Origin of the sequence: Agrobacterium cavarae (genome assembly GCF_004310285.1) — a bacterium.
Classification (GTDB): Bacteria; Pseudomonadota; Alphaproteobacteria; order Rhizobiales; family Rhizobiaceae; genus Agrobacterium; species Agrobacterium cavarae.
Genome location: NZ_SISF01000028.1, coordinates 184,595 through 269,153 on the forward strand (window position 1 = coordinate 184,595; position 84,559 = coordinate 269,153).

The 84,559-nt window shown below is 58.6% G+C and carries 72 protein-coding genes and 3 pseudogenes; 31 read left to right on the forward strand and 44 right to left on the reverse strand.

Features of this window, described 5'->3' with window-relative positions; translation table 11 throughout:
* Positions 1 to 1,755: pseudogene (locus EYC79_RS09745) on the reverse strand (ice nucleation-like protein); the annotation flags it as partial.
* A 1,331-nt stretch (positions 1,756 to 3,086) separates the two neighbouring features.
* Positions 3,087 to 5,120, reverse strand: coding sequence for a methyl-accepting chemotaxis protein (locus tag EYC79_RS09750; protein WP_130977835.1), 2,034 nt, complete (start codon positions 5,118 to 5,120; stop codon positions 3,087 to 3,089).
* Positions 5,121 to 5,374: 254 nt separating this feature from the next.
* On the opposite strand from EYC79_RS09750, the gene EYC79_RS09755 reads away from it, so the two are divergent.
* Both EYC79_RS09755 and EYC79_RS09760 read left to right on the forward strand, forming a co-directional pair.
* Positions 5,375 to 6,127, forward strand: a complete 753-nt coding sequence (locus tag EYC79_RS09755; protein ID WP_130977836.1) for a TlyA family RNA methyltransferase — start codon at positions 5,375 to 5,377, stop codon at positions 6,125 to 6,127.
* Positions 6,124 to 7,374 (forward strand): class I SAM-dependent RNA methyltransferase, encoded by a 1,251-nt coding sequence (locus tag EYC79_RS09760; protein ID WP_130977837.1) that lies wholly within the window; start codon positions 6,124 to 6,126, stop codon positions 7,372 to 7,374. Before EYC79_RS09755 ends, EYC79_RS09760 begins: the two co-directional genes overlap by 4 nt.
* 6 nt (positions 7,375 to 7,380) lie before the next feature.
* On the opposite strand, the gene EYC79_RS09765 is transcribed toward EYC79_RS09760, so the two are convergent.
* From EYC79_RS09765 to EYC79_RS09775, 3 genes are all read right to left on the reverse strand, one after another.
* Positions 7,381 to 7,710 carry a hypothetical protein gene (locus EYC79_RS09765; RefSeq protein WP_245495240.1) on the reverse strand — a complete coding sequence of 110 codons (330 nt, stop codon included), beginning with the start codon at positions 7,708 to 7,710 and terminating at the stop codon, positions 7,381 to 7,383.
* An 87-nt stretch (positions 7,711 to 7,797) separates the two neighbouring features.
* Complete coding sequence (locus tag EYC79_RS09770; protein WP_062599428.1) at positions 7,798 to 8,556, reverse strand: crotonase/enoyl-CoA hydratase family protein; 759 nt, start codon at positions 8,554 to 8,556, stop codon at positions 7,798 to 7,800.
* An 11-nt stretch (positions 8,557 to 8,567) separates the two neighbouring features.
* Entirely contained in the window at positions 8,568 to 10,352 is a 1,785-nt protein-coding gene (locus EYC79_RS09775; RefSeq protein WP_130977838.1) for an acyl-CoA dehydrogenase, read from the reverse strand.
* A gap of 394 nt (positions 10,353 to 10,746) precedes the next feature.
* Here EYC79_RS09775 and EYC79_RS09780 point away from each other — a divergent pair, with 394 nt between their 5' ends.
* Complete coding sequence (locus tag EYC79_RS09780) at positions 10,747 to 11,742, forward strand: transporter (protein WP_112358885.1); 996 nt, start codon at positions 10,747 to 10,749, stop codon at positions 11,740 to 11,742.
* A 194-nt stretch (positions 11,743 to 11,936) separates the two neighbouring features.
* Here the strand turns inward: EYC79_RS09780 and EYC79_RS09785 are convergent, their stop codons facing one another.
* The 4 genes from EYC79_RS09785 to EYC79_RS09800 form a co-directional block, all read right to left on the reverse strand.
* A complete protein-coding gene (locus tag EYC79_RS09785; RefSeq protein WP_062599425.1) occupies positions 11,937 to 12,440 on the reverse strand; it encodes a BA14K family protein in 504 nt (167 codons plus the stop codon).
* 222 nt (positions 12,441 to 12,662) lie between these two features.
* On the reverse strand, positions 12,663 to 13,133 hold the full coding sequence (locus EYC79_RS09790) for a BA14K family protein (protein WP_130977839.1): 471 nt from the start codon (positions 13,131 to 13,133) through the stop codon (positions 12,663 to 12,665).
* 183 nt (positions 13,134 to 13,316) lie between these two features.
* Entirely contained in the window at positions 13,317 to 14,393 is a 1,077-nt protein-coding gene (locus EYC79_RS09795) for an FAD-binding oxidoreductase (protein WP_082479198.1), read from the reverse strand.
* A gap of 11 nt (positions 14,394 to 14,404) precedes the next feature.
* Positions 14,405 to 15,649 carry an aromatic ring-hydroxylating oxygenase subunit alpha gene (locus EYC79_RS09800; protein ID WP_113327639.1) on the reverse strand — a complete coding sequence of 415 codons (1,245 nt, stop codon included), beginning with the start codon at positions 15,647 to 15,649 and terminating at the stop codon, positions 14,405 to 14,407.
* A 323-nt stretch (positions 15,650 to 15,972) separates the two neighbouring features.
* On the opposite strand from EYC79_RS09800, the gene EYC79_RS09805 reads away from it, so the two are divergent.
* The 4 genes from EYC79_RS09805 to EYC79_RS09820 all read left to right on the forward strand — a co-directional run bounded on the left by EYC79_RS09805 (position 15,973) and on the right by EYC79_RS09820 (position 20,152).
* Positions 15,973 to 16,587 carry a DUF6656 family protein gene (locus EYC79_RS09805; protein WP_130977840.1) on the forward strand — a complete coding sequence of 205 codons (615 nt, stop codon included), beginning with the start codon at positions 15,973 to 15,975 and terminating at the stop codon, positions 16,585 to 16,587.
* A gap of 135 nt (positions 16,588 to 16,722) precedes the next feature.
* Positions 16,723 to 17,700, forward strand: coding sequence for an L-threonylcarbamoyladenylate synthase (locus EYC79_RS09810; protein WP_130977841.1), 978 nt, complete (start codon positions 16,723 to 16,725; stop codon positions 17,698 to 17,700).
* 31 nt (positions 17,701 to 17,731) lie between these two features.
* A complete protein-coding gene (locus EYC79_RS09815; RefSeq protein ID WP_130977842.1) occupies positions 17,732 to 19,162 on the forward strand; it encodes an FAD-binding oxidoreductase in 1,431 nt (476 codons plus the stop codon).
* 423 nt (positions 19,163 to 19,585) lie between these two features.
* On the forward strand, positions 19,586 to 20,152 hold the full coding sequence (locus tag EYC79_RS09820; protein ID WP_062425928.1) for a DUF6101 family protein: 567 nt from the start codon (positions 19,586 to 19,588) through the stop codon (positions 20,150 to 20,152).
* Positions 20,153 to 20,235: 83 nt separating this feature from the next.
* On the opposite strand, the gene ubiA is transcribed toward EYC79_RS09820, so the two are convergent.
* The 3 genes from ubiA to EYC79_RS09835 all read right to left on the reverse strand — a co-directional run bounded on the left by ubiA (position 20,236) and on the right by EYC79_RS09835 (position 25,006).
* The gene (gene ubiA, locus EYC79_RS09825; RefSeq protein WP_130977843.1) at positions 20,236 to 21,189 is read right to left on the reverse strand and encodes a 4-hydroxybenzoate octaprenyltransferase; all 954 of its coding nucleotides are present in this window, start codon (positions 21,187 to 21,189) and stop codon (positions 20,236 to 20,238) included.
* 95 nt (positions 21,190 to 21,284) lie between these two features.
* On the reverse strand, positions 21,285 to 22,541 hold the full coding sequence (locus tag EYC79_RS09830; RefSeq protein WP_113226886.1) for an SAM-dependent methyltransferase: 1,257 nt from the start codon (positions 22,539 to 22,541) through the stop codon (positions 21,285 to 21,287).
* A gap of 152 nt (positions 22,542 to 22,693) precedes the next feature.
* The gene (locus EYC79_RS09835) at positions 22,694 to 25,006 is read right to left on the reverse strand and encodes a Tex family protein (RefSeq protein ID WP_130977844.1); all 2,313 of its coding nucleotides are present in this window, start codon (positions 25,004 to 25,006) and stop codon (positions 22,694 to 22,696) included.
* A gap of 174 nt (positions 25,007 to 25,180) precedes the next feature.
* Here EYC79_RS09835 and purD point away from each other — a divergent pair, with 174 nt between their 5' ends.
* The 3 genes from purD to EYC79_RS09850 all read left to right on the forward strand — a co-directional run bounded on the left by purD (position 25,181) and on the right by EYC79_RS09850 (position 29,098).
* Positions 25,181 to 26,452 carry a phosphoribosylamine--glycine ligase gene (gene purD, locus EYC79_RS09840; protein ID WP_130977845.1) on the forward strand — a complete coding sequence of 424 codons (1,272 nt, stop codon included), beginning with the start codon at positions 25,181 to 25,183 and terminating at the stop codon, positions 26,450 to 26,452.
* Between the two features lie 113 nt (positions 26,453 to 26,565).
* Positions 26,566 to 27,027, forward strand: a complete 462-nt coding sequence (locus tag EYC79_RS09845; protein ID WP_130977846.1) for a plant virulence effector HPE1-like domain-containing protein — start codon at positions 26,566 to 26,568, stop codon at positions 27,025 to 27,027.
* A 241-nt stretch (positions 27,028 to 27,268) separates the two neighbouring features.
* A complete protein-coding gene (locus EYC79_RS09850; RefSeq protein WP_130977847.1) occupies positions 27,269 to 29,098 on the forward strand; it encodes a methyl-accepting chemotaxis protein in 1,830 nt (609 codons plus the stop codon).
* Positions 29,099 to 29,152: 54 nt separating this feature from the next.
* On the opposite strand, the gene EYC79_RS09855 is transcribed toward EYC79_RS09850, so the two are convergent.
* Positions 29,153 to 29,638, reverse strand: coding sequence for a 2-thiouracil desulfurase family protein (locus tag EYC79_RS09855; RefSeq protein ID WP_130977848.1), 486 nt, complete (start codon positions 29,636 to 29,638; stop codon positions 29,153 to 29,155).
* A 15-nt stretch (positions 29,639 to 29,653) separates the two neighbouring features.
* Positions 29,654 to 31,807: a glycine--tRNA ligase subunit beta gene (glyS, locus tag EYC79_RS09860; protein WP_130977849.1), complete on the reverse strand. Its 2,154-nt coding sequence runs from the start codon at positions 31,805 to 31,807 to the stop codon at positions 29,654 to 29,656.
* A gap of 219 nt (positions 31,808 to 32,026) precedes the next feature.
* Here glyS and EYC79_RS09865 point away from each other — a divergent pair, with 219 nt between their 5' ends.
* The 5 genes from EYC79_RS09865 to EYC79_RS09885 all read left to right on the forward strand — a co-directional run bounded on the left by EYC79_RS09865 (position 32,027) and on the right by EYC79_RS09885 (position 39,028).
* Entirely contained in the window at positions 32,027 to 32,989 is a 963-nt protein-coding gene (locus EYC79_RS09865; protein ID WP_162741795.1) for a glycine--tRNA ligase subunit alpha, read from the forward strand.
* Between the two features lie 126 nt (positions 32,990 to 33,115).
* Positions 33,116 to 33,667 (forward strand): LemA family protein, encoded by a 552-nt coding sequence (locus EYC79_RS09870; protein ID WP_113266159.1) that lies wholly within the window; start codon positions 33,116 to 33,118, stop codon positions 33,665 to 33,667.
* Positions 33,668 to 33,707: 40 nt separating this feature from the next.
* Positions 33,708 to 34,973 (forward strand): 3-phosphoshikimate 1-carboxyvinyltransferase, encoded by a 1,266-nt coding sequence (locus EYC79_RS09875; RefSeq protein WP_113327602.1) that lies wholly within the window; start codon positions 33,708 to 33,710, stop codon positions 34,971 to 34,973.
* 58 nt (positions 34,974 to 35,031) lie between these two features.
* Positions 35,032 to 36,954 (forward strand): DUF2207 domain-containing protein, encoded by a 1,923-nt coding sequence (locus EYC79_RS09880; RefSeq protein WP_130977850.1) that lies wholly within the window; start codon positions 35,032 to 35,034, stop codon positions 36,952 to 36,954.
* Positions 36,955 to 37,114: 160 nt separating this feature from the next.
* Positions 37,115 to 39,028: a DUF2207 domain-containing protein gene (locus EYC79_RS09885; RefSeq protein WP_130977851.1), complete on the forward strand. Its 1,914-nt coding sequence runs from the start codon at positions 37,115 to 37,117 to the stop codon at positions 39,026 to 39,028.
* A gap of 96 nt (positions 39,029 to 39,124) precedes the next feature.
* Here the strand turns inward: EYC79_RS09885 and EYC79_RS09890 are convergent, their stop codons facing one another.
* From EYC79_RS09890 to EYC79_RS09905, 4 genes are all read right to left on the reverse strand, one after another.
* Complete coding sequence (locus EYC79_RS09890; RefSeq protein WP_062425942.1) at positions 39,125 to 39,319, reverse strand: NfeD family protein; 195 nt, start codon at positions 39,317 to 39,319, stop codon at positions 39,125 to 39,127.
* Between the two features lie 14 nt (positions 39,320 to 39,333).
* Complete coding sequence (locus EYC79_RS09895) at positions 39,334 to 40,191, reverse strand: S49 family peptidase (protein ID WP_165457001.1); 858 nt, start codon at positions 40,189 to 40,191, stop codon at positions 39,334 to 39,336.
* A 110-nt stretch (positions 40,192 to 40,301) separates the two neighbouring features.
* Positions 40,302 to 41,093, reverse strand: a complete 792-nt coding sequence (locus EYC79_RS09900; protein ID WP_130977852.1) for a tRNA1(Val) (adenine(37)-N6)-methyltransferase — start codon at positions 41,091 to 41,093, stop codon at positions 40,302 to 40,304.
* A gap of 6 nt (positions 41,094 to 41,099) precedes the next feature.
* Positions 41,100 to 41,327, reverse strand: a complete 228-nt coding sequence (locus EYC79_RS09905) for a putative signal transducing protein (RefSeq protein ID WP_062425944.1) — start codon at positions 41,325 to 41,327, stop codon at positions 41,100 to 41,102.
* Positions 41,328 to 41,439: 112 nt separating this feature from the next.
* Between EYC79_RS09905 and EYC79_RS09910 the strand changes: the two genes are divergently transcribed.
* The 4 genes from EYC79_RS09910 (at position 41,440) to moaB (ending at position 46,007) form a co-directional block, all read left to right on the forward strand.
* Positions 41,440 to 42,456: a polyprenyl synthetase family protein gene (locus tag EYC79_RS09910; protein WP_130977853.1), complete on the forward strand. Its 1,017-nt coding sequence runs from the start codon at positions 41,440 to 41,442 to the stop codon at positions 42,454 to 42,456.
* 249 nt (positions 42,457 to 42,705) lie between these two features.
* Positions 42,706 to 44,541 (forward strand): tetratricopeptide repeat protein, encoded by a 1,836-nt coding sequence (locus EYC79_RS09915; RefSeq protein ID WP_130977854.1) that lies wholly within the window; start codon positions 42,706 to 42,708, stop codon positions 44,539 to 44,541.
* Between the two features lie 6 nt (positions 44,542 to 44,547).
* On the forward strand, positions 44,548 to 45,456 hold the full coding sequence (locus EYC79_RS09920) for a 4-(cytidine 5'-diphospho)-2-C-methyl-D-erythritol kinase (protein WP_130977855.1): 909 nt from the start codon (positions 44,548 to 44,550) through the stop codon (positions 45,454 to 45,456).
* Positions 45,453 to 46,007, forward strand: coding sequence for a molybdenum cofactor biosynthesis protein B (gene moaB / locus EYC79_RS09925; RefSeq protein ID WP_113178405.1), 555 nt, complete (start codon positions 45,453 to 45,455; stop codon positions 46,005 to 46,007). Before EYC79_RS09920 ends, moaB begins: the two co-directional genes overlap by 4 nt.
* A 3-nt stretch (positions 46,008 to 46,010) precedes the next feature.
* On the opposite strand, the gene EYC79_RS09930 is transcribed toward moaB, so the two are convergent.
* A complete protein-coding gene (locus tag EYC79_RS09930; protein ID WP_116493237.1) occupies positions 46,011 to 46,529 on the reverse strand; it encodes a glycosyltransferase family A protein in 519 nt (172 codons plus the stop codon).
* Between the two features lie 266 nt (positions 46,530 to 46,795).
* Between EYC79_RS09930 and EYC79_RS09935 the strand changes: the two are divergent.
* Both EYC79_RS09935 and EYC79_RS09940 read left to right on the forward strand, forming a co-directional pair.
* Positions 46,796 to 47,953, forward strand: a pseudogene (locus tag EYC79_RS09935) (PA0069 family radical SAM protein).
* Positions 47,954 to 48,252: 299 nt separating this feature from the next.
* Positions 48,253 to 48,927: a ribonuclease HII gene (locus tag EYC79_RS09940; protein ID WP_116493236.1), complete on the forward strand. Its 675-nt coding sequence runs from the start codon at positions 48,253 to 48,255 to the stop codon at positions 48,925 to 48,927.
* A 45-nt stretch (positions 48,928 to 48,972) separates the two neighbouring features.
* Here the strand turns inward: EYC79_RS09940 and EYC79_RS09945 are convergent, their stop codons facing one another.
* From EYC79_RS09945 to EYC79_RS10005, 13 genes are all read right to left on the reverse strand, one after another.
* Positions 48,973 to 50,802: a methyl-accepting chemotaxis protein gene (locus EYC79_RS09945; RefSeq protein WP_116493235.1), complete on the reverse strand. Its 1,830-nt coding sequence runs from the start codon at positions 50,800 to 50,802 to the stop codon at positions 48,973 to 48,975.
* A gap of 521 nt (positions 50,803 to 51,323) precedes the next feature.
* Positions 51,324 to 51,809: a F0F1 ATP synthase subunit B gene (locus EYC79_RS09950; RefSeq protein WP_062425952.1), complete on the reverse strand. Its 486-nt coding sequence runs from the start codon at positions 51,807 to 51,809 to the stop codon at positions 51,324 to 51,326.
* Position 51,810: 1 nt separating this feature from the next.
* Positions 51,811 to 52,449, reverse strand: coding sequence for a F0F1 ATP synthase subunit B (locus EYC79_RS09955; RefSeq protein ID WP_113259983.1), 639 nt, complete (start codon positions 52,447 to 52,449; stop codon positions 51,811 to 51,813).
* 79 nt (positions 52,450 to 52,528) lie between these two features.
* Positions 52,529 to 52,756 carry a F0F1 ATP synthase subunit C gene (locus EYC79_RS09960; protein ID WP_027673924.1) on the reverse strand — a complete coding sequence of 76 codons (228 nt, stop codon included), beginning with the start codon at positions 52,754 to 52,756 and terminating at the stop codon, positions 52,529 to 52,531.
* A 70-nt stretch (positions 52,757 to 52,826) separates the two neighbouring features.
* On the reverse strand, positions 52,827 to 53,576 hold the full coding sequence (locus tag EYC79_RS09965) for a F0F1 ATP synthase subunit A (RefSeq protein ID WP_062438540.1): 750 nt from the start codon (positions 53,574 to 53,576) through the stop codon (positions 52,827 to 52,829).
* Positions 53,577 to 53,646: 70 nt separating this feature from the next.
* On the reverse strand, positions 53,647 to 54,012 hold the full coding sequence (locus EYC79_RS09970) for an AtpZ/AtpI family protein (RefSeq protein WP_062425955.1): 366 nt from the start codon (positions 54,010 to 54,012) through the stop codon (positions 53,647 to 53,649).
* Positions 54,013 to 54,314: 302 nt separating this feature from the next.
* Positions 54,315 to 55,490 (reverse strand): cell wall hydrolase, encoded by a 1,176-nt coding sequence (locus EYC79_RS09975; protein ID WP_165457002.1) that lies wholly within the window; start codon positions 55,488 to 55,490, stop codon positions 54,315 to 54,317.
* A 174-nt stretch (positions 55,491 to 55,664) separates the two neighbouring features.
* Positions 55,665 to 57,557, reverse strand: a complete 1,893-nt coding sequence (locus EYC79_RS09980; protein WP_165457003.1) for a potassium transporter Kup — start codon at positions 57,555 to 57,557, stop codon at positions 55,665 to 55,667.
* A gap of 39 nt (positions 57,558 to 57,596) precedes the next feature.
* Positions 57,597 to 58,574, reverse strand: a complete 978-nt coding sequence (gene corA, locus EYC79_RS09985) for a magnesium/cobalt transporter CorA (protein ID WP_113271914.1) — start codon at positions 58,572 to 58,574, stop codon at positions 57,597 to 57,599.
* A gap of 327 nt (positions 58,575 to 58,901) precedes the next feature.
* Positions 58,902 to 60,032, reverse strand: coding sequence for an iron-sulfur cluster carrier protein ApbC (gene apbC, locus EYC79_RS09990; RefSeq protein WP_130977856.1), 1,131 nt, complete (start codon positions 60,030 to 60,032; stop codon positions 58,902 to 58,904).
* A 160-nt stretch (positions 60,033 to 60,192) separates the two neighbouring features.
* A complete protein-coding gene (locus EYC79_RS09995; protein ID WP_130977857.1) occupies positions 60,193 to 61,416 on the reverse strand; it encodes a CmpA/NrtA family ABC transporter substrate-binding protein in 1,224 nt (407 codons plus the stop codon).
* 75 nt (positions 61,417 to 61,491) lie between these two features.
* Positions 61,492 to 62,232: a helix-turn-helix transcriptional regulator gene (locus EYC79_RS10000; protein ID WP_130977858.1), complete on the reverse strand. Its 741-nt coding sequence runs from the start codon at positions 62,230 to 62,232 to the stop codon at positions 61,492 to 61,494.
* Positions 62,233 to 62,395: 163 nt separating this feature from the next.
* Complete coding sequence (locus tag EYC79_RS10005) at positions 62,396 to 63,193, reverse strand: IclR family transcriptional regulator (protein WP_245495241.1); 798 nt, start codon at positions 63,191 to 63,193, stop codon at positions 62,396 to 62,398.
* A gap of 121 nt (positions 63,194 to 63,314) precedes the next feature.
* Here EYC79_RS10005 and EYC79_RS10010 point away from each other — a divergent pair, with 121 nt between their 5' ends.
* Genes EYC79_RS10010 through EYC79_RS10025 form a run of 4 tightly spaced genes read left to right on the forward strand, consistent with a single transcriptional unit; the run spans position 63,315 to position 66,539 of the window.
* Positions 63,315 to 64,085, forward strand: a complete 771-nt coding sequence (locus tag EYC79_RS10010; RefSeq protein WP_130977860.1) for an SDR family NAD(P)-dependent oxidoreductase — start codon at positions 63,315 to 63,317, stop codon at positions 64,083 to 64,085.
* Positions 64,085 to 65,002, forward strand: a complete 918-nt coding sequence (locus EYC79_RS10015; protein WP_130977861.1) for a 2-dehydro-3-deoxygalactonokinase — start codon at positions 64,085 to 64,087, stop codon at positions 65,000 to 65,002. Before EYC79_RS10010 ends, EYC79_RS10015 begins: the two co-directional genes overlap by 1 nt.
* A 35-nt stretch (positions 65,003 to 65,037) precedes the next feature.
* A complete protein-coding gene (locus tag EYC79_RS10020) occupies positions 65,038 to 65,646 on the forward strand; it encodes a 2-dehydro-3-deoxy-6-phosphogalactonate aldolase (protein WP_165457004.1) in 609 nt (202 codons plus the stop codon).
* A gap of 5 nt (positions 65,647 to 65,651) precedes the next feature.
* A complete protein-coding gene (locus tag EYC79_RS10025) occupies positions 65,652 to 66,539 on the forward strand; it encodes an SMP-30/gluconolactonase/LRE family protein (RefSeq protein ID WP_130977863.1) in 888 nt (295 codons plus the stop codon).
* Positions 66,540 to 66,791: 252 nt separating this feature from the next.
* On the opposite strand, the gene EYC79_RS10030 is transcribed toward EYC79_RS10025, so the two are convergent.
* Both EYC79_RS10030 and EYC79_RS10035 read right to left on the reverse strand, forming a co-directional pair.
* Positions 66,792 to 68,144: a putative bifunctional diguanylate cyclase/phosphodiesterase gene (locus tag EYC79_RS10030; RefSeq protein ID WP_130977864.1), complete on the reverse strand. Its 1,353-nt coding sequence runs from the start codon at positions 68,142 to 68,144 to the stop codon at positions 66,792 to 66,794.
* A gap of 105 nt (positions 68,145 to 68,249) precedes the next feature.
* A complete protein-coding gene (locus tag EYC79_RS10035; RefSeq protein WP_245495242.1) occupies positions 68,250 to 69,845 on the reverse strand; it encodes a response regulator in 1,596 nt (531 codons plus the stop codon).
* A 405-nt stretch (positions 69,846 to 70,250) separates the two neighbouring features.
* On the opposite strand from EYC79_RS10035, the gene mutL reads away from it, so the two are divergent.
* The 6 genes from mutL (at position 70,251) to EYC79_RS10065 (ending at position 75,239) form a co-directional block, all read left to right on the forward strand.
* Positions 70,251 to 72,071 (forward strand): DNA mismatch repair endonuclease MutL, encoded by a 1,821-nt coding sequence (mutL, locus tag EYC79_RS10040; RefSeq protein ID WP_130977866.1) that lies wholly within the window; start codon positions 70,251 to 70,253, stop codon positions 72,069 to 72,071.
* 74 nt (positions 72,072 to 72,145) lie between these two features.
* Complete coding sequence (locus EYC79_RS10045) at positions 72,146 to 72,376, forward strand: DUF2093 domain-containing protein (RefSeq protein ID WP_062425969.1); 231 nt, start codon at positions 72,146 to 72,148, stop codon at positions 72,374 to 72,376.
* 53 nt (positions 72,377 to 72,429) lie between these two features.
* On the forward strand, positions 72,430 to 72,831 hold the full coding sequence (locus EYC79_RS10050; RefSeq protein ID WP_062438573.1) for a DUF350 domain-containing protein: 402 nt from the start codon (positions 72,430 to 72,432) through the stop codon (positions 72,829 to 72,831).
* Positions 72,832 to 72,842: 11 nt separating this feature from the next.
* Entirely contained in the window at positions 72,843 to 73,472 is a 630-nt protein-coding gene (locus tag EYC79_RS10055; RefSeq protein WP_130977867.1) for a DUF1190 domain-containing protein, read from the forward strand.
* Positions 73,473 to 74,630, forward strand: a complete 1,158-nt coding sequence (locus EYC79_RS10060; RefSeq protein ID WP_130977868.1) for a glutathionylspermidine synthase family protein — start codon at positions 73,473 to 73,475, stop codon at positions 74,628 to 74,630.
* A 111-nt stretch (positions 74,631 to 74,741) separates the two neighbouring features.
* Complete coding sequence (locus EYC79_RS10065) at positions 74,742 to 75,239, forward strand: YciE/YciF ferroxidase family protein (protein WP_062425973.1); 498 nt, start codon at positions 74,742 to 74,744, stop codon at positions 75,237 to 75,239.
* A 114-nt stretch (positions 75,240 to 75,353) separates the two neighbouring features.
* On the opposite strand, the gene EYC79_RS10070 is transcribed toward EYC79_RS10065, so the two are convergent.
* The 10 genes and pseudogenes from EYC79_RS10070 to EYC79_RS10115 all read right to left on the reverse strand — a co-directional run.
* Positions 75,354 to 75,668: a hypothetical protein gene (locus EYC79_RS10070; protein ID WP_062438581.1), complete on the reverse strand. Its 315-nt coding sequence runs from the start codon at positions 75,666 to 75,668 to the stop codon at positions 75,354 to 75,356.
* A gap of 111 nt (positions 75,669 to 75,779) precedes the next feature.
* Complete coding sequence (lpxK, locus tag EYC79_RS10075; protein WP_130977869.1) at positions 75,780 to 76,811, reverse strand: tetraacyldisaccharide 4'-kinase; 1,032 nt, start codon at positions 76,809 to 76,811, stop codon at positions 75,780 to 75,782.
* Between the two features lie 123 nt (positions 76,812 to 76,934).
* Positions 76,935 to 77,657 (reverse strand): HAD family hydrolase, encoded by a 723-nt coding sequence (locus EYC79_RS10080; RefSeq protein WP_130977870.1) that lies wholly within the window; start codon positions 77,655 to 77,657, stop codon positions 76,935 to 76,937.
* A gap of 22 nt (positions 77,658 to 77,679) precedes the next feature.
* A complete protein-coding gene (waaA, locus tag EYC79_RS10085) occupies positions 77,680 to 78,996 on the reverse strand; it encodes a lipid IV(A) 3-deoxy-D-manno-octulosonic acid transferase (RefSeq protein ID WP_130977871.1) in 1,317 nt (438 codons plus the stop codon).
* 209 nt (positions 78,997 to 79,205) lie between these two features.
* Complete coding sequence (locus EYC79_RS10090) at positions 79,206 to 79,442, reverse strand: DUF4170 domain-containing protein (protein WP_062425978.1); 237 nt, start codon at positions 79,440 to 79,442, stop codon at positions 79,206 to 79,208.
* Between the two features lie 71 nt (positions 79,443 to 79,513).
* Positions 79,514 to 80,320 (reverse strand): 3'(2'),5'-bisphosphate nucleotidase CysQ, encoded by an 807-nt coding sequence (locus tag EYC79_RS10095; protein ID WP_130977888.1) that lies wholly within the window; start codon positions 80,318 to 80,320, stop codon positions 79,514 to 79,516.
* A gap of 90 nt (positions 80,321 to 80,410) precedes the next feature.
* Complete coding sequence (locus EYC79_RS10100) at positions 80,411 to 81,757, reverse strand: TldD/PmbA family protein (RefSeq protein WP_130977872.1); 1,347 nt, start codon at positions 81,755 to 81,757, stop codon at positions 80,411 to 80,413.
* 91 nt (positions 81,758 to 81,848) lie between these two features.
* Positions 81,849 to 82,679 (reverse strand): patatin-like phospholipase family protein, encoded by an 831-nt coding sequence (locus tag EYC79_RS10105; protein WP_245495244.1) that lies wholly within the window; start codon positions 82,677 to 82,679, stop codon positions 81,849 to 81,851.
* Between the two features lie 231 nt (positions 82,680 to 82,910).
* Positions 82,911 to 83,468, reverse strand: a complete 558-nt coding sequence (gene rsmD, locus EYC79_RS10110) for a 16S rRNA (guanine(966)-N(2))-methyltransferase RsmD (protein ID WP_111848168.1) — start codon at positions 83,466 to 83,468, stop codon at positions 82,911 to 82,913.
* Positions 83,468 to 84,559 (reverse strand): annotated as a pseudogene (locus EYC79_RS10115) (pseudouridine synthase); the annotation flags it as partial. The gene rsmD and the pseudogene EYC79_RS10115, both read right to left, overlap by 1 nt.

Below are 84,559 nucleotides of genomic sequence, written 5' to 3' on the forward strand. Positions count from 1 at the left end.
GGACGACAGAGCGTTCAGCTGCGAGGTAGACATGACGGCAATCTGCGCCTTGTTCAGTGCTGCTGCGTTCGTGCTGCTCAAGTTGGTCAAAGCCGCTGCAGAAAGGCCGGAAATTGCCTTGGCGTTGATCGACGCAACCTCTCCGGTGGAGAAGAGAGCGAGTTCGGCGCTGTCGAGCGTTGCCAGTTGGGCAGAGCTCAAGCTGGCGATCTGAGCCGAGTTCAGCGCATCGATCTGGTTGGTCGTCATCGCTGCAAACTGCGTCGTGGTCAGGGCTGCTGCCTGTGTCGCGCTGAGGTTTGCGATGTTGCCCGTGGTCAACTTGCTGACCGTGATGCCTGCAAGCGCCTTGGCGCTGATAGCCTTGACCTCATCGCTGGAGAAGGTGTTGAGCGCGTCGGATGACAGAGCGTTCAGCTGTGTCGAAGACATGACTGCGATCTGTGCCTTGGTCAGTGCGGCTGCGCTTGTGCTGCTCAGGTTGGTCAGAGCCGCTGCAGAAAGGCCTGCGATAGCCTGGGTGCTGATGGACCCGATTTCAGCCGTTGAGAAGAGAGCGAGTTCGGCGCTGTCGAGCGTTGCCAGTTGGGCAGAGCTCAGGCCAGCGATCTGAGTGGAGTTCAGCGCGTCGATCTGGTTGGTCGTCATCGCTGCAAACTGCGTCGTGGTCAGGGCTGCTGCCTGGTCCTTGCTCAGGTTAGCAACGTTACCGGTGGTCAACTTGCTGACGGTGAGGCCGGCGATCGCCTTGGCGCTGATGGCCTTGACTTCATCGCTGGAGAAGGTGTTGAGCGCATCAGACGACAGCGCGTTCAGCTGCGAGGTAGACATGACGGCAATCTGCAACTTGGCCAGGGCTGCTGCGCTCGCGCTGCTCAAGTTTGTCAGGGCTGTTGAAGAAAGACCGGAAAGTGCCTTGGTGCTGAGTGCCGCGACCTCTCCGGTGGAGAAGAGAGCGAGTTCGGCGCTGTCGAGCGTTGCCAGTTGGGCAGAGCTCAAGCTGGCGATCTGAGCCGAGTTCAGCGCTTCGACCTGGTTGGTCGTCATCGCTGCAAACTGCGTCGTGGTCAGGGCTGCTGCCTGTGTCGCGCTCAGGTTTGCGATGTTGCCCGTGGTCAACTTGCTGACCGTGATGCCTGCAAGCGCCTTGGCGCTGATAGCCTTGACTTCATCGCTGGAGAAGGTGTTGAGGGCATCGGACGACAGAGCGTTCAGCTGTGTCGAAGACATGACTGCGATCTGTGCCTTGGTCAGTGCGGCTGCACTTGTGCTGCTCAGGTTGGTCAGAGCCGCGGCAGAAAGGCCTGCGATGGCCTGGGTGCTGATAGCAGCGATCTCATCGGTGCTGAAGAGAGCCAGCTCTGCGCTGTTGATTGTCGCGACCTGAGCCGAGCTCATGCTAGCGATCTGGGTGGCGTTCAGCGCCTGGATCTGGCTGGTCGACAATCCTTCGATCTGGGTGGTGCTTAGTGCGACGACCTGTGCCGCACTAAAGCCGGTAACTTGGGCGGTGCTTAGCGCTCCCAGCTGGCTCAACGTGAGCCCCTTGACGGCGGGCGCCGAAATGGCGCGGACGTCATCGGAGCTCAGAAGAGCGACATTGGCAGTCGTAAGGGATCCAACTTGCGCGGAGCTCAGCGCCTTGATCTTGGTGGCGTCGAGAGCATTCACGTCCGCCGAGGTCAAGCTCGCGATCGTCGATGTGGAAAGCTTGGAGATCTGCGTAGCAGACAAGGAGGAGATAATGGAAGTCATGAACGTGTCCCTTACCGAATGGCGACTGGTCGCGCCTATCTGCCGTCCGACACCGTCCCCACTGACGGGAATCCGACACGCGCAAATAAAGCGAAATTGTTGAGAACATGGCTCATGTGAACCTGCGTAGGAAACGCTTCATGCAATTCGAGCTGGAGAAGCTCGGATTTTCCACGCTAGCTATTGCGAATGCCGCTAATAAACGATGCCGCTTGAATAACTGACTATGGCTATTTCGTAGCAGGCAAACCTTTAAAACCGGGTTAACGCTCCGCGCCATCGCGGACACTTATTCTTCAATTTCATGTATTTTTGAGAGAAATTAGAAGGATATAATGTACCATTTTTTTTGAAGATTTGACTCGACTACAGGTTAAAAACATAGATTATGCGATTTATCTAAAAGGTATTGGTAGCCTTTACCCACTATATTTCACATCAAGAAGCAAAAAAATCCAGTAACATTCGCATCCCAATAAAAGAAAGGTAATTTTAATCTGATGTTTTTTGATCAGGGAAGCGTCGACGTCTTGGATGGATGGGATAGTGAATAGCGACAGAAACTGGTCGTTTTTTTCTTCTTCCTCGAAGATAGAGAATGAATACGTCCCGCCAGCGCCGCAAGTTATAAGTTTAACCATGTGACAAAGCGCAAATTAGGAGCCTTCTTTATCGCGATACTCTGCATTTTCGGCATGAAAGCATAAAACAGCCCGTATTTCGAACGTCGTGGAGAGTATCGTTTTTACCTCGCCGTCTAGTAATTGTTCGCGCATCGGCTCCATAAAGCAATTGCTCCACGACAACGATGATATTCTTCACTCGGCAAGACAGTACGGACACGCGCAGCGACCACTCGCTGCCACCGAGTGCGCAATTCTCCGACGTGCAAGCACTGTCCAGTGCAAGACGACGTCTGAAGGCTCGGACGCTATTTGCCTAAGAGGCGGCGGCACCCTTGCTCCGTCACAAAGAAACAAACATGGGACGCTTGCAAAGACATGCCGCAGAGACTGCGGATAGTATCGTCTTGAGCAGCGTGGAAGACGGCTTTTGGGGGAACTGTTCTTTGAGACCTTAATCGGTCATTTCAGCAGGGCTTAGACGGACTTGTACCATCAAGCCTTGCGACAAGTGAGGGGGCGGAACCGTGTCCGCCCCCTAAATAGACGATGTGGATAGCCGGTTTCGGGTGCAAGAACCACCCGCATTAAAATCCAAGTCAGCTTACAGCATCGGCCCGAAAATCGATTCCTATTTTCGAAAAGCACGATGCATCGATCAAAGTAGATAGAGCGCCACTCATGACTTAGAAGAGGCGGGCCCTATTCTTAAAACTCTTCCCAGTTCTGTTCGCTTGCCTTCAAGACAGGTGTCTCAGCTGGCGCCCCGAATGCTTTTGCAAGCGTGTTACCAAGTGCGCGCGCAGGCGACGCGACCGGGCGGGCCGTTGGCTTGACTGCGGCCGGTGTGAAGCTTGGCTTCGTCGAATAGACGGGCTTTGCTGCAGCCGCAGGCGCTGCGCGTGGCGCAGTCGGAGCCGGACTTGATGTAAAGGACGCAACGCGTGTGGCCGCACCTGCGCCCAGATTGAACTGGCCGATCAAGCTCGTGAGCGCTTCGGCCTCGCGGGCGAGCGAGTGGCTTGCAGCCGTCTGCTGTTCGACCATGGCTGCGTTTTGCTGTGTTCCCTGATCCATGGTGTTGACGGCGGTGTTGATTTCCTGCAGGCCGGTCGACTGTTCACGCGAGGCAGTGACGATCGCGCTCACATGGGTGTTGATCTCTTCCACCTCGGCGACGATCATCTGCAGCGCCTTGCCGGTTTCGCCGACGAGGCCCACGCCATTTTCAACATGCTTGCTGGAGTTGCTGATCAGCGACTTGATTTCCTTCGCTGCATTGGCGGAGCGCTGGGCCAATTCACGCACTTCCTGAGCGACGACGGCAAAGCCCTTGCCTGCCTCGCCCGCACGCGCTGCTTCCACACCCGCATTCAGTGCGAGCAGGTTCGTCTGGAAGGCGATGTCATCAATGACGCCGATGATGTTGGTGATTTCGCCGGAGGATTTTTCGATCTCCTGCATGGCGGCCACGGCGCGGCGCACGACTGCACCGGATTGTTCGGCACCGGCACGGGCGCGCTGCACGAGAGCGCCTGCCTCTTCAGCACCCTTGGCGCTGTCGCGAACCGTCGTGGTCACTTCTTCCAGCGCCGCAGCGGTCTCTTCAACGGAGGCAGCCTGCTGTTCGGTGCGGCGCGACAGGTCGTCAGCTGCAGACAGCATTTCAGCGGCACCGGCATGGATTGCGGCAGCATTCTCGCCGACCTTGCGCAATGTCTGCTGCAGGCTGTAGAGCGACGTGTTGAAGTTCAAACGAAGCGGCTCGATAAACGGTGTGAATGGCTTTTCTATACGATAGTCGAGATTACCGTCGGCCAGTGCCTGGAGACCCTTGGCAAGTTCTTCACGAGCAAAAACCTGTTCCGCTTCGGCGCGCTCTTTCTCAGCCTCGTTACGCAGACGATCGGCTTCAGTCGCGGAGCGCATGCGATCTGTTTCACCCGCCAGGCGCTGCTTTTCGATAGCGGCATCCTTGAAGACCAGAACAGCCTTTGCCATTTTCCCGACTTCGTCACCGCGATCCAGGGCGGGAACATCGACATTGTTATCGCCGTTTGCCAGACGGCCCATGGCATCCGTCATGCCGACGATGGGCGTGACGATGGCGCGTGATAGCGCCCAGATCAGCAGCACTGAAACGAGGCCCGCCCCAGCGCCACCGCCGAGCAGTGCATATTGCAGGTTAGCCTGGGCGCTTTGCTGAGCCGCGATCTCCGACTTGGTCAGCGCGTTGAGCTGTTCCTTGATCTTTTCGGCTGCAGCGCGGAAGCCATCGACCTGACCCTTGGCCTGGTTGCGGCCGATTTCGATGATTTCGGAAACCGGTGCTTCCGTCGTCTTGCGGGCAGCCATCTGCGGCTCTGCCAGTTGCTTGTAAAAGACGGTGGCGGTCGCTTCCATCTCATCGATGGATTTCAGAATCTCGGGTTGGTCGGCAGCGTATCCGCGTGCCTCCTTCAATTTCACGAGCATCACGTCGCGCTGGGCAAACACATCCGTGTAGGTGCTGTCGCTACGGAACAGAAGAAAGCCGCGCTGATTGACGACCTGCTCGAGCATGGCTGCCTTCGCTTCGTCCACCGTCTGCATGAGTTGCGCGGTGCGGGTTTGCGTTTCGGACAGCTGCTGTGCGTCCAGAGTCTGAAAAAAGACAACTGCCGAGGCCACGAGGCACACACCCATCAAGGCGACGAAGGTTATGATCAGCTTGATATTGATAGGCAAATTTTTGAGAGACATCGACAACTCTTTTTCGACACGGGACCGCGCATCAGTCATCAGAGCGCGAACCAGAAATTTTCCGGCCTAACCTTCATGTCAGCGACGGGATTTTCAGCTTCGCAAATTGCTGCAAAGCGGTTGATTTTTACTTAAATACGATGGTTCTAAAAAAACAAACCCAGGCAGTATTTCGTAGGGTAAACGAAGTCTTCCTCAGCAGCGGGCCACAAACCGCTTGCACTGTGCCCGATTGGCCGTCATTGACACTCTCCATGACCAAAACATCCGAAAATCAACGCCTGGACCAGCTTCTGGTCGCCAAGGGCCTATTTGCCAGTCGCTCCCGCGCGCGCGATGCCGTATCGCGCGGCACCGTCAGCGTGAATGGCAAGATCGTCACCAAGCCGAGCCTCTGCTTTGCCGAAAGCGCGCTTATCGCCATCGACGATCCGGCGCAGGATTATGTCTCGCGCGCCGCCCTAAAGCTCGTCGCAGCGCTCGATCACTTCACGTTGGATCCGAAAGGCCATGAGTGCCTGGATGTGGGCGCGTCTACCGGCGGCTTTACGGAGGTGCTGCTGGAACGCGGTGCGGACCATGTGACCGCAATCGATGTGGGTCATGGGCAGATCCATCCCCGGGTGGAGAACAATCCGCGCGTGACCAGCATCGAAGGGCTGAATGCGCGGTTTTTGACGCAAGACGATATTGACGGCCGCGAGGTCAGCTTCATCGTCTCGGATGTCTCCTTCATTTCATTGAAACTTGCCCTTGCGCCGGCACTCGATCTGGCGACGAGCGGCGCGTTCGCCGTCCTTCTCGTCAAGCCGCAGTTCGAAGCCGGTCGGGATGCGATCAGCAAGGCAGGCCTGTTGAAAGAGCCAGACACTGCTCCGCAGGTTGCCACGGAACTCGAGCGCTGGCTCACCGAAGACATGGGCTGGGAAAGCCTTGGCCTTATCCCCTCCCCTATTGCAGGTGGAGATGGCAATGTAGAATTCCTTCTCGGAGGCAGAAAGCCATGAGCACGCAGACCGTCAAGATCCAGAGCCTCGGCGCGCAGGGCGATGGCATCGCGCACTGTCCCGACGGCACGGTCTATGTGCCTTTTACGCTTCCAGGAGAAACGGTCGCGATTGCCAGGGTTAAGGACCAGGGCACCATCATGTCGATTACGGAAGCATCGCCGGATCGGCGCGAGCCTGCCTGTCGCCATTTCGGACCGGATGGCAAGAACGGCACGTGCGGCGGCTGTTCGTTGCAGCATGTTCAAGACGAGCCCTACCACGACTTCAAACGGAATCTCGTCGTTGCCGCCCTCCGATCAAAGGGTCTGGATGTGGAGGTCGATCCGCTGGTGATCTGCCGGCCAGGTGAGCGACGTCGCGTTGTCTTCACCGCGCGCAAAACCGAAAAGGGACTTCTCCTCGGCTTCAGCCAGGCCAACAGTCACCATATCGTTGCGATCGAGGAATGTCCCATCGCTGCCCCGGCCATCGTGTCGAGGCTCGATGCGATCCGTGCGGTCGGTTTGCCGCTGGCATCCAACGCGGAGCCTTTCCGCATCACAGTGATGGAGACGCTTTCAGGGCTCGATATTGCGGTGGACGGCATCAAGTCCGTCAATGACAAACAGCGCCGCGCACTGACGGAAACGGTTCTTTCCATGCGCGGCATCGCCCGCGTATCGCTCTCCGGCGAAATTCTGATCGAACCGCAAAAGCCGGTGATCGAATTCGGCAGCGTCAAGGTCGCCCCTCCCGCCGGCAGCTTCGTCCAGGCCACGAAGGTGGCGGAAGAGGCCATGGCCGAGCGCGTCGTGGCGCATGTAGGCAAATCGAAACGTATCGCCGATCTGTTCTGCGGCACCGGTACCTTCACGCTCAGACTGGCGCGTGTCGGCAAGGTGCATGGCGTGGAAGCGGAAGACAAGCCATTGAAGTCGCTCGATTTTGCCGCTCGCAATACACCTGGCTTGAAGCCGGTCACCATCGAGCGGCGCGACCTGTTTCGTCATCCCCTGATTGCCAAGGAACTGAAGCTTTACGACGCCGTCGTCTTCGATCCGCCAAGAGCGGGTGCTGAAGCGCAATGCAAGGAGCTTGCCCGCAGCACGGTCAAGAAGATCGTTGCCGTCAGCTGCAATCCGCTGTCCTTCGCGCGCGATCTCTCCATCCTGGTCGAAGGCGGCTATCGCATCACAAGCTTGACGCCGATCGACCAGTTCCTCTGGTCGCCGCATGTCGAGGCGGTCGCGACGCTGGAAAAGTAAAGCGCTTTACCACGCCGTATCGATACTGCCGCTGCCGACGACGCCGGAGCAGCGGCAACGGCCACCGACGCGGCCCTGCTGAAGCGGGCAGACATAGGGGCGTGAACGCTCGGCACTGTCTGGCGGCGTGATGACGCAGACGAAACGCGGCTGGCGGCGATCCCACCCGTTATTCTGGTTCTGATTGCTGCGTGGCGAGCTGCTATTGAAATCCTGCACCTGAACGACATCGCTCTCTCTTGGGGACGACATCATCGGCGAGGACAGCATCCCGGCATCCGCGACGCCGGAAAGCGACAGTATAGCAATCATTGCAAGAGCGGTTTTGCGCATCATGGCGGCCTTCTCCCAAGTAAAGATGTCGATCGAGTAACGGGAAACGCTTCCCGTTCCGTAAAGATCGACACCTTCTTCTCAAGAGACTTAACGGCGCATGAATGCTTCAAAGGCAGCGCGTGCCTCACTACTCTGAAGCTGGGCGGCGAAGTGAACGATTTCCTCGTCGATCCTGGCTCGGATCGCATCGACATCGCCACGCACCAGATTACGCGCAATCTTCAGCGCCTGTGGTGGCTTCGACGCCAGGTTGGCAGCGATCTTCAAGGTTTCCGCCTCGACATCCGCCTCGGGAACGACCTTCCAGATCAGGCCCGCCGCCATAGCCTGCTCGGCCGAGAAGCCTTCACCTGCCGCCAGAAGCGCGAATGCCCGCTGGTGGCCGGCAATGCGCGGCACGAGAAGGCTGGAGGCGGCTTCCGGCACAAGTGCCAGATCAACGAAGGGCGTCTTGAAGAGGCTTCGGCTGGAGGCGACGGTCAGATCGCAATGCAGGTTCAGCGTCGTGCCGATACCGATGGCCAGGCCATCGACGCCGGAGACGATGGGCTTTTCCACACTGACCAGCGTGTGCAGGAAGTCTCCAGCGGTCAGCCGCCCCTTGCCGCCCGACATGGCAAACCCAAGGAAATCAGCCATGTCATTGCCGGCAGAGAAGCATCCCGGCGTTCCGAGAAAGACGATTGCGCGGATGTCTTCATCCGCATCGGCGGCTTTCAACGCCTCGATCATGCTGCGATACATCGCATCGGTGATGGCGTTCTTCTTGTCCGGCCGATTGAAGCGGATGACCTGTACGCCGGCTGCGACCTGAGGCCGCTCGAGCAGGATATGATCTTCGGACATCGATACTTCCTTCATCCAAGAACGACGCGTGCAGCTTCGAGGCTTGCGGCACCCGAGACGACGCGATCCTTCAAAGCAGCCGTTTCTGCCAAAAGGTTTTTCGCAGCGAAACGGCAAAGCGAGGCACGCTTGGTACCCTGCCCGTCTTCAACGGCTGCAAGCGCGCCCTTGGCCAGATAGACGCCCGTCAATGCAAGGCCGAACAGCCTTTGGTAGGGTGTCGCACCTGCCAGCACGGCGGCTGCCTCTCCCTTGGCCTGGGCGTCCAGCAGCCAGTCGGTGGCAGCCTCGAGATCGGCGATGCTCTGGTCGAGGTAGCGCGCCGTTTCGCCCAGTTCCGGCTTGTTCGATGCACGTACGTCTTCGGCAATGGCCTTCAACTCTTCGATAAAGCCGCGAACGTGGTGGCCTTCGGAGAGTGGAAGCTTGCGCGTGACGAGGTCGATGGCTTGAATGCCGTTGGTGCCCTCATAGATCGGGGCGATGCGGGCGTCACGCAGATAGCGGGCCGCGCCCGTTTCCTCGATGAAGCCCATGCCGCCATGGACCTGGATGCCGAGCGAGGCAACGTCCACACCGGCGTCGGTGGAGAAGGACTTTGCAATCGGTGTCAAAAGGGCCGCACGCTCCTGCCAGAACTTCTGCGTGCCCGCATCGCTTTCCGCATGGCTCATGTCGATCGCGTGGGCGCAGGCGAAGCTGATGGCGCGCGAGCCTTGCGTCAGTGCCTTCATGGTCAGCAGCGTTCTGGCAATATCCGGATGCTCGATAATCGGGCTCATGCCCGTTGCCGTCGTTCCGGGCGCCTTACCCTGCGTCCGCTCTTTGGCGTATTGGATCGCCTTCTGGGTTGCGGCTTCGCAAATCGCCACGCCCTGCATACCGACGGCCAGGCGGGCATTGTTCATCATGGTGAACATACAGGCGAGACCCTTGTTCTCTTCGCCGACGAGCCAGCCGATCGCGCCTTTCTCCTGACCGTAGCGGCCATCCCCGAAGATCATCGTGCAGGTTGGCGAACCGTGAATGCCAAGCTTGTGCTCCAGCGCATGGCAGAACAAATCGTTGCGCTCACCCGGATTTCCGGCAGCGTCAGGCATGAACTTTGGCACGAGGAAGAGCGAAATGCCTCGTGTCCCAGCCGGTGCATCGGGCAGACGGGCCAACACAAGGTGGATGATGTTTTCGGCGGCGTCGTGTTCACCCCAGGTGATGTAGATTTTCTGGCCGAAAATGCGGTAGGTGCCGTCATGGGCCCGTTCGGCCCTGGTCTTGAGTGCGGCGAGATCGGAGCCTGCCTGCGGCTCCGTCAGGTTCATGGTACCTGTCCATTTGCCGCTGACGAGATTTTCGAGATAGACGGCCTTCAGCGCGTCGCTGCCATGGGCGGTGATGGCTTCGATCGCACCCATCGTCAGCGTCGGGCAGAGCGCAAACGCCATGGAGCCGGAGTTCCACATTTCGAGCGCCGCAACGTTCAGCATATGCGGCAGACCTTGCCCGCCAAATTCCTCTGGCGCCGTCAGGCCGTTCCAGCCGCCTTCGGCCCAGCGATGATAGAGACCGGCCCATCCATCGGGTGTGCGAACCTCACCGTCCACCATGCGCGAGCCCTGGCGGTCGCCGATTTCGGCAAGAGGGGCAACCTCTTCAGTGGCGAAACGTCCTGCCTCATGGAGAATGGCATCAACGAGATCTTCATCGAGATCACCGAGCGCACCGCTCTGAAGAGCATCACCCAGCCCTGCAACGTGTTTCAACGTAAAAGCGATATCGTCTACCGGCGCGGTATACATCCTGCCTCCTCCCGAAGCGTCTGCCTACAATGCAATGTCCTACGGGCTAATTGATTTTTACGTAAACGTCAATTTGAAATTTCCCTGGAGCGGCGTCTCGTTTCGGACGTGCGAAGGACGTTCCATCTCTTCGACTGACGCCTAACGCGTGTCGCGATCTTTCAGATTCGCTCATATACTTCAGGTCCTCGTCATCGCAGGTCGGTATCGCAAAACCGCTGCACACTTGTACTTGAGCCATGCCGTAGGTCGAAGAATCGATTGCGATTTTCAGGCCTATCGGTCGGCAAGATCACCCTTGTTATGAAACTGTCATAAAACTCTGGTCTGCATGTCCAACCCTTCGAGCAGCATGGCCTCTGGCGTAGACAGGCCCGCCTTTCAGGAACGCGACATGGATATACAGTACCCAGCCATTCCCGGCCTCGTCTGGGCCTATCGCTTCGAGCCAGGGAGCCAGCTCTGTACACGCCTCGCACCAACCGCCCAGTGGAGCGACATGGAAAGCAGCGAAGGCTTCTTCTGGCTGCATCTCAACCTGGCGGACACGCGGGTCGTTGCGTTCTTGGACTCTATTCCCGGTTTCGACGAGAATATTCGCGCGATCCTGACGACACATGAGACGCACCCCTCCATCACCGTCGATGAAGGCGCGCTTTACGGTACGCTGGTGGATTTTCAGCGCGAGTTCGATCAGGAAACCCGCGACCTTGGCTGGCTGCATTTTGCCCTGACGGATCGCTTCGTCATCACCACACGGCTTCAGCCGCTACGGTCGGTGGATCGGCTGCGGGCTGCCATCGACAAGAACCCGAAGCGCTTCAGCACGCCGTCGCACATCTTCGAGGGACTGGTGGCGGAGTTTCAGCGCAGTCTTATCAACCTGGTGATGGAGACGACGGAAGAACTCAACGCCATCGAGGATTACGTCTACGCCGCTGCCCCGCGCGACGAGCGGAGAAGGCTGGCACCCGTCCGTCGCACCGTCGTGCGGCTGCATCGTCATCTTCGAACCGTGCTGACATTGATGCGGCGCGCTTCAGCCGCGGATGAGGATGAAATGCCGGCTGGCTTCGAGGAGATTGCCGGGCGGCTGACGAGCCGACTGGAGTCCGTCGACTACGATGTTTATGCGCTTCAGGAGCGGGCCCGTCTGCTGCATGAAGAAATCGACTCCAAGCTTTCGTCGGAGACGAACCGGCATCTCTACATCCTGTCGATCATGACGGCGTTTCTGTTGCCGCCAACGCTCGTCACAGGCTTTTTCGGCATGAACACCAGCGCCCTCCCCTTCATCGATGGCGGAAACGGAACGCTCTATGCAGCGGGTTTTATCGTCGCCTCCAGTCTTCTTGCCTGGTTCCTGCTGCGACGGGTCGGCATCATCTAAAGCAGGGCTCAAGCAAAACTGTGCAGGGGTTTTGCGATGACGACGCGCGATAGAACAAAGAGCCGAAGCGCAGGGAGCAAATCCGAGAAAATCACGATGCGCTTTCGGCGTGGGCGCCTTGTGTCTCTTCGCACGTGTAAAGGGCCGCCCAGCAAGTGCGGGACGGCCCTCATAAATTATATATTTTCGTTCAATCAGCGGTACGGCGAGTAGCAGGTCTGACGTGGGCCATGATAGGGCTGGAACGTGTTGCTATACGCATCATAAGAGCGATAGCGGCCATAGCACCAGTTCACATGCGCCTGACTCATGCCACCGCGAACAACTGGACGATATTCACGATAGACCGGGCGCGGACGATACTCGGGAACGGGGCGGTAGACCTCACGCGGCTGAGACAGCGCACCGCCGATGATGGCGCCGGTGGCGAAGGCCGCAAGCGGGAACCAGTAGCCGTTGTGGCGACGATAGCCAGGACGGTAATCGCGGTAGCCGCGATGGCCACGATAGTAGCCCGGGCCGTAGTCGCGATAATAGCCGCGGTCGCGCCAATACTGAACGTTGACGACATTGTTGTCCGCCTGTGGTGCAACCGGCGCAGCAGGCACGATGGGCATAGCCTGAGCTGGAACAATAGATCCAACAGCAACAATAGCAGAGAGGCCAGCGGCCAAAGCAGCTTTCATGTAAGTCTTCATCTTACCTTCTCCATTCACATCCGGATACACAAACGGACGGGGTGAACTACGACGATTATTCTCCTGTTTATCCAGTCTTTAACGGCGTGGACTCGCCTTATATTCAAGTTAAGAAATTCAGCCTGAATGCAGCATTAACGAAACGATCACAGATACTTGAACGCGTTGCTGCCCCAAGCGACGGAAGGCCCGACTAAGCCGGGCCTTCCTAAATCATGCATCTTAGCTATAGGGCGACACGCACTGCCTGCGCGGGCCGTTATTTGGCTGATAGCTGTTGTCGTAGGCACGATAGGACCGCCAGCGGTTGGCGCACCACTGCTGGTGGTTGCTACCGTAGGACGGACGGGCCTGATTAGTGGCACCACCGATAATCGCGCCAGCCGCGAAGGCTGCAAGCGGGAACCAGTAGCCATTGTGATAACGGTAGCCCGGACGACGGTCGCGATAGCCGCGGTGGCCGTTGTAGAAGCCCTGGCGGCGGTATTCGCGATGGTTGCGCCAGTCACGACCGTGACGCTGACGCCATTCACGACGGTCGCGCCAGTCGCGATACTGGATGTCTACGACCTGATTCTGAGCGGCAACGGGTGCCGGAACGGGTGTGGGAACTTGAAAGGCCTGCGATGGCGTAAAGCTCGTCAGGACCATGACTAGAGCGGTCGCGAGGCTCGTCTTCCGCAAATTCAGCATGAATTTCCTCCGTTTCTCTGCACATTGATGTTGTGCTGTTTTTATATCTTTCGGCAGAAATGCGGAAACGGCCCGCAGTGACACAGCCTCAGACATTTTAGAAACGGGAAAACTACAAACTCGTTCCATGAATCACGGCAATGAATGCCGACTGCAGGAACGAAAAGGTAGAAGGAGGAGGCTCTACGCCTCCACCTTGACGTCGGTCAGCGGCCTGGAGCAGCAGGCCAGAATATAGCCCTCCGCAATATCTTCATCGAGAATACCGCCATTATGGTTCATCTCGACCTCGCCGGACAGTTTCAGCACGCGGCAGGTGCCGCAAATGCCGGATTCACAGGCCGCACCGATACGAACGCCTGCCGCTCTGGCAGTCATCAGAACGGTCTGTCCCGGCTGGCATGGCACATCCTTGCCGGACAGCGTGAAGCCAACCGTGGTCAACGCCTCGCCATCCGCCTCGATCGCCGTTTCACCGACAGCCACTGGCGGCGCGGCCGGCGCGAAGCTTTCCTGGTGATAGCGCGTCATGTCAAAACCGGAGGCTTCGAGCATGGAACTGACCGCCGCCATGAACGGCTCAGGGCCACAGCAGAACACCGTGCGATCCATGAAGTCGTGCGACAAAAGCGCAATTTTGGCCTTGTCGACGAAGCCTTTCAGGCCCGACCATAGATCGGTACGACCGCAGGACTCCACGATGAAACCCAGAGACAGGTTCGGCATGTAGCGTGCGAGATATTCGAGTTCATGGCGGAACACGATATCGGCGGGTGTGCGCGAGCAGTTGATAAATGAGATATCGCTGTGCGGCGCGCGATCGCACATGTCGCGCACCATCGACATCATCGGTGTGACGCCAGAGCCTGCAGAGATGAACAGATACTTGTCGCCCGGATGCTTCACATAGGAAAAGTCACCCAGGGGACCAAGCGCGCGGATCTTCATCCCCGGCTTGAGGTTGTCGAACATCCAGCGAGTGCCGATCGAGTTCTTCTGTGCCTTGACCGTGACCGCGACCGCATAGGGACGAGACGGCGTGGAAGACAGCGTGTAGGTCCGAAACAGCGGCTCCGGCCCGACTGGCAGTTCCAGCGTCACGAACTGGCCCGGAATATAGCGAAACCAGTTGGTGTCAGTGGAGCGGAACAGGAACGTCATCACATCCGGTGTTTCGGGGGTTACCGAAATGCATTCCAGCATGTGAAGCTTGTCGCTCCAGGGCTTCATCTCATCGATATGCTTATAGGTCACGGCCATGGTCATCTGCATCAAGCCACTGCGGAAAGCTTCTTCTTGTCGCCGGACAGCCGGTCGATCATGAAGTCTGCATACCAGTTGACGAACTGCATGACCCCACCTTCGTCCTCCATGGAGTAAGGACCTGGCTCATAGGCGGGCGAGCGAATGCCGAAGGCGTTTTCCTCGACGATCTGGCGATCCTGATCGTTGGTCTCGTTCCAGACATGCGTCAGGTCTTCGAGATTGTAGTCCACGCCTTCCACGGCATCCTTGTGAACGAGCCACTTGGTTGTGACCATGGTTTCCTGCGGACCGAGCGGCAGCACGCGGAAGGAAATCATGTGGTCGCCGAGGAAGTGGTTCCAGGTCGTCGGGTAATGGAAGAGCAGCAGCGCGCCGATATGACTGATGGTCACATCGTCAGACAGCGGGCGACGAACCGCAGGCTTGCCGGACATGGTGTAGCTTTCCGCTTCACCGATCAGCGGCATGCGTGCCACGCGGAACTGACCCTTGGGGTCTATCTTGAAACGGCTTGGCAGACCTGCCGCTTCGCAGCGCGCCCAGTGGCCGCCGATTTCGGGGTCGCTTGCGCCGCCATCGGTGCCGGTGACGCTCGGGTTTTCCGGATAGGTGCGGCAAAGCTCGGGGTGGTTGGCCGCGCAGTGGTAGCATTCGCGGTTGTTTTCCCAGACGAGCTTCCAGTTGCCCTTTTCGATGATGGTGCTTTCATGCGCCACCTTGGCTTCCCAAGCCCGGTGCGGCTTCATATAGGCTTCGACTTCCGCACGAACCGGCGCGAAATCCATGGGCTGCTCTGCAAGGCAGATGAAGACATAACCAGCAACCGTTTCGCAGGCGACCGGCTTCAGTCCGAAGTTTTCCTTGTTGAAGTCTTCGCCCATGTGGCGAGCAAAAAGGAGCTTGCCATCCAGATCGTAGGTCCACTGGTGGTAAGGACAGACGAGGCGGGCGGACTGGCCTTTCTGGCTGGTGCAGACGCGCGAACCGCGGTGGCGGCAGGAATTGTGGAATGCGCGGATCGTACCATCCTTGCCGCGAACCATCACGACAGCATAATTGCCGACCTGAACGGTAAAATACATGCCGGACTTCGGCACTTCACAGTCGTGACCCACGAACAGCCAATCGCGATACCAGATGGTTTCCATGTCGAGCTGGAAGTAATCCTGGTCGGTATAAAATGGCTGCTCAAGGCTGAAGCCTTCGCGGCGATTCTTCAATTGGCGCAATACGGTTTCACGCAGTTCCATGGCCATGTCCTCGAGTAATACTGCAGCCGCCCAACAATCCCGGCCGCATGGTGTGATTTGATCTAATCATTGACGCCTTTTTCCAGCACCACATTGCGCGACATTCTGTCCCGCATTGGCGACAAATTGCGACATCGTCCGCAAAAGTACTGCTTTATTTTTTTCGAATTTAAAACAGTGGCTTAGAGGGTAATTCAAACGATTGGTCGTCGCAATAAGACTTCGGCTTCCAGCGCGCTGCAATACACGCCACCGACAGACCGGAAACGCGATATTAACTCTAGTCGGCTAAAAAGCGTATATCTTTCAAAGAGGATATGGCTGTGGAGAAGGAAACTCGTATCCGCTACGTAGACACAAAGTCCGGCAAGGTCGCCCCCCCGACAAGGTCGAAAACCGCGCATTCCGATTTTTTGCGCACCGGGCGCATCGGTCGCTTTGAAGAGACGTTGCCACAAGGCGGCAAGCGATATCTTAGCCACGAACAGGTCGCGGAGATCACCGCGCGCCGTTTGCAGGATGCCGGCTCCAAGACGCATTCACGACTGAACGGCTTCCACCCCAGCATCCGTTTCCCCAATATGGTCTCTCACAAGCTGATCGAGAGCACTCCCCATCTCGGCTACTGCCATGTGACGGCCTCCACCACCCGTTTCGACAAAAGCAGACCGGTTCTGTGGTCTTTTTACCTCGCCAATTTCTTCGCGGAACTGTGCGGCGACAAGCATTTCTTCGAAAAGATCGACCAGACCCGGTCGCGGATGTATTTCGCCGTCGCGATGCAGCCGCAAAGTGGCGGCAAGTCCGTGGCGATTGACACGTCCATTCATCGCGGCGGCCTGCTGTTCCAGACACAGGACCCGAAAGAAGCCTTGAAGAACGTGTTGATGTTGGGCACCCGTTCCGAGGAATTGCGCAAAATCATCCGTGCGCTGTGAGGCCATGGTCCGATCGTTCGAATTCGCCGTTTGCGCTATAATCTTTATCGTTTTCGCCTGTCACTATCGCAAAACCGCTTCACACTTTCACGCGACATGCTTTAAGAGCCTTTCCCAAGGAAAGGGCCTTCAGAGATGGCGCGACAAATCCATATCGGACAGCAGCCGGACGAGGCATTGGATGAAGCGGTCCGTGTCATCGAGGCAGGCTTTCCTATCGCCATACCGACGGAGACCGTCTACGGCCTTGCAGCAGACGCGACCAATCCCGCAGCCATCACCCGAATCTACGAGACCAAGGGGCGTCCGCAGTTCAACCCACTGATCTGCCACATGGCGAACATGGCGATGGCGGAGCAACACGCGATCTTCGATCCGATCTCACGCAAGCTGGCGGACGCTTTCTGGCCGGGACCCCTCACGCTGATATTGCCCCTGAGACAAGAGAGCCCGATCCATTCCCTGGCGACAGCCGGTCTCGACACCGTCGGCATTCGTATTCCCAAAGGCTTTGCCGGTGCGCTGATCGAGAGGCTCGGTCGGCCGCTTGCGGCCCCCAGCGCCAACAGCTCCGGCAAGATCAGCTCGACAAGTGCGGCCCATGTCGAAGCGGACCTGGGTCAAAAGATAGAGCTTATTCTGGATGGCGGCCCAGCACCCGTCGGCGTCGAATCCACCATCATCAAGGTCGAGAGCGATGGTTCCGTCCGCCTCCTGAGGCCCGGCGGATTGGTGGCGGACGAGATTGAACGCGTGGCGGGCGTTGAGATCGTCAGACCGGCAACCGCATCTGCGGCGATAGAAGCGCCTGGGATGCTGGCCTCACATTATGCCCCGGGTGCAGCGGTGCGTCTGAATGCGACCTCAGTTCACAAAGGCGAAGCTCTGATCCGCTTCGGCGGTAAGCCGCTAACGGGAGAAGCCGATGCGGTTGCCGTACTCGATCTCAGCCCAAGCGGTGATCTTGCAGAAGCCGCGGCCAATCTTTTCGACCATCTGAAACGCGCCGATGCGAGCGGTGCCACTACCATTGCGGTGGCGTCTATTCCCAATGCGGGGCTTGGCGAAGCCATCAATGACAGGTTGGAGCGCGCGGCTGCGCCGCGATCCTGACCTCGCCTGACACGATACCGGAGGAATTTTCATGACGCCAACTGCCCTTTCTGACGAACTGCTCTCCCGCTTTGCCGCCATCGTCGGCGAGAAAAATGCGCTACGTGACGCTTCCGATCTTGCACCGCATCTCGTTGAGAACCGCGGTCTTTACCATGGGAATTCGCCGCTTCTGTTACGTCCATCGACGACTGAGGAAGTTGCCGCGATCATGAAACTCGCAAGCGAAACGGGCACAGCGATTGTGCCGCAGACCGGGAACACCGGCCTTGTTGGCGGACAGACGCCGCGCAATGGTGGAAGTGACGTGATCCTGTCGCTGGAACGCATGAACAAGGTTCGCGATATCGACCCCGTCGCCAATGTGATTGTCGTCGATGGAGGCTGCATTCTGGACGAGGTCCACAAGGCGGCGGAGAAGGTCGAGCGGATGTTCCCGCTTTCGCTCGGCTCGCAAGGTTCGTGCCGCATCGGCGGCAATCTCGCCACCAATGCCGGCGGTACGGCGGTGCTCGCCTATGGCAATATGCGCCAGCTTTGCCTTGGCCTGGAAGTTGTTCTCCCCACCGGCGAGATCTGGAACGGCCTGCGCCGGTTGAAAAAGGACAATACGGGTTACGATCTGCGTGATCTCTTCATCGGCTCAGAGGGGACGCTCGGCATCATCACCGGCGCGGTCCTGAAACTCTTCCCAAAACCGCTCGGCCATCAGGTGGCGTTCGCCGGTCTCAATTCTCCGGCGGATGCGCTGAAACTCTTCGAGCGCGCATCCACTCTTTGTGGCTCCGCGCTGACCGGCTTCGAACTCATGCCACGGATCGGCGTGGAATTTACCGCAAAACATATTCCCGGCGTGCGCGACCCTCTCGAAACGCCGCATGCTTGGTACGCGCTGATCGATATCTCCAGCTCCAACTCGGCTGACACTGCGCAGACCATGGTGGAAACGCTGCTGGAACAGGGTTTTGAAGCGGGGATCTTCCAGGATGCCGTGATCGCGTCCTCGGAGGCCCAGCGTCAGGCGCTGTGGCATATGCGCGAAAGCATGTCGGATGCGCAGAAGCCGGAAGGAGGCTCCATCAAGCATGATGTGTCCGTTCCGGTTTCACATGTTCCGGCCTTTATGGACGAAGCGGAAAGAGCCGTCATGAGTGCCATTCCCGATGCACGCATCTGTGCCTTCGGGCACCTGGGCGATGGCAACATCCATTACAATATCTCCCAGCCGGTTGGTGCCGACAAAAACGCCTTTCTTGCCCAGTGGAAAGAGATCAACGAGATCGTCCACGGTATCGTGCTGTCCTTCGGTGGCTCCATTTCCGCGGAACACGGCATTGGGCAGTTGAAGCGGGACGAGCTGGCAGCCATCCGCCCGGCGATCGAGATGGACCTGATGCGTCGTATCAAGACAGCCTTCGATCCGGCAGGCATCATGAACCCCGGCAAGGTCGTTGCCTCTTAAATCACAAGGCGTCTTTCCGGGCGCACGAGCACTCTACCCAGTTTCATCTCAGCATCGTGCTTCGATGCTGTAGAGCGGTCGTCCACGCTCATTTTTGGCTCTCGCCGCATTGGCTATTGCCGCTCTCCCTCACACCTGTTGAAGTGCTTGTCAGGACATGCGCTCAGGCCGATCCCTGGCGTTTTTCTCAAGACTTCGTCGAGCCGTTCCACCCGTGGGCCGAACGACGCGCCACCGTCCCAATTCAGGAATCTGAAACCTTAAGCGGCTGGGTTTTGCTAACCATTTGGGAATGCAAAGTTTTCTTAACCTCGATTTTTAAGCTGTTTCGAAGATGCGCTGGCTATCTTCCACCTATCAGAGGACGAAAAGTCCCGGACGAGGCCATGAAACGGCTCTCAGGTAAAACAAGGATAGCATGATATGAACAACACCGTTCTGAAGCCCGAATGGGCAGGCGCAACTCTCCGGCTCGATCCGACGCGGTTCCCGCAGCAGCTGACCTATGGCAACAGCAATGGTTCGTCAGATGTCGATATCACGCTTGACGAGCGCGGTGCCGTTCTGCGCAAGGTTCTTCATTCCAGCGGTCTGCCGCTGTCCTTCGCCCTGCCTGCACGGGCATTCAAGGGTGTTGCAGCCCGCGCCATCGACCATGGCGATGGCGGCGTGACGGTGACGCTTGAACTTCATCACGACGATCCGGATCTCTGCATTCCGCTCTTGGTGGCGCATGACCTGTGCGACATCGCAGCCGATTGGCGCAGCTGGTCGGAAAAGTACAATATTCCCATGCTGATGGTGGAAGCCGACGGCGTCGCCCGCCCTCTCGAAGAGCATATCGGCCACGTGCGGACGAAGTCGACGCGCCCGCGTCGCCGCCATTCCTACTTCGCTGATCGCCGTCCGCGCTTCCTCGTGCGCCGCAGCACCGGTTCGCTCGGTCTGACGATGCGGATCGAAGGCAAGGAAATCATCGCCCGCAACTGATCAACGCAGCGCCGTCGTTCAGCCGGCGTTTCGAATTCGGACGAAGTGAGCCCGGCACGCGTGCCCCGCGTCCGGGCTTTTCGTTATCCAAAAATGAGCGGCAACATCAGGCCTGCGAAAATCAACAGGCCGACACGGTTGTTGGATTTGAAGAGTGCCAGGCACTTTTCAACATTGCCGATGTCCAGAGCCTTTATCTGATAAAAAAGCATCGCTGTGGCGACGATCAGACCTGCATATCCGAGCGGGTTAATATTTGCGATTGCGAATGCAATGAACAGAAAAACCGCGGCTGTGCCATAAAGGGCCACCAGCCAGCCATGTGTCCTATCTCCGAACAGAAGGGCAGTCGAACCGATGCCGACGGCCACGTCGTCATCCTTGTCCATGTGCGCGTAGATCGTGTCGTATCCGATCGTCCAGACAATAGCCGCACCGTAAATCAGTACGGGAGCGACACTCAGAGATCCGAACTGAGCAGCCCAGCCCATCAATGCGCCCCAGGAAAAGGCAAGGCCCAGGAAAAACTGCGGCCAGTTGGTGAAGCGCTTGGCGAAGGGATAGATCGCCACGAAAATCAGCGATGACAGGCCGAGCAGGATGGCAAAACTGTTGAAGCAAAGCAGCACCACCAAGCCCGCGAGCGCCTGCACCACGATGAAGATTTTCGCCTGCATGCGGGTGACACGGCCGGAGGGCAGCGGCCTCGACCGGGTGCGTGCCACCGCCATATCAATCTTGTGATCGACCAGATCATTATAGGTGCAGCCGGCACCGCGCATGGCGACCGAGCCTGCAAAAAACAGGAAGAGGTGGAAGAGCAACGTGGACCAGGAAAAGGTACCGATCTGCTGCGCCGCATTGGCGGCAACCGCGGCCGACCAGAAGCACGGCCACATCAGGAGCTGCCAGCCGATGGGCCGATCCCACCGGGCAAGCTGCGCATAGGGCCAAAGGCCTCTCGGCAAGATCCGATAGACCCAATTGTTGGATGGCGCGTCCGAAACGCGGCCGGAAAGATCGCTGTTATGAACCATGCTGGACTTCTACCGCATTGGCTGGCGGGGCGGTAGCTGGATTCAGCTTTTGTTAGGGGCTGTCCTTATGTTCGTTGAGGCAGCAAAAGCGCCGCTCAAAAAACCACCTTTTCCAGGGGTTCCCGCGTCTTCTCGAACTCCATCAACCTTGCCTCGTTGCGGGCGATGTAATCACGATTATCGGGCACCACCCCACCGCGCTTGGCAAGCTGGATCTGGAAGATGTGGAAGTTCTCATGGGTGAAGGCCATTTCGGAGCCAGCCAGATAGAATTCCCACATGCGGAAGAAGCGATCATCGTAAAGCGCCACGGCTTCTGCCTTCCTTGCCACGAAACGCTCGCGCCAGTGGCGCAGCGTATGCGCGTAATGCATGGGCAGAATTTCGATGTCCTTTACAAGCAGCCCCGTCTTTTCGATGGCTGGCAGAACCTCGGCCAGTGAGGGAATATAACCGCCGGGGAAAATATATTTTTCGATGAACGGGTTCGTGGCAAGGGCCGGATAGGGTTGGCCAATGGAGTGCAACAGCATGACGCCATCATCCTCCAACACTTCCGCTGCCTTCTGGAAGTACTCCCTGTAATGCGTCGGGCCAACATGTTCGAACATGCCTACAGAGACGATGCGATCATACTTCTTGTCAGGCGGAAGGTAGCGGTAATCCTGCAGCTCGAAGCGAACGATATCCGTCAGGCCCCGCTTCTGCGCCCGATCCCGCGAGACGCGGAGTTGCTCCTCGCTGAGCGTAACGCCGGTGACATCCACGCCGGAGCTTTCAGCCAGATACATGGCCATGCCGCCCCAGCCGGAGCCGATCTCAAGCACGCGTTGCCCCGGCTCGGGCATCAGCTTGGCGACGATGTGGCGCTTCTTTGCCACCTGCGCCTCATCCAGGGAAATGCCTGGAGGATTGAAATAGGCGCAGGAATATTGCCAGTCCTGATCGAGAAAAAGATCGAAGAGCTTGGCGCTCAAATCATAATGGTGCGCGACGTTCTGCTTGTTGTGATTGACGGGCAGATGCATCTTGATGCGCGAGGCGATGATGCGCGCCATGCCGCGCCAGACCATGCCGAAGGTCAAGGCCTCAGAGAGCGTATTGCTTTTGACCAAGGCCAGGAAGTCGTAGATGTCGCCTTCGACGACCGACATTCGGCCTTCCATGTACATTTCGGCAAGCTTCAGTGCCGGGTCGGCGGCGATTTCGTCCATCGCCTGCTCATCACTGAAGCTCAGTGCGACGCGCTTGCCGCGTCCGTCTCCGAAGGACTGAAGACCGCTTGGACCAGTGACGATCAGGTTTCCGGTCTTGACGATTTTATCAAGCAGGGCATGCAGAGACGAGGCCATATCACCCCCAATAAGCTAAGTCTCACTTATCAAGTGCCTGTTACCGTATCTCTTTCCGCGAGAGTTGCAAGACGGGGTAGTTTCAAAAATACTGATTGATTTCGTGGAACAAAACGGCCCTTGCGCAGTGGGTAAGAGCCGTTTTATGCAAATCAGCGGCGCTTCATGGCCTCCGCCAAAGCCGCTGCCAACGCGCCTCCGGATTGCGCAGGCTCCGCACGGTCCTTCGGCTTTGCGCTAGCGTGGCGCATGGCATTGGCATTGCTCTTTTCGCGCATCGGCTGAGGCGCTGCCTCGCCACCGTCCTTTCGCATCGTGAGACCGATCCGCTTGCGCTTCACATCGACTTCAACCACGCGAACTTTGACGACGTCTCCGGCCTTCACCACCTCATGCGGATCCTTGATGAAACGATCCGCCAACTGGCTGACATGCACCAGGCCATCCTGGTGAACGCCAATATCGACGAAGGCGCCAAAGGCAGCCACATTGGTGACAGTGCCTTCCAGCAGCATGCCAGGCTTAAGGTCGGTGATTTCGTCCACACCGTCCGCGAAGGTCGCGGTCTTGAAGCTCGGGCGTGGGTCGCGGCCAGGTTTTTCCAGCTCCGCGATGATGTCCTTGACGGTCGGCAGGCCGAAGCGATCATCGATGAAACGCTTGGGGTCGAGCGCCTTCAAAGTTGCGCTGTCACCCATGACGGTTCTGAGGTCGCGCCCACAGGCGGCGACGATCTTCTTTGCCACATCATAGGCTTCCGGGTGGACGGAGGATGAATCGAGCGGCTCCTTGCCATTTGGAATCCGCAGGAAGCCGGCGCATTGCTCGAAGGTGCGCTGACCAAGACGCGGCACCTTAAACAACTCCTTGCGGCTGGCGAACGGCCCGACCTGATCCCGATGCAGCACGATGGCATCGGCAATCGAGGTTCCAAGACCAGAGACCCGCGCGAGCAGCGGTGCGGACGCCGTATTGAGATCGACGCCGACGGCGTTCACCGCATCTTCCACCACCGCATCGAGGGAGCGGGACAATTTGCCCTGATCGACATCGTGCTGATACTGCCCGACGCCGATGGACTTCGGCTCGATCTTGACGAGTTCGGCAAGCGGATCCTGCAGACGACGGGCAATCGAAACGGCACCGCGTAGTGAAACATCGAGATTGGGAAATTCGGCCGCAGCGCGCTCAGACGCGGAGTAAACCGAAGCTCCAGCTTCCGAGACGATGACCTTCGTGGGCTTTGGCCCATTGATCTGGGTCAGCATGTCGGTCACCAGCTTTTCGGTCTCGCGGCTACCGGTACCGTTGCCGATGGCGATCAGTTCGACGCCGTGCTTGCGGATGAGCGAAGCCAGTTCCGCCTGCGTGCCGCGGATATCGTTCTTCGGCGGGAACGGATAGACCGTCGTCGTTTCCAGCAGCTTGCCGGTGCCATCCACGATGGCAACCTTGACGCCGGTTCGGATGCCTGGATCAAGACCCATGGTCGGGCGCGAGCCAGCGGGTGCTGCGAGCAGCAGATCTTTCAGATTGCGCGCAAAGACATGGATTGCCTCTTCTTCCGCCCGCTCGCGCAACTCGCGCATCAGATCGAGCGACAGCGACATGGAGAGCTTGACGCGCCACGTCCAGCCCGCCACGTCCATCAGCCACTGGTCGGCGGGACCGGCATTGCGGATGTCGAAAGCCGCGGCGATGGTGCGCTGCGCAGGCTTTACCGGCGACGGATCGTCGGCATCCACATCGATGGTCAGGGTCAGAACTTCCTCGTTCCAGCCGCGCAACATGGCGAGCGCCCGGTGACCGGGCGCCGTTGCCCATTTTTCCGTGTGGTCGAAATAGTCGGAAAATTTCTCGCCTGCTGCCTGCTTGCCGTCCACCACCTTGGCGCGCAGCATCGCGTTCTGGCGCATATAGTCGCGCAGCCGCTTCAGGAGGTCGGCGTTTTCCGTCATGGTTTCGGCGACAATATCGCGCGCACCCTCAAGTGCCGCCTTCACATCTGCGATTTCGCCCTTCACACAGGCTTCCGCAAGTTTTGCCGGATCGGCTGCACGGTTGTCCCAGATCGCTTCTGCCAGAGGACCAAGGCCACGTTCGCGCGCAATTTCCGCTCTCGTGCGGCGCTTCGGCTTGTAGGGGAGATAAAGATCTTCCAGTTCCGCCTTGGTCACCGCCTGCATGATCTTCAGCATCAACTCATCGGTCATCTTGCCTTGACCGTTGATGGATTCGACAATCGATGTGCGGCGGGCATTCAGTTCCCGCAGATAGGACAGCCGCTCGGCGAGAGTTCGGAGTTGCGTATCGTCCAGACCGCCGGTCACCTCCTTACGATAGCGCGCAATGAACGGAACGGTTGCCCCCTCATCCAGAAGCTGGATCGCCGCCTTCACCTGCTCGGCGCGGGCGTTGATTTCGGAGGCGATAAGGGACGGGAGGCGGGCATTGTCTGCGGACATAAGGGTCTCTGACCTGTTCTTGAAAGTTGCCCGAACATAGAGGCTGATTGTGGCATGACAACACAGAGACAAGGCGATTCCACAGAAAAGCGGCAGCCTTCGATTGCCTTTTGCCTTGACCTTTCGCCCCCCTGCCCTTAACGCCGCAAGAAATTGGAAACAGGGGTGTCGAGCATGAAAGTTCTGTTGATCGGTTCCGGTGGACGCGAGCATGCGCTGGCATGGAAAATTGCCCAGTCCCCTCAACTGACCAAGCTCTTTGCCGCCCCCGGCAATCCAGGCATTGCCGAACATGCGGAACTTGTGTCGCTGAACGTCGAAGACCACGCTGCAGTGGTGGCGTTCTGCCGTGAACAGTCCATCGACTTCGTGGTGGTCGGCCCGGAAGCACCGCTGGTTGCCGGTCTGGCGGACGATCTTCGCGCGGCAGGCTTTGCCACCTTCGGTCCGTCGAGAGGTGCGGCACAGTTGGAGGGCTCCAAGGGCTTCACCAAGGATCTCTGTGCCCGCTACGACATCCCCACCGGCGCCTATCAGCGCTTCAAATCCGCCGAGCCGGCAAAGGCCTATATTCGCGCGCAGGGCGCGCCGATCGTCATCAAGGCCGATGGGCTCGCTGCAGGCAAGGGCGTGACCGTCGCAATGACCGAAGCGGAAGCGCTCGCCGCCGTCGACGATTGCTTCGACGGCGCCTTCGGCGCTGCCGGTGCTGAAGTCGTGGTCGAAGCTTTTCTGGACGGCGAGGAGGCAAGCTTCTTCTGCCTGTCGGATGGCAAGACGGCGCTGGCACTGGCAACCGCACAGGACCACAAGCGCGTCGGAGACGGCGATACCGGACCCAACACGGGTGGAATGGGCGCTTACTCCCCTGCCCCGGTCATGACCGACGAGATGGTTCAGCGCACGATGCGCGAGATCATCGAGCCGACGATAACGGGCATGGCAAAGGACGGCAATCCGTTCTCAGGCGTTTTCTTCGCAGGCCTGATGATCACCAATAAAGGCCCGGAGCTCATCGAATACAATGTGCGCTTCGGCGACCCAGAATGCCAGGTGCTGATGATGCGCCTCAAGAGCGACCTTCTCCCAATCCTCTACGCCACCGCCACTGGCACACTTGATCAGGTCACGGCCGAATGGCGCGACGACCCCGCCTTGACCGTGGTTCTCGCCTCCAAAGGCTATCCTGCAGCATACGACAAGAACACGCCCATCGCCTTCATTCCCGAGGAGAGCGAAGACGCCAAGGTGTTTCATGCCGGCACTGCCCTCAAGGACGGAGAACTCGTTGCCACAGGCGGGCGCGTGCTCAACGTCACGGCCTTCGGGAGCACGGTCAGCGAAGCGCAGGTCCGCGCCTATGAGCTGGTCGATGCGGTCAAATGGGAAAACGGCTTCTGCCGCCGCGACATTGGTTGGCAGGCTGTGGCGCGTGAGAACGGGTAGAAATCGGCCTTTCGTTCAATTTTTACCAAATATCCTGACCGGATGGAAAGGAAGACTCCGTAGGGTCGCGGTTGTTTAAAGCGGCGATCAGACCGCGCGCTAAGGGGTTGCGTATGTTTAGGATTGTTTTGACGGCGGGCATGGTGTTCATCGGCGGCACGGCGATGGCATCCTCGATCGAGGTTCTGCATGGCGCCAAGACATCGAATGGGAGCGTGCTGATCATTACCTGCGACGCATGCTCTACCACATCCGTGGCGGGCAAGGCGCTCACGAAGGCTGTTTTGGAGCGCGGAACGCAGAGCATATCGACGCGTGACGTTGATGGCCGCAAGGAGACGGTTCGGACTGAAGCGTGGCTCGGCGGCTCGCCCGTGACTTTCGTCAGCAGCAATCCTCTATGGCTGCCTCAAGACCATTCCCAACCAGTTGTTGCTGAGCACACGCCTGCCGTGGTGGAACACCAGATCACGCTTGAAGGCAATCCCGTGCTCACCCAACACGACCAGCCTGTCTTGGCGGGTGCCGATGGACTGGACAACATTACTTTGATGTCGATACGTCCCTCTCACTGATCGTCCCAGGGCTTACCCTTGTGATCTCGGCTCACGATTGCGGCGTCAAAAGATATAATTGACGCTTGAACTCCCGGGAAACTGTTTTCCCGACGCATATATTTGAACATTTATCAATTCTAAAGCTGTTTGTGAGACTTCTTTAATAGGCGAAGTCGCAACGCGGATGGCGTTCTTCCCTGATGACAACCATTCAGTTTTAGGGCGCCTGGAAGGGCCGCCCGTCATTTCGAGAGCGCCGATGAAGAACCTCCCAATCTCACGCCAGTTGATCCTGCTTGTCATCGCACTCATGGCGGCGTTTACACTGGCGACCTATTTCCAGATCAAGTCCTCGGTCAACGCCATCTATGAAGAGCGTTACAATATGCTGAGGACCCAGGTTCAGTCCTCGATTTCGATCCTGCAATCCTACTATGATAAGGAAAAAGCAGGGACGTTGAGCCGCGAAGAGGCACAACGCCAGGCTTTCGCCATCGTGACATCGATGAAGTTCGTGCCGGACGGCTACATGTTCGGCTATGACTACGATGTGAAGATGCTCTTCCATCCGGATGCGAAGCGTGTCGGTCAAAGCTTCAAGGGCAAGCCGGATTCTCAAGGCTTCAACTATCGCGACGAACTGGTGCGGCTTGGCCGTGCAGGCGGCGGTGAGACAAGCTTCTACGGTCCAAAACCCGGCCAGGAAGGCGATACCTTTCTGAAGAGTTCCTATGCCATGGCCTTCGAACCCTGGCAGGTCGTTGTCGTCACCGGCGTTTACGTCGACGATCTTCAAGCGCAGGTTCGTTCGACGGTGATCAAGGCTGTTTCGCTTGGGCTCGTCGTGTTCCTGCTTGGCATTGCTCTCGCCTTCTACGTCATCAAAGGCATTACCGGTCCGCTCGCGAAAATCCATCGTGCCCTGGGAGACGTTGCCAATGAGAACGTGTCGATCGCCATTCCTCATACTGAAATGAAGAACGAAGTCGGCATGATGGCGAAGGCGATCGAGTCCCTTCAGCAGAAGATCCGCGAGCGTCACGCGATGCAAAGGCGCCAGGACGAGCAGCAGTCGCAGCTCGATGCCGAACGCCAGACCAATATCGACATGCAGCGCGACGAAGCGGAGCTTCAAGCCCGGGTGGTCTCCACCATCGGCGAGGCATTGGAAAAACTCGCCGCAGGTGATCTGACGGTTCGCTGTGGCGATCTCGGCGCACGCTATGCCGATCTGCGTGCCAACTTCAACGAGGCGATCTCGCATCTCGACGCGGCAATGGCGAAGGTCAATGCCAAGAGCATCGATATTGGCGGCTCGAAGGAAGAAATTCGCAAGGCCTCCAACGAACTGTCGCAACGCACCGAACGCCAGGCCGCAAATCTCGAGGAAACATCCGCAGCTCTGGACGAGTTGACGGTGGCCGTGCGTCAGACCTCCGATGGTGCCAGCGAGGCGGCAAAACGCGTCACCTCCATCAGCAGTGATGCAAACCATAGCGACACCATTGTCGAGCAGGCGATTGGCGCGATGAGCGGCATCGAGCAGTCGGCGAACGAGATATCCAAAATCATCGGCGTCATCGACGATATCGCCTTCCAGACGAACCTCCTCGCGCTGAACGCAGGTGTGGAAGCGGCGCGTGCTGGCGAGGCAGGCAAGGGCTTTGCTGTGGTTGCGCAGGAGGTGCGCGAGCTGGCCCAGAAATCCGCCGCAGCCGCAAAGGAAATCAAGGATCAGATCGCCCGTTCTTCAAGCCAGGTGCAGAACGGCGTTCATCTTGTCGGCGAAGCTGGCAACGCGCTGAAGCGGATCTCCGATCAGATCAAGTCGGCGAGCGACATCGTCAGCAAGATTGCGCATTCTGCTGCCGAACAGGACACGACGCTGCGCTCCATCTCTTCGTCGCTCAACCAGCTGGACGCTGCCACGCAGCACAACGCCGCCATGGCCGAAGAGACGACGGCGTCTGCCGAGGCATTGGCGCATGATACCGAGGAATTGCTAACGCTGATCCGTACTTTCCGCGTATCCCAGCATCAGTCCGGCTCGTTACACGGCATGGCGCGCCAGATGCGCATGGCAAGCTGATCGCGATAAATACAGTTGATTTGAAGGACGCCGGGGAGACTTCTCCGGCGTTTTTTATTGGGTGATGGTGTCGAGACGGTCGATGTCCGTATGCGAGAATACCTTGATCCCCGCTCGTGACAGCAGGGCCGCCGTCACGCCATGCCCCGCATGTTTGACGCCTGAAAACGTCCCGTCATAGATGGCGATCGAGCCGCAGGACGGGCTTCCATCGATCAGCAGGGCATAGGCGCAGCCGTGCTGTGTCGCGAAGGCGAGAGCCTTGTTTGCCCCAGCAATAAACTCGTCCGTTACATCCGCACCGGTGATCTCCAGCACGCGCGCCCTGCCCTGCAGAACATCCAATCCGGACGCGCCGTTTTCGATTTCCGCAGGAGGGCGTGGAACAGGCATGCCGCCAGCCATCTCCGGACAGATCGTCACGAGACGGCCCTCACCCTGCCATCGCTCAATGGCCGGGTGATGAAGCGGCTTGCCCTTGCCGTCATATCGGACGGCATGGCCGAGAAGACAGGCGCTGATGAGGATGTTGGACGTCATCAGCGCTGAACCTTCTTATCCCGTGATCTTGGAGAAATCCGCGACTGTACCGGTGGCTTCGCGGATCGCTTTCAGCAGTGCCAGACGGTTGGCACGGATGGCAGCGTCTTCGTCATTGACGAGAACATCGTTGAAGAAGGTGTCGACGGGCGCACGCAGCGTCGACAACGCCTGCATGGCAGAGCGGAAGTCTTCCGCCGCGACGGCCTTGGCCGCATCGGCAGAAGCCGTCTTGATCGCCGCATGAAGCGCCTTCTCGGCATCGAGCTTGAGGAGGTCGTCCGCTACGCCATCGGCAACGACGGTGCCCTTCTTTTCTTCGGCGGCCAGAAGTTGCGTCGCGCGCTTGGTCCCGGCCAGCAGGTTCTTGCCATCCTCACCGGTGATGAAGGCGGTCAGCGCCTCCACACGGCGGGCGACCATCAGCAGGTCATCGGAGTCCGGCGTCAGCACCGCTTCGATCAGATCGTAGCGGGCGCCAAGATCACGCAGATAGACCTTCAGACGATCATGGAAGAAGGAAAGCAAATCGGTGTCCTTGACGACCGTCAATAGCGGCAATCGAACGCTGCGCTCCAGTATAATGCGCACGACGCCGAGAGCGGCGCGACGTAGCGCAAACGGGTCCTTGGAGCCGGTTGGCTTTTCATCGATCGCCCAGAAGCCGGTCAGCGTATCCAGCTTGTCAGCGAGCGCCACGGTGATTGCCACCTTGTCGGACGGCACGCGATCGGACGGGCCTTGCGGCTTGTAATGGTCCTCGATCGCCGCAGCGACGCTTTCGTTTTCGCCCTGCAGGAGCGCATATTTGCGTCCCATCAGACCCTGCAGTTCCGGGAATTCGCCGACGGCTTCCGTGCGCAGATCGGCCTTCGCCAAAACCACGGCACGATCAACGAGAGCAGCATCGGCGCCGATGACGGGCGCGAGTTGCTTTGCCAGTTCGCGGATACGCGTGACGCGCTCGCCCTGCGTGCCGATCTTGGCATGGAAGGTGACATTCAGCGCGTCGAGCTTCGCGATGCGCTGGTCGAGCGGCTTGCTGAGATCGAGGTCGAATTTCTTCGCGGAGTCCGTCAAGGTTTCGAGGTCCGGTAGATCGCCCTGATCGCGCGTCCAGAAGTGCTTGGCGTCCGACAGGCGTGCACGCACGACCTTGCCGTTGCCGTGAACGATTTCCTTGCCGCCATCGCTCGCCTGGATGTTGGACACCAGAATGAAGCGGTTCGACAGACCTTCTTCGGCGCCTTGCGGACGGGTGACGAAGCATTTCTGGTTGGTCTTGATCGTCAGCCGGATGATCTCCGCCGGAATCTGCAGATAGTCTTCTTCGAAGGTACCGATCAATACCTGCGGCCATTCGACCAGACCGGAGACCTCTTCCAGCAGGCCTTCGTCTTCCACGAGGTCGAGACCATTGGCGAAAGCCAGGTCCTTTGCATCATGCAGGATGATATCCTTGCGGCGTTCCGCATCGAGAATGACCTTCGCCTTTTCAAGGCTCGCGACATAGTCATCGAAGCGGCGCACGGTGATGGCGTCTGGCGCGTGGAAGCGATGGCCATAGGTGACATTGCCAGCAACGATGCCATCGATCTCGAAGGCAATGACCTGCGTCTCATCATGTTCGGGTCCGAACAGGCAGACGATGGATTGCAGCGGGCGCACCCAGCGAAGGCTTTCCGAGCCCTTGCCTTCGATCCCGGCATAGCGCGAACCCTTCGGCATGGACGCAGCACCGGAGCGCATGGATTTCGGCCAGGGGAAGGTGCGGATAATACCCGGCATCACATCGGCGATGATCTCTTCGGCGGCGCGACCCGGCTTGTTGATGATCGCGACATAGAAGTCGCCCTTCTTCGGATCGGAGACGACCTGCGCCTCAGAAATATCGCTCAGGCCCGCGCCGCGCAGAAAGCCTTCGATCGCCTTTTCATTGGCATCGGTGCGCGGTCCCTTCTTCTCCTCGCGCACATCGGCAGAGCGTGCGGTCAGACCACGGATATCCAGCGTCAGGCGGCGCGGTGTCCAGTATTCGCGCGCACCCTCATAGGTCAGGCCCGCTTCCACCAGCGCATCGGTGACAAGCTTCTTCAGATCGCCAGCCGCTTTCCGCTGCATACGGGCAGGGATTTCCTCGGAGCGGAGTTCAAGCAGAAGATCGGGCATATTGGTTTTCCGGTGTCAGGGATATTCGGGTTCGAATTTTCGGTTGGCCTCTGCTAGCAAAATTTGCGACAGATGCACAATGTAAATATCGGAACGAGCGTCGCGAGACGGTACTCTGCTCTACCCCTACAGCGTGACGGAAGTTCTTGACCCGCAACCCTTGCCATGGCACCTGTCCGCAATCGAAGTAAGTTCTTACTTATCCTCTCTTGACCCAAGATGACCGCAATGACCGACGTTCCAGACCATATGAACCCCAAGCGTTCCTTTCAGGCGCTGATCCTGACGCTGCATAACTACTGGGCGGACAAGGGCTGCGCCGTGTTGCAGCCTTACGATATGGAAGTGGGCGCGGGTACATTCCATCCGGCAACGACACTGCGTGCGCTTGGCCCGAGGCCATGGAAAGCGGCTTACGTGCAGCCATCCCGCCGTCCGTCTGATGGACGCTACGGCGAGAACCCCAACCGACTGCAGCACTACTATCAGTATCAGGTCATTCTGAAGCCGAACCCTTCCAACCTCCAGGAGCTTTACCTCGGCTCGCTGAAGGCGATCGGTCTCGATCCGCTTCTGCATGACGTGCGCTTCGTCGAGGACGACTGGGAAAGCCCGACGCTGGGTGCCTGGGGTCTTGGCTGGGAATGCTGGTGCGACGGCATGGAAGTGTCGCAGTTCACTTACTTCCAGCAGGTCTGCGGCATTGAATGCTCGCCGGTTGCGGGTGAGCTGACCTATGGCCTCGAGCGCCTCGCCATGTATGTCCAGGGCGTCGACAATGTCTACGACCTGAACTTCAATGGCCGCGAAGGCGAGGAAAAGATCTCCTACGGCGATGTATTTCTGCAGGCTGAGCAGGAATATTCCCGCCACAATTTCGAATATGCCGACACGGCTATGCTGCATCGCCATTTCATCGATGCCGAGAAGGAGTGCCAGGCGCTTCTGGCGGCCGGTGCACCCGGCGACAACGCCAATCAGATGCTGCACAAATGTGTGTTTCCCGCCTATGATCAGTGCATCAAGGCATCGCACGTCTTCAACCTTCTGGATGCGCGCGGCGTAATCTCGGTGACCGAGCGTCAGAGCTATATTCTGAGGGTACGCACATTGGCGAAGGCCTGCGGTGAAGCCTTCCTGATGACGGATGCCGGTGGGTTGAACTGGAACAAGGCGGCCTGACGCCTTTAAGCGCGACGTGACGAAGATCGATTCAGGTCTTCTTGTTCTTGCGCTCAACAGTCAGGTGGTGAAGCGGGGCGCGTCTGATGGGTGCGGCTCGCCGGATTTCGTGAGGGGGAAGCTTGCATGTTCACCGCATTGGCCATCGTTGCGCTTGTCGCGCTCTATGTCGTCTTCACCTATAACGGCCTCGTCAAAGCGCGGCAGATGAAGGAAGAGGCGTGGTCGGGCATCGACGTGCAGTTGAAGCGCCGCGCCGACCTTATCCCCAATCTCATCGAAACGGTGAAGGGCTACGCGGCCCACGAGAAAAGCACCTTCGAAGAGGTCGTCTCACTGCGCAACCAGGCGCAGGCTGTGCCCGCCGGGGATGTCGAGGGGCGCGCCAAGGCGGAAGGCCTGCTCGGTCAGGCTCTCGGAAAGCTTTTTGCTCTGGCAGAAGCCTACCCCGACCTCAAGGCCAACCAGAATTTCGTCGAATTGCAGCGCTCGCTCGAGACGCTGGAAAGCGAAATCCAGATGTCTCGCCGTTATTACAACGGTGCTGCGCGTGACCTGAACGTCAAGGTGGAGAGCTTTCCTTCCAACCTGATCGCCGGCCAATTCGGATTTGCGAAAGCGCCCTATTTCGAAATCACCAACGAGGCGGATCGCGCCGTTCCCACCGTGAAATTCTGAGACTTGAAAGCCAGTCTGCTGGCGAGAAGACGATAAAGACATGATCGAACTGACCATCACCCCGCCCGGCCAACCGCTTTCCGGCAAGGTTGAGCCGCCCGGCTCCAAATCCATCACCAATCGTGTGCTGCTTCTGGCGGGCCTTGCCAAAGGTACGAGCAGACTGACGGGCGCGCTGAAAAGCGACGACACGCTCTACATGGCGGAAGCCTTGCGGGCGATGGGTGTGACGGTCACGGAGCCGGACGCGACGAGCTTCGTCGTCGAGAGCTCGGGCATTCTCACCGCACCGGAAAAGCCGCTCTTCTTGGGCAATGCCGGCACGGCGACGCGCTTCCTGACAGCGGCGGTCGCATCGGTGAACGGCACGGTCGTCGTCGATGGCGACGAGCATATGCGCAAGCGTCCGATCAAGCCACTGGTGGATGCACTGACAGCCTTGGGGATCGAAGCGGAAGCAGAGACCGGCTGCCCGCCCGTCACAGTCAAGGGTAATGGCCGAGGCTTCACCAGGGACAGCGTTACGATCGACGGCAATCTTTCCAGCCAATATGTCTCGGCGCTTCTGATGGCCGCCCCGTGCGGCGCGCAGCCGCTCGACATCATTCTGGCCGGAGAAGATATCGGCGCGAAAGGCTATATCGATCTGACCGTTGCCGCCATGGAAGCCTTCGGCGCCAAGGTTGAGCGCGTCAGCAATGCCATATGGCGCGTATACCCGACCCGCTACAAGGCGACGGATTTTCACATCGAGCCCGACGCATCCGCTGCGACCTATCTCTGGGGGGCGGAGTTGCTGACCGGCGGCAAGATCGATATCGGAACGCCAGCCGAAGCTTTCACCCAGCCGGATGCCAAGGCGCATGCGGTCATGGCGCAATTCCCCAACCTGCCCGCCGAAATCGACGGCAGCCAGATGCAGGACGCCATTCCCACCATTGCCGTGCTGGCCGCCTATAACAACACGCCAGTGCGCTTCGTCGGCATTGCCAATCTGCGCGTCAAGGAATGCGACCGCATTCGAGCGCTCTCTCTTGGTCTTAATCAGATCAGGGACGGCCTTGCGCATGAAGAGGGCGACGACTTGATCGTTCATGCCGATCCGGCACTGGCGGGACAGGCGGTTCATGCCTCCATCGACACATTCCACGACCACCGCATCGCCATGAGCTTTGCGCTGGCGGGGTTGAAGACGGGCGGCATTGCCATTCAAAATCCCGCCTGCGTGGGCAAGACCTATCCGGGATATTGGAAGGCGCTGGCGTCGCTTGGCGTCACCTATCAGGAAGTGGAAAAGCCGGTTTAAAACGCGCTTGGCGCAACGGATCGGCTCGAGAAGCACACACCATCTGGAGAGATCGCACGTGAAGACCATGTTCGCCAGACTTCTCGGGCTTTGCCTCTTGCTCGCATGGGTGCTGCCCGCCTCCGCCGAAGAATTCATCAGCTCCTATCATTCCATCGTCGATGTCGCCAAAGACGGGACACTGACGGTGACGGAAGCCATCACGGCACGGGCTGAAGGTGACCGTATCAAGCGCGGCATTTTTCGCGACTTCCCGCTTTATGCGCTCGACAAGGACGGCAATCGGACGAAGGTCGGCTTCAAGGTGCTCTCGGTGGAGCGCGACGGCGCGCCGGAAGACTGGCACACGGAGAACATCGACGGCGGCATTCGCATCTTCACCGGAAATGCCGACCGCATTCTTCCCACCGGCGAGCACATCTTCCAGATCACCTACACAACCGATCGGCAAATCCGCTATTTCGATAGCTACGACGAGCTGACCTGGAACGTCACCGGCAATGGCTGGCAGTTTCCGATGCGCGAAATCTCCGCCACAATCTCTTTGCCGGAGGGCGCAAGACCCAGCGATACGGCCGTCTTCACCGGCCAGCTTGGTGCCACGGGCAAGGACGCGCGCATCCTGACCGAAGGCAACGATGTGTTTTTCGCCTCCACCCGCCCCTTCTATCCGGGCGAAGGCATGACGGTGGCCGTGAAGCTGCCGAAGGGTGTGCTGGATGCACCCTCCGCCTCGCAGCAGCGGGAATGGTGGCTGCGCGATCGCCTCGCCCTTATCATCGCCGGTCTCGGCCTGCTGATCGTGCTTGCTTATTACTATAGAGCATGGGTGACCGTTGGTCGCGACCCGGCAGCGGGCGTGATCGTGCCGCGCTGGCATCCACCAGAGGGCCTGTCGCCTGCGCTTGTCAATTACGTCGATGGCCGCGGCTTTGCAGACGGTGGCTGGACTGCGCTGTCTGCGACGGCACTCGATCTTGCGGTCAAAGGCTTCGTCACGATCGAAGATCTCAAGAACGGCCTGATCATTCGTCGCACGGAGAAGAAGATCGAGAACAGTTTGCCGGTCGGTCAACGGACACTGCTGTCCTCCATCGGTGCTCCCGGCAATAGCCTGACCATCGACAAGGCGAATGGCGAGACCGTTCAGAAAGTCGGGTCGGATTTCCGCTCATCCATCGAAAAAGAGCATCGCGGGAAATATTATAGGAGCAATAGCGGCTATATCGTCGGCGGACTTGTCCTCAGCTTTGGCGTCATCGTCGCCACCTTGATCTTTGGCAGTTTCGATGAAGGCGATATCGGCACCATCATTTCGCTGTCCATGGCCGCGGTGTTCTTTGCCGTCAGCGCCACCATCTACGGCAAACAGCGCCGTCGCGGACGCGGCGTCCTCTCACGCCTCGGCGGCATCGTTTTTATGGCCATCTCCGGCTTTCTGATCTTTTCGCTGATCGCCGGCGTCGTTGGCCGCATCTTTTTCGATCATGTCCACGATGCCAACACATTGGCGGTCGTTGCTCTGGGACTCATCGTGCTTTTGAATGTGCTCTTCGTTCTCGTGATGGGCGCGCCGACTCCGCTTGGCCGGCAGTTGATGGATGCGATCGAGGGCTTACGGCTTTACCTCACCGTGGCTGAGAAAGACCGCATGAACATGCAGGGCGCGCCGCAGATGTCGCCGCAGCATTTCGAGACTTTGTTGCCCTATGCAGTGGCGCTTGGTGTGGAGAAGCCCTGGAGCAAAGCGTTCGAGACGTGGCTTGCCGCCGCTTCTGCCGGTGCTGCGGCCTATGCGCCGACCTGGTATAACGGCAATTACAACAGCTTTGGCGACCGGATCGGCGGATTTTCCTCCTCCATGGCCTCCACGATTGCCTCGACCATTCCGGCACCGTCTAGTTCCTCGTCATCGAGCTTTTCAGGCGGCGGCGGGTCTTCCGGCTCTGGCGGCGGCGGCGGCGGTGGCGGCGGCTGGTAAGACGCCCAGGCTTCGATATTTCGGACTTTGCCTCGCAGGGCGGAGGTCATGTCAGCAGTATCCCGACGGGCACCAACCGCTTCCGCTGCTGAGAAAGCCTGGCGCCATCCACCTTTTCTATACGACTTGACGACAGCCAGACATCTGGAGACGACTTTACGTGACGACCACTTTTGCCAGATTTCTTGCGCTGTTTTTCTTTCTCGCCACGGTGCTGCCGGCCTCCGCCGAAGAGTTCATCCTCTCCTACGATTCCACGATCACCATCGCCAAAAATGGCGAACTGACCGTGACCGAAACCATCAAGACCCGGGCGGAAGGGGACCGCATCAAACACGGTATCTATCGGGATTTTCCGCTCTACACCTTGGATGCTGACGGCAAGCTCACCAAAGTCGGCTTCAATATCGTCTCGGTAAAGCGTGACGGTGCGGTGGAATACTGGGATACGAAATGGATTGATGGCGGTATTCGCATCTATGTCGGCGACGCCGATCGCCTGCTGACGAAGGGCGATCATGTCTTTCAAATCACCTACACGACCGACAGACAGATCCGCCACTTCGGCACCTATGACGAGTTGACCTGGAACGTGACAGGCACTGGCTGGGAATTCCCGATGCGGGATGTTTCTGCCACCATCTTGTTGCCGGAAGGAGCAAGCCCGAGCGAGACCGCATTTTTCACCGGCCCACTCGGCGCGGTGGGCAAGGATGCGCACGCCTTCACCAAAGGTAACAGGATCTCGTTCGTATCGACCCGCCCCTTCAGCAAGGGCGAAGGTATGACAGTGGCGGTGAAGCTGCCGAAGGGTGTGCTTGATACACTGTCCACTGTGCTACAGCGTGAATGGTGGATGCGCGATCATAAGACGATGATCATCGGATGCGTCGGTCTGCTGGTCGTACTAGCCTATTACTTCAAGGCGTGGCACGCGGTTGGCCGAGATCCTGCCGCGGGGATCGTCGTGCCGCGCTGGGACCCGCCTGAGGGTATCTCACCCGGGCTGATGAACTATATCGACCATCAGGGTTTTGAAGAAGATGGCTGGACGGCCGTTTCCGCCAGCGCGCTCGATCTTGCCGTCAAAGGCTATGTCGAGATCGAGAATCTGGACGACGCCATCATTATGCATCGCACTCACAAGCAAATGGACGACAGCCTGCCTGTCGGCCAGAAAACACTGCTCACGACCATCGGGCCACCCAGTCATAGCTTCACCATTAACGAGGATACCGGCAGGGCCGTTGAGAAAATGGGAAAGCGTTTTTTCGCTGCTGTCGAAAAGGAACATAAAGGCAGGTACTTCGAGAGTAACATCATTTACAGCGCGGTAGGCTTCCTTGTCAGCGCCGCCTTTGTAATTGGAACGGTGTATTTCTCTCAACACAAAGACAACATGTGGGAGTTCATGCTCGTCGCTTACGTATGTGTGCCAGTAATGATCGCGCTATTGACGATTTGGATCGGGGACCTCCTGCACCCTAAGGCATCGCTCAAGGACAAGCTCGGCGGGATTGCGCTGTTATCGCTGCTGGCATACGGGATCGTCGCATTTGGCGGGTACATCATCGGCGCCGTGTGGTTCGAGATCACTCACGATCCAAACTCGATTGGCCTTGGCGCCGCCGGCCTTATCGTCCTGATCAACCTACTCTTCTTCTCATTGATGGGTGCTCCGACACCGCTCGGGCGCAAAATCATGGATGAGATTGAAGGCTTGCGTCTTTATCTGCGTGTCGCGGAGAAAGACCGGATGAACATGCAAGGGGCGCCGACAATGTCGCCGCAGCATTTTGAAACGCTGCTGCCCTATGCAGTGGCGCTCAATGTCGAGGAACCTTGGACCGAGGCATTCGAGAGGTGGTTTTCAAAAGCGACAGAGGATTCCGAAAACTATGTGCCGGGCTGGTACCACGGTCTCGTGAAGGGCCCCAGCGACTGGATCGGTGCGTTCTCGTCCTCCGTAGCGTCAACCATTTCGGCGACGATTCCACAGTCGTCATCATCGAGTTTCTCAGGAGGCGGCTTTTCCGGCTCTGGTGGCGGCGGCGGTGGTGGTGGCGGCTGGTAGCCGCCGTTGCGCCCTCACGCTCGTCGGTTCGTCGCGGAGTACTTCGGACGATGAGCAAGTATAGCAATCATCGCGGCCAGCGAACGACGCCTCCTCTTATACCTCGTCTTCTCTCTTGACGCGATATTCGCCCGTCGTCGGGTCCTTGACCAATGTGCCGGTTGCGCCCGTCTGGCGCTCCTTCTCCTGCCGCTTCGATTTGGCGGACAGCTTCTCGGCATCCGTCACAAATCGCCGGTAGAGGATGATCGCCCCGATCACGAGCAGGGCGAGTGTTATCAATTGGGCCATTTAAATCGCGTCCATCACAATCCGTATCTGGCCCACAATGCCTTTTCTTCGGCAACTTCTGCAAGTCCCGAAGCGGCGGAGGCGGCGATTGCCTGTGCGCAAAGATCGACACCCGGCACCTTTTTGCCGAACAGGTTTCTTGCACCGCTGATCAGTTGCAGTTTAACCTTTTCACCATAGCGTCGGCGCAGCACGTCCTTCATGTCGCCGAGGCCATCGACGAGGCCGAGATCGACGCCGCGCATGCCCGTCCAGAACAGGCCCGAGAACAGAGCTGGATCGTCCTTCAATTTCGCGCCACGGCGAAGCTTGACCATGTCGATGAAGACGTTGTGGATTTCAGACTGGAGCGACTTAAGATACTCGATGTCGCCTTCCTTCTCCGGCTGGAAGGGATCGAGGATCGCCTTGTTTTCGCCAGACGTGTAGACGCGGCGCTCCACCCCGATCTTGCGCAGCATCTCCGGAAAACCGAAGCCGCCGGAGACGACGCCGATGGAGCCGACGATGGATGTGGGATCGGCGATGATCTCATCACCGGCGAGCGCGATCATGTAACCGCCCGAGGCTGCGACATCCTCGACGAAGATCAGAACCTTCTTGTCCTTCTCTTCGGCCAGCTGGCGAATGCGGTTGTAGATCATCCGCGACTGGACCGGCGAGCCGCCGGGAGAATTCAGCGAGATGGCGACGACCGGCGCATCCTTCATGCTGAAGGCTTTGTCGAGAAGCGGCGCATAGCCTGCAAGGTTGAGAGCCGGGCGAAGCTGGCTGCCACCTGCCATGATCGCGCCATGCATGCGCACCACCGGGACCACCAATTCCTGCTTGCGAAATCGCTTCGGAACAATGCGCTTCAAAAACCCGGCCATCTTCATCCTCTTCGTCGTTTATCTCGAAAAGGGATGTATGTATCGCGCTCGCAAACGCAATGGTGGCCCTGGAAATTCGTTTTGCCGGATAGCGTTTTTCGCCAGCGGCTTTAGCCAGAAGAGCGCACAGTTTTGTGATTGCGGCGATAGGCGGCTCGTCCGTTGTTCAGATCATCGACAACGGCTGAAAAGGCGTGACTGTCCTCTTCATGCATGATCAACGGCGCGCGGAAGGTCAGCCGCGCGCGGGAGCCCTTGATCGCCGTCACGAGCATTCGCACGGCGTTTTCTCCTTGTCTTGGACAGATAAGGGTAATCTCCATCCCACCAAAGCGGCGCCCGCATGCGGAGATGATATCGGCCACCGATTGGGGGCGGGCGATCAGGGAGATCTGCCCACCCGGCGCCAAGATGGCACCTGCCGTTCTGATCCAATGCTCGAAGAGATCATCCGTCATGGCATGGGCCTGCGCCTTCAAGGCATCGGGTGTCTTGCGATCTCCCGCGTCATTGTAAGGCGGGTTCATGATGACGTGATCGAAATGATCATCGATGAGGCCGGCTTCGGCACGGGCACCGGCGCGCAGCGTCACATCCGCCCGACGGACGGTCAGGCGGTCTGCAAGGTGTGTGTTTTCCGGAAGCGCGATGCTGCGTCTGGCAAAATCGACCATCTCGGAGGCATATTCGAAAAGCGTGACCTCTGCCTTTTCCAGACGGGCTGCAACGGCAAATCCGGCTGCACCGGCGCCAGCACCAAGATCTGCGACACGGCATGGCTGGTCATCTGCCACCAACGAGGCGAGCAGCATGGCATCCATGCCTGCCCTGTGTCCCCTGCCCTTCGGCTGGACCAGATGAAACCGACCCCTGTGAAATGCGTCGATTGTCTCCGACGTCATCGTTGATCAGGCCTCGTCTCGCAGTTCGTCGGCAAGGCCCGCATCGATGAGGATGCGGCGCGCCTGCTCGGACCTGTCATCCTCAACGAGGAAACGGCGGGGCAGAAGCCCAAGCGAACCCTCCAGAATACTCATGCCCTGGTCGGCAATCATGCAATGAATGCCGGCATCCTTCATCAGGCTTTCTGCGAAAGAAAGCAGGACAGCATCGTTTGTTCGGATCAATTCACGCATCAATGAGTTTCCACATTCCCATATTTTTGAAGGTCATGAGGCGATTCCACACTTGCCGCCACCATCGTCGCTTTCTATTGTCAAAACCGAAATCGAATAGGAGTCCGTTCCGTTGGGCGTCGTCATACCGCTTGAAGAAAGCAAAAACAAACTCGCATCCGTCAAGCCGCTTGTCGATCTGACCCGTCCGGACATGGAACGCGTCAACCAACTGATCCTCTCCAAGGCCGGATCGGATGTGCAGATGATCCCGGAAGTGGCGAACCACCTGATCTCTTCCGGTGGCAAGCGGCTGCGCCCGATGCTGACTCTCGCCTCCGCCTCCATGTTCGGTTACGATGGCGACCACCATATCAAGCTCGCCACCAGCGTCGAGTTCATGCACACCGCAACGCTGCTGCATGACGACGTGGTGGATGAAAGCGATCTGCGTCGTGGCAAATCGACCGCGCGCACCATCTGGGGCAACCAGGCGAGCGTTCTGGTCGGCGACTTCCTGCTTGGTCAGGCCTTCCGCATGATGGTGGATGTCGGCTCGCTGGACGCGCTTGACGTGCTTTCCACCGCCGCTTCCGTGATTGCCGAAGGCGAAGTGCTGCAGCTTTCCGTCGCCAAGAACATGGAAACGACGGAAGACGACTATCTCCAGGTAATTCGCGCCAAGACCGCGGCGCTTTTCGCGGCCGCTGCCGAAGTCGGCCCGATCGTTGCCAAGACCGACAAGGCGACGCGCGGCGCGCTGAAATCCTACGGCATGAATCTCGGCCTAGCCTTCCAGCTTGTCGACGACGTTCTGGACTATGGCGGCAAATCCGCCGATCTCGGCAAGAACACGGGCGACGATTTCCGCGAGGGCAAGATCACCCTTCCGGTCATCCTGTCGTATCGTCGTGGCACGACCGACGAGCGGGCTTTCTGGAAGCGCGCGATCGAGAATGGCGAGAGCACGGATGAAAATCTCGAGGTCGCGCTCGGTCTCATCAAGAAATATAACGGCCTTACGGACACGATCTCTCGCGCCAACCATTACGGCACGATCGCACGCGATGCGCTGGCACCGCTGCCGAAGAGCCTGTGGAAGGATGCGCTGATGGAAGTGATCGACTTCTGCATCGAGCGCGTCAACTGACGGCGCGGCAGAGTTTTCCTCGAAAGGGAAGCGGTCGGCGAAATGCAGAGCGGCAGCAGAATTTGTTGCAGGCCTGCTTCAAAAAAGCCATTCTATCGTGACGTGATGCACCGCTTTCTGAACCGATTCCGGTTTCCGATGGCGTGTCTATCTCAACCTTAACAGTGATCAAGGGCAGATGTGGTGCCCGGCGCTGTCAAGTTTGAAGCTGATTTTTCAGTGCGGAAGCACACAAGCAAGGGTTCCTTCATGCGGCGCAATCCAGCATTTCGTCTTTTCTGCAGCGCGGCCTTCATTGCCGCACTCACGCTTGGCGCAGGCTCTGCCGCGCTGGCAGAGACGAAGCCCGCCGATAAGGCGGAAGAGGCCGTCAAGTTCGATCCAAATCGGGTCACCACCTTTTCAGGCGCATTTCTGGCTGCCCGCACCGCGGATGTCGACCAGGATTATGCGACCGCCATCACGCTTTACCAGAAGGCTTTGGATTTCGATCCGGCCAATACCGAAATTCGCCAGCGCCTGATGATCGCACAACTGTTGAGCGGCGACTTCGAGGCCGGCGCCAAGATTGCCGACAGCCTGAAGGACGACAGTTCGGTGGAGCGCGTGACGACGATCGTGCGTGCACTTGCCGCCATCAAGCACAAGGAATTCTCCTCCGCCGAGAAAATCCTGAAATATAGCGGCCCGAACGATCTGGACCGCATGGTCAATACGCTTCTTGCTGCCTGGGCGCGCGCTGGCGCCGGAAAGAGCAAGGAAGCGCTCGCCATGGTCAATGGCATGAAGGGGCCGGGCTGGTTCTCGATCTTCCAGAAATACAATGCGGGCGCCATTGCGCTCGTGACCGGCAACACGGACGCGGCTCGCAAGAGCCTGAGCGAAGCAGTGGCCGACCGTGAAGGCGGCGCGACCGCAACCGACACCTATATGCGCGCCGTCATGGCACTCGCGCGGCTGGAGGCGAAAGCCGGCAACAAGCAAAAGGCGCTGGACACGATTGCCGTCGGCGACGGTTTTGCTCCGAATTACGCGCCCTTGAAGGCGCTGCGACAGAGCATCGAAAAGGGTGAAAAGCCGGACCAGCAGGTTCAGACAGCCGTTGAAGGCGCTGCCTCCGTCATGTTCTCGATTGCCGGTGCACTGAACCGCGAAGGCGCGGAAGAGATCGTGACGCTCTATCTCCAGGCGTCGCGCGCACTCGACCCGAAGAGTGCCGATACGCTCATCCTCCTCGGCGGCTTGGCCGAGGCGCAGAAGCAGGCCGAGCGCGCCATCGAATTCTATCGCGAAGTGCCGGCCGATTCGCCGATGCATCGCATTTCCGAACTGCAGCTCGGCCTGACACTGGCGCAGACCGGCAAGGTCGATGAGGCGCGCCAACATCTGAAGGCCCTGCTTGAATCCGATCCTGACGACATTCGCTCCTACCTAGCCTATGGCGCCGTCCTGTCGGACGCCAAAGACTATGCCGCCATGGCTGCCAATTACGACAAGGCTGTCGAGATGATCGGCGCGGTCCCGAAGAAGTCCGACTGGACGATCTTCTTCCAGCGCGGCATTGCTTATGAGCGTCTGAAGCAGTGGGACAAGGCCGAGCCGAACTTCAAGCGGGCGCTGGAGCTCAACCCGGAACAGCCGCAAGTTCTGAACTATCTCGGCTATTCCTGGGTCGACAAGAACATGAACCTCGACCAAGGCATCGACATGATCCGCCGCGCGGTGGAGCTTCGCCCCAATGATGGCTACATCGTCGATTCGCTCGGCTGGGCGCATTATCGCCTTGGCGCTTTCGATGAAGCCGTGACCGAACTGGAACGTGCGATCGAGCTTCGCGCCGGGGACCCCACCATCAACGACCACCTGGGTGACGCCTATTGGCGTGTCGGCCGCAAGCTGGAGGCCGTCTACCAGTGGAACCGTGCTCTGATCGGCGATAGCGACGACGTGGACAAGGCGAAGGTGAAGGAAAAAATCGCCAATGGCCTGCCGCCCTTGGAAAAGGATGCAGAGAACACCGCGAAGAAGGATCAGGCTCCACCGCCACCTGCACCGCCTGCCCCTGCCCCGGACAAAAAATCCTGACATCGGATGGGTCCGAGTGATGGGAAGGGAGCGGTCGATACTGTTGAGGCCGCTCCGGCAAAGATCAACCTTGCCCTGCATGTGACGGGGCAAAGGGAAGACGGCTACCACCTCCTCGACATGCTGGTGACCTTTACCGAAGCAGGCGATGTCGTCCGCATTCGCGGTGCCGCCGAAGACAGCTTTTCGATCTCCGGGCGATTTGCCTCGGAGCTTCTTCAGTCGGATGCGAGCAACAATCTTGTGCTGAAGGCGCGCGATCTCCTTCGCGGCCATGTCCAGAAAAGCGGGCTCACACCAGCGCCCGTTGCCATTCACCTGGAGAAAAACCTGCCGGTCGCCTCTGGGATTGGCGGCGGTTCAGCCGATGCCGCGGCAGCCTTGCGCGGATTGATCCGCCACTGGCAACTGGAGATTGACGACAATGCCTTGGTGGACATGGCGCTGATGCTCGGTGCGGACGTACCGATGTGTCTTGCCAGCCAGCCACTGATCGCACAGGGGATTGGGGAAGAAATTACCCTTCTTCCGCAGTTTCCTCAATTGTCGCTGGTGCTGGTCAACTCGCTCAAGGGGGTTTCAACGCCGCATATCTTCCGGCTACTGGAGGACAAGCAGAATGCACCCCTTCCCGCACCGCCTGAGGATCAAGGCCAGTCCTGGCTTTCGATGATGGACGCGCTCAGAAACGATCTGCAGCCTCCAGCCGTGAAGCTTCTGCCGGAGATCGGCGATATGCTATCGATGCTGCATTCGGCGCGCGCGGATGTTGCGCGCATGTCCGGTTCGGGCGCCACATGCTTCGGCATTTTTTCCGACTGGGAGAAAGCGGAGGCCGCAGCAGCATCGCTTCGGGAACAGAAGCCCGGATGGTATGTTCAAGAGACCAGAACGATTGCAGGGAGAGCGTCATGAGTGAGAAGAACACGGGTGGAGAGCGTCAATTCATTCCGGTCGGGATCGCCGTGCTGACCATCTCCGACACGCGCACTTTGGCGGACGACAAATCCGGCAACACGTTGGCCGCACGGATTGAGGAGGCAGGCCACCGTCTTGTGGATCGCGCCATCGTGCCAGATGACATCGGGGCCATTCGCGAAAAGGTGCAAGGCTGGACGCTTTCGGATGACATCGACGTGGTCATTACCACGGGTGGTACGGGCTTTACCGGGCGCGACGTGACGCCGGAAGCCTTGGAGCCTCTGTTCGACAAGCGCATGGACGGTTTCTCAGAGGTGTTCCACCGCATCTCCTATGACAAGATCGGCACATCCACCATCCAGTCACGCGCCACCGCCGGGCTTGCAAACACAACCTTCGTCTTCGTTCTGCCGGGTTCACCAGGCGCCTGCAAAGACGCTTGGGACGGCATTTTGAAAGCGCAGCTGGATTATCGCCACATGCCCTGCAACTTCGTGGAAATCATGCCACGGCTGGACGAGCATCTGCGCCGCACGAAGGGCTGATCCCTATCGCGTTGGACGAAGCGCCCAAGCTGGCACCAACTCCGCCGTCAGTCTGCGCGGCTTCTGGGATTTTGAAAATTCGGTCGGTGGGAGGCCGGATTTCGCGAGTTGGAGAGCGTCCTGCTTGCGCAGCAACAGGCCGAATTCCAATGGCGGACCGCGGCGGAGCAGTCGCTTCAGAAACGGCTTTTTATAATAGCGCGAGGGGGAGAATTGCGCGGGCCGCTCGTCCAGCGCCATATATTCGAGAATATCCTCGATCCAGCCACCTTGCGGACGGCTGCCCGGCTCGATCAGCAACACCCACTCGCCGCGGATCGATTGAATGACATCGCCGATCTCCCAGCGCTGATGGAAGCGGCAACCGGCAGCTTCGGCGACCCGCGCCGAGCCATCGTGTGAGGCGTGGTCGAGAATAATGACGTCACTGATCAAACCCTTCACGGCGCCCGTCACCAGCGCCGAAAGCGTATGCGCAAGCTCTGGCTCTTGGTTGCGGCATTCCATGATGACTGTCAGCATGTTCTCGTCACTTGTGGTGCGTTCAAGACGATAAAGTTCCTACAGCATCGCCATGGAAACCCAAATGGATTTTCTGTCGCGGCAGATGGCAAAATGATGCAATGCAGCAGGACAGTTCCATTGTTTCTTGCTTTGCAGCGCTCCTCCTCGCGCCGCATACCGCGCGAGAAAGCGCTACCAAGTTCTTTTGTTCTTGTATTGTTCTCATATTTAGCGTAGGAATCGTTTCATCCAATTCGCTGGCGCAGGCCGGTCAGGAGCATCAGATGAGACACCAAGTGCTTTCGGGGCAGGCTGCCTATCAGCCGGGCCATACGCCGGATATTGCCAATGCTCTGGCAGATGACTCTGGCCTCAGGATCGAAATCGATCGTCGTCGCGGCAGAGGTGCGGGCATCAATCCTGGCGGTCGTTTCGAGACGTTGCAGCATGAAGCCTTTAACGATGGCTGGGACATCATCGAAGAACTGCCGGAGTTCAAGACGGATGTGTAGGTGGAAAAGCCGCGCACAATCATTACCAGCAACGAATCGCCTGACATCCCCTTCGACCGATCGATCAATCCCTATCGCGGCTGCGAGCATGGCTGCATCTATTGCTTCGCCCGTCCGACGCACAGCTATATGGGACTTTCGGCTGGCCTCGACTTTGAAGCGAAGCTTTTTGCCAAGCCGGACGCTGCCAAACTTCTGGAACGCGAGCTTTCCAAGCCGGGCTACAAGGCGCGGGTGATTGCGATCGGCACCAATACCGATCCTTACCAGCCAATCGAGAAGGAATGGCGGATCATGCGCCAGATCCTCGAGGTACTGGCCAAGGCGGAACACCCGGTCGCCATCGTGACGAAATCGGCGCTGATCACGCGCGACATCGATATTCTGGCGCCCATGGCGAAAAAGGGTCTCGTCAAGGTCGGCATCTCGGTGACGACGCTCGATCGCAAACTTGCCCGCAGCATGGAGCCCCGCGCCTCGACGCCATCGAAACGGTTGGAGGCAGTCAAGATACTGACGGAGGCTGGCATACCTGTGGCCGTGATGATGGCGCCAGTCATCCCAGCGCTGAACGATCATGAAATCGAGCGGGTGTTGGAGGCCGGTAAAGCCGCCGGTGCGACAGAGGCCTCGTATGTTCTGCTGCGTCTACCCCTTGAGGTCAGCCCGCTGTTTCGTGACTGGTTGCTGCGCAACTATCCGGATCGCTACCGCCACGTCATGTCGCTGGTGCGCTCCATGCGCGACGGCAAGGAATATGACTCGGAGTTTGGCAAGCGCATGAAGGGTGCTGGACCCTATGCGTGGCAGATCAGCCGCCGCTTCGAAATGGCGACTAAAAGGCTCGGTCTCATTCGCAGGGGCATCCAGCTGCGTGACGATCTCTTTGCCCCACCAAGTGGTGCCGGCGTGCAACTCTCCTTGCTTTGAAGGAAGGAGACGCTCGGTCCAGCTACCGCTTACAACATTGGTTCTTGGCGCGTCTCCACAGAGCTGCGCCGAAACCACGGCTGTGAAGCCCCTCTTCGAAGAAATGTTCGGTGCGCGTCCCTGACGTACCGGCATTGCCCCCGGTTCCGCCGCCTCGCGTGCGATTTCTCGTTTTCCGCCGCCCTATAGGAAAACGACCCTGGCCTCTTGAGCCATGGATGACAACCACGCCCTACGGGTTGTCTATCGCCGCACCGGGGGCTTGCGGGAGATCGGGTGTCTGTGCAAGTTTCCGCCGCATGAAGCGACGCACAGCATCCGATTCTCCTGCCCTGTTCGATCTTGCTCCGGCGAGCCCCGACTTCAGCATGGAGCTAGAAGCACGCCAGCGCGGCCTTTGGCCCGTGGCCGGGACCGATGAGGCTGGTCGAGGCCCTCTGGCCGGTCCGGTCGTTGCCGCCGCTGTCGTTCTTGATCCCGATAATATTCCCGACGGCCTCGATGATTCCAAGAAGCTCACCAAGGCAAAACGGGAAGTGCTGTTTACGAAGATCCTGGAAACCTCGATCGTCTCCGTCGCGTCATCCGGTCCGGTGCTGATCGACCGGATCAATATACTGCGCGCAAGCCTCGATGCCATGCGCCGCGCCGTCCTTGGGCTTGAGCTTGCGCCTCGACTGGTGTTGGCCGATGGGCGCGACCAGCCGCCTGGCATGTCCTGCGAAGCAAAGGCCGTGATCAAGGGGGATGCGCGATCTCTCTCGATTGCAGCCGCGTCGATCATCGCCAAGGTCACTAGGGACCGGATGATGGAGCGGGCCGGGACTGTGCACACCGCCTATGGCTTCGAGCTTCATGCGGGTTACGGGACGCCCGTGCACCTTCGCGCCATCGAAGCCCATGGGGCCTGCTCACTTCATCGAATGAGCTTTCGACCGCTTCGGCAGGATGCTGCCGAAGCCGACGTCGCCTGATAGGCTGGCACTCTCCCCGGTGGTTGAAGAGCGCCTTTCCGTCCATCAACCGGCCATACGCATATAGCCGTCTCGGTTGGCACCTTGCTGCGCGTGATCGGCCAGTTTGAACTGCTCGAGTAGCGCACGCAGCCTCTCGCTTTCTGTCGCCAGTGCAGAGGTTGCGGTGGTGGTTTCCTGCACGAGGGCGGCATTCTGCTGCGTCGTCTGGTCCATCTGGTTAACGGCCGTGTTCACTTCCGAAAGACCCGTCGCCTGTTCCTGGGATGAGGTGGCAATCGCGCCCATGTGCTCATTGACGGCTTCGACGTGGTGACTAATCGTCTTGAGCGCATCGCCGGTCTGCTGAACTAGCTTCACGCCGCTCTCTACCTCATGCGAAGACTTGCCGATCAGCTCCTTGATTTCCTTGGCGGCCTGGGCAGAACGCTGCGCCAGTTCGCGCACCTCCTGAGCAACGACTGCGAAGCCCTTGCCAGCTTCGCCAGCGCGTGCTGCCTCGACGCCGGCGTTCAACGCCAGCAAATTGGTCTGGAAGGCGATCTCGTCGATGACCACGATGATATTGGAAATCTGGCCAGAGGAATGTTCAATACGCTGCATCGCGTCGACTGCCGCTGCAACGACATTGCCGGAAACCTTCGCCGCCTGGTTGGCTTCGCTTGCAGCGCCTGTCGCCTCCCGGGCGCGCTTGGTGGAGTTCGCCACGTTGACGGTGATCTCATCCAGTGCCGCAGCGGTTTGTTCGAGGGTGGCAGCCTGCTGCTCTGTACGCCGGGAGAGATCTGCCGAGCCTTCGGCAATCTCACGGGTTCCGCTGTTCATCGTTTCGATCGCGCGGGAAATTTCCGTCAACGTATTACCGAGCTGCTGAATGGAGTGGTTGAAGTCGGTTCTGAGTGGCTCGAAATCAGGCGCAAAGGTCTCGTTCAGACGGAATGCCAGATCCCCGGAGGCAAGCCGGCGAAGCCCCGCGGCCAGACCCGATGTCGCCACGCGCAGTCGTTCCTCTGCGTCAGCTTCAGCCTTTCGCTGCGCCTCCACCCGTTCTGCTTCGGCGCGCTTGCGGTTTTGCTCCGACTCGGCCTCAAGCCGCTTGTTCTCGATAGCGCCCTGACGGAAAACCTCGACGGCATCCGCCATCGAGCCGATTTCGTCCTTGCGGTGACGGCCCGGGATATCGATCCGCGTATCGCCGGAGGACAGCCTGCGCATGACTGCCGTCATCTGCACGAGCGGCCTTGCGATGTAACGATTGCCGAAGATCGCGGCAGCGAGACCGATGGTCATCGCGACGGCAAGCGCGATGTAGTTGAGTGTGATCGCCGTACCGGCGGTGGCGACGGTCACATCGCCCTCAGCACGCACATCCATCTCGATGTCGTCAACCGCCTCCTGAAGGCTGGTCTTGGCTTGGTCGTAAGCATTCAATGCGCCACCGGAAAACAGCCATCTGGCCTCGTCCATCTTGTTGGCCTCGACGAGGGCCAGCACTTGCGCCCACTTGCTCTGGGCCGCGGCCCAGCGCGCGTTGAAGCTTTCGAAGTGCTGCTTATCCGCATCGTCGACGAGATATTCCCGGTATTCCTTCAGCTTTGCAGTGAGTGCACTGTCTGCCTTTGATAATTCAGCCTGAAAATCGGCCCGCGCGTCCGGATCTGCAATAACGATGGCGCCCTGCGCGTTTCTAATGCTGCCGATATCGGCATTGATAGCGCCAATAACGATGAAACCTGGAACTCGTTGACGGACGATAACGTCGATCCCGTCCTCGATCTGCACCATGGATCTGATTGAGGAGACGCCCTGCACACCCGCCACAAGAATCATGACCCCGGACAGCGCCGCAAGAACCTTGCCAAGCGATAATTTCATAGTCTCTTCCTCAAATAACTATACGGTCATGATCTTGGACGCGTGTCCGGCTTAAAGCCTCGCTACAAATCATTTGCAGTGAAGGGCGCGAGACTGGTCCAACTGGACTGCCCGCGACGCTTAAGACTAAATATTATCAAATAAGGTTTATATTTAATTAAGTTATATCTTATGTTAGTCTTATCTTAAACATTTCATAAATTGAGCGATCCTGGCCTTCGACACTGACGAGCAAGAGCAACAGTGCCTTGAGCGGAGGAATTTTCTACTATGCCACTCTGTTTCGCGTGACGTAAGCAGAGACCAATACTTGGCGGCCGGGCAATATCTCGATGGCCCTGTTGGCGCGGATGCTTGTGCCTGAAGCACGCCGCGCGAAACCGCCGCACACTCTGTGCGACATTCTGTGAAAGGCGATGCTGCCTTTGGTTTCGGATCTTGGGAACAGAACAACAAAAAACCCCTTCGGGGGTGACCCGAAGGGGTTTTGAATATTCAATGCGTGCAGATCGCGCCTGGGCTTAGTTCAGCCGAGACTTCACTTCGCCGACGGCAGACTTGAACAGCTTGCCCTTGGCAGCAGCCGTCGTCTTTTCGGCGATCAGCTTTTCCGACGCTGCAATTGCAATGTCGACTGCAGCGGAGCGAACAGCGCCGATCGCATCGGTTTCGGCCTGCTTGATCTTCTGCTCGGAAAGCGCGGTACGGCGAGCGACGAACTCTTCCGTCTTCGCCTTGGCTTCGGCGGTCAGAGCGGCGGCTTCGCGTTCGGCAGCGGCAACGATGGCAGCCGCGTCCGCTTCCGCTTCCTTGCGCTTGCGCTGATATTCCGCCAGCAGGTGCTGGGCTTCTTCGCGCAGGCGCTTGGCTTCCGCCAGTTCCTCGGTGATGTTCTTTGCGCGCTCGTCGAGCGAGCTTGCCAACATGCCTGGAACCTTGAGGTAGGCAATCAGGACGAAGAAGAGAATAAGGCCTACGAGTGCGTAGAATGATGCATCAAACGCCATCTCAAGCTCCCTTCACATCGGATACCGCGGCAACGGCTGCCTTGGCATCGGTGTCCTTGACCTTTGTGCCGATCAGTTGATCGACGACGGCGGTCGCGGTTTCTTCAGCAATTGTGCCGACATCGGCCAATGCCTGCTGCTTGATGGACGCGATCCGCGCTTCGGCAGCGGACAGCTTCTCAGCCAGTTCCGCTTCGACTGCGGCGCGGTCCGCATCGGCCTTTGCCTTTGCAGCGTCGCGGGCAGCGCCTGCGATGGATCCAGCCTTGGCCCGTGCTGCGGCAAGTTCTTTTTCATAGGTTTCGATCGCGGCATCAGCCTCGGACTTCAGCCGGGAGGCTTCATCGAGATCCTGTGCGATGCGGCCATGACGATCCTCAAGGATGCCACCGACGCGTGGCACGATGAATTTCTTCATGAGCACGTAGAAAAGGCCGAACGAAATCGCCAGCCACAGAAGCTGGGATGCGTAGGTCGACGAATCGAATGGCGGAAATACGCCGGATCCGTGACCGGCGTCATGCGCCACTCCGGTTTCCGTATGCGTTGCTTCCGGGGCCGTCTGGCCGACAGCGGGTGTTTCCGTCGTCGTTCCGGTTGACGGCGCTGCTGACTGGGCAAGAGCCTCGGTCACGAACATGCTCACCTCCAGGGGTACTGCAAATGCGAAGGATCACGGCACGCCGTTTGCGAGCCGTGATCCAAACCTGATGCTGTTATTAGACAGCGAACAGGAGAAGGAGAGCAACGAGCAGCGAGAAGATGCCCAGAGCTTCCGTAACGGCGAAGCCGAATACCAGACGGCCGAACTGGCTGTCAGCGGCAGACGGGTTGCGCAGTGCGCCGGAGAGGAAATCGCCGAAGATACGGCCGAGAGCGAGGGACGTACCAGCCATGCCGAGGCATGCGAGACCTGCGCCGATGTACTTTGCTGCTTCCGCTTCCATATTAAGCTCCTTGAAATGGTTGTTGCGGCTGTTTTTTGACACCCGGTTCCGGGGCCAGCGACTTTACTTCTCAGTGACCACCATGCACGGCGTCGTTCAGGTACATGCAAGTCAGTACCGCGAAGACATATGCCTGCAAGAAGGCGACGAGAAATTCGAGAGCGGTCATGGCGACCGTCATGAGGAGAGGCAGGATCGCTCCGCCGACACCGATCGCGCCAAGCGCGCTCATGGAAGCGACGAAACCTGCGAACACCTTCAGCGTGATGTGACCTGCCAGCATGTTCGCGAAAAGACGAACGGAAAGGCTGATCGGACGCGAGAGGAAGGAAATGACCTCAATGGAAGACACCAGAGGCAGAAGGACTGCCGGAACACCCGACGGCGCGAAGATACCGAGGAAGTGCAGACCATGCTTGTAGAAACCGTAAACGACGACCGTTCCGATGACGAGGCACGACAGCGCGAAGGTGACAATGATCTGGCTGGTGACCGTGAAGAAGTACGGGAACATGCCAAGAAGATTGGCCGTCAGCACGAACATAAAGAGCGAGAAGACGAAGGGGAAGAAGACCATTCCCTTCTTGCCTGCACCTTCACGCAGCATCGACGCGATGAACTCATAGGACATTTCAGCAACGGACTGCATGCGACCTGGGATCAGACCACGGTTCGACGTTGCGAAATAAAGGAAGCCCGACGCCGCAGCGACCGTTGCGACCATGAAAAGCGACGCATTGGTGAACGAAAAATCGACGCCACCGATGTTGATCGGGATAATCGGCTGCACCAAGAACTGATGAGTCGGATCGTTTGCCACCGGCTGCCCTCTTTACCTGTTGCCGCAAAACCGCGGCACCTCGCATCTATATTCCATGGAAAGAACGGCTTTAGCCGTTTTTCTCCCCACCCTGATCTTTCCCCAGCCCGTCCTTGAGAAGCGGCGACTTGGCCACTACCCCTGCGGACCGCAGGACATTCAATACGCCCGCACAGAAGCCGAGAAGAAGAAGAACGATCATCCCCCACGGCGACGTGCCGGCAAAATAGTCCAGAAGATAACCCAGCATCGCGCCGACAATAATTGCGGAAATGAACTCCGAAGAGAGCTTGATCGCCATCGCAAAGCCTTTCCGGCTTTCCTCCGCGCTCTGCTCCGTCCGCCTCTCCGCCTCGTCCTCCGCATGAACCTTGGCCAATCCCTCGGCAAGGCGCTTGCGGCGCTCGTCCAGACTATCGTTACGGTTGCCGGTCATTTTCAAATCCTGCCCTTTATCTCCGTTCCAGCGATGCCAGAACCCTTTGGAGTTGTAAACGGCAGGGCTTTTAGCCTGTTCCAGCCCGCTCTGAAGTCGCGCGCAACATAGTTTTAGGGACTTCGCTAGTCAAGGCACCGTCGGCGCTTGTTTCAGCACAAATTTTCCAAGCAAAATCAGTCGCTTGAACGACAAGCACGGATTCTTGGCACGGTTTGCCGATGGAATCGGCATTTTTGACACGAGTTTTGCAGGCAAATCCGCGTGATCGCGACAGCGCGCGCTTGTGAAATGGAACCGTTCTAGCTCCAGCCACCGCCATAGGTACGGTAGAAGACATGCAATCCGATCCTGCCGACTTTCTTCATGGATTTGCCCCAGGCGGGTCGAACATAAATGGCGTGATAATGGGTTGCAGAGCCCACTTCGCTCAGCCAGATCTTGCCGGCTGTCGTCGCCATGGCAACTTCACGCGCCATCTTCCAGTGCCGCTCGGAATTGACGCGGTCCTTGATGTTGTCGCAGGCGAAGGAGAACTGGCAGCGGTTACGCCAGTCCTTGTTCTGATAGACCACGCCGCAGATGGTTTTCGGATAGGCGGGGTTGCGCACACGGTTTAGAATTACCTGGGCGACGGCCGCCTGGCCTTTGATCGACTCGCCTCGGGCCTCGAAATAGATGCCGGAGGCCAGGCACTGCTGCTCTGCCGCGGAGAAGGCTTCCGCTGGCAGCGGTGTCGCAGCCCAGGCGTGATCGTCTGGCGTGATCGGCGGGATGAAGCGGCCGGTATCCGGCTTTTTCAGGATGGCGTCGAAGGGCGACTCGCGGGCGAAGTCTGGCTCCGGCGGCGCATAGGCTGTCGCCAATATATCCGGGGTGCGGTTGGTGACCAGATCCGCCAGCATCGGTGAGACCGTCCTGTCGGCCTTCTTCTCGTCACGACGGAAATAGAAGGAGGCCAGCTCGATCTCCTTGCTCTTCTTCGGCTTGACGAAGGCGGTGCGATCCTTGCGCTTCAGCGGCTCGATGTCGATCATACTAGTGCGTTGGAGAACGGAGCCGGCGGTAAAGGCTTTCGGCGGCTGCATGACTTCGGTGGCGATCACCCTGCCCTTCTTGGCGGCGCGATTGACGCGCTCGCTATCGGGCGTCGTCTCATGGCCACCCTTTTTGGTCACGAAGGCAACCTTGCGGCCATCGGGAAGCGTCATGCCCGCGCCGGTGATGGCGGCGGTATCGCTCGCATCATTGAAAGCCAGTGAAGCATTGTGGACGGAACCCGCTGGAGAGTTGGTCAGCACCATGCGCCACTGTTCGCCGCCAGCATCAAGACCGGCAAGAAGAGAAGCCAAATCGGCGCGCGCTGCAAGGGAAGGAAAGGCAAGCCAGGCCACAAGGCCAAAGATAACAGGCGAGGTCCACTTCTCATAGGCAATGAGGGGCCCGCGACGCGATACTTTTCTTGAACGCAAAACCATGACTCCGGACACACGCAAACGACTTGCTACACAACCGGATAATCTCTCATTAACCTTGATGCTTGGTTAACGAGGCGCCTCTGAAAGCCACCTCACATTAATGTGTGACCAGATACTAAAACGCGTCGCTCTCCATCGGAGAGCGACGCGTTCAATGGCTTTTACAACGAGGGCTCAAATGACCACGTGGGAGCCCAGTTCGACGACGCGGTTTGTCGGCAGGCGGAAGTAATCGGATGGGTCCGCCGCATTCTCAGCCAAAGCGATGAACAACCGGTTCTGCCAGCCAGGCATTGCGGACTTCGAATCCGGCACCAGTTTTCGACGTCCCAAATAGAAGGAGGTCGACATGATGTCGAACTTGTAGCCGGTGCGTCGCAGATAACCGAGTGCCTGGGTGACGTTCTGGGTTTCCATGAAGCCGAAATGCAATTCCACCACGACGAAGCGCTCACTGACCTTGGTCATGGTGTAGCGCTTGTCCGGGTGAACGCGCGGCGTATCTTCCGTGCGAATCGTCAGGATGACGTTCTTGTCGTGAAGAACGTGGTTGTGCTTGAGGTTGTGCAGCAAGGCGGCGGGTGCCGTCTCGGGATCGCCCGTCAGGAAGATTGCCGTGCCGGGGATGCGCACCGGCGCATGCGCGCTTTCCTTTTCTACGGAGGCGACGAAGGCCTTCAGCGGCACGTCGGTTCTGCGGGTCTTGGCAAAAAGAATTTTGGAGCCGCGCTGCCACGTCATCATAATGACGGTAAAGGCGATCGCCAGCAGGACCGGCACGTAGCCACCGTCGTGGATCTTCAAGAGGTTCGCACCGAGGAAGATCAATTCAAGCGTGATAAAGGGCAGAACCACCAGGAGGGTGAGCGGCAGCGACCATTTCCAGTGGCTGCGGGCAAACTGGAAGAACAACAGGCTGGTCACGACCATCGCGCCGGTAACCGAGATACCATAGGCGGTGGCCAGCGCATCGGAACTCTTGAATGTGAGCACGAGGGCGACGACGCCAAAGAGCAGCACCGTGTTGACGGACGGCAGATAGATTTGCCCGGTGTTGGTCTCGGAGGTGAAGAGGATTTCCATACGCGGCAGGTAGCCAAGGTTGATCGCCTGGCGCACCATGGAAAAAGCACCCGTGATGACCGCCTGGCTGGCAATGATCGTGGCAGCCGTCGCAAGGATAACCGCCGGCAGCAGCGCCCATTGCGGGAACATCAGATAGAAGGGGTTGGACATGGTCGACTGGTCCTTCAGAACCAGTGCGCCTTGGCCGAGATAATTGAGGGTAAGTGCGGGAAAGACCAGCGCGAACCAGGCCCATTGAATGGGTTTGCGTCCAAAATGACCCAGATCTGCGTAAAGCGCTTCCGCACCCGTAATCGTCAGGAAGACTGCGCCCAGCACGACGAGTCCGTAGAAACCCTCATTCATCAAAAATTCGACGGCATGGACCGGATTGAACGAATAGAGGATTCTGTAGTCATCTGAGATATGCAGGAGCCCGACAAGGCCCATCACGATAAACCAGACGGCCGTGATCGGGCCGAAGAACTTGGCGACGATTTCTGTGCCATGGGACTGGATGGCAAAGAGACCGACCAGAATGACAAGCGAGATGGGAATGATGAATTCATCCATCTGCGGCGTCACGAGCTTCAAGCCTTCCACGGCGGAAAGGACCGAAAGCGCTGGCGTGATCATCGCGTCGCCGAGGAAGAGGGCCGCACCAATCAGGCCGAGCATGATGAGAAAATTGCGCCGCGCGCCCGCTCTCTTCATCAGCAGAGCCAGAAGCGAGAGCGTGCCGCCTTCGCCGTCATTGTCCGCGCGCAGCAGAAAACAGATGTACTTGATCGTGACGATGATCGTCAGCGACCAGATCATCAGGGAGATAAGGCCGATGACTTCAGCCTCCGTCAGCCCGTCCTGGGAGATCGGCTTCAGCGCTTCTCTGAACGCATAGAGAGGGCTCGTGCCGATATCGCCATACACGACGCCGATGGAGCCGAGCATGGCCGCAAACAGGCCTTGCTGGTGGCGGTCCTCGACCTCAGGCTTATCGAGCATGTCTTTTTCAAACGCATTAGGCATATGAATCCTGGCCCTTTAAAGCCAGCCCTTCCAGCGAAAAACGATAAACGGGATGATCGCCGATATCAGCATAACGAAGATTGCAAGCGGATAGCCATAGGCCCACTGCAATTCCGGCATGCGCGCGAAGTTCATTCCGTAAATGGAGGCCACCAGCGTCGGTGGCAGAAAGACCACGGACGCGATGGAGAAAATCTTGATGATGGCGTTTTGCTCGACATTGATAATGCCAAGCGATGCATCCAGCAGAAAGGTCAGATTGCCGGAAATGTAGGACACGTGCTCGGACAGCGAATGGATGTCTCGCGCGATCGACGCTCCCATTTCCTTGGCATCCTTGTCCTCTTGAACGAGGGTCGTCGCGTGCAGGAAAGACTGGACGCGCGCAAGTGACGTCAGACTGTCGCGCACTTTCGAGACAAGGCGATGGAAGGAAGCGATTTCAGCAATCTTGTCTTCCAGATAGCGAGGTTCCTTGCGCTTACTGCGCGCCTCGCCGCCGAAGATTCCCTTCGCAACATGGTCGATACCGACCACAGTGTTCTCGATAATTTCGGCCGTCCGGTCGACGATCGTTTCGAGCAGCTTCAAAAGCAGAACCGCACCGCTGCGGATTTCATGCGGCGTGCGGGTGATGGCGGCGATGAAGAGATTGAACGACTTCGGCTCCGCATAGCGGATCGTCACCAGCCGGTTTCCGACGAGAATGAAAGCAACGTCGGTCAATTGGGGATCGGACGAATCTGCCTTCCAGACGAGCGACGCCGTCATGAAGACATTATTGTCTTCCGTATAGAGGCGGCTGGAAGGCTCGATGTCCTTCAAATCCTCGCGCGTCGGAAGCTCGGCGCCAAGCAGGGCTTCGACGCGCTTCTCTTCGTCACGGTGAGGGTTGATGAGATCGATCCAGACGATGTCTTCGGATAAATGCGCAAGATCCCCGTCAGCAGACAGGCTGATCGCCTCGCAATTCGAGCGATAGGCTTTTATCAATCAGTTTCTCCGGTCCGCGGCGCCGATTGTCATCGGCTGGTCGATCTAACACATCATCCGTAGCGTCCGCAAACGCATGAGCAAGACTGCGGTTCAAACGGCGCCGGGCTATGCTCCCAACAGGGTAAAGAATCAAGCGGTATTTTCGTCTAAGGCTTTAGGCTGGGTTGCGTCTGCACTCACAACAATTAAGAAAAAATCATTAAATACAAGCTACTAATAGGCTTTTTACTCAGCCTAAATCTTGCGGGCCTGCTTGCCGTGCTCGATAGATATGCAGTCAGTGCATCGATATCGGCCCATTTTCCGTAAGATTTTCAAGGTGTTCTATTCAAATATGATCTTCGGCGCCGTGCGGGCGGTGCCTCTTCCAATCTCTGTCCACACCTTTTGTGCAATCTCCCTGTAGGATTGCGCCTGTGGGCCATCCGGTTCGGAGACGACGATCGGCGTCCCGGCATCAGACGTTTCGCGGATCGACATGGTCAGAGGCACAGCACCCAGGAATGGAACGCCGATACGCTCCGCCTCGGCTTGCGCACCGCCATGGCCAAAAATGTCGTATCGCTTGCCGGTATCCGGCGCGATGAAGTAGCTCATATTCTCGATCACGCCGAGAAGGGGCACCTCGACCTTGCGGAACATGGTGATGCCCTTGCGCGCATCGATGAGTGCCAGATCCTGAGGCGTGGAGACGATGACAGCACCTGCCAGAGGCACCTGCTGGGCGATCGTCAACTGCACGTCACCGGTGCCGGGCGGCATGTCGAGAACCAAAACGTCCAGGTCTCCCCAGACGACTTCGCGCAGCATCTGCATCAGGGCCGATTGCACCATGGGCCCGCGCCAGATCATGGCCGCTTCCTCATCCACGAGGAAACCCATGGACATGACTTTCAGGCCGTAATTTTCCATCGGCATGATGGTGCGGCCTTCGCCCTGCTTTGGTCGGCCTGATATGCCGAGAAGCCTCGGGACGGAAGGGCCGTAAATATCGGCGTCGAGAACGCCGACGCGCAAACCCAGAGCCTGCAAACCCAAAGCGAGATTGACGGCGGTGGTAGATTTTCCAACCCCACCCTTGCCGGAGGCGACCGCGATGATCGACCCGATGCCCGGAACGCCAGCCTTTGCCTGCTGCTGTGGCGCAGGTCTCGGTGCGGCCGGTGGGGCCTTTGGCGCCGGGGTATGGGAGGCGTTGCTCGGCCTGCTATTGGCGGTCAAAGCCACCACCGCTGCCTTGACGCCTGGAACGCCAAGTGTCGCCTTTTCCGCCGCAAGCCGCAGAGGTTCCAGCTCCTTGGCGCGATCTGCGGGCACGGTAAGGGAGAAGTAGGCTTTCGAATCGCTCAGAAAGATTTCCGAGACCATGCCGAGTGCGACGATGCTTTTGTCGCTCCCTGGATAGATGACCTGCTCCAGAGCCTGTTCGATCTGTTTTTTATCCGCCTGTGCCATGCCCAACCCCATCCGCTTCAGCAAGGGTTAGAGAGCCCACGCTATTCGCCAATATCAGCGCATCGGGTTTAACAGAGAAACGCATCACCGTGCAAATCGGCATGCGCCATAAGGCGCCGGGGGCCGGTCGCTACCAAGACGATCTTAATCGAAAGCGCCATCAGCTTTCGTGATGGGTTGCAAAGCTCTCCGGATCGAAGATCTCACCATCGAAGAAGGTATCCGGCCCGAGAAGAAGCGGTGCGCGATCCGCCCCGACATAGACCCGCGTGTTGAGCGTTCCTTCCAGCTTCATATTCGCCGCCGGCACCGGCGCAAAGATCGGTCTCACGGCCTTGCGGAATATGTCCGGCCGGAAGACTTCGGCAGCGGCGTCTCGAACGCTCTCAGCGGCGGCGGCCTGTGGCGGGCATTCGTTCCAGCGGATCATCTGATTGAAGAACCAGAGAGCCTGGCTTTGCCATGGAAAGTTCGCAGCATTCCCACTCACGCAGAAGAAGTCGTGGCATTCCAGCAATCGGGCGGGCGAGTGCGGGATGAAACCGGATAGCGAGGCAAGAACGTGCTCGATCTCGCAGGCAAGATAGGTGGGCGAGGCTAGAAGATCGGCCAGCTCCTCCCTGTTCGCGGCAGAGGCACACCATTCGCCTGCGCGATAGAAGGCGCGCAGGATTGCGTGCAGCGTCTGCTCATTCGTGTCTGCCCACCGCCTCGAAACGGCGAGACCCTTTTCGGGCCCATTTTGCCAGATATGCGATTTGGTGGTGACGATCCGCCCCTCCCCTTGCATCGTGACCGCGCTTCCATAGGGCTCACCCACATAGAAGCCGTCGATGCTGCCGTCTCGCAGCAGGCTTGGCATGTTGGCGGGTGCCGCTTCCATGATCGTCACATCGTCTTTGCCGATCAGCCGGGTGCTGGCGATGAGATAGAGAAGCTCGTAGGTCGATGTCGACGAGGAGTGTTCCGTGGCGAAGATCAGGGGTGGCAGGTCGGCTTTTTGACGCGCCATGGCAACGCGCGAAAGCGCACGGGCAACCGATCCTGGGTCGGGGATTTTCATACCCTGCTCGACCAGATCATCATACAACAGAGCGCTGACCACGAGCGTAGAGCCGCCGGTCGCGAGAATGAAGGGAACGATGAGATCGGCTTCAACGTCAGCCGATGGTAGAGCGAGAGCAACCGGCAACGAGACGGATAGATGTGCGCCATCGAGTTCGGCTGAAGACCACGCGCCCAGAATTTCGCGCGGTCCGTTCATTCTGATCAGTTCAAGGGCGACGCCTTCGTCGGCGGCAAAACCCTTTTCAAACGCTGCGACGAGAATAGCGCAGTCTACGGTAGGAGAAAACGCTGCCCTGAAGCGCCGTGTTCCTGCCAAATCAGTCTCCTCTTTGCCGAGAGATGCAGGATCACCCACACCGCCACGGATAACAACAGGAAAAAGAAAAAATCCCTATTTTATCAAGCCTACCCGCAGGGCCTTGGCGACAGCCTGGGTCCGGTTGACGGTATCGAGCTTTTTTGTCGCGCGATTGAGGTAATGATTGACGGTATGCTCGGAGAGCGTGAGAATATCGGCGATCTCGGCACTTGTTTTTCCCGCCGCAGTCCAGTTGAGGCAATCGATTTCGCGGTCGGTCAATGTGTCGCTGACTCGCGAGTCCAGGCTGCGGACATGGGCGAGATGGCCATACACGTGTGCCGCCAGATAGAAGATTTCCGCCACCTCTGAGCGAGAGAAGGATGACTTGGCTCCCGAGAGCGACACCGCACCGCGCGTGCCTGTCATATCCTGAACCGGGCACCAGACCGAGTTCATCATATCGAAGCGGGCAAACAGATCTTTGAACTTGTCTGCGACAACCGGGCGCAGACCATGACCCCTGAAGTCCTGATTGACCACGAAAGGCGCGCTCGCCTTCTTCAGAGCACTGTAGACGTTACTGTCGACGAGAAGCCCGTCATTGTCGTACTGCTGCAGCAGGTCCGCCGGCCAACTGGTGATAACTGTGCATTGCGACAGTGTCAGCGACATCTGCATGGGCAGGTTCATCACCATGAAGGCCTTCATGCCCCAGCTTTCCGTCACGCGCTTCATGAAACGGAACACATCGTACTGACTTTCCAGGCACGTCAGTTCGCAGACGCTGTCTGCCCCCATAGGAGAAAATTTTTCTGGTTCGGCGACCGGCATTCGCAAGTTCTTTATAATAGGCTACATTAAGAAAGGGCCAAGAAGAAAAAGATGGCTGCTATCGTTAGCAAAATACAAGTCTAACGCAAATGAAAGTTGGTACAGGTTCGTACATCGCTTTTGCCGGGTTGTAAGCCGTTACGAAGATGAGCAAAATTCTACCTCAGGGGGTGGGTGCAAGCCGAAGTGCCGCGTCAGCGGAAATACGTCTCGCAATCTCTTTGACGAGCGGAGCCCAGCTTTCCAGTCGCTCCCTCGTCAACCGGTACGCCGGGCCGGTCACCGAGATCGCGGCATAGAGCCCCGGCCTGTTCGTCTCGATCGGGACCGCGATGCACTGGATGCCTTGCTCATGCTCTTCAAGATCGAAGCCATAGCCGTGCTCGCGTATTGTCTGGATCTCCTCCAGCAGGGCCGGTACGCTGATGATCGTGTTTGGCGTGAAAGACCTCAGCGACAGGGCCTCGACGGTTTTGAGCAACTCGTCATGCGCAAAAAGTGACAGCGCCGCCTTACCGACGCCGGTGCAATAGAGCGGCGAGGTGCGGCCGATCTGCGAATACATCCGCACCGCGTGCTTACCGTCGATCTTGTCGAGATAGATGATCTCAGAGCCGCGAATAACGCCAAGATGGACGGATTCGCCGGTCTCTTCATGCAAGGCACGCAAGTGAGGCGCCGCTACCGAGCGCAGATCGCTCCCGCTCCAGGCTTTGGCCGCGAATTTCAGCAGCCTGATCCCGGCACTATAGGATTGATCGCCGTTTTGCTCGAGAAGGCCCTCTTCCACCAAATGGGATAATTGCCTGTGCAGTGTCCCACGGGGCTGGCCGGTTTTTTTCAGGATCTCGGTAAAACGAGGCGGCTCTGGCGCCATCACCACCATCTCGAGAACGGAGATGGCTTTGCCGAGCGTGCCGGTCGAACTGTCTTTGTTTCCATCGTCACGAGAGGTGGGCACCAGATTTTCTCCGAAGACCGCACGCCTGCGCTTGACATAGCCAGCAACAGAGGGCGATTATTCCATTTAATAAAACTTAGTTCTAAATATTGGAACTTTCAACCTCTATGTTGATGTCGTCATGAACAGCCATTTCAGCCCGTCACCAGAATTTTCCAACAGAGGTGTTCTGATCACCGGAGGCGGATCCGGTATCGGTGCGTCCCTGGTGGAGGCATTTGTCCGCATCGGCGCAAAGGTCGCTTTCATCGATATCGATGTGCGCGCAAGCGAAGCGCTTGTCGACAAGCTTTCGCCGGGAGCCAGCACTGCACCACTTTTCCTCAAGGCGGATTTGAGGAACCAGGCTGAACTTTCAGAGGCCGTGAAAGCGGCCGGGGACGCGCTCGGTGGTATCAGAGTTCTGATCAATAACGCCGCCTGGGACGACCGACACGATATCGACACCGTCACCAGCGACTATTGGGATGCGAACCAAGCCGTTAATCTGAAGCAGGTCTTCTTCGTCACGCAAGCCGCACTCCCCTATCTGAGAAAAGAACCGGGCGCCTCCATCATCAATTTCTCGTCGATTTCCTATCTGCTCAATATGGGCGAGCTACCTGCCTATACGGCGGCCAAGGCGGGCATTATCGGATTGACGAAGAGCCTTGCGGGCCGGCTTGGGCCTGAAAACATCCGCGTCAACGCCATCCTGCCCGGCATGATCGTGACCGAGCGACAGAAGGATCTCTGGCTCACCGACGAGGCCATCACCCATACCGTCAACCGACAGTGCCTCAAGCGGACCTTGACCAGTGAGGACCTCGTTGGTCCCTGCCTCTTTCTGGCTTCGGATGCCTCCGCCGCCATGACCGCACAAACAATGATTATCGATGGAGGTCTTCTATAATGTCAGATGCTGCATTTGTTGCCGTAGACTGGGGTACGACGAGCTTTCGCCTGTGGCTTTTGAGCCGGTCGGGCGATGTCCTTGCCGAGCGCCGCAGTTCCGAAGGGATGACGACGGCGATGCACACGGGCTTTGCCGAGGTTCTGGCATCGCATCTTGCAGCCATTTCCGCGCCAGAAGGCCTGCCCGTAATTGTTTGCGGCATGGCAGGCGCACGGCAGGGCTGGATCGAGGCAGGCTATGTGGACGTTCCCGCCAATCTTGCCGAAGTCATGGATCGTGCGACCCGCGTTCCGGAGCAGAAGAGCGATATCCGCATTCTTCCCGGTCTTGCGCAAAGGGCAGAGGGTATGCCGGATGTGATGCGCGGCGAGGAAACGCAGCTTCTCGGAGCGCTATCGACCGATCATCGCACCGGCGCCCAGCTCGTCTGCATGCCCGGCACCCATTCCAAGTGGGTTCGAGTCAGGGATCTCAACGTCACGCAATTTTCGACCTTCATGACCGGCGAGATTTTCGATGTCGTCTCGAAGCACACGATCCTGTCCCACGCCATGGCGGACGCCGAGGCCTTCAGCGGTGATCTTCCGGCGTTCAGCAATGCGGTGATCGACATTTACAACAATCCGCAGATGGCGACAAACCGCTTCTTCACCTTGCGTTCCGGGCAATTGCTGCATGGTCTTTCTGCGACGGATGCGAAAGCCAAACTCTCCGGAGCGCTGATCGGCCTGGAAATTGCCGGTGCGCATGCCAGTGCACCACGTGATTCCTCCGTCATCCTGATCGCCTCAGGCGGCCTGGGTGAACTTTACAAGGCCGCGTTCAACGCTCTTTCCATCGACTTTATCACCATTGACGCCGATGATGCGGTTCGCCGGGGGCTGATTGCCGCTGCGACATCCATCTGGCACTGAGGAGTTTCAAGCCCGTGTACGTTCCCTTTCCCGAAATGAAATATCCGCTCGTCGCCATTTTGCGCGGCATTCTTCCTGAAGAGACCGAGGGCGTCGTTGTCGCCCTGCTGGAAAGCGGCCTTCGCGCCATCGAGATTCCCTTGAACTCCCCGGATGCGTTCCGCTCCATCGAAATCGCAGCCAAGCTTGCGCCTGCCGATGCACTGATCGGTGCCGGGACTGTCCTGACAGTCGATGACGTGGCACGGCTGGATAGCGCCGGTGGAAAACTGATGGTCAGCCCGAATGTCGATACCGACGTGATCACGGCGGCGCGCGACAAAGGCATGGTGACGATGCCGGGTGTTCTCACACCGACCGAGGCCTTACTCGCGTTGAAAGCCGGTGCGACCGGCCTCAAATTCTTCCCCGCAAGTGTGCTAGGGCCATCGGGCATCAATGCCATTCGCGCTATTTTGCCGAAGGACACGCTGGTCGCAGCGGTCGGCGGCGTGTCGGACAAGAACTTCTCCGATTACACCAGTGTCGGTATCAAGGCGTTTGGACTGGGAACAAGTCTCTACAAGCCTGGTATGAGTGCAAGCGAGGCCCGTGAGCGGGCAGAGATCACCATCAAGGCCTATGACGTGGCAGTGGGAGGATAAGATATATGGCGACCAATCACCCGTTTCAGGGGAAGGTTCTCGACAGCGCGCAATTGATGCTGGGCGAAGGGCCAAGTTTCGATCCGATTTCCAAGCGGATCTGCTGGCTGAACATTATCGGCAAGGAGTTGCATGAGCTCGACCCGGCATCGGGCGAGAAGACCGTTACGTCCCTACCCTTCATGGCAAGCGTGGTCGCCGCAATCGATGCGGAGCGGCAGTTGCTGGGAACGGAAGATGGCCTCTTTATCCGTAACCGCTCCACCGGCGAACTTTCGCTGCATGTCGATTTCGAGCCCAACAAGCCCGGCAACCGGTCGAATGATGGCAGAGTGCATCAAAGCGGCGCGCTCTGGATCGGCACCATGGGCAAAAAGGCCGAGGATGGCGCAGGAGCGATCTATCACGTCGCCAAGGGCGTGGTAACGACGCTTTTCGACGCGATCAGCATTCCGAATGCCATCTGCTTTTCGCCAGATGGCGCGACGGCCTACTTTGTCGACACCAGTGTGAACCGGTTGATGAAGGTGGCGCTCGATCCCGCAACCGGACTTCCGACCGGCGCTCCGAGCATCTTCCTCGATCGATCCGAGGACGAAGGCGGCATTGACGGTGCGGTCTGCGATGCCGAGGGCAACATCTGGAACGCGCGCTGGGGCGAAGGTGCTGTCGATCGCTATGATACAACCGGCCGGCACACCGACCATTACGAGCTACCGGCATCTAAAACGACCTGCCCGGCCTTCTTCGCCGCTTCGGCGGACCGCCTGCTGGTGACGTCCGCATGCGAAGGACTGGAAGACGACGAGATCAAGGCCAACCCAATGCACGGCGCCACCTTCGATCTCGGCATTACCGTCAAGGGCAGGCTCGACGGGATCTACAAGCTGTAAGGTCTGCGAGTTAAAGCATGTCGCGCAAAAGTGTGTAGCGATTTTGCTGTGCCGACATGCGACAAGACAGAAACTTAAAGCGTCTGGAGCGATCTGAAAGATCGCGAGGCGCTTTAAGAGAGCGCCAGGTGCATCAATGGCGTCCTCAGATTACAAGAAGATGCTTTTAGAAATCGGCTTCGCGAGATCCGACAAAGACGAAGTGGGTGCGAAGGCGGTCGTTAAAGACCCATCGACGCCGCAGCCATCAACTCAGTTTAGATCTGCGCTGGCTACGCGATAGCTGTCGTGCAGGTAGCGGCGGGTAGAGGCGGCATCTGCCGGGCGTCCGTAAAAATAGCCCTGCCCCATGGCGCAACCAAGCCCTCGCAACTTTTCGGCCTCGCTGCCATCTTCGATCCCCTCCGCGACGACCTCAAGGTCGAGACCATCGCACATGGCGACGATCGCCTTGATGATGTGCTCCGAGGGGCGGTCGGTACTGATGCGGGAAACGAAGGCACGGTCGATCTTGACCTTGTCGAAGGTGAAGTCGCGCAAGCGACCCAGGCTGGATTGTCCGGTTCCGAAATCATCCAGAGAGATGCGCACGCCCGCATGCTGAAGCTCCGAGATAATGCGCTGCGCGGTGTCCGCCGAACTCATGACCGCGGTCTCTGTAATTTCGAGCTCCAGGCGCCGGGGATCGAGGCCGACGCGACGCAGACTGGAAAGAATATTGGCCGCTGTCGATGGGTCCATCAATTGAGCGGAGGAGAGATTGAAGGAGAGAAAGAGTTCGCGCGGCCAAGACAACGCGGTTTCGGCCGCCTTTCGCAGCAGGGTCTCGGACAGTGCGTCGATAAAGCCACGCTCCTCCGCCAAAGGCACGAATACATCCGGCGGCACGAAACCGAGATCCGGATCGTGCCATCGCGCCAAAGCTTCGAAACCGATCACCGTGCTATCGGCCAGTCTGACAATCGGCTGGAAGTGTACGTCGATGGTGTCGCTGATGATCGCGTTTCGAAGTGCCTGCTCCAGTTGCGTGGCACGCTTCATCTCCTGGGCGATCTCGCGGGAGTAGACGGTGATCTGGCCGCGTCCGCGACGCTTCGAGCGATAGAGCGCGGTTTCGGCGCTCTTCATCAAATCCTCGAACTCCTCGCCCGCGAAGGGATGGATGGCAAAGCCGAAAGAGGAGGACAGGCGCACGTTGCGATCGCCAAGATCGTAGGGTGCCGACAACACATCCTTGATCATCTGTCCGACGCGCTCTGCACCGCTGCGCTCGAAAATCAGCGGCAAGATGAAGGCGAACTCGTCGCCATCGTGGCGCGTGACGATCGAGCCATCCATCATGCAAGCCTTCAAGCGATGCGCTACCTGGCAGAGAATTTCGTCTCCGGCATGCGCGCCGAACAGGTCGTTGATGGGCTTGAATCCGTCAATATTGACAATGCCGACAGCAAACGGCGCGGGGTCGGCGGCCCGTTCAGCCGCAAGCAGCTTTATCTTGTCACGCAGACGATACTTGTTGCCGAGCCCAGTGAGCGGATCGCTATACGCCATCGCCTGCAATTCATGCTGGCTGATGAGCGGAAGAGTCGGCGCGGGCGGGTTCATTCACATATCCTGTGGGCCTGTGGTGGTCGCTATTATCGGTGGCCCGCAATTAACAAAGAATATCGCCGCGAATACGAGATCCCACCACCACGAACATGTGTGCGGTCATCCATGAAGGCTGTGAGAGAAACGCGGCAGAAAACGCTTCAGCAACATATCGATTATATCCGGACTAATTGGTTTGAGCAACATTTCATCCATGCCCGCATTGAGGCAGGCTCGCTGATCTCCCTCGAAAGCCAAAGGAACGACGCCGATCAAAGGTGTTCTTTCGCCCGTCGAGGATTCCAGCCTGCGGATTTGTCGAGCAACCTCAAAGCCATCGATATCCGGTAGCGTGGTATCCAGAAGCACGATCGACGGCTTTTCCGACTGGAAGAGCGCCAGCGCTTCGTTGCCGGATTGCGCCAGCCTGTATTCGATCTGAAGACCTTCCAGTATCTGCGAAAAAACGATCTGGTTGATCTTGTTGTCCTCGACGACGAGAACATCGAGCCTTGGTCGGTTGAGCGATTCGTCATCGCTGTTGATAACGACCCAGTCGTCGTCCTTGCCCCTCCCCTGCTGCGTGTTTTCAAGCGAGCGAAAATGATGCGTCAGCATATTGACCAGCGAACTGCCGATCTCGAACTCATCCGCCATCATCACACCGATGCCAAATGTCGTCGGCAGATCCAGACATTCGAGCGGCAATTGCACGTCAACCACAACGAGGTCGATCTTGACACCCATGGATGCGGAGAGGCTCAAAAAGGCTTCCTGCTCCTGGAGGCCGACGGCAACCGCGCAATCCACACCGATCGTCGACAATCGCTTGCAGGCCGCTTGGCCCGCCTCGGCATTCGGCATGACGAGAAGAACGCGACGACCCTTCATCACCAGTGAAGCCTGATGGTTTTCGTCATCCATGTAGGAACTGCGCAGGAAGGACAGATGCTCCAGCCCCGGGATGATACGCCTGCCATCCGGCTGGGTCACGGCAAAGGCTGTGACGTCATCCATCGTCGTCACGAGAAAATATTGACCGGGTTTGCCGACCCTGTGCTTTCTGGTGATGACGAGGATCTCGTCGCCCGTCAACAGCGTGACCATTTCCGGCAGGATGGCCGGCACGCCGGTCTCAAGCACTTGCCTGTCCATCGCGTCGATGCGTGTCGCAAGCTCATCCGAATGAATATCGAAGACATTGCGACCGAGGATCAGGTCCGGTGAGGTTTCAATCAGGGAACAGCCAGCCTTGTTGACAGCCGAGTAAATGCGGTTTTTGTCCTTCACGAAAATGGACAGTGGCAGATTGTCGAGGATTTCCTCGGTGATCTGGACGCGTTCGATATCGGCGCGCCAATGTTCCTCGCGCCTTTTCTGCTCGGTGATATCGGCGATGGCGCAAATGCAGAAACCGGAAGGAACGCGCCGTTTGGTGAAACGCAGCCATCTGTCGCCAGGGCGCTGCTCCACCGTTTCGGACCGTTCTGACCAATGGGCGGCAAGGCTCTTGGCGATCCACTCTTCGCGATCAACACGGTTGCCACGCGAAGACGCCTCGCCGAAGCCGGCGCGATCGTAGATTGCGCCTAAAACATCTTTCAGTCTTGCGCCAGGTGCCACCTCTGCCTTCTCGAGCGGCAGAAGCGTGAAAAGACGGTGGCTGGCAAACACAAGGTTGTCGTCACGATCATAGATGAGAATCGCTGCAGACATTGCATCGCTAATAGCGTCTAGCATCGCTGCTTGAATGGCCACGCCGTCTGGCGCTAAATCATTCATGACAATTCCCTACACACGTTTCGAGAACGCGCTCAATTCATCTTGAAAACCTGCAATAGCAATAGGCTTTGGATATAACGGGAACATGCGGGCAAAATGCTCGACAGTCCTTCGGGATCAAACAAGACGGCCCCTGCGCTTCCGTCCCGTCCTTATCAAGCATCCTGAAAAGACAAATAAATCACTCATTCAAGCAGGATCAGTGATATCGTTTCGGGATTAAAGACCTCTTAAATTTGAAAAAAGAACAATCCTGGATTGGCGAGACAGCGAGCGTGCTTTCGGTGGAGAGGTGCGATTTCTCTTTCGTTACGCCCACGAATCCGCGAGAATGGCAGCATGTCCATCAAGCAGCTTTCAGAAACCCTGATCAACCAGATCGCCGCGGGTGAAGTGATCGAGCGCCCATCGAGCGCCGCCAAGGAACTCATCGAAAACGCCATCGATGCCGGAGCGACCCGGATCGAGATCGCCACGGCGGGCGGTGGAAAAGGCCTGGTCCGCATCACGGATAATGGCTGTGGCATGTCCACGCCCGACCTCGAACTCGCGATCCGCAGGCATTGTACCTCGAAGATTTCCTCGACACTCGACGATATCCGCACACTTGGTTTTCGAGGCGAAGCCCTCCCCTCCATCGGTTCGGTCGCCAAGCTGACCATCACCAGTCGTGCGCAAGGCGCGACCGAAGGCGCGATCATATCGGTTACCGGCGGCAAGGTCTCGACGGTACGACCCGCGGCGGCCAATACCGGTACGATCGTCGAAGTGCGCGACCTCTTCTTCGCCACCCCGGCCCGGTTGAAATTTCTCAAGACCGAGAAGGCGGAGGCTGCCGCCATCACAGAAATCGTCAAGCGCATGGCGATTGCCTTCCCGCATATCCGTTTCGTGCTTTCGGGGACGGATCGCTCGACGCTGGAATTGCCATCGACCGGGGACGACCATCTCGCCCGCATGGCGCAGATCCTTGGAGCCGAGTTCAAAGACAATGCCATCGAGATCGATGCCGTGCGCGAAGATGTCGAGCTTACCGGCTTTGCCGGCGTTCCCACCTTCAACCGGGGTAACTCCGCGCATCAATATATGTTCGTCAACGGCCGCCCGGTGCAGGACAAGCTGCTGCTCTCGGCCATCAGGGGCGCCTATGCCGAAACGGTGCCGCATGGCCGATACCCGGTTGCGGTACTCTCGCTCCGGCTCGATCCGGCGCTGGTGGATGTCAACGTGCATCCGGCGAAATCAGATGTGCGCTTTCGCGACCCCGGCCTCGTCCGAGGATTGATCGTCGGCGCAATCCGCCAGGCCCTTTCCCGCGAGGGCGACCGCGCCGCGACCACGGGTGCTTCGCAGATGATGAGCGCATTTCGGCCTGGCTACAGTCCATCGACAGTCAGACCCTATGCCTCACAGGCCTGGACACCCGCCAACTCCCCGTCCCGGCCGCTGGAAATGTCGGATGGGTTGGCTCTGCGCGAACCGGCGCAGTCGCAATTTATCGACATCACCATGCCGACGGCCCGGTCGGACGTCTTTCACACGGATGAAAAGCCGGTCGCTACCACCCTTGAGCCGTCGCGCTATCCCTTGGGGGCAGCGCGCGCGCAGGTGCATGCCAATTACATCGTTGCCCAAACCGAGGACGGGTTGGTGATCGTCGATCAGCATGCCGCGCATGAGCGGCTCGTCTTCGAAGAGATGCGCAAGGCGCTGCACGCCAAACGGCCCGCTTCGCAGGTGCTGCTTATCCCTGAAATTGTCGATCTTCCCGAAGAGGATTGCGACCGGTTGATGGAGCATGCGGAAGGCTTCGACAAGATGGGGTTTGCCATCGAGCGTTTCGGACCGGGCGCGGTCGCGGTTCGCGAAACGCCAGCCATGCTGGGCGAAGTCAATGTTCAGGGGCTCGTTCGGCAACTGGCCGATGAGATCGCCGAATGGGATACGGCAAGCAGTCTGTCCGGCAAGTTGGAATATGTTGCCGCCACCATGGCCTGCCATGGCTCTGTCCGCTCCGGCCGGCGGATGCGGCCGGAGGAGATGAATGCGCTTTTGCGGCAGATGGAAAACACGCCGGGCTCCGGCCAATGTAACCATGGCCGTCCGACCTATATAGAACTGAAGCTTGCCGACATCGAAAAGCTCTTCGGCAGAAGCTGAGGCTACTAGAATTACAGGCTGCGTAGGAATAGAGATCGCATCCAGACATGAGAAGACCGAGGAGACGCACGCGCATGAACAGATTTGACGGTGGACAGAGGGAAGCGAAGATCGAATATCTCGATGGCGACCTGCGTATCGTCCAGACCGGCTCCTACGTGGTTTGCGCCATGACGGGCGTTCAAATTCCGGTTGATGAATTGCGCTATTGGAGCGTTGTACGCCAGGAGCCTTACGCGGATGCCGCGGCCTCCGTGGAGGCGGAAAAACGGGCAGGCGCTCTACCGAACCAGAAGCGCGCTTGAAGCAAAAAACGCACAAGCCTTGATGTCCAACTCGTCATTGTGAGAGAGCCGATATGTTCGGATATGTTGCGGGGCTGCCTGCATTTCTTAGCTACTTCGCATTCGGACTGCTTGCCTATGCGGTGTTTGCCGGCATCTACACGCGGCTGACGCCGCATGACGAAATGAGGCTGATCCGTTCCGGCAATCTCTCCGCCACGATCGCATTTCTGGGCGCGCTAGCAGGCTTTGGCCTGCCGATGGCATCTGCCGCTGCCAACTCCGTGAACATTATCGACTTCATCATCTGGTCGATCATCGGAATCGTCGTGCAGATCCTAGCCTTCTATGTGGCGCGCGCCAGCCTCCCCGGCATTCATGAGAAGATCGGCAGAGGCGAGGTTTCCGCGGGCGTGTGGGGCGGCGGCATCGCGCTTATCATCGGCATCCTCAACGCTGCCTGCATGACCTACTGAGGAGACTTCGCATGAAAAGACGGATGCGAAGTCACGCAAGGCCGGTTCTTGCACTCGGAACGATCACGGTATCGGGGCTGGCGCTCGCGGGCTGCGGCGAGCAGCCTCCGGATGCCTTCGTCTTCAAGTCGACGCAGCAATGCGTGATGAGCGGGATCGGTGCGGATGTCTGCGATGTGGCCTTTCGCGACGCGACGACCGACTACAAAGCGAACGCGCCGCGCTTTGCCGACCAGGCGAGTTGCGAAGACAGCTTCGGCAGCGGGCTTTGTACTCGATCTCCACGGACAGAGCAGGATATCGCGCCCTTCATTCCGGCACTGACCGGATTTTACTTGGCGCGCAACGTTCGCTCGGTTTCAGATTACTATGCGGATCGCAAGCGGCAGGAAGAAGAAGAGGAAGCCGCAGCCAGCTCTGGCGGTGGCGGAGGCAGCAGCGGTGGCGGTTCATTTCGCTTCGGCAGCGGCTCGGCCGTTTATAAAGATCGGCAAGGCACCGCCATGGTTGCGCGAAGCCAAGGCGACCAGGCTGGCAGCAACTCTTATCGCTTCCTGAAGAATGTCAGCTACGGCGTCCCGGAAACAACCGCGCGGAGCGGTTTTGGCCATTGGAGCTCGTCCAGCCATCATGGCAGTTAAATGAAACGCATCGCCCTTCCTGAAAGACCCGACTGGCGCGAACAGGCAAAATCCGTCGGTTTCGGGTTTCACGAGATGTATGGCGAGCCATACTGGGTCGACAACGCGGCTTACCTCTTCAATTACGAGCAGATCGAAGAGGACATCGAGGCGCCCTCGCAGGAACTCCATGAGATGTGCATGGACCTTGTGGCGGATGTCGTTACCAGCGAGGAGTCGCTTGAGAAGCTTCAAATTCCAGACGAGATGCGAGACGCGGTAAGGCAGTCCTGGCTTCGGGGCGACCGGCATCTCTATGGCCGGTTCGATCTTGCCTATATGGGCGAGGGTCCGGCAAAGCTTCTCGAATATAATGCCGACACGCCGACCTCGATCTTCGAGAGCGCCTATTTCCAATATGACTGGCTGACCGACCAGATTGCTGCAGGCACGCTCCCCGAGGACGCCGATCAGTTCAATTCTCTTCAGGAATGCCTCGTGGAGGCTTTTCGCCAGTTCCCGTCCGAGGGCGTCTTTCACTTTTCGACGCTCCTGGACAATGAAGAGGATCGTGGCACCACGGCCTATCTGATGGACTGCGCCATACAGGCCGGTCATCAAGTGGAACTCATCGATATTCGCGATATCGGTGTGGATCGGGCTGGGCGCTTTACCGACCTTCAGAACCGTCTGATCGAACGCTGCTTCAAGCTCTATCCGTGGGAAGTGATGTTCAAGGAGCCTTTTTCGGTGCACCTTCCAACGGCAGGCAGCGTGTTCGTCGAACCCTTATGGAAATCCATTCTCTCCAACAAAGGCATCCTTCCGCTTCTGTGGGAGCGCCATCCAGGACACCCCAATCTTTTGCCGAGCTATTTTGCCGACGATCCGCAGGCGCAAAACCTTGCCGATTACGTCAGGAAACCGCTTTTCTCGCGGGAGGGAGAGAGCGTCTCCCTGTTTGAAGACCAGCAGCTGGTTGTTGAAAACCCCGGTATTTATGGCGCTGAAGGTTACGTCGTGCAGGCGCTTGCGCCGCTTTTCGATGTCGACGATGTCCATGCCATTCTCGGAAGCTGGATCGTTGGGGACGTGGCGTGCGGCCTGAGCATTCGCGAGGACGAAAGCCGTATCACCACCAACCTCTCGCGCTTCGTGCCTCACCTTGTCGTCGATTGACGCAGAAGGTGTCACTCACCTTTAACTCTTCTGGCTATCTCCGGAACCATCAAGGGGCGCTGATGTTCGGTGTGCCGTGCGATCATCAGCACCAACACTTGGGAGATACACATGGCAGAGAAACAGCTCGACGATCTTTTTTATGACACGCTGAAGGATATCTATTTTGCAGAACGCCAGATCTTGAAGGCGCTGCCCAAGATGGCGCGGGCGGCCAGCAGCGACAAGCTGAAGGCCGCATTCGAGAAGCACAAGGAAGAAACCCAGGGCCAGATCGAGCGGCTGCAGGAGATCTTCGAACTTCTCGGCAAGCGCGCTCAGGGAAAGACCTGCGAAGCAATCCAGGGCATTATCGCCGAAGGCGAAGAGATCATGGAAGACTTCAAGGGCAGCCCGGCTCTCGATGCCGGCCTCATCTCCTCGGCACAGGCTGTCGAACATTATGAGATGGCCCGCTATGGCACGCTGAAGGCATGGGCAGAGCAGCTTGGTCACAAGCAGGCAGTCCAGTTGCTGGACGCGACATTGAAGGAAGAGACAAAGACCGACGCAGACCTGTCGTCGCTTGCAACAGCGTCTCTCAACGCATCTGGCAAGAAAGCCGCCTGACACCGGTGCAGCCATGAAAAAAAGCCGGGGCAGTTGCTCCGGCTTTTTTGTTTATTGAAGGATGTCCCTCCATCATTTACCGACCTCGACCCTCGTCAAGATTGGCGAGTTGCCTTACGGCGCCTGTGTCGAAGGGTTACGATCAACACCTTCCGTCGGCGGCGTTGCGCCGGATGGCGGGTTGTTATCGAAGGTCTGGCTGCCCTGCGCGCCCGGATTGACCGTCTGGCTCGACGTTGCAGGACCCGGAGGCGGTGGCGTCTCCGTTGTCGCAGGGGCAGTGCTTTCACCCCAGATTTCCGCGGCCAGCCATACTGCCATTGCTAGAAACAGGCTGACGACAAGAATAACCAGGACCGGCTTACCCTTAAAGCCCTGACGGGTTTCGCGCGGGGTGAATGTTTTCTTCTCCACATTCGTATGCTGCATAATCTCTCTCCTCCTCGGATCAGAGCCCAACTCGTGCTTCACTGAGAGGTAAAAGAGTTGCAACGGTCGATTGTTCCTTACACTCGCTGATGCGCGTGACAGGGAAGCGCTTTATTTCTGCAAAAGACGCCGCGTCCTGCAGTTTTCGACCGCCGCATCGATCATTGTCGACGCTGCCATTGGATCGTCGAAGACCATATCGATCTCGACCACCTGGCCGCTCCAAAGAAGCTCTGCTGCTTGTCCGGGAAGGCCCGCAAGGCGCACGGCATCTTTCGCTGTCGTTACCGGCAGCAGATCAAGATCCTTCGCCTCCTTCACCATATCGGCAAGCTCGTCCTCGCTGAACTGATGATGATCGGGAAACGACCGTTCAATGACGATCTCGCCTCCCAAGATTTCGACGGTGCGATAGAACTTGCTGGGGTCGGCGATACCGGCAAAAGCCAGAACGCGTTTTCCGGCGAAACCTGGCAGCGGGCGAGGCTCGGTCGATGCGACAAAGACCGGTTTTGCCGCGCGGGCTGCCGTTCGGATAATCGCATCCGCGGCACTTCCATCCCCGACTTTCAAAATGGCGTTGGCCTGGCGCATCTGTTCGGCCAAAGGTGCCCGCACCGGACCACCCGGCACGAGATGGCCGTTGCCAATTCCCCGTCGTGTATCGATGACAAGCAAGGCGTAATCGAGCGTCAACCTCGCGCTTTGAAAGCCGTCATCCATGATGATCAGATCGACGCCTTCCTTGACCAGACGCTCAGCGCCCTCGACGCGTTTGCGCGAAATCACCGTCGTCGCCTCGCGCGCAAGCAGGAGTGGTTCATCCCCCACGGCAGCAGAGCGATGATGATCCGGATCGACCAGCGTCGTTACGTCCAGCGTGCCGCTATAACCTCTGCTGAGGAAGCCGGGCTTCAGTCCCTTGTCGAGCGCTGCGCGTGCAATAGCAATCGCCGTTGGCGTCTTGCCCGCCCCGCCCACGGTGAAGTTGCCGATGCAGATGACCGGAACAGGAACCGAGGCTCGTTTTGCCGTCTTCATGCGATGGCCCGCCACCCGGCCATAGAGATAGGAAAAGGGGCTGAGAGCCCAGGCTTCCCAGCCAGCTTTTCTCCACCAGAAGGGCGGCGCTTCCGAAACCATTGGCCTATGAATCCCAGTTACATTTTATGGTAGCAAGAGCTAAAGCATGTCGCGCAAAAGTGTCCAGCCCTTTTGTGACGAAGACATGCGACAGGGTGAGGATACCGGCACAGCCGTCCGAAATCAGACGAAAGCGCGGTTTGGCAACAGGGCTTCGAGCCCCGTAATATCATCGAAACAATAATCGCCATCGGCAGCCAGGCTGTCGCGCGATCCGGTGCCCGTCAGCACACCGATGCGCAACCCCGCCCCCGCATTTCTGCCCATATGCAGATCGTGATTATTGTCGCCGACGACCGCCACCTGCTCAGGCTTCAGGCCGGTCGCCTCGCAGAAGCCCAGCACCATGCCCGGCTGCGGCTTGACGCCATGGCCGCTATCATAGCCCGCGACGAAATCGAGATAGACATCGAAGCCGAAGCGTTTTGCCAGTTCTCGAATGGAGGCCTCATTGTCGCTGGACGCGACACCGAGCTTGTAACCTCTGTCCTTCAGCCGTCCAAAGAAGGCTTGCAGATCCGTCACGGCAACGGACTTGCCCGCCGCCTCGGTAAACAGCCGATCCAGCCGCTCCGTCAGAGGTTGCAGGGCGCAGGGCGATCCGGCCGCAATCAGGCCGGCTGCAATTTCCGCCGTATTGCCTGCTGCCAGCAAGCTGTCCGGTTTCACATGTCCGGTGACCGGGTCCATGCCGCAGGCGAGAAGAAGACGGTCCGCAAGCTCTGCGTCGCCTTCAGCGGCGATCGCTGCCAGCTCGCGATTGACCGGACCCCAACTGGCGTCATAGCCGATCAGGGTGCCGTCCTTATCGAAAAGAACGGCGGCAATGTCGGCGGCGGACTTCATCGAATTGTTCTGGTCCAAGGTTTCAGCCCACCGCGCTGCGTGGCTGGAGCTTGGCAGACACCGTCAACGGGTTGATGTAGGGCTCGAGCGCCTTCAGCGTCAGCGATAGCGCACCGCGCATGTCCTGAATGACCCGGCCGCCGGCATCGATCATCTTGTAGCGCTCGTTATCATTGGCCAGCAGGTAGTGTACCGCCTTTGCCAGCATCTCCACATCGCGGATGATGCGGCCAGCGCCGGAGCGCAGAAGTTTCTGATAGGCTTCGCGGAAGTTCTGCACATGGGCGCCGGACAGAACCGCACAGCCAAGCATGGCGGGCTCCAGCGGGTTCTGACCGCCTTCCGCCATCAGCGATCGTCCGACAAATGCCAGCTCCGTCAAACGGAGGTAGAGACCCATTTCTCCGATACTATCCCCGAGGAAGATATCGGTTTCCGGCGTGATCACATCGTTGCGGCTTCTGCGCGCCACCTTGAGGTTCATACCATTGAGCATGGCCTCGATCTCATCCGCCCGTTCCGGATGGCGGGGAACGATGATCGTCAACTGACCATTGCGGGATTTGATCGCGGCATGAACGGTGGCTGCCGCTTTCTCCTCACCGTCGAAGGTGGAGATCGCTGCCCAGGTCTTCCGGTTGCCAATCTCACGCTTGTAGATATCCAACTGCGCCTGATCGCAGGGCGGCGGATCGGTATCGCCCTTGAGATTGCCCGACGTGATCACCGGCCAGGAACCGAGGTCTCTGAAACGTTCCGCATCCACATCCGACTGCACGACGACGAGCGCCAGTTTGCTGAACAGCGCTTCGGCAAAATCGGAATAGCGCTTCCATCGGTCGAAGGACCGGTCTGAAATGCGGGCATTGACGCGGATTTGCGGAATGTGCCGACGCTCCAGTTCCATCATCGTGACCGGCCAAATCTCAGATTCAGCGGTGATGGCGGCGTCGGGAGCCCAATAGGTGAGAAAGCGATTGATGCAGATCTTGATGTCGAGCGGCACATATTGGTGGATGACATCGTTGCCAAGGCGTGTGCGGCTGATATCGGCCGACGTTACCGTGCCGGTGGTCAACAGCACATGGATGTCACGCTTGCGGATTTCGCGGATGAGCGGGATCAGCGCCAGGGTTTCGCCGACACTTGCCGCATGAAACCAGACCAGCGGGCCACGTGGGCGTTCGGCACTCGAATAGCCAAACCGTTCAAGACGCCGCTGCTTATCTTCTTTGCCTTTCGCCGCCCGGTAGGACAGGTAGGGCCGCGCGAAAGGATAAGCGGCCATTCCCGCCATTCTGTAACCCGACAGGGCAAAACGTGCGATCCGGCTGTTCATACGATGCTGCCCTCGATCACTCTGCGCAATGCTTTTCCCCCGATTAACGTGGCCGGCTACTTCTGATGAAAATGCGTCTTTTTTGTTATGATTGGGTCCCGGCAAAAAAATTGTCGCTCAATACCCAATATATTGTGCATCCCCGACTGGGGGATGCACTACCAATATGCATGCCGGATTATAGTGGAGAACAAGTGGGTGGAAAGCCGTTATTTGCTCTCGGGGTCGAGAAGGCGGTGCATATGCACTATAAAATAGCGCATGTGGGCGTTATCGACAGTCTGCTGTGCCTTTGACTTCCAGGCGCCGAGTGCCGTCGCGTAGTCCGGGAAAATGCCGACGATATCGAGTGCTTTCAGATCGCGAAACTGCACTTCCTGGAGATTGTCGAGTTCGCCGCCAAATACGAGGTGAAGGAGCTGTTTCTTGTTATTCGCTTCGGTCATGTCCTGTCGTCTCTTCTTTCTTCTCAAAGGCGTTCAAGGAAGCCTTCATCTGCTGGATTTTGACGTAAAAATCAACCTCTGGCCGATCGCCCAAGCTGCATCAACAGGGTCGGCAGGATGTGGTTCGCCGCGGCACAGAGAGCGTCGTGTTTGACCTGCGGGCGATTGTAGATCAACGGCTTGCCGTCAAGATCGACAAGCTGACCGCCCGCCTGCTGCAGGATCAAATCGGCGGCGGCGAGATCCCAGTCATGCGAATTCGGCAGCACAAGCGTCCCATCGATCCGCCCGTCGGCTACCATGGCGAGGCGATAAGCCAGCGAGGGTACGTGCGGGATGCGCCGAACGGAGGGTTTGAAGTCTGACGGAAGGCGCGCAATCACTTCCTCGGGAGCGGCAAGCTGGATCGGTCCACTGGCAACTTTAGTGATCCTAAGCACCCCACCATTTTTTTCAGCACTCGCATCATGAAACGCCGTGAATTCCTCACCCAGCGCCGGCGCCACGAGGGCCGCGACCACAGGTCTGCCCTTGTGAACCACGGCGACACTGACGCACCATGTGTCCTTGCCGTTGATGAAGGCGCGGGTGCCGTCGATCGGGTCGACCACGAAGAGGGTATCGCGCGACAGGCGCTTGTCATCATCGGTGGTTTCTTCCGACAGCCAGCCATAATCCGGGCGAGCGGAGCGTAGCAGTCTTTCGAGGATGTCATTGGCGGCATAGTCGGCGGCACTCACCGGCGAGCGACCGCCATCTTTCCACCAGACCTCGGGGTCCTTACGGAAATGCCGTAAGGCCTCCTGTCCAGCCTCGCGGGAGGCGTTCAAAACAAGGTCCAGATCGGAGCGCCAATCGGCTCCAGAAGTCTCAACTATCATACCGTCGTTCTGCGCGTGTCGCACATTTCCATTTGTGCTTTCACATGCGCATGAGCAAGACGCGAAAGCAACCGCCGAATGCCGATGTCAGCGTCCCGCTATCGTCATGCCTTCGATGGCAAGCGTGGGTGCTGCCACACCATATTTGCGGTCCACGTCGTTAGCGGGTGTAACACGCATGAACATGTCCTTGAGGTTGGACGCGATCGTCACCTCGGAGACGGCGAACGAGGTTTCACCATTCTCGATCCAGAAACCGCTTGCGCCGCAGCTATATTCACCGGTGATCATATTGGCGCCATGGCCGATCAGTTCGGTGACATAAAAACCCGTGCCCACCTGACGGATCAGGTCTTGCGGCGAGATGTCGCCAGGTTCCAAGGCCAGGTTGGTGGATGCGGGCGATACGGAGGTCCCGCCCCGGACGCCACGACCATTGGTTTCAAAGCCGATTTCCCGCGCAGTCGAGGTTGAGAGGAACCAGTGGTTCAAGACACCATCCTCGATCATCACCAGCTTTTCACCCCGCACGCCCTCGCCATCGAACGGACGCGAGGACGGGCCACGGATGATCTGCGGATCGTCAGTTATGGACAGGCCCTTTTTCAGGATCTGCTGGCCCATCTTGTCACGCAGGAAGCTCGTCTTGCGCGCTACCGATGCGCCATTGATCGCGCCCGCAATCGAGCCGACAAAGCCACGCGCGATGCGAGGATCGAACACGACCGTGATGTTGCTGCCGGTATCGACCTGTCTTGGATTAACACGCCTGACGACCCTTTCGCCCGCCCGGCGTCCGATGTCTTCCGGCGCATCGAGGTCGGCGAAATAAAGACGGCTGTCGTAATCATAGTCGCGCTCCATCTTCGTGCCTTCACCAGCAATGACGCTGACGGAGCGGCCGAAACGGCTGCCCATATAGCTGCCGGAAAAGCCGTGAGAGGTGACAAGCACAAGGCCGCCCATGCCGCTCGAGGCACCGGCTCCGGAGGAGTTCGACACGCCCTTCACCGCAAGCGCTGCCTCTTCTGCTGCCAGCGCCGCATCGCGAAGCTGGTCGGCGGAGACCTCCGTCGGATCGAACAATTGAAGGTCGTCATAGGAGGTCGCAAGACGCTCCTTGTCGGCAAGACACGCAAAGGGATCTTCGGGCGAAACCTTGGCCATCGCAACGGCGCGCTCCGCAAGCGTCTTCAGGTCGAAACCGGGATTGGCCGAAACGCTTGCAACCCGCTTTCCGACGAAAACACGCAAGGAGAAATCATCGCTCTCGGAGGATTCTGTGCTCTCGACCTTTCCGAGCCTGACGCCCACCGACTGCGAACGGGAGCGCACGATGACGGCATCCGCCTCATCGGCACCGGCGCGCTTGGCCAGAGTGACGAGTTCGCTTGCACGGTCGAGAAGCTTGGAAGAATCGATTTCTGAGGACATGAGGCGGGCCTTTCGTTGACCTTCATTTATGGCCGAGCTTTTGCCGCATCAAGGTCAAAGCGCCATTTCACCTGCATTTGAGCAGAAGCGCTCAGATATCCAGGCCACGCCCCCGGTGAAACAGCTCGATCTGCATGTCGATCTGCCGCTTCAGGTCGTCCTTGATGCCATCCGATTCGGCCAGCACCTCATGGGCCTTGAGGAAATCCAGCACACGAAAACGGTTGACCGGTGGGCGCAGGAAAATATGCGGCGGGCGCATGCGCAGCTTCAGGCCGATGGCCGATTGCATCATCAACTGGCTGGCGCCGAAAAGGCTTTCGATTCGGTTTGGCATGGTGGTGCCGTCTCCCTCCGGTCCGCCCACAACGTCGACAGCGATGACGATATCGGCATCGTCGAGGAGATGCTCGTAGGGAACGGGATTGAAGATCCCGCCATCGATCATGATGCGGTCATTCATGCGGATCGGCATGAAGAGAGCTGGAATGGCGGCGGAGGCCGCAAGCGCCTGACGCAGATCGCCGTCCTGGCAGATGACTTCCATCTGTGCGTAGTAGTCGGTCGCGATCACCTTCAGCGGAACACCGAGTTCGGCAAAATCGCGCGGCAGTGCAGAGGGTAAAAGCGCATCGAGAATGAGTTCAAGATTGAACTGGCCCAAACGAAAGCCGAAGGCGGCATGGCGCATGGAGGCAGGGCCAAGGCTCCAGAGCTTGTTCGCCACGCTGCCCTTTTTGCCCATCAGCGCGAGCGTGTAATCGCGGATGTCCCTGCCGCTCATCCCGGCGGCCATACCGGCGCCCATGATGCCGCCGATGGAGGCTCCAGCGATAGCGCTTGGGCGAATGCCGAGTTCATCCATCGCTTCGATAACATTGATGTGGCAGATGCCACGTGCACCGCCGCCACCGAAAGCCACCGCAAAGGTGGGATCGCTTCTTTCCGTTGCCGTTTCTTTGCGCTTACGCTTTTTGTCGGAGAGTTTCTTTTTCTTCGCAGCCACGAGAACAGCCTCATTTCCTGTCATGCGGTCGCGTCTCAGCAAAGCATCTGGGCAAAGCGACGCGACGGTCATACTGAGACTGGCTCTATGACATAAAGACGACAGGACAGTGACGCGGAGGTCTCCTCTCGCGTCCACTGAGGTGCTTCAGGGCTCGTAGCGGTAGAAATGCATTTTGGTATCGCCGAAGGTGCGGCTTTCCAGCGGCTTGAAGGCGGGATCGACCATCACGGCCACATCGCCTTGTTCTTCCAGAATTGCGAGCGCACCAGGCACGAGCCAACCGCCGAGATGGGCGGCCTGGAAGGCCTTCTCGCCTAACGCTTGCCCATAGGGCGGATCGGCGAAGAGGAGGTCGAAGGGCTCGATATTGTTGACCCCACCAAGCTTCGTCGCATCGCGGCGCAAAATTCGAGCGCGGCCGTGAAGTCCCAGCGCATCGATGTTTTCCCACAAAAGCCCCCTGCCCTCGACGCCGTTTTCGACGAAAAGGGCAACACGACAGCCGCGCGAGAGCGCTTCCAGACCAACGGCACCGGTGCCTGCGAAAACATCGAGAATGCGGGTGCCGTCCAGGCTTTCGGGGTAAGCATGGCTCAGAATGTTGAACAGGCTTTCCCGCGTCCGGTCGATCGTGGGTCTGATGGCATTCGACTTGGGCGCGGCCAGACTGCGGCCGCGAAACTCACCGCCAACGATCCGCATTACGCGCCGTTCCCTCGCGAGCCGCCTCTTGGACCGGACGGTCTACCGCCCGATGGCTTGCCACCGGGACCACGACCGCCGCCGCCCGATGGTTTGCCACCTGGACCCTTGCCGCCGGAACCCCTGCTGCTGCCCTTGCCGCCAAAGCCCTTCGGGCCGCTGCCGCCTTCGGAGCGTTCACCGCGCGGCTTGCCGAAGCCAGGCTTGCCGCCAGATGGTTTTCCACCGGAGGGCTTGCCGCCAAAAGGCTTTGCGCCGCGGGGCTTGTCGCCAAAAGGACGTTCACTGCGTGCTGGACGATCGCCGTCCTCACGCGGCTTGCGATCACCAAAGGAGCGGTCAGTACGGGCAGGACGATCGTCGAACGAACGGGCTGGCCGATCCGAACGCTCGGTTCTGTCGCCGGAGGACTTTTCGCCGAAGGATCTTTCGCCCCGGGGGCGGTCATTGCGAGGGCGTTCGCTGCGCTCGCCATCTTCGCGCGGCTTGCGGTCGCCGAAGGGACGATCACCGAACTTGCGCTCACCACGAGGCTTACCCCCGAACGAACCACGCGCGGGACGATCGCCCGCCTCACGTGGCTTGCGATCGCCGAAGGAGCGATCACCACGGCCACGACCGCGACCTTCATCGCGCCCGGCCTCGTTGCTCGAATCGGAACGGATCCATTCACCCTCGTCATCGGCATGGCGCACGACTGCGCGGCGGGCTTCTGCCTGTGCCGATGGCTGCTTGAATGCGCTTTCGGCTTCGGCACGCGCGGAGAGCTTACGGGCCTTGCCATCGCGGGTCGGCTTGGCGCCAGGCGCCATCCAGACATTGGCGGTGCGGTTGCTGCCAAGCGGCGGGCGTTTCGGACCGCGATCATCGGTCTCGGCTTCGTCCCTGCCCTTTCCGGCAAACTTGCCGCCGGGCTTTCCGCCTGCCTTGGGCGCGAACTTGCCAGCAGGCTTATCGGAGCGCTTTCCATCGAACCGACCGGAAGAACGCTCGTCGCCATCGCGCGGGTTGCGGTCGGCAGCAGCCTGCTTGCCCCACTCGGCTTTGGCCGGCTTGGCGGGCGCCTCTTCCTCGTCCTCTTCGGATTTGTG

Coding starts and splice junctions, on each gene's coding strand:
- EYC79_RS09780 (WP_112358885.1), top strand. CDS start 10,747: ATGGATATACAGTACCCAGCCATTCCCGGCCTCGTCTGGGCCTATCGC.
- EYC79_RS09960 (WP_027673924.1), bottom strand. CDS start 52,756: ATGGAAGCGGAAGCAGCAAAGTACATCGGCGCAGGTCTCGCATGCCTC.
- EYC79_RS09785 (WP_062599425.1), bottom strand. CDS start 12,440: ATGAAGACTTACATGAAAGCTGCTTTGGCCGCTGGCCTCTCTGCTATT.
- moaB (WP_113178405.1), top strand. CDS start 45,453: ATGAGTGAGAAGAACACGGGTGGAGAGCGTCAATTCATTCCGGTCGGG.
- purD (WP_130977845.1), top strand. CDS start 25,181: ATGAAAGTTCTGTTGATCGGTTCCGGTGGACGCGAGCATGCGCTGGCA.
- EYC79_RS10000 (WP_130977858.1), bottom strand. CDS start 62,232: ATGCCGGTCGCCGAACCAGAAAAATTTTCTCCTATGGGGGCAGACAGC.
- EYC79_RS10020 (WP_165457004.1), top strand. CDS start 65,038: ATGAAATATCCGCTCGTCGCCATTTTGCGCGGCATTCTTCCTGAAGAG.
- EYC79_RS10060 (WP_130977868.1), top strand. CDS start 73,473: ATGAAACGCATCGCCCTTCCTGAAAGACCCGACTGGCGCGAACAGGCA.
- waaA (WP_130977871.1), bottom strand. CDS start 78,996: ATGAACAGCCGGATCGCACGTTTTGCCCTGTCGGGTTACAGAATGGCG.
- EYC79_RS09970 (WP_062425955.1), bottom strand. CDS start 54,012: ATGACCGGCAACCGTAACGATAGTCTGGACGAGCGCCGCAAGCGCCTT.
- EYC79_RS09815 (WP_130977842.1), top strand. CDS start 17,732: ATGACGCCAACTGCCCTTTCTGACGAACTGCTCTCCCGCTTTGCCGCC.
- EYC79_RS09835 (WP_130977844.1), bottom strand. CDS start 25,006: ATGTCCGCAGACAATGCCCGCCTCCCGTCCCTTATCGCCTCCGAAATC.
- EYC79_RS09750 (WP_130977835.1), bottom strand. CDS start 5,120: ATGTCTCTCAAAAATTTGCCTATCAATATCAAGCTGATCATAACCTTC.
- EYC79_RS09775 (WP_130977838.1), bottom strand. CDS start 10,352: ATGTATACCGCGCCGGTAGACGATATCGCTTTTACGTTGAAACACGTT.
- EYC79_RS09915 (WP_130977854.1), top strand. CDS start 42,706: ATGCGGCGCAATCCAGCATTTCGTCTTTTCTGCAGCGCGGCCTTCATT.
- EYC79_RS09940 (WP_116493236.1), top strand. CDS start 48,253: ATGAAGCGACGCACAGCATCCGATTCTCCTGCCCTGTTCGATCTTGCT.
- EYC79_RS09810 (WP_130977841.1), top strand. CDS start 16,723: ATGGCGCGACAAATCCATATCGGACAGCAGCCGGACGAGGCATTGGAT.
- apbC (WP_130977856.1), bottom strand. CDS start 60,032: ATGGCACAGGCGGATAAAAAACAGATCGAACAGGCTCTGGAGCAGGTC.
- EYC79_RS09900 (WP_130977852.1), bottom strand. CDS start 41,093: ATGACGTCGGAGACAATCGACGCATTTCACAGGGGTCGGTTTCATCTG.
- EYC79_RS10090 (WP_062425978.1), bottom strand. CDS start 79,442: ATGACCGAAGCGAATAACAAGAAACAGCTCCTTCACCTCGTATTTGGC.
- EYC79_RS09950 (WP_062425952.1), bottom strand. CDS start 51,809: ATGGCGTTTGATGCATCATTCTACGCACTCGTAGGCCTTATTCTCTTC.
- EYC79_RS09945 (WP_116493235.1), bottom strand. CDS start 50,802: ATGAAATTATCGCTTGGCAAGGTTCTTGCGGCGCTGTCCGGGGTCATG.
- EYC79_RS09830 (WP_113226886.1), bottom strand. CDS start 22,541: ATGGCCTCGTCTCTGCATGCCCTGCTTGATAAAATCGTCAAGACCGGA.
- EYC79_RS09800 (WP_113327639.1), bottom strand. CDS start 15,649: ATGGAACTGCGTGAAACCGTATTGCGCCAATTGAAGAATCGCCGCGAA.
- EYC79_RS09895 (WP_165457001.1), bottom strand. CDS start 40,191: ATGGCCGGGTTTTTGAAGCGCATTGTTCCGAAGCGATTTCGCAAGCAG.
- EYC79_RS09955 (WP_113259983.1), bottom strand. CDS start 52,449: ATGTTCGTGACCGAGGCTCTTGCCCAGTCAGCAGCGCCGTCAACCGGA.
- rsmD (WP_111848168.1), bottom strand. CDS start 83,468: ATGCGGATCGTTGGCGGTGAGTTTCGCGGCCGCAGTCTGGCCGCGCCC.
- EYC79_RS09790 (WP_130977839.1), bottom strand. CDS start 13,133: ATGCTGAATTTGCGGAAGACGAGCCTCGCGACCGCTCTAGTCATGGTC.
- EYC79_RS10035 (WP_245495242.1), bottom strand. CDS start 69,845: ATGTCTGCAGCGATTCTCATCTATGATCGTGACGACAACCTTGTGTTT.
- EYC79_RS09980 (WP_165457003.1), bottom strand. CDS start 57,557: ATGCTCGATAAGCCTGAGGTCGAGGACCGCCACCAGCAAGGCCTGTTT.
- EYC79_RS09920 (WP_130977855.1), top strand. CDS start 44,548: ATGGGTCCGAGTGATGGGAAGGGAGCGGTCGATACTGTTGAGGCCGCT.
- EYC79_RS10070 (WP_062438581.1), bottom strand. CDS start 75,668: ATGCAGCATACGAATGTGGAGAAGAAAACATTCACCCCGCGCGAAACC.
- EYC79_RS10010 (WP_130977860.1), top strand. CDS start 63,315: ATGAACAGCCATTTCAGCCCGTCACCAGAATTTTCCAACAGAGGTGTT.
- ubiA (WP_130977843.1), bottom strand. CDS start 21,189: ATGGTTCATAACAGCGATCTTTCCGGCCGCGTTTCGGACGCGCCATCC.
- EYC79_RS09890 (WP_062425942.1), bottom strand. CDS start 39,319: ATGGCCCAATTGATAACACTCGCCCTGCTCGTGATCGGGGCGATCATC.
- EYC79_RS10100 (WP_130977872.1), bottom strand. CDS start 81,757: ATGTCCTCAGAAATCGATTCTTCCAAGCTTCTCGACCGTGCAAGCGAA.
- EYC79_RS10080 (WP_130977870.1), bottom strand. CDS start 77,657: ATGAAGTCCGCCGCCGACATTGCCGCCGTTCTTTTCGATAAGGACGGC.
- EYC79_RS09795 (WP_082479198.1), bottom strand. CDS start 14,393: ATGGCCGTGACCTATAAGCATATCGATGAGATGAAGCCCTGGAGCGAC.
- EYC79_RS09865 (WP_162741795.1), top strand. CDS start 32,027: ATGACCGCAATGACCGACGTTCCAGACCATATGAACCCCAAGCGTTCC.
- mutL (WP_130977866.1), top strand. CDS start 70,251: ATGTCCATCAAGCAGCTTTCAGAAACCCTGATCAACCAGATCGCCGCG.
- lpxK (WP_130977869.1), bottom strand. CDS start 76,811: ATGGTTTCGGAAGCGCCGCCCTTCTGGTGGAGAAAAGCTGGCTGGGAA.
- EYC79_RS09755 (WP_130977836.1), top strand. CDS start 5,375: ATGACCAAAACATCCGAAAATCAACGCCTGGACCAGCTTCTGGTCGCC.
- EYC79_RS09820 (WP_062425928.1), top strand. CDS start 19,586: ATGAACAACACCGTTCTGAAGCCCGAATGGGCAGGCGCAACTCTCCGG.
- EYC79_RS09870 (WP_113266159.1), top strand. CDS start 33,116: ATGTTCACCGCATTGGCCATCGTTGCGCTTGTCGCGCTCTATGTCGTC.
- EYC79_RS09760 (WP_130977837.1), top strand. CDS start 6,124: ATGAGCACGCAGACCGTCAAGATCCAGAGCCTCGGCGCGCAGGGCGAT.
- EYC79_RS10025 (WP_130977863.1), top strand. CDS start 65,652: ATGGCGACCAATCACCCGTTTCAGGGGAAGGTTCTCGACAGCGCGCAA.
- EYC79_RS09845 (WP_130977846.1), top strand. CDS start 26,566: ATGTTTAGGATTGTTTTGACGGCGGGCATGGTGTTCATCGGCGGCACG.
- EYC79_RS09765 (WP_245495240.1), bottom strand. CDS start 7,710: ATGATGCGCAAAACCGCTCTTGCAATGATTGCTATACTGTCGCTTTCC.
- EYC79_RS10030 (WP_130977864.1), bottom strand. CDS start 68,144: ATGAACCCGCCCGCGCCGACTCTTCCGCTCATCAGCCAGCATGAATTG.
- EYC79_RS09875 (WP_113327602.1), top strand. CDS start 33,708: ATGATCGAACTGACCATCACCCCGCCCGGCCAACCGCTTTCCGGCAAG.
- EYC79_RS10065 (WP_062425973.1), top strand. CDS start 74,742: ATGGCAGAGAAACAGCTCGACGATCTTTTTTATGACACGCTGAAGGAT.
- EYC79_RS09930 (WP_116493237.1), bottom strand. CDS start 46,529: ATGCTGACAGTCATCATGGAATGCCGCAACCAAGAGCCAGAGCTTGCG.
- EYC79_RS10055 (WP_130977867.1), top strand. CDS start 72,843: ATGAAAAGACGGATGCGAAGTCACGCAAGGCCGGTTCTTGCACTCGGA.
- EYC79_RS09855 (WP_130977848.1), bottom strand. CDS start 29,638: ATGACGTCCAACATCCTCATCAGCGCCTGTCTTCTCGGCCATGCCGTC.
- EYC79_RS09770 (WP_062599428.1), bottom strand. CDS start 8,556: ATGTCCGAAGATCATATCCTGCTCGAGCGGCCTCAGGTCGCAGCCGGC.
- EYC79_RS09905 (WP_062425944.1), bottom strand. CDS start 41,327: ATGCGTGAATTGATCCGAACAAACGATGCTGTCCTGCTTTCTTTCGCA.
- glyS (WP_130977849.1), bottom strand. CDS start 31,807: ATGCCCGATCTTCTGCTTGAACTCCGCTCCGAGGAAATCCCTGCCCGT.
- EYC79_RS09850 (WP_130977847.1), top strand. CDS start 27,269: ATGAAGAACCTCCCAATCTCACGCCAGTTGATCCTGCTTGTCATCGCA.
- EYC79_RS10045 (WP_062425969.1), top strand. CDS start 72,146: ATGAACAGATTTGACGGTGGACAGAGGGAAGCGAAGATCGAATATCTC.
- EYC79_RS09975 (WP_165457002.1), bottom strand. CDS start 55,490: ATGGTTTTGCGTTCAAGAAAAGTATCGCGTCGCGGGCCCCTCATTGCC.
- EYC79_RS10015 (WP_130977861.1), top strand. CDS start 64,085: ATGTCAGATGCTGCATTTGTTGCCGTAGACTGGGGTACGACGAGCTTT.
- EYC79_RS10050 (WP_062438573.1), top strand. CDS start 72,430: ATGTTCGGATATGTTGCGGGGCTGCCTGCATTTCTTAGCTACTTCGCA.